91 protein-coding genes, 1 tRNA gene and 4 riboswitches (1 of these 96 cut by a window edge) are annotated in these 99,198 nt (G+C 45.6%); of the genes, 75 read left to right on the top strand and 17 right to left on the bottom strand.

From position 1 onward, the window contains the following. Window positions 1–72: 72 nt before the first annotated feature. Genes ABGU93_RS09345 through ABGU93_RS09335 form a run of 3 tightly spaced genes read right to left on the bottom strand, consistent with a single transcriptional unit; the run spans window position 73 to window position 2,575 of the window. A complete protein-coding gene (locus ABGU93_RS09345; protein WP_347413197.1) occupies window positions 73–870 on the bottom strand; it encodes an ABC transporter permease subunit in 798 nt (265 codons plus the stop codon). A 20-nt stretch (window positions 871–890) separates the two neighbouring features. Continuing rightward, a complete protein-coding gene (locus ABGU93_RS09340; protein WP_347413196.1) occupies window positions 891–1,688 on the bottom strand; it encodes an ABC transporter permease subunit in 798 nt (265 codons plus the stop codon). After that, a complete protein-coding gene (locus tag ABGU93_RS09335) occupies window positions 1,685–2,575 on the bottom strand; it encodes an ABC transporter ATP-binding protein (protein WP_347413195.1) in 891 nt (296 codons plus the stop codon). The genes ABGU93_RS09340 and ABGU93_RS09335 overlap by 4 nt, the downstream gene beginning before the upstream one ends. 187 nt (window positions 2,576–2,762) lie before the next feature. Here ABGU93_RS09335 and ABGU93_RS09330 point away from each other — a divergent pair, with 187 nt between their 5' ends. The 3 genes from ABGU93_RS09330 (at window position 2,763) to ABGU93_RS09320 (ending at window position 6,208) form a co-directional block, all read left to right on the top strand. Beyond that, a complete protein-coding gene (locus tag ABGU93_RS09330) occupies window positions 2,763–3,437 on the top strand; it encodes an NAD(P)H-dependent oxidoreductase (protein WP_347413194.1) in 675 nt (224 codons plus the stop codon). An 89-nt stretch (window positions 3,438–3,526) separates the two neighbouring features. Then, complete coding sequence (locus ABGU93_RS09325; protein WP_347413193.1) at window positions 3,527–5,923, top strand: HD domain-containing phosphohydrolase; 2,397 nt, start codon at window positions 3,527–3,529, stop codon at window positions 5,921–5,923. A 195-nt stretch (window positions 5,924–6,118) separates the two neighbouring features. Beyond that, window positions 6,119–6,208: transfer RNA gene (locus ABGU93_RS09320), tRNA-Ser, on the top strand. A 128-nt stretch (window positions 6,209–6,336) separates the two neighbouring features. On the opposite strand, the gene ABGU93_RS09315 is transcribed toward ABGU93_RS09320, so the two are convergent. Beyond that, the gene (locus ABGU93_RS09315; protein ID WP_347413192.1) at window positions 6,337–6,762 is read right to left on the bottom strand and encodes a DUF3788 domain-containing protein; all 426 of its coding nucleotides are present in this window, start codon (window positions 6,760–6,762) and stop codon (window positions 6,337–6,339) included. 409 nt (window positions 6,763–7,171) lie between these two features. On the opposite strand from ABGU93_RS09315, the gene ABGU93_RS09310 reads away from it, so the two are divergent. The 12 genes from ABGU93_RS09310 (at window position 7,172) to ABGU93_RS09255 (ending at window position 19,578) form a co-directional block, all read left to right on the top strand. Beyond that, entirely contained in the window at window positions 7,172–7,579 is a 408-nt protein-coding gene (locus tag ABGU93_RS09310) for a DUF1801 domain-containing protein (RefSeq protein ID WP_347413191.1), read from the top strand. A 44-nt stretch (window positions 7,580–7,623) separates the two neighbouring features. Next, the gene (locus tag ABGU93_RS09305; protein WP_347413190.1) at window positions 7,624–8,487 is read left to right on the top strand and encodes a hypothetical protein; all 864 of its coding nucleotides are present in this window, start codon (window positions 7,624–7,626) and stop codon (window positions 8,485–8,487) included. A 24-nt stretch (window positions 8,488–8,511) separates the two neighbouring features. Further along, window positions 8,512–10,251, top strand: a complete 1,740-nt coding sequence (locus tag ABGU93_RS09300; protein WP_347413189.1) for an ABC transporter ATP-binding protein — start codon at window positions 8,512–8,514, stop codon at window positions 10,249–10,251. Then, window positions 10,248–12,122, top strand: a complete 1,875-nt coding sequence (locus ABGU93_RS09295) for an ABC transporter ATP-binding protein (protein ID WP_347413188.1) — start codon at window positions 10,248–10,250, stop codon at window positions 12,120–12,122. The genes ABGU93_RS09300 and ABGU93_RS09295 overlap by 4 nt, the downstream gene beginning before the upstream one ends. Before the next feature lie 52 nt (window positions 12,123–12,174). Continuing rightward, window positions 12,175–13,443 (top strand): hypothetical protein, encoded by a 1,269-nt coding sequence (locus ABGU93_RS09290; protein WP_347413187.1) that lies wholly within the window; start codon window positions 12,175–12,177, stop codon window positions 13,441–13,443. A gap of 130 nt (window positions 13,444–13,573) precedes the next feature. Further along, a complete protein-coding gene (locus ABGU93_RS09285; RefSeq protein WP_347413186.1) occupies window positions 13,574–14,500 on the top strand; it encodes an AraC family transcriptional regulator in 927 nt (308 codons plus the stop codon). Window positions 14,501–14,626: 126 nt separating this feature from the next. Next, window positions 14,627–15,214, top strand: a complete 588-nt coding sequence (locus tag ABGU93_RS09280) for a hypothetical protein (protein ID WP_347413185.1) — start codon at window positions 14,627–14,629, stop codon at window positions 15,212–15,214. Window positions 15,215–15,474: 260 nt separating this feature from the next. Then, entirely contained in the window at window positions 15,475–16,194 is a 720-nt protein-coding gene (locus ABGU93_RS09275) for a DnaJ domain-containing protein (RefSeq protein WP_347413184.1), read from the top strand. A gap of 32 nt (window positions 16,195–16,226) precedes the next feature. Next, the gene (locus ABGU93_RS09270) at window positions 16,227–16,637 is read left to right on the top strand and encodes a hypothetical protein (RefSeq protein WP_347413183.1); all 411 of its coding nucleotides are present in this window, start codon (window positions 16,227–16,229) and stop codon (window positions 16,635–16,637) included. A 387-nt stretch (window positions 16,638–17,024) separates the two neighbouring features. Continuing rightward, a complete protein-coding gene (locus ABGU93_RS09265) occupies window positions 17,025–17,288 on the top strand; it encodes a hypothetical protein (RefSeq protein ID WP_347413182.1) in 264 nt (87 codons plus the stop codon). A 216-nt stretch (window positions 17,289–17,504) separates the two neighbouring features. Beyond that, a complete protein-coding gene (locus ABGU93_RS09260) occupies window positions 17,505–17,840 on the top strand; it encodes a glutaredoxin domain-containing protein (RefSeq protein ID WP_026393342.1) in 336 nt (111 codons plus the stop codon). 28 nt (window positions 17,841–17,868) lie between these two features. Then, on the top strand, window positions 17,869–19,578 hold the full coding sequence (locus tag ABGU93_RS09255) for an FAD-dependent oxidoreductase (protein WP_347413181.1): 1,710 nt from the start codon (window positions 17,869–17,871) through the stop codon (window positions 19,576–19,578). Between the two features lie 89 nt (window positions 19,579–19,667). Here ABGU93_RS09255 and ABGU93_RS09250 read toward each other — a convergent pair whose 3' ends face one another. Genes ABGU93_RS09250 through ABGU93_RS09240 form a run of 3 tightly spaced genes read right to left on the bottom strand, consistent with a single transcriptional unit; the run spans window position 19,668 to window position 20,575 of the window. After that, window positions 19,668–19,883 (bottom strand): hypothetical protein, encoded by a 216-nt coding sequence (locus ABGU93_RS09250; protein WP_347413180.1) that lies wholly within the window; start codon window positions 19,881–19,883, stop codon window positions 19,668–19,670. Between the two features lie 18 nt (window positions 19,884–19,901). Beyond that, window positions 19,902–20,357 carry a hypothetical protein gene (locus ABGU93_RS09245; RefSeq protein WP_347413179.1) on the bottom strand — a complete coding sequence of 152 codons (456 nt, stop codon included), beginning with the start codon at window positions 20,355–20,357 and terminating at the stop codon, window positions 19,902–19,904. 11 nt (window positions 20,358–20,368) lie between these two features. After that, window positions 20,369–20,575 carry a helix-turn-helix transcriptional regulator gene (locus ABGU93_RS09240; RefSeq protein WP_347413178.1) on the bottom strand — a complete coding sequence of 69 codons (207 nt, stop codon included), beginning with the start codon at window positions 20,573–20,575 and terminating at the stop codon, window positions 20,369–20,371. 351 nt (window positions 20,576–20,926) lie between these two features. Between ABGU93_RS09240 and ABGU93_RS09235 the strand changes: the two genes are divergently transcribed. The 7 genes from ABGU93_RS09235 (at window position 20,927) to ABGU93_RS09205 (ending at window position 29,575) form a co-directional block, all read left to right on the top strand. After that, window positions 20,927–22,423 carry a carbohydrate-binding domain-containing protein gene (locus ABGU93_RS09235; protein ID WP_347413177.1) on the top strand — a complete coding sequence of 499 codons (1,497 nt, stop codon included), beginning with the start codon at window positions 20,927–20,929 and terminating at the stop codon, window positions 22,421–22,423. Between the two features lie 201 nt (window positions 22,424–22,624). Then, window positions 22,625–23,359 carry a response regulator transcription factor gene (locus ABGU93_RS09230; protein ID WP_347413176.1) on the top strand — a complete coding sequence of 245 codons (735 nt, stop codon included), beginning with the start codon at window positions 22,625–22,627 and terminating at the stop codon, window positions 23,357–23,359. 50 nt (window positions 23,360–23,409) lie between these two features. Then, the gene (locus ABGU93_RS09225) at window positions 23,410–24,720 is read left to right on the top strand and encodes a HAMP domain-containing sensor histidine kinase (protein WP_347413175.1); all 1,311 of its coding nucleotides are present in this window, start codon (window positions 23,410–23,412) and stop codon (window positions 24,718–24,720) included. 157 nt (window positions 24,721–24,877) lie between these two features. Further along, window positions 24,878–25,636, top strand: a complete 759-nt coding sequence (locus tag ABGU93_RS09220) for an ABC transporter ATP-binding protein (RefSeq protein WP_347413174.1) — start codon at window positions 24,878–24,880, stop codon at window positions 25,634–25,636. Between the two features lies 1 nt (window position 25,637). After that, a complete protein-coding gene (locus ABGU93_RS09215; protein WP_347413173.1) occupies window positions 25,638–28,007 on the top strand; it encodes an ABC transporter permease in 2,370 nt (789 codons plus the stop codon). Window positions 28,008–28,194: 187 nt separating this feature from the next. Continuing rightward, the gene (locus ABGU93_RS09210) at window positions 28,195–28,803 is read left to right on the top strand and encodes a hypothetical protein (protein ID WP_347413172.1); all 609 of its coding nucleotides are present in this window, start codon (window positions 28,195–28,197) and stop codon (window positions 28,801–28,803) included. A gap of 76 nt (window positions 28,804–28,879) precedes the next feature. Beyond that, window positions 28,880–29,575 carry a vWA domain-containing protein gene (locus ABGU93_RS09205; protein ID WP_347413171.1) on the top strand — a complete coding sequence of 232 codons (696 nt, stop codon included), beginning with the start codon at window positions 28,880–28,882 and terminating at the stop codon, window positions 29,573–29,575. Between the two features lie 126 nt (window positions 29,576–29,701). Here ABGU93_RS09205 and lpdA read toward each other — a convergent pair whose 3' ends face one another. The 5 genes from lpdA to ABGU93_RS09180 form a co-directional block, all read right to left on the bottom strand. Continuing rightward, window positions 29,702–31,087 carry a dihydrolipoyl dehydrogenase gene (lpdA, locus tag ABGU93_RS09200; RefSeq protein ID WP_347413170.1) on the bottom strand — a complete coding sequence of 462 codons (1,386 nt, stop codon included), beginning with the start codon at window positions 31,085–31,087 and terminating at the stop codon, window positions 29,702–29,704. A 22-nt stretch (window positions 31,088–31,109) separates the two neighbouring features. Beyond that, a complete protein-coding gene (locus ABGU93_RS09195) occupies window positions 31,110–32,423 on the bottom strand; it encodes a dihydrolipoamide acetyltransferase family protein (protein WP_347413169.1) in 1,314 nt (437 codons plus the stop codon). A gap of 42 nt (window positions 32,424–32,465) precedes the next feature. Beyond that, window positions 32,466–33,440: an alpha-ketoacid dehydrogenase subunit beta gene (locus ABGU93_RS09190; RefSeq protein ID WP_347413168.1), complete on the bottom strand. Its 975-nt coding sequence runs from the start codon at window positions 33,438–33,440 to the stop codon at window positions 32,466–32,468. Beyond that, window positions 33,437–34,423: a thiamine pyrophosphate-dependent dehydrogenase E1 component subunit alpha gene (locus ABGU93_RS09185; protein WP_347413167.1), complete on the bottom strand. Its 987-nt coding sequence runs from the start codon at window positions 34,421–34,423 to the stop codon at window positions 33,437–33,439. The genes ABGU93_RS09190 and ABGU93_RS09185 overlap by 4 nt, the downstream gene beginning before the upstream one ends. Before the next feature lie 220 nt (window positions 34,424–34,643). After that, a complete protein-coding gene (locus ABGU93_RS09180) occupies window positions 34,644–36,605 on the bottom strand; it encodes a sigma-54-dependent Fis family transcriptional regulator (protein ID WP_347413166.1) in 1,962 nt (653 codons plus the stop codon). A 365-nt stretch (window positions 36,606–36,970) separates the two neighbouring features. Between ABGU93_RS09180 and ABGU93_RS09175 the strand changes: the two genes are divergently transcribed. Both ABGU93_RS09175 and ABGU93_RS09170 read left to right on the top strand, forming a co-directional pair. Next, the gene (locus tag ABGU93_RS09175) at window positions 36,971–37,456 is read left to right on the top strand and encodes an N-acetyltransferase (protein ID WP_347413165.1); all 486 of its coding nucleotides are present in this window, start codon (window positions 36,971–36,973) and stop codon (window positions 37,454–37,456) included. 62 nt (window positions 37,457–37,518) lie between these two features. Then, a complete protein-coding gene (locus ABGU93_RS09170) occupies window positions 37,519–38,031 on the top strand; it encodes a GNAT family N-acetyltransferase (RefSeq protein WP_347413164.1) in 513 nt (170 codons plus the stop codon). 107 nt (window positions 38,032–38,138) lie between these two features. On the opposite strand, the gene ABGU93_RS09165 is transcribed toward ABGU93_RS09170, so the two are convergent. Beyond that, a complete protein-coding gene (locus tag ABGU93_RS09165) occupies window positions 38,139–39,272 on the bottom strand; it encodes a hypothetical protein (RefSeq protein WP_347413163.1) in 1,134 nt (377 codons plus the stop codon). 123 nt (window positions 39,273–39,395) lie between these two features. Beyond that, window positions 39,396–40,688 (bottom strand): phosphomethylpyrimidine synthase ThiC, encoded by a 1,293-nt coding sequence (thiC, locus tag ABGU93_RS09160; protein WP_347413199.1) that lies wholly within the window; start codon window positions 40,686–40,688, stop codon window positions 39,396–39,398. A gap of 105 nt (window positions 40,689–40,793) precedes the next feature. After that, window positions 40,794–40,890, bottom strand: a riboswitch (TPP riboswitch). Window positions 40,891–41,318: 428 nt separating this feature from the next. Between thiC and ABGU93_RS09155 the strand changes: the two genes are divergently transcribed. The 14 genes from ABGU93_RS09155 (at window position 41,319) to ABGU93_RS09090 (ending at window position 56,390) form a co-directional block, all read left to right on the top strand. Next, window positions 41,319–43,772, top strand: coding sequence for an HD domain-containing phosphohydrolase (locus ABGU93_RS09155; RefSeq protein ID WP_347413162.1), 2,454 nt, complete (start codon window positions 41,319–41,321; stop codon window positions 43,770–43,772). 61 nt (window positions 43,773–43,833) lie between these two features. Next, window positions 43,834–44,280, top strand: coding sequence for a redoxin domain-containing protein (locus ABGU93_RS09150; protein ID WP_347413198.1), 447 nt, complete (start codon window positions 43,834–43,836; stop codon window positions 44,278–44,280). A 154-nt stretch (window positions 44,281–44,434) separates the two neighbouring features. Further along, entirely contained in the window at window positions 44,435–45,934 is a 1,500-nt protein-coding gene (gene crtI / locus ABGU93_RS09145) for a phytoene desaturase family protein (protein ID WP_347413161.1), read from the top strand. Further along, window positions 45,931–46,797, top strand: a complete 867-nt coding sequence (locus ABGU93_RS09140; RefSeq protein WP_347413160.1) for a phytoene/squalene synthase family protein — start codon at window positions 45,931–45,933, stop codon at window positions 46,795–46,797. Before crtI ends, ABGU93_RS09140 begins: the two co-directional genes overlap by 4 nt. 23 nt (window positions 46,798–46,820) lie before the next feature. Next, entirely contained in the window at window positions 46,821–47,492 is a 672-nt protein-coding gene (locus ABGU93_RS09135) for a hypothetical protein (protein ID WP_347413159.1), read from the top strand. A gap of 10 nt (window positions 47,493–47,502) precedes the next feature. Next, window positions 47,503–48,357, top strand: coding sequence for a DUF92 domain-containing protein (locus ABGU93_RS09130; RefSeq protein WP_347413158.1), 855 nt, complete (start codon window positions 47,503–47,505; stop codon window positions 48,355–48,357). Between the two features lie 48 nt (window positions 48,358–48,405). Then, window positions 48,406–49,374 (top strand): tocopherol cyclase family protein, encoded by a 969-nt coding sequence (locus tag ABGU93_RS09125; protein WP_347413157.1) that lies wholly within the window; start codon window positions 48,406–48,408, stop codon window positions 49,372–49,374. 97 nt (window positions 49,375–49,471) lie between these two features. Beyond that, window positions 49,472–49,648, top strand: a riboswitch (cobalamin riboswitch). 111 nt (window positions 49,649–49,759) lie between these two features. Next, complete coding sequence (locus tag ABGU93_RS09120; protein ID WP_347413156.1) at window positions 49,760–50,800, top strand: alcohol dehydrogenase catalytic domain-containing protein; 1,041 nt, start codon at window positions 49,760–49,762, stop codon at window positions 50,798–50,800. A gap of 89 nt (window positions 50,801–50,889) precedes the next feature. Then, entirely contained in the window at window positions 50,890–52,002 is a 1,113-nt protein-coding gene (gene trpD, locus ABGU93_RS09115) for an anthranilate phosphoribosyltransferase (RefSeq protein WP_347413155.1), read from the top strand. Window position 52,003: 1 nt separating this feature from the next. Continuing rightward, window positions 52,004–52,210 carry a hypothetical protein gene (locus ABGU93_RS09110; protein WP_347413154.1) on the top strand — a complete coding sequence of 69 codons (207 nt, stop codon included), beginning with the start codon at window positions 52,004–52,006 and terminating at the stop codon, window positions 52,208–52,210. 259 nt (window positions 52,211–52,469) lie between these two features. Next, entirely contained in the window at window positions 52,470–53,390 is a 921-nt protein-coding gene (locus tag ABGU93_RS09105) for a 5'-nucleotidase (protein ID WP_347413153.1), read from the top strand. A 211-nt stretch (window positions 53,391–53,601) separates the two neighbouring features. Next, a complete protein-coding gene (locus tag ABGU93_RS09100; RefSeq protein ID WP_347413152.1) occupies window positions 53,602–54,771 on the top strand; it encodes a dynamin family protein in 1,170 nt (389 codons plus the stop codon). Next, window positions 54,764–55,888, top strand: coding sequence for a GTPase domain-containing protein (locus tag ABGU93_RS09095; protein WP_347413151.1), 1,125 nt, complete (start codon window positions 54,764–54,766; stop codon window positions 55,886–55,888). Before ABGU93_RS09100 ends, ABGU93_RS09095 begins: the two co-directional genes overlap by 8 nt. A 64-nt stretch (window positions 55,889–55,952) precedes the next feature. Then, window positions 55,953–56,390, top strand: a complete 438-nt coding sequence (locus tag ABGU93_RS09090; protein ID WP_347413150.1) for a flavodoxin — start codon at window positions 55,953–55,955, stop codon at window positions 56,388–56,390. A 181-nt stretch (window positions 56,391–56,571) separates the two neighbouring features. Here ABGU93_RS09090 and ABGU93_RS09085 read toward each other — a convergent pair whose 3' ends face one another. The 3 genes from ABGU93_RS09085 to ABGU93_RS09075 form a co-directional block, all read right to left on the bottom strand. Continuing rightward, entirely contained in the window at window positions 56,572–57,840 is a 1,269-nt protein-coding gene (locus ABGU93_RS09085) for an ammonium transporter (protein ID WP_347413149.1), read from the bottom strand. 138 nt (window positions 57,841–57,978) lie between these two features. Continuing rightward, a complete protein-coding gene (locus tag ABGU93_RS09080; RefSeq protein ID WP_347413148.1) occupies window positions 57,979–58,320 on the bottom strand; it encodes a P-II family nitrogen regulator in 342 nt (113 codons plus the stop codon). Window positions 58,321–58,413: 93 nt separating this feature from the next. Then, window positions 58,414–60,513, bottom strand: coding sequence for a glutamine synthetase III (locus ABGU93_RS09075; RefSeq protein ID WP_347413147.1), 2,100 nt, complete (start codon window positions 60,511–60,513; stop codon window positions 58,414–58,416). Window positions 60,514–61,024: 511 nt separating this feature from the next. Here ABGU93_RS09075 and ABGU93_RS09070 point away from each other — a divergent pair. The 37 genes from ABGU93_RS09070 to galU form a co-directional block, all read left to right on the top strand. Then, window positions 61,025–61,252: a hypothetical protein gene (locus tag ABGU93_RS09070; protein ID WP_347413146.1), complete on the top strand. Its 228-nt coding sequence runs from the start codon at window positions 61,025–61,027 to the stop codon at window positions 61,250–61,252. Between the two features lie 446 nt (window positions 61,253–61,698). Beyond that, window positions 61,699–63,027 carry a type I glutamate--ammonia ligase gene (gene glnA, locus ABGU93_RS09065; protein WP_347413145.1) on the top strand — a complete coding sequence of 443 codons (1,329 nt, stop codon included), beginning with the start codon at window positions 61,699–61,701 and terminating at the stop codon, window positions 63,025–63,027. Between the two features lie 33 nt (window positions 63,028–63,060). Then, on the top strand, window positions 63,061–63,645 hold the full coding sequence (locus ABGU93_RS09060) for an ANTAR domain-containing protein (RefSeq protein WP_347413144.1): 585 nt from the start codon (window positions 63,061–63,063) through the stop codon (window positions 63,643–63,645). 347 nt (window positions 63,646–63,992) lie between these two features. Beyond that, window positions 63,993–65,261 carry an adenylosuccinate synthase gene (locus ABGU93_RS09055; RefSeq protein WP_347413143.1) on the top strand — a complete coding sequence of 423 codons (1,269 nt, stop codon included), beginning with the start codon at window positions 63,993–63,995 and terminating at the stop codon, window positions 65,259–65,261. A gap of 72 nt (window positions 65,262–65,333) precedes the next feature. Then, a complete protein-coding gene (gene carA / locus ABGU93_RS09050; RefSeq protein WP_347413142.1) occupies window positions 65,334–66,452 on the top strand; it encodes a glutamine-hydrolyzing carbamoyl-phosphate synthase small subunit in 1,119 nt (372 codons plus the stop codon). Next, window positions 66,443–69,643 (top strand): carbamoyl-phosphate synthase large subunit, encoded by a 3,201-nt coding sequence (gene carB / locus ABGU93_RS09045; RefSeq protein ID WP_347413141.1) that lies wholly within the window; start codon window positions 66,443–66,445, stop codon window positions 69,641–69,643. Before carA ends, carB begins: the two co-directional genes overlap by 10 nt. A gap of 109 nt (window positions 69,644–69,752) precedes the next feature. Beyond that, window positions 69,753–71,984 (top strand): EAL domain-containing protein, encoded by a 2,232-nt coding sequence (locus tag ABGU93_RS09040; protein WP_347413140.1) that lies wholly within the window; start codon window positions 69,753–69,755, stop codon window positions 71,982–71,984. A 21-nt stretch (window positions 71,985–72,005) separates the two neighbouring features. Continuing rightward, window positions 72,006–73,688, top strand: a complete 1,683-nt coding sequence (locus ABGU93_RS09035) for an ATPase, T2SS/T4P/T4SS family (RefSeq protein WP_347413139.1) — start codon at window positions 72,006–72,008, stop codon at window positions 73,686–73,688. Between the two features lie 11 nt (window positions 73,689–73,699). Further along, on the top strand, window positions 73,700–74,755 hold the full coding sequence (locus tag ABGU93_RS09030; RefSeq protein ID WP_347413138.1) for a type IV pilus twitching motility protein PilT: 1,056 nt from the start codon (window positions 73,700–73,702) through the stop codon (window positions 74,753–74,755). Window positions 74,756–74,974: 219 nt separating this feature from the next. After that, window positions 74,975–75,079, top strand: a riboswitch (cyclic di-GMP riboswitch). A 128-nt stretch (window positions 75,080–75,207) separates the two neighbouring features. Then, window positions 75,208–75,307: riboswitch (cyclic di-GMP riboswitch) on the top strand. A 164-nt stretch (window positions 75,308–75,471) separates the two neighbouring features. After that, entirely contained in the window at window positions 75,472–75,996 is a 525-nt protein-coding gene (locus ABGU93_RS09025; protein ID WP_347413137.1) for a type II secretion system protein, read from the top strand. Between the two features lie 333 nt (window positions 75,997–76,329). Continuing rightward, window positions 76,330–76,728 carry a hypothetical protein gene (locus ABGU93_RS09020; protein WP_347413136.1) on the top strand — a complete coding sequence of 133 codons (399 nt, stop codon included), beginning with the start codon at window positions 76,330–76,332 and terminating at the stop codon, window positions 76,726–76,728. Window positions 76,729–76,762: 34 nt separating this feature from the next. Further along, window positions 76,763–77,527: a prepilin peptidase gene (locus ABGU93_RS09015; protein ID WP_347413135.1), complete on the top strand. Its 765-nt coding sequence runs from the start codon at window positions 76,763–76,765 to the stop codon at window positions 77,525–77,527. Window positions 77,528–77,559: 32 nt separating this feature from the next. Continuing rightward, a complete protein-coding gene (locus ABGU93_RS09010; protein WP_347413134.1) occupies window positions 77,560–78,744 on the top strand; it encodes a type II secretion system F family protein in 1,185 nt (394 codons plus the stop codon). An 11-nt stretch (window positions 78,745–78,755) separates the two neighbouring features. Further along, window positions 78,756–80,255: a hypothetical protein gene (locus ABGU93_RS09005; protein ID WP_347413133.1), complete on the top strand. Its 1,500-nt coding sequence runs from the start codon at window positions 78,756–78,758 to the stop codon at window positions 80,253–80,255. Next, on the top strand, window positions 80,252–80,989 hold the full coding sequence (locus tag ABGU93_RS09000; RefSeq protein WP_347413132.1) for a hypothetical protein: 738 nt from the start codon (window positions 80,252–80,254) through the stop codon (window positions 80,987–80,989). Before ABGU93_RS09005 ends, ABGU93_RS09000 begins: the two co-directional genes overlap by 4 nt. A 99-nt stretch (window positions 80,990–81,088) precedes the next feature. Then, window positions 81,089–83,251 carry a hypothetical protein gene (locus ABGU93_RS08995; protein ID WP_347413131.1) on the top strand — a complete coding sequence of 721 codons (2,163 nt, stop codon included), beginning with the start codon at window positions 81,089–81,091 and terminating at the stop codon, window positions 83,249–83,251. A gap of 12 nt (window positions 83,252–83,263) precedes the next feature. Next, window positions 83,264–83,707: a type II secretion system protein gene (locus ABGU93_RS08990; RefSeq protein ID WP_347413130.1), complete on the top strand. Its 444-nt coding sequence runs from the start codon at window positions 83,264–83,266 to the stop codon at window positions 83,705–83,707. Next, window positions 83,704–84,213 carry a prepilin-type N-terminal cleavage/methylation domain-containing protein gene (locus tag ABGU93_RS08985; RefSeq protein ID WP_347413129.1) on the top strand — a complete coding sequence of 170 codons (510 nt, stop codon included), beginning with the start codon at window positions 83,704–83,706 and terminating at the stop codon, window positions 84,211–84,213. The genes ABGU93_RS08990 and ABGU93_RS08985 overlap by 4 nt, the downstream gene beginning before the upstream one ends. 70 nt (window positions 84,214–84,283) lie before the next feature. Next, window positions 84,284–85,111: a prepilin-type N-terminal cleavage/methylation domain-containing protein gene (locus tag ABGU93_RS08980; protein WP_347413128.1), complete on the top strand. Its 828-nt coding sequence runs from the start codon at window positions 84,284–84,286 to the stop codon at window positions 85,109–85,111. Between the two features lie 200 nt (window positions 85,112–85,311). Beyond that, on the top strand, window positions 85,312–85,743 hold the full coding sequence (locus ABGU93_RS08975) for an arsenic metallochaperone ArsD family protein (RefSeq protein WP_186894297.1): 432 nt from the start codon (window positions 85,312–85,314) through the stop codon (window positions 85,741–85,743). Between the two features lie 255 nt (window positions 85,744–85,998). Continuing rightward, a complete protein-coding gene (locus ABGU93_RS08970) occupies window positions 85,999–87,432 on the top strand; it encodes a nicotinate phosphoribosyltransferase (RefSeq protein ID WP_347413127.1) in 1,434 nt (477 codons plus the stop codon). 43 nt (window positions 87,433–87,475) lie between these two features. Then, window positions 87,476–88,522, top strand: a complete 1,047-nt coding sequence (locus ABGU93_RS08965; protein WP_347413126.1) for an L-threonylcarbamoyladenylate synthase — start codon at window positions 87,476–87,478, stop codon at window positions 88,520–88,522. A gap of 20 nt (window positions 88,523–88,542) precedes the next feature. Beyond that, window positions 88,543–88,992 carry a ribose 5-phosphate isomerase B gene (rpiB, locus tag ABGU93_RS08960; protein ID WP_347413125.1) on the top strand — a complete coding sequence of 150 codons (450 nt, stop codon included), beginning with the start codon at window positions 88,543–88,545 and terminating at the stop codon, window positions 88,990–88,992. Between the two features lie 178 nt (window positions 88,993–89,170). Then, window positions 89,171–89,512: an AtpZ/AtpI family protein gene (locus ABGU93_RS08955; protein WP_347413124.1), complete on the top strand. Its 342-nt coding sequence runs from the start codon at window positions 89,171–89,173 to the stop codon at window positions 89,510–89,512. Beyond that, window positions 89,490–89,891 carry an ATP synthase subunit I gene (locus ABGU93_RS08950; RefSeq protein ID WP_347413123.1) on the top strand — a complete coding sequence of 134 codons (402 nt, stop codon included), beginning with the start codon at window positions 89,490–89,492 and terminating at the stop codon, window positions 89,889–89,891. The genes ABGU93_RS08955 and ABGU93_RS08950 overlap by 23 nt, the downstream gene beginning before the upstream one ends. A 64-nt stretch (window positions 89,892–89,955) precedes the next feature. After that, entirely contained in the window at window positions 89,956–90,618 is a 663-nt protein-coding gene (gene atpB, locus ABGU93_RS08945; RefSeq protein WP_347413122.1) for a F0F1 ATP synthase subunit A, read from the top strand. A gap of 24 nt (window positions 90,619–90,642) precedes the next feature. Then, window positions 90,643–90,945 (top strand): ATP synthase F0 subunit C, encoded by a 303-nt coding sequence (atpE, locus tag ABGU93_RS08940; protein WP_347413121.1) that lies wholly within the window; start codon window positions 90,643–90,645, stop codon window positions 90,943–90,945. Window positions 90,946–91,016: 71 nt separating this feature from the next. Further along, window positions 91,017–91,268: an ATP synthase F0 subunit C gene (gene atpE / locus ABGU93_RS08935; protein ID WP_026393412.1), complete on the top strand. Its 252-nt coding sequence runs from the start codon at window positions 91,017–91,019 to the stop codon at window positions 91,266–91,268. A gap of 49 nt (window positions 91,269–91,317) precedes the next feature. Beyond that, window positions 91,318–91,569, top strand: coding sequence for an ATP synthase F0 subunit C (gene atpE, locus ABGU93_RS08930; protein ID WP_026393412.1), 252 nt, complete (start codon window positions 91,318–91,320; stop codon window positions 91,567–91,569). Between the two features lie 60 nt (window positions 91,570–91,629). Next, complete coding sequence (atpF, locus tag ABGU93_RS08925; RefSeq protein WP_347413120.1) at window positions 91,630–92,136, top strand: F0F1 ATP synthase subunit B; 507 nt, start codon at window positions 91,630–91,632, stop codon at window positions 92,134–92,136. Beyond that, a complete protein-coding gene (locus ABGU93_RS08920; protein WP_347413119.1) occupies window positions 92,133–92,675 on the top strand; it encodes a F0F1 ATP synthase subunit delta in 543 nt (180 codons plus the stop codon). Before atpF ends, ABGU93_RS08920 begins: the two co-directional genes overlap by 4 nt. A 16-nt stretch (window positions 92,676–92,691) precedes the next feature. After that, window positions 92,692–94,200, top strand: coding sequence for a F0F1 ATP synthase subunit alpha (gene atpA / locus ABGU93_RS08915; RefSeq protein ID WP_347413118.1), 1,509 nt, complete (start codon window positions 92,692–92,694; stop codon window positions 94,198–94,200). 23 nt (window positions 94,201–94,223) lie between these two features. Next, the gene (gene atpG, locus ABGU93_RS08910; protein WP_347413117.1) at window positions 94,224–95,114 is read left to right on the top strand and encodes an ATP synthase F1 subunit gamma; all 891 of its coding nucleotides are present in this window, start codon (window positions 94,224–94,226) and stop codon (window positions 95,112–95,114) included. 88 nt (window positions 95,115–95,202) lie between these two features. Then, a complete protein-coding gene (gene atpD / locus ABGU93_RS08905; RefSeq protein WP_347413116.1) occupies window positions 95,203–96,603 on the top strand; it encodes a F0F1 ATP synthase subunit beta in 1,401 nt (466 codons plus the stop codon). 15 nt (window positions 96,604–96,618) lie between these two features. Further along, window positions 96,619–97,020 (top strand): ATP synthase F1 subunit epsilon, encoded by a 402-nt coding sequence (gene atpC, locus ABGU93_RS08900; RefSeq protein WP_347413115.1) that lies wholly within the window; start codon window positions 96,619–96,621, stop codon window positions 97,018–97,020. Window positions 97,021–97,249: 229 nt separating this feature from the next. Further along, window positions 97,250–98,581: a UDP-glucose/GDP-mannose dehydrogenase family protein gene (locus ABGU93_RS08895; protein WP_347413114.1), complete on the top strand. Its 1,332-nt coding sequence runs from the start codon at window positions 97,250–97,252 to the stop codon at window positions 98,579–98,581. Between the two features lies 1 nt (window position 98,582). Then, a protein-coding gene (gene galU / locus ABGU93_RS08890; RefSeq protein ID WP_347413113.1) for a UTP--glucose-1-phosphate uridylyltransferase GalU crosses the window boundary here: on the top strand, window positions 98,583–99,198 show its 5' portion. It continues 260 nt past the right edge of the window; only the first 616 of its 876 coding nucleotides appear in the window; its start codon is at window positions 98,583–98,585; the stop codon falls past the right edge of the window.

The raw sequence follows: 99,198 nt of genomic DNA, 5'->3' as shown, positions 1-99,198 counted from the left end.
TACGGTGGTGTGGGAGGTCGGCTGATCAATTAATGGTCAGCCTCCTACCCGATTGGGGATGACCACCAGAACCTAGGTATTCAAGTCCCGGCGGTTAAAGGCCACAAAGGTTAAAGTGAAAAAGACCAGCGACACGATCAGTAAAATTGCGGCGGAATTGAAGGAAAGCTGATCATTGATCATCAGGCTGGCACCCTCAAAATATTTGAAAGGGGTGAGGATCTTCAGAAATGCCAGCTTATCATACAAATTCACCACCACGGATAAGATGAAAAATCCCATCACCAGTCCGGAAGCCGCAGCTGTCGCTCTTTTGGTATTTTTTAAAATTGATCCAAACAGGGCCCCCAGTGCCAAAAAGAACAGTTGCAGGATAAAGAGCGCCAGCATTGTCAGGGAAACCTTGTCGATCAGTCCATCGCCATCGTTATGCTGAGCAATGAAAAAAACCGAAGCGGCAAAGGTCACCATGTTAAAAATCAGAATATTGATGACCCCGGCCAACAGCTTAGGGCTGATAACCTGAAACCGGCGCACCGGTTTGGTGTAGATAAAATCGGCACAGTGATCCCGTTCTTCCTTGGACACCACCACCGCCCCGAACATCACCGCATGAACAGCGGCCAGCAGCATAAAGTAGAGAAAGAACACCGAATAAAACCCGGCGACCTTGGTAATATCCACTGAACCGATCCCAAAAACAACCATAATTTCTTCGGGAAAGGCGTCAAACAGGGCGTTGACGTCCACCTGAGAATCAGAGAAACCCTGGTATTTCATCATTCCGGCAAAGATAATGAAAACTTGGGCACAACACCAGATGATCAACGACTTGATATTGGCCTTCATTTCTTTTTTAAATACGTTCATGGGTAGCGCCTCCTTTTAGGCTAGATCGACGGTAGATCTTTTCTGGCAAAAAGCTTGAAGGTCAGAAAAATAAACACGCCAACTAAAACAAACCATAATAGTAGGTTCAGAGAATCGTAATTCATGTTTTTGGATATCTCGGAGAGATTGAAATAATCAAAGGGTGAAATAAGTCCCAGTTTTTCATCTTTCAAGGTTTCGTTGAGCAGATGAATAATATAAAAAATAAAGACTACCCCCATACTGATCGGCAGAACGGTGCGGATTCGTCTTAAAAAAACAGACACAAACAGACCCAGACTGGCAAAGAAAATCTGGATAAAGAGCAAACTCAGGGTAAACAGGGTAAACAACTCGACATCGTAGGAATCGGTACTGAGCAGGGTAACCATGATCAGAGAAGCCGTAAAAACAACCGCATTGGTGATCAGAATCTGGATCAGCACAGCCAGGATTTTCATGGATACTACCCGGTTGCGGCTGACTGGTTTGACAAACAGAAAATCGCCGGTTTTTTCCCGGACTTCCGCAGAGATAACCGAAACACCCAGATTCATGGCCTGAATGGCCCCGGCCAGTAAAACGTACATCAGGGCAAATTGATAAAAGCTCAAAATACTGGAAAGCTCCAGATCAGCCACACCGAAAGCCTGCTGAAATTCAATGGGGAAACTTTCAAAGACCTTTTGGAAGTCCTCCAGTTGGCTGGAAATGGATGGGTAAAGCAGCATAAAAAGGCTTAATACCCCAATCAGTGAGATGCACCAGACGATCAGGTTTTTTCGGCCCATCCGCAGTTCCTGCTTTAGGATGTTCATGGCTGTTCCTCCTTCTGGTAATAATGCATAAAAATTTCCTCAAGACTGGGTTCCTCAACCAGCAGATTTATCAGGTTCTGACCCTGCAGGCGCTCAACCATGCGATTGATATCACCTTTAAATAAAAAATGCAGGGTGCTTTCATTAACCGTAAGATTGGTGACCCCTTCCAGGTTAAAGTGATGCACATCGATAACGCCCCGATAATCCAGGGTAAATTTTTTATAATTGTGCTTTTGCATATCGCGGATATTTTCAACCCGGACAATGGTACCGTCTTTAATGATGGCTACCCGACCGCACAACTTTTGAACCTCGGAAAGAATATGTGAAGAGAACAAAACCGTGGCACCTTTCTGGTTTTCCACCCGGATCAGTTCAAAAAATTTCTGCTGCATCAATGGATCCAGGCCTCCGGTGGGTTCGTCCAGAATAATCAGCCTGGGTTCATGGAGCAGCCCCTGAATAATACCGACTTTCTTTTTGTTACCATAAGATAGGTCGTCAATGCGCTTGTTCAAATCAAGGTCCATGATTTCGGCCAGACTTTGAATCCGGCTGGTGTCGACATTGTCATAGAAGCTGGCTGAATAGTTGAGGACCTCCCGAACCTTCATGTGCTCATAATAAAACACTTCCGAAGGCAGGTAGCCGATGTCCCGGCGGATTTCGCTGCCGTATTTTATACAGTCTTTTCCGAAAATTGTGGCCGAACCGCTGGTCGGATGGATCAGCGACAGCAGGGCTCGAATGGTGGTGGATTTACCAGCCCCGTTGGGGCCGATGAAACCAAAGATCTCGCCTTCTTCCACAGAAAAGGATACATTTTCAATGCCTCGATTTTTTCCATAATATTTTGTCAGCTGATTGATTTCAATTACATTCATGCAGATCCCCTTCTTTCAAATATAATCCGGATAATTTAGTGTGATGCAATTATTCTACCCTTATCAAGCAAAAATAAACAAGGGACAAGAGGTCGGAATATCCTGAAAAAAATTATTAATGTTTTGTTAGAGAGGCTGTTCAAAGGGAATATAGTATAAGTAATAGTTTAAAATCGGGAGGTCGAATATGAAAAAAGAAGAAACGCGGGCCTTGATTCTGGAGATATTTAACAATCGCTATACCTGCAAGGGTTATGATGCCGATAAAAAGGTCAGTGACGAGGATTTTGCCGTGATTATGGAGGCGGCCCGGCTGTCCCCCAGCTCGATGGGGCTGGAACCCTGGAAATTTATTTTGCTCAATAACCGAGAGCTCCGGGAAAAAATAAAATCTTACGCCTGGGGCGCGGAAGTCAGTCTTGATGGGGCCAGTCATTTTGTCCTGATTCTGGCCCGAAAACCGGTTGATCTGAAGCCAGATTCTGACTATGTGGAGTACATCATGAACGATGTTCAGCATTTTACCGACGACTTGCGAGCAGCCCGTAAAAATAAGCTGAAGAGTTTTCAGGAAGACGATCTGAAAATCGCCGGAAATGAGCGGGCTTTTTTTGACTGGGCCTGTAAACAAACCTATATTCCCCTGGCCAATATGCTAACCGCCGCGGCCATGCTGGGCGTTGATTCCACCCCGATGGAAGGATTTAATACCGAAAAGGTAGAAGCGGTTCTGGTTCAAGAGGGGATCCTGGACCCCGTCCATTTTGGATTATCCTGCATGATCGCCTTTGGTTATAAAAACCGGGACCATCGCCCCAAAACAAGAAGAAAAACAGACGAAGTCCTGGAAATCATTGAATAAACAGTAACACTTTAGATGACAAGTGAACATTTTAGTGCTTTTATTTAGATCACAGCGTGAGCTTAGGGGTTGGATGAGGAGATATAAGAATGAACGCAGCTGCGAGTATATTAGTGATAACTGGACTTGTTATTGCAGTCGGGATTCTCTTGATATTATTACATCAGAATAATAAAAAATTGAAGAAAAATAGTGAGGATACGAAAAGCATCAAGGATATCTGCGATACCTTCATTAACGGCCATGAAACGGTCATTTATTTGAAAGATGAGCAGTTGAACTACCTCTTTATCAATAAAGCAGCGGAACCCCATTATCAGAAATCGGTTGCGGAAATAATCGTTCAGGACGATCAGCAGTTGGATATTGAAGCCTTTGGTCCATCAATCATTGAGACCGATCAACAGGTTATTAAGACCGAAAAAACCACCGAATATGAAGAAAAACACAAAAATCGCATTTACAAGATAAAAAAATTTCCGGTGAAATTAAGAGAAAATCGGATCGGGGTGGGGGCTTTTATACGGGAAATTACGGATGAAGAAAAATTGATTAAAAAACAGGAAAGAGTGCTCTTCCGAAATAAGATCCTGGTTAATGTTTTAAGCAAGAATTTCCGAAATGATCAAAAGCAGCTTGATTATGTGTTGCACGAAGCTTTGAAATTGACCGAAAGCAGCATCGGTTATATCTGCTTTTATAATGAAAAAAGACAGGAATTCGCCCTCAGTGCCTGGTCAAAAGGACTGACCAAAGAATCTCAAATGGTGGAGCCACAGCGGATCTACCGCTTGGAAGAAGCCGGGTTATGGGGTGAGACCGTGCGCCAGAGAAAACCGATTATCAATAACACTGACGTCGCTGAACCAACATCAGAACAGGAACTGCCCGGCGGTGATAAAGTTACGGGTAACTCTATCACCATCCCCATTTTTATTGATGAAAAAATCAAAGCCGTGGTTGGTTTTGCCGGTAAAGAAGACCATTATGGCGATAATGATGTGTATGAAATTACGGTGTTAATGAATGGCGTGCTGACCAATGTGGAAAGACGAATCATTCAGAAAAAACTGTTTGAAGAACGGAGCAAATATTTCCAGACCCTGATCTCCATTGGCGATGGGGTCATGGTGGTTGATCCCGCCGGCAAAATCGAAATGCTCAATAAGGTGGCCCAGAGCCTGACTGGCTGGACCAATGAAGAAGCTAAAGGGAAGCATTATACCGAGGTTTTTGTATTGTCCCATGAAGACCGTCAACAGGAGATTCAGGATCCCATCATTACCGCCATGGCGACCGACGAGACCCAGGAACTTAAAAATCATGCGGTCTTAACGGCCAAGGACGGATCGGTTTTTCACCTGGAAGACAGCGCGGCGCCGATCAAAAATGAAAAGGGTGAAACGGTTGGCATCGTTCTGGTTTTCCGGGATGTTTCCGAGAAAAAAGAGCAGCGCGAAGAGATCGAGTATCTGAGCTTTCACGATGCCCTGACCGGACTTTATAACCGCCGTTTTCTGGAAGCCGAATTACTGCGGCTGGATACCGAAAGAAACCTGCCGATTTCGATTATTATGGGCGATGTGAACGGCTTAAAATTGACCAATGATATTTTTGGCCATGCCCACGGGGATATTTTTCTCAAGAAAATAGCCGATGTGATGCGCCGAACCTGCCGGGCTGATGATATCATCGCCCGCTGGGGTGGCGATGAATTTGTCATATTATTGCCTAAAACCACCATCGAACAGGCGAAACTGATTAAAAAGCGGATCAAAACCGAGTTTGCCAGAGAGGGGGTTAAGGTCATCAAAGGAAATATTTCACTGGGCTGTGAGGTCAAAACAGCCATGGACCAGAGTATTATGGAATGTTTGGAGTCTGCTGAAGAAAAAATGTATGCCATTAAGATTCTGGAACGGGATGATTTTAAAAGTACGACCCTGGATTCCATTATCACCACCCTTCAGAGTGACAGTCCTCAGGAAGAGGAACATGCCCAGCGAGTCAGTCAATGGTGTCATGATTTAGGTGTAACCATGGAACTCCCCCATGTAAAAATCAAACGGCTGAAACTGGCCGGCTATTTCCATGATATCGGCAAGATTGTCTTGCATAAAGATTTGTTGGAGCAAAGCAGTGAACTCTCCGTGGAAGAAATGACTGAAATCAAGAAGCATCCGATTATGGGGTATCGGATTCTCAATGCCTTTGATGATACCATGTCTCTGGCTGATGCGGTTCTTCACCATCACGAAAGATGGGATGGTAGCGGCTATCCCAAGGGTCTGAAAGGGGAAGAGATCCCATTTTCAGCACGGGTTGTGGCCGTTGCCAATTGCTATGACCGCTTGATCTCGGCGCAGGAAGAGGAAGTCCTGGGGTTCAATCAAAATCCCCTGCTCCATCTGGAAAAAATGGAGGGGCAATTTGATCCGGAAATAAAACGGGAATTTATCAATATGATCAGGAATCTTCCCAGTTAGAACAGTTTAGGAGAACAGCCCATTAAGATCTGCAAAAAGCCATCAGAGCAAAACCCCTGATGGCTTTATTAACGAGATAAGCGGTTTTAATCACATAAATCAAGGGGCTTCTGAAAGAAAAGATTGACTTTTATCACCAATTACCGTATAATCAACAAGCATGAAAAAATTGAATAATTTTTTTGTTCTACCTTAGGAGAGATGTCTGAGTGGTCGAAGGAGCACGCCTGGAAAGCGTGTGTACGTGTAAGCGTACCGAGGGTTCGAATCCCTCTCTCTCCGCCATTTAATTAAATGAAGAAATGTTATGATACAGCCGTTTGTGGCTGTTTTTTTTTATATCTATTTTAGCGTTACCCTTTAATTGACCCTTTAGCAATTGTCCGCCCATCAGGATAGAATAATAAAGCCCATCACTTGGGTTGGACCCGGATTTGAATCAGGTTTTTCACGTCTTCGAGAATCCGTTCAGAGGTAACGGGAATCATCAGCCAGCGACCGCCGGCAGCAAAGGGTGTCCTGGCAAATAAGGTCTGAATTTCCGGGCTGGCCTGGGGAAGGTAGGTTTCCGCTTCATTGAGTTCCTTGTTTCCGATTACGACGAGAGCGATAAAATAACCATCCATGGGGTAAAGGACACAAAGGGATTTACTGCTTTTCCGGTACTTCAGATTCCAGCCGCGCTGGGCGGAACAGCGACTGTAATTCATGATCGGCTTGATGTGATAGGCGGTTTCAATAAAGTTTTGTAAGGCAATCCAGAGGGGATTATCGACAAAACTGATCATCTCGGCCATGGTTGGCTCATGATTCTGTTCAAAAGACTGACTCCATTCCATAGGGAACCTCCAATATTTTTCTGGTAATCGCAGAATATAGGTGTCGGAGCAGGTTGAAAGCTCAGGATACTCTCCCAATCACCGATAAATTTTATAATTAAAATTTATCACCATGAGCCAAGGCGGTCAAGTTAATTTGATAAAAAATGGTTAGGAAGCAGTTGAGTAAAATTTTGACGTTTGTCAAGAAAAGTGAATCTAAAGAATATGGGTGGCGAAAAAAAGGAAAATACCATCGTTTTTTGATAGCGAGAGGCGTATAATGATAGCAATGATAAAAAATACATGAACGTTACCGGTTGCTTATTGAAAAACAAATGCAATTGGGAAGAATGGATTCTATTTATTCTAAAAGGAGTTGATGAATCAGCGACTGAAACGCTGATATTGGTGAAAGGAGTTGAAGACAATGACTAAAATCGAAGATGTTAACCCAATAGATGAGTATATTCGCCAGTTCCCTGAAGAAGTTCAGCTGCTTCTCCAGGAAATCCGGCAGCTCATCAAAGAAACGGCCCCCGAGGCAGAGGAAAAGATCAGTTATCAGATGCCGACATTTTTTCAGGACGGAAATCTGGTTCATTTTGCGGCTTATAAAAACCATATTGGCTTTTATCCGGCCCCGTCTGGTATCGAAAAATTCAAGCAGGAATTGTCAAAGTACAAGAGTGCTAAAGGATCGGTTCAATTTCCACTTAATCAACCAATACCTTTTGATTTGATCCGAAAAATCGTTGCTTTCAGAGTGGCAGAGAATCAGGCGACTGCGAAAAACAAGCAAAAAAAGAGCAAAATTAAGGATAAAAGCCCGGAATAGTGCATCAGGCGTCAACCAGAGGGCGAAAGGATACGGAGGAAAAAATGTCGGAAAGAAAGAAGATGTCAATAACAAGCATTAAGTGGATAATAACACTTCTGTTGCTGCTTTGTTCCCTATTGGTACTATCGAGTTGCGCCAATAGTACCGGGGATCTCGTTGGCAATTGGGAATTAGTGCCCAGCGAAGGGGCTTTAAATGATACGGCGATGACCGGATATGTCTTTAACGAAAATGGCACCGTCAGTTTTTATAATGGTTATGATGGGAAGCTGACGATTTCAGAAGGAAACTGGCAGATCAGCGGTAACGACAAAAACTATCTGGAGTTGTGTTTAGATGAAGTGGATACACCAGAGCGGAAGATCCGGTTTAAAATAGCGGATGAAACCCTGTATCTTTTTTCAGATTCTGGAGAAGGAAAAAGCGCTTATGATAGCCGTTATCAAAAGACCGAGCAGTTTAGCTTTGAAAACTTAATTGCCGCAGCAAAAAAACAGAAGGAGAAAGAAAAACAGAATGCACAACTGTTTTGCACGCTGTCACCGCAAGAGATCATTGATCAGCTGAAAGCAGCGGGTCTGCCGATTGGGACAGTGGTGGTTTATACCGATCCTGATTATGCGACCGGTTTATTAAAGCAGCCCAATCTCCAACTGGCCCAGGCAGCCCGCTTTGAAGACCGCTCCGTTGAACAAGTGGAGAATCAGATTGAACCGATCGGCGGGTCGGTGGAAGTTTATCAGGATTATGCGGTAGCGAAACAGCGGTATGATTATTTGACGGTTTTTTCTGAGGTGACAGGAACCACCTATCAGGCGGGAAATGTCCTTTTGCGCCTGGACAATACGGTACAACCGGAAAGGCGAACACAATATGAAACAGCACTTTTAGGGATTGTTAAATAATCCAATCCACAGGAGGGATGAGCAGTGACCTATTTAATCCAATTTTTAAAAGAGAAAAAAACGATGCTGTTTTTAATTATTCTGGCAACAGTGATCCAGTCTTTCAGTATGCTGGCGGTGCCCTATTTTGCGGCAAAAATTATCGATGACGGGATTCTCAAAAAAGATCTGATGGCAATTGTGATATTGGGTTTGCAGATGCTGGCAGCGGTGGGATTATCAGGCCTGATTTCCTTATGGGCCAGCTACCAGAGTGCGGATTTGGCGGCACTTTCAGGAAAGTACCTGCGCGACCGGATTTTTGACAAAACCCAAATCTTGTCAATCCGTGATTTTAACCATTTTAGTACCGCTTCAATGATTACCCGGGCGACCAGTGATATTACGGTCATTCAGCAGACGGTGATTATGTTTGCTCAAATGATTTTACCGGCACCGATTATCGCGATAACAGCGATTATCATGACCATTGGCGTGAGCCCGACACTGGTATGGATTCCCATCATTGTGATGGTCGTTTTTATGCTGGCCATTTATCTTATCTTCATCAAAGCCAGCCCGATCTCGAAAACCATCCAAAAACGGTTGGACGTCATTAATCGCATTATGGGTGAAGCGATTACCGGGGTTCGGGTAATCCGGGCCTTTGACAATTCGGAATTTGAACGAAAACGAACCAATCAGGCCTTTTTAAATTATGCCGATAACGTGATCCGTTTGAATAAGACCTTTGCGGTGTTTAGTCCGCTGATCTGGTCGATTGTCGGGATCAGTATGGTCGCAGTATTATGGTTTGGCAGTTTTCTGGTGCTCAATGGCGAAATTCAGGTCGGCGGCATTATCGCCGTTTCAGAATATACCATTCTGTTGTTGATTGCACTGATCATGTCATCGATGGTGATGGTAATGTTACCGAAGATGAAGGCCTGTCTGGATCGAACCCAGGAGGTATTGGATACGATCCCGGAAATTGCGGACGAAACCCAGCTGCCGGCCTTGCGAAACCCGGATAATCCGGCAAAAATCGTCTTTGATCAGGTAAGCTTCTCCTATCGAGGCGCGGAAGAGTCGGTTTTGGAAGGCATCAGCTTTTCCTGTGAGCAGGGTAAAACGACCGCCATTATTGGGGGTACCGGGTCGGGTAAGAGCACCATTGCCAGTCTGATGCTGCGTCTTTATGATGTGGCCAGCGGGGTGATTACCCTGGAGGGGACGGATATCCGTCAGATGACCCAGCATCAGCTCCGGGAAGCCATCAGTTATGTGCCCCAGAAGGCAATGCTCTTTAGTGGCACCATTGCTGACAATCTGCGGATGGGAAACAGCCAGGCAATCCCCGCGGAATTGGAACAGGCCGCCCAAATCGCCCAGGCGCATGACTTCATTACCGAGCTGGCAGAAGGCTATCAAAGTCCGGTGGCTCAGGGCGGTACCAATTTTTCCGGCGGCCAGAAGCAACGGTTATGTATTGCCCGGGCGCTGGTAAAAAAAGCCCCGGTATATATTTTTGACGACAGCTTTTCAGCCCTGGATTTTAAAACCGATGCGTCGCTTAGAAAAGCACTGAAAAAAGAGATGGCGGATGCAGCGATGGTGATTGTGGCCCAGCGGGTCAGCACCATTATGGAGGCCGATCAGATCATTGTGCTGGATGCGGGCCGGATGGCCGGTATCGGCCGGCATGAGGAACTGATGAAAAGCTGTTCCGTTTATCAGGAAATCGTCGCGTCTCAGCTTAGCGAAACGGAGGCTGACAGTTTATGAAGAAACAGCGAAAGAAACCACAGCAAGAGAATCAGCAAGCGCTTAATGCCGAAGATTTGCCTAAAATGGAAGATCTGACTGAAATGGAAGATATCCCCAAAAACTCTAAAGCTTCAGCCAAACGATTAATGGGGCTACTGTTAAAACAGAAGGGGGCCCTGCTGATCATTCTGCTAACAGCCGTGGTCAGTAACGGGCTTTATGCCCTTACCCCCATTATTATGGGGAAAGCTCTGGATCAGCTGATTCAAGCCATCAGCGCCAACGGCATCGGCGGCAGTTTTGAACAGTTGGCCGAGATCGTGGGGTTGCCCCTGTTATTGTTAGCGACGGCCTATCTGATAGGGGCGGCATTCTCCTTTCTCCAGGAATACACCATGGCCAGTGTGGGTGAAAAACTGGCCTTATCGTTGCGGGAGAAAATAAGTGAAAAGATCACCAGACTGCCCCTGCATTATTATGATGCCAATGAAACCGGCGTGGTTTTAAGCCGAACCACCAATGATCCCGATAAGATCGCCGAGATTTTAAAAACCGGGGCTCTACAGTTTACCAATGCGCTTTGCAACCTTGTTTTTAGCATTGTTATTATGTTTGTCCTGAGCCCTGTCATGGCCGTGATCATCATGGCCACGATGTCACTGAGTGTTTTTGCGACCAAGTGGATTTCCGGAAAAACACTGGCGATTTTCTATGAAAATCAGAAGGTGTTAGGGGAATTAAACGGAAAAATCGAAGAATATTATACCGGCAACCTGATTATCAAAAGCTTCAACCAACAGGAGCGGGTCATCCAAACCGAGCGGGAGTTAAGCGAGCGCCAGTATCAAGCCAACAAAAAATCACAATTTGTGATCTATGCCATCTATCCGGCGATCCGCTTTCTGACCCAGTTGAGTTTTGTGGTAACGGCCATTGTGGGTGGCATCTTTGCCATTAATGGCACCATGACGATTGGGACGGTGCAGGCTTTTTTGCAGTATGTCAATCAGATTGCCGACCCGATTACCCAGTCTTCCTACTTTATCAACTCGATGCAGGCCGCCCTGGCATCGGCAGAACGGGTTTTTGAATTTCTGGACGAACCTGAAGAGGTGCCTGAAACCAGCACGCCCAAACAGATTATCGAACCGGATGGGGCGGTGGCATTTGAACATGTCCGCTTTGGTTATCATCCCGATGAACTATTAATGGAGGACATCAGCTTTACCGTCAGACCTAACGAGATGGTGGCTATTGTCGGGCCTACCGGTGCCGGCAAGACCACCTTGGTCAATCTGCTGATGCGGTTCTATGAGCTTGATGGCGGCACCATCAAAGTTGATGGAATTGATATTAAAGACCTGTCCAAAAGTGGACTGCGGCGGATGGTCGGAATGGTCCTTCAGGATACCTGGCTCTTTAAAGGGACCATTGCTGAAAATATTGCTTACGGCAAGATGGATGCCACCCGGGAAGAGATTATTCAGGTGGCCAAGGCGGCCCGCTGTGACCATTTTATCCGAACCTTGTCAGAAGGTTATGATACGGTAATCTCCAATGAAGAAGGAACGGTTTCCCAGGGGCAAATGCAGCTGTTAACCATCGCCCGGGCGATGCTGGCCAATCCGGCGCTGATGATTCTGGATGAAGCGACCTCCAGCGTTGACACCAAAACCGAATTGCAGGTCCAGAAAGCGATGCTTTCGAGTATGAAGGGAAAAACCAGCTTTGTCATTGCCCACCGGCTGTCCACCATCAAGTCAGCGGATCTGATTCTGGTAATGAAAAACGGCACCATTGTTGAAAAGGGAACCCATCAGGAATTGCTGGCCGCGGATACCTTTTATGCGGATTTGTATAACAGCCAATTTAATAATCTGGTGGGGTAAAGAATGCCAAATAAAACGAGAAACAGTGGTTGGATTTAAGTAGGGAGGAATTTTGGATAATTTTGTGGTAGATGAAATGATAGAAAAACTAAAGTGTAAATATATCAAACGATGGTGGAGCACTGACAAGTGTTTCCCTGTTTTGGGCGAAGAAATTAGCATCAAAGAAAAAATGATCCGAGAAAAAGAAATGAATCAGTTTATCAATGACCTTTTTTCGCATTTAAAGCAATGCCCAAAGAATAAAGATCAGCAAACGGCCTGGAAAAATTCTTTATGGGCGCTGATAAAAAACTTTGGCGAACAAGTGGGTTTTACGGAAGAGTCGGTTAGTCAAGACTTTGCCGAAGCCCTTCCCACCGTAACGCATCAGTTTATTGGCAGGGTAAAAGCGTTTAACGCAGAGATGAAATTGGACAAAATGCTGCAAGCCCTGAGAAATGTCTGGATCATGAATTTGCTCCAGGTTTTGTTTCAGGTCAAGGTCGAGTATACCCCTGCCATTTTTGCTTATAGTATGCTTTATCCGTATACCGATAATTATTTAGACGACCCGGAAGTGTCCTTTGAGGATAAGCAACAGGTCAGTAAACGCTTTAGACTCCGGTTAGAAGGTGAACAAATAGAAGCGGATAATGCCTACGAAGCGGACTTATTTAATTTTGTTGGGATGATTGAGAGCCAATATACTCGAACGGGTTTTAAAGAATTATATGAAAGTCTTTTAGCTATTCACGATGCCCAATATAATAGTGTGATGCAGCATAATGAGATGACTTCCCCTTACGAAAGAGACGCCTTGGGAATAAGTGCTGAGAAAGGCGGAGCGTCGGTGCTGGCGGATGCCTATTTAGTGAATGGTAAGCTTTCTGATATTCAGGTGGATTTTGCCTTTGCGTATGGTGTCCTGCTTCAGTTATGTGATGATTTACAAGATGCCAAAGAGGATCTGAAAAATGGACATATGACTATTTTTTCGGTGACTTTAAAAAAGTGGCCGTTAGATAAGCTAACCAATGCTTTGTTTGATTTTTCTAATACAATAATGGCAGATTCATATGAGCAACTAGATCATGAGGAATCCTGTAAAATGAAACGCTTCCTCCAGAAAAACCTGACCCTATTGATATTTGAAGCTATTTCACAAAACCAGGATTATTATAGTACAGAATATATCAAGGCCATCGAAAAATATCTGCCGTTTAGAATGAACTATACGAAAAAGCTTTATAAAAAGCTAAAGCGGAATTATGCGAACTTTAAAAACGTTGCCGGATATACCATTGATGATGTCATACTAATCGCAACGGAGGTTTTTTAAGGTTAAATTATTTTATGATGATTATAAATGATGTCACAGGGACTGCCCTGGGCAATAAATGTTTTTAGCAAGGGCAGTCAAGCAATTTGCTCCTTGATGGTCTAGAATAAAGACAAGGGAGGTGAGAAAAATGGAAGAGGCACAGATTTTTCAGGCCGTGCAGCGGATGCAGGACTATATCGAAACCAATCTAACCCGGAAGATTACCTTGAAAGAACTGGCCAATGCCGCCGGATATTCGCCCTGGCATGCGGCCAGGCTGTTTAAAGAAGTGGTCGGGAAAGCCCCCTTTGATTATATTAGGGCGTTAAGGCTCACCAAGGCGGCGCTTTTGCTCCGGGATGGAGAGATGAAGATTGTTGATGTGGCCATGGATTTTGTCTTTGATTCCCATGAAGGCTTTACCCGGGCATTCTCCCGGGAATTTGGGATGGCCCCCAGTAAATATGGCCGGCAGACACCGCCAATCCAATTATTTATGCCTCAGAAAGTTTTCGACACCTACCAGTCCATGCATAAAGGAGCGAAAAAAATGAGTGAGAAAAAAATGAAGGAACAACAAAATTCCCGGACCGTATTTGTCCAGGTGATTGAACGACCGGCCCGGAAGCTGCTGTTAAAACGCGGCGTCAAAGCAACTGAGTATTTTGCTTATTGTGAAGAAGTCGGCTGTGAGATCTGGTCGGTCCTCACCAGTGTGAAGGAAGCCTTATACGAACCGATCGGAATGTGGCTGCCCAGGCATCTGATCCGGGAAGGTACGTCCCAGTATGTTCAAGGCGTGGAGGTGCCACTGAATTATGCCAATGTTATTCCGGAGGGTTATGAGCTGATTGAGCTGCCGCCCTGCACGATGATGGTGTTTCAGGGCGAACCCTATGACGATACTGATTTTATGGCCGAAATTGATGCGATCTGGGAGCATGTTAAACGCTTTGATCCAACCGTTTACGGCTACCAATGGGCGCCGGAAGCAGCACCCCGCTTTCAGCTGGCACCGATGGGCTACCGGGGGTACATTGAAGCCTATCCGGTCAAAGCCATTAACAAAATCTAGTCTGATCTAACACCCGATGAGCCGGTTCAAAGACGTGAAAATTTTTTTCGCTTTGAACCGGTTTAATATTTCGATATAATATGGGTATATTAAGGAAAAACAGACAAACAGATTGGAGTGAGCAAAATGGATTTCAAGATTTTTGAAAAATTCCCCTTTTCCTATGACATGGAAACCCTGGACAATGAACTTCATTTAAGAGGCAATGAAGCGATGCAGGATATTCTCGAGCCCATATATGAAATGGTGGAGCAGGTTGCCAGGCCCAAGGCAATTTACTTTCAAGCTCAGGTTACGGAAAAAACCGATGAATGGGTTAAAATCAACGGCGTGCTTTTTGAAAGCGCACTGCTCAGGGGTTATGTCAATCAGGGCGATCTGGTTTTTCCCTATATTGTTACTGTCGGCACCGAGTTGGATGATTATTCTAAAACCCTGAAAGATTCCATGGATCTTTTTATGATTGATGAGGTCATGAATCTGCTGGTCAATACCGGCAAGGTCTTTGTGGCCGATGCGGTGAAAGAAGAATCGGGTTGGTCAATGGTTCAAGACTACGTTCCCGGAAACGGTGAAGAATGGTCAACAGTGGAACAAAAAAGGCTCTTTGACATGTTTGCCGGTGAAACCGCCAAAATCGGGGTCACTCTGGGGGATAATTATTTTGTGCTGCCGGGGCGATCCACCATCGGGATTCTATCACAAAAGAGCTAAATGACAGGTAATTAGTATTTTAAAATGCCGTTAGCAGATGAGATATTCATCGGCTGGCGGCATTTTTGTTTTAGGGGTATTAAAAATACACGAAAAGAATGGTTTTTTCTAAAATATTTCTGCAAAATAAAAAATTATCAGGTTATTGAATAAATCTGAATAACTTTTGTTCAATTGTTTAAACAAAACCTAAACATTTAGGGGTACAATCGTTCCACGATTAATTTAAGAAATAAATTTGCAGATAAGGTGGAATCACAATGAATTTGGATCCCTATCAAGTTTTGGGGGTACCTCACGATGCCAGCGATGAGGACGTCTCAAAAGCATATAAAAAACTGGCGAAGCAGTACCATCCGGATTTGAATCCGGGCAATCAGGAAGCCGCCCAGAAAATGAGCGAGGTCAATGCGGCCTATGACTTGATCAAGAGCGGCCAGGCCAATCTGGCCTACGGGAATGCCCATGGCACTGCCAGTACCTATCGACAAAGCCATTCAGGACAAACCAGAACCTATACCTATCGCTATGCCAGCAGCGATGGCCGGACCGGTCAGGCTGACCCGTTTGAAGGGTTTGATCCCTTTGAGTGGATTTTTGGAGCATATTCCAGACAGCGGCAGAGCTACAGTTTTGAAACAGCAGCAAACTATATCAATATGGGGAATTATGAAGAGGCACTCAATGTCCTCAATCATCTTACGGATCGCAGTGCCCAATGGCATTTTTACAGTGCCATCGCCAATTATGGCCTGGGTTACCGGGATGTGGCCCGGGAACATGCCCGCATGGCCGTTGAGATGGAACCGGATAATAGCGAATATCAAAACCTGCTGAATCAAATGAGTGGCCGACGCAGTTGGTTTGGAGGGACTGGTCGGCGGGCTTCAAATTTTTCGCCGCTGGGTACCATTGTTAAGCTGTTTATTGGCTTTTACGCGATTCAGTTCTTGCTTTCGTTTTTAGGATTAATATTTTAGAATCGGTGGTTAAATAGATTAGGAGACGATAAATGGAAAGTTTAAAAAATAAGCTGATCCGCTTTATGGCTGACCGTTACGGCATTGATCAGCTTTATTATGCCGGGTTATTTCTGGCTCTGGGGCTGATGATGATCAATATGATGGTCAATTCAACGATCCTGATGGTCATTTCAAACGGCTTGATCCTGCTGATGGTGTTACGGGGGTTTTCCCGAAATATCAGTCGTCGGCAGCTGGAAAACGAAAAGTTCCTGAAACTGTGGAACCCCGTTAAAAAAGCAGGCCGGATCTTATTTCGGCGGATCAAAGAAATCCGGGTCCATCGTTACCGGAAATGCCCCCATTGCAAGAAGACCCTGAAGCTGCCGATCAAGCGGGGTAAACACATGGTTAAATGTCCGGAGTGTAAAGAGAGCTTTGTGGTTCGGGTGATCGTGTAAAGAACATCAAATAAATTAGTAGACGGTTAGGATAAAAAAGAAACCCAAGGACTTGCAGTGTTAAGATTGCGCTCCTTGGGTTTTGTCAATTTTACGATTAAAGAAAAATAGTTGATAAAGTGAAAAGGTCAAAGAAAATCATATTATATCTGTATTCCTTAATAAGTACAGGCAGTTAAATCCCGTAATCTTTAAAGAAAATTAACCTGCCAAAACAGATAACGTTTCCAGTAGTTATTTATTTAACAATCTTTGGATTTTGTGTTATAATTCAGAAAAGATAAAATTTTACTAAAAGCGGCCAGAGAGCAACGACGGTCCCGGCAAACAATGGCGGCGACGTTGAAGTCAATCTGTTTCTGAGCAAAGGTTTTGGAGGTCCAATCAATGATCAACACAGATTTAAAAGAAGAGAAAGCGAAAATTCGGCAAGAGGATGGGGTCAGCGAAATTAAACTCACCTGCAACACCTGCCCCCGTCAATGTGTAATGACCCTGTTGATGGAAGGGCTTTCGATATTGATGGTAAAAGACGATGGCTGTAAAAAAGGCAGCAAGTTTGCCTATCGGGAAATAAAGAACCGTAAAAAACAGAGATCCATTAATGGGATGAATTGTTCGGGAATGGACCCCATGGAAAAAGCAATATGACCCAGAAAGAAGCCTTTCGAGTCAAAATAATAAGAATAGAATTTACACTTAGAGCAATCAGAACTGAGGTTTTGGTTGTTTTAATTTTTTGAGGATTCCTATTATTTTATTCGCTCAGTGATGAAATCACAGAGAATCGGGTAAGTATCTGTTAAGATGAATCATGTTAAATAATAAACAAAGCATGTAATTATAAAAAGAAATCAGGTGAAAATAATGAAAGATGTAACCCTGTTTACCACCCAGACCTGCCCCCACTGTAAAACGGCAAAGGCTTTTCTCAAACAAAATCACATTCAATTTGTGGAGAAGGACGTTAATGTTGACGCCGCGGCCCAACAAGAAATGGCCCGTAGGGGTATTCGTGGGGTACCCGCTTTTATCATCGGCGATGATGCCGTGATCGGTCTGGATCAGGCCAAGGTATTGGAACTGGTCGATCATCGGGTGGTGGCCTGTCCAAACTGTCAGGCCAAGCTGCGGGTGCCCACCGATAAGGGAAAAATCAGCGTTCGCTGTCCCAAATGTAAAACCAGCTTTGAAACAAAATGAACGAATATATAACTAAGGAGAGAAATCGATGAAAAAAATACTAATTGTGGGTGGTGTCGCTGGCGGTGCCACAGCGGCGGCCAGACTCCGTCGCTTAAGTGAAGAAGACCAGATTATCCTGTTTGAACGGGACGAATATATCTCGTTCGCCAATTGTGGATTGCCCTATTACATCGGCGATGTGATTACCGATCGTCAGAAACTGTTGGTTCAAACGGTAACTGGGATGTCCAAACGGTTTAACCTGGATATCCGCAATTTTAGTGAGGTAACAGCCATTGATCCGGATAAAAAAACCGTTGCGGTCAAAAACCATCAAACTGGAGCGGTTTATACCGAGAGCTATGACAAGCTGATCCTCTCGCCCGGGGCCAAACCCATCGCTCCGCCGATTCCGGGATTGGCGGAAGCCAAAAACATCCTGACTCTGCGGAACATTCCCGATACTGATAAAATCAAAGCCGTGGTGGACAGCGGCAAGGTCAGCCGGGCAGTGGTCATCGGCGGTGGTTTCATCGGCGTTGAAATGGCCGAAAACCTGCAGGAATTGGGCATCAATGTCACTTTAGTGGAAAAAATGAATCAGGTCTTAAAACCATTGGATTTTGAAATGGCCCAATTGGTCCATCAGGAAATCAATGCCAATGGCGTTAATATTATCCTCGAAGATGGGGTTGATCATTTCCAGAATGAGGGCCATGAAGTGGTGCTGGAGAGCGGCCAGGTGCTTCAGGCCGAGCTGGTTATTCTTGCCATTGGCGTGGTACCAGAAAATGCTTTGGCCAAGCAGGCCAATCTGAAAGTGGGTCCCCGGGGGCATATCGTCACGACCGCTAATTATGAGGTTTACAGCGGCGAAAGTGATGCCGTAAATCCCGATGTTTTTGCCATCGGCGACGCCGTGGAAGTGGTCGATTTTGTCACCAAAACCGCGACCGCCATTCCGCTGGCCTGGCCGGCTAACCGTCAGGGACGACTGGTGGCCGATTATATCAACGGCAAAAAAATCGGCAATGCCGGTATTCAGGGAACCGCCGTGGCGAAGGTGTTCAATCAGACCATTGCCGCCACCGGAAATAATGCCGCTCTGTTGGATATGAAAAAAATCCCCTATCAGGTGGTGGTAGCCCACCGGAGCAACCATGCCGGGTATTATCCCAATGCCACCAATATTGCGCTGAAACTGTTGTATGACCCGCAAACCCTGAAAATTATCGGCGCTCAGGCCGTTGGCCAGGAGGGCACTGAAAAGCGGATCGATGTGATTGCCACGGCCATGAAATTGGGTGCAACGGTACTGGATCTTCAGGACCTTGAACTCAGTTATGCGCCGCCGTTCTCATCAGCGAAGGATCCGGTGAACATTCTGGGTTATATCGCCGAAAATATTCTGGATGGGGTTTATCAAACCGTTCAGTGGCATGAAATTGATCAGATTGTGGCGGATGGCGGCTTCCTGCTGGATGTGCGATCACCAATGGAAGTCAGGGCTGGCGGGATTAAGGGTGCCGTGAATATTGAGCTGGATAGTCTCCGGGATCGGATTGGCGAAATACCAATCGCCAAAGACGCCCCCATTTATGTAACCTGTCAGGTGGGACAGCGGGCTTATCTGGCTATCCGCATTCTGCAGGGGCACGGTTTTACCAATATTTACAATCTGGCTGGCGGATACAGTACCTATAAAACTGCCCATTATCAATTGGCCGCCCTCAATTTTGGGACTACTGCAAAATAGGTTTTAAAAAGACGGTATCAGAAATAAAGAACAAAATTAATAATTTCACAACAAAACCCTCAACAATTTTCGTTTGTTGAGGGTTTTGTTTATAAATTCTTTTTTAGCTTTTTCAGTTTTAAGTAAGTGGTTTCCGGTAAGATGCCGATAATCGTCTGGCAAAAGGCCAGCCCGGCCAGCCCGCCGAGGATAAAATGCAGGGCCGGTATTTCTGGAAGCAGATGATTAATCACCAAGTTGGCGAGATTAAAAATAGCAAATAACAAAAGTCCGATTTTCAGTTCTTTTCGCATCGTTGATTTCATTGTGATTACCCCGCTCCGTTACATGGTTTTCAGACAATAAAGCTTAACCACGGCGCTGACTGATAGTTGGGCCGCTACGGCGCTGACCAGGGTATAAAATACCACAATGTTAAAATATCCGGCGACAATGGCGGCAATAATCATCAGAACTGATGTTATGGCAATGAGCGGCATACCGGCTTTGCTACGGATGGTTTTCATCCGTTCGTCATTTTCCTTATTGTACAATATCTTTAGTTTAGTTTCATCATTAATTGCCAGGCTCAGTTTGACGATGTCAAACAGCGAGAAGCCGAAGATGCTGATAATCAGACCAAACTGGAACCCCGCCACAAAACCGTCAGAGTGGGTTGCCGTTGAGTGGTCTGAAAAAATTATTGAATAAATATTAAATGCCCCCAATACCAATGATACTAATGTCATTCCTGAAGAAATGGCAATTCTTCGTTTAACCGTTTTTCTAAATTTTTCCATCATGTTACCTCCTAAAATTCATTTTCTTCTGAAAAGTCAAAAACTTCTTCAATGGTCAGCCCAAAATAGTGGGCAATTTTATAGGCCAGTACCAGCGAAGCAGTATATTTACCGACTTCAATGGAGGTAATGGTCTGTCTGGTCGTGCCCACCGCCAGTGCCAGTTCTTCCTGGGATAGTTTTTGTTCTTTTCGTAATTCTTTGATTCGTGTTTTCATATTACACCTTCTGATAATCTGCATAGCATACTTTGCATTTTTAGTATAGTTTGCTTTGCATAAAATGTCAAGTCCGCTTTGCAAAAAAAACAAAAAAAGAATGACTCAACATTTAAGACATAAAACGGAGCTAATGATACAAAATAAAATCGGGTCTTTCAATTAAAAAACAGCCTTTATCCATATAACCGTCACATAACCCATCTATAATAAGAAAAAAGAGGCGGGCACTCCAGGAACCTGATAAAATTTCTATTACAATCCTGAGTAAATCCCCAATTGTTTGATAACAAGGCGGAAATAATACGCTTCACAATAACATCTTAACAAAGAGAGAGAAGAGGAAGTACAATGAAAAGACTAAAAATTTTGATACCATTTTTATTAATCATGATGGTATTGTTGGCCGGATGCAGTTCAAACTCCGCAACGACAACGACAGAAACCACGGCTGAGGCAGTCACCGAGACCACGGCGGTATTAAGTGCGGTGGTATCGCCCACATCGACAATTGTTGTCGATCCGGAATTTACCGACCGGGATCTGGAAACGAGCTATGATGACGCGACCGCAGTTCAGGTAACTCTGGATGGTAGCAATATCCAGGTAACCGGTGACGGCGCCAGTGCCAGTGACGGGGTCCTGACCATCACCAAGGAAGGGACCTATGTGGTTACCGGGAATCTGACTGACGGGCAGATTGTGGTAGCAGCAGCCGATACCGACAAGATTCAGATTGTGCTAAATGGTGCGACCATCAATTGTGCCGACAATGCTCCGATCTATGTAAAAAGTGCCAACAAGGTCTTTGTTACCTTGAACGCCAATACGGTCAATACCTTAACCGATGGTGGGGCCTATGTGCAGACCGATGACAATACGGTCGATGGGGTTATCTTCAGCAAAGCGGATTTAACCATCAATGGCGAAGGGGCCTTGAATATTACAACAAACAATAACCATGGGATTGTGTCAAAGGATGATCTGGTCATTACCGGAGGTACTTATAATATCACTTCAGCAGATGATGCACTTAGCGGTAAAAACAGTGTCAAAATTAAAAATGGCACCATTACCATCGATTCGTCAGCAGGCAAGGGGATTACCTCAAAGAACGCCGATGATACCACAAAAGGCTATGTTTACATTTGCGGCGGGACGATCACCATTAAAAACAGTACCGAGGGGATTGAAGGGACAGCGATTATAGTAGAAGGCGGAACCATTGACCTTATTTCATCGGATGACGGGTTTAATGGCGCCAGTGCCAGCGCCGCGGAAACAGATACCGGCGGAAAAGGCGGTGGCGCGGCCATGGAAAATGATGCGAACGTCTATGTTTCAATTTCCGGTGGCACCATCAGCGTCAATGCGGCTGGTGACGGACTTGACAGTAACGGCTCGTTGTACATCTCAGGAGGCACTGTTAATGTCAGCGGCCCCACCAACAGCGGCAATGGTGCCCTGGATTATAATGGCACCGCCGATGTCAGTGGCGGAACCGTTGTGATTGCCGGCAGTACCGGAATGGCTCAGTCATTTTCCGAAACCTCGACTCAGGCATCCTTGCTTTACAACCTCACATCAAGCTGTGCAGCCGGGACCGAAATAAAATTGACCGATGCCAGCGGCAAGACTGTAGTAACATACACCCCGGATAAAACCTATCAATCGGTGGTGATCAGCACTCCGGATCTGGCCCAGAGCTCAACCTATACCCTGACCTGCGGCAGCCAAAACGTGGAAATCCCGCTGACCGGGATCGTCACCAGTAACGGCCAGACCGGAATGGGTGGACCCGGCCAGGGTGGCCAGAATCAACCCCAGGGCGGCCAAAAACCGCAATAGCAGAACAGATTACCAAAGAATAGAGAAATAACGAAAAGACATGCTCCTTCCAATGGAAGGACATGTCTTTTTTTTCGAAGAAAACAATTGAATCCTGCTAGTATAAATCAAACCAGATGCAATTTCACCTGAATAATGGTATCATTTAACAAAGGATTATCAGAATAATCAAATCGAAAGCGTTCCCGACCAGGTCGGGGGATGGGAGTACGTGTGAACTGGGATTGTTTAATTGTCGATGATGAAGTAGAACTGGCGAAAGCGACCTGTGAATATTTTGAAATGTTTGGCCTGAGCTGCGCCGTTGTGACCAATTCTGAGGATTGCGTCTTATTCATGGAAAACAATCAGGTTAAACTGATTTTATTGGATATCAATCTGGGAAATGACAGCGGTTTTGAATTGTGTAAAGCACTCCGAAAAAATACCGACGTGCCGATTCTTTTTATCAGTGCCCGGCAGAGTGATGATGATGTCCTGATTGCGCTGAATATCGGTGGCGATGATTATATTAAAAAGCCCTATTCCCTTAGCGTTCTGCTGGCTAAGGTGAAGGTCATCATCAAACGCTATGATGGGGCGGCGCAAAAAGCCGAAAGTAGTGATGGGGTCAGCGGGCAAATAAAAGATCAGGACCGTTGCGGCAACCTGAGAATTGATAAGGATGCCATGAAGGTCTATCGCAATGAAAAAGATGTGGGTTTCAAAACCAAGGAATTCAAGCTGTTTTTATACCTTTATGAAAATAAAAACCGGGTGATTGCCAAAGATGAGTTGTTTGCCAAAATCTGGGGGGATGCGTTTTTCAGTGATGGCACCCTGAATGTCCATATCCGGAAAATTCGCGAGAAAATCGAAGAAAATCCCAACCAGCCAAGGCTGATTAAAACCATCTGGGGCACCGGATATATTTTTGAGACGGAAGAAAACGAATAGCCCTGGCGCTCTTCTTGCCGATATAATAGATTACTTAGTTGAGGAAATGCATGAAAATTAGAAATATGGTGATCCTGTTTACGGTGATCATGCTAGGTGCTTATCTGGCCGCAATCACCACCATCAATACCTCCCAGATCAATCGGGTCGATGTTACCGAGATCAACCAGGTCGCTAAGACTATCGAACAAGACTGGCGCGCTGGCGATACAAAAAAATCCGGTGCGAATGGGGGACTGTCCTACCAGATTGCTCTGGTGACGGATGAAAATTATCAGGCCATTCTTTATGACGGCATCAAGAATCGTCAGACGATCATCGATTTGACCGGAAACGCAGTGGATGGCCAGGAAGAATTGCTGGGGAAGATCATTATTCTGACCGACGGTAGTGAAGAAGCGACCATGAAAAGAAATCTGACGTTCATGATGACCCTTACCTTTGGGCTGGTATTGATCATGGTTTATCTGCTTTTGGGGCTGGTGCATACGTCGATTCTCAGGCCCTTTGGGGTGATGAAAGAGTTTGCCCAAAAAATTGCCGACGGTGATCTGGAGTTCCGGCTACCGATGGACCGGGGCAATTACTTTGGCGCTTTCACTGAAAGTTTTGATCTGATGCGGGAAGAGTTGAGAAAGGCCCGGCAGGGTGAATATCAGGCTAATACCAGCAAGAAAGAGCTGGTGGCGGAACTGTCCCATGACATAAAAACCCCGGTGGCCACCATTAAAGCCATCTGTGAGTTACTTGAGATCAAGCTGGCAACTGTGCAAGCTGAGGATTTGCCAGGGTCAACCGCAGCAACAACGATCGCTGAAAGTATCGCAAAAATCGCGGTGATCGATGCCAAAGCCGACATCATTGACGCGCTGATCAGCAATCTTTTCCACGCCACCCTGGAAGAACTGGAAATGCTGCAGGTCAATGTCAGCGAGCAACCCAGCACCGTGATCATCCGGATGTTCAAGGAAATGGATAATTTTGGGAAAATCCGCTTTAAAAATGACTTGGCGGAGTGTCTGATCTTTTGTGATCCGCTGCGGCTGGGTCAGGTGATTGACAATATCATCAGCAATTCTTATAAATATGCCAATACCGATATCAACATCTGGTTTGATCTGGACAAAACAGCCAAAAACCTAACCATAAAGATCAAAGATTATGGGGCGGGGGTGGATCCTGACGAATGTCCGCTGGTGTGTGAAAAGTTTTTTCGGGGATCTGGGGAAATGGTCCAAAATACCCCGGGCTCCGGGCTGGGCCTTTATCTGGCCCGACAGTTTATGGCCGCCATGGACGGCAGCATCCACTGTTATAATTCGGATGGGTTCGTGGTGGAACTGGGTATTAAAGTGGTGTAAGGGTCTATCCATTTAAGAAACAGATAAGGATTTAATAAGAGTTGGCAAAAGACCGGTTAAGAACATATGAAATATAATTAGGCCATGGAAAGCAAAAGCCGACCATGGTCTTTTATCTTCGGGATAAAGATCCAATCTAGTCAATCGGGAGGAACGTATGTCAAACACCATTCTAAAAGCAGAAATGCTCAGTAAAACCTATTCAAACGGCAGCATCATGCAGCACGTTTTAAAAAATCTCAACATCAAAATTAAAGCCGGTGACTTTACCGTCATCATGGGGAGCTCGGGTTCGGGAAAATCAACCCTGCTTTATGCCCTTTCGGGGATGGACAAGCCGACCCTGGGAACCATCGATTTTAAAGGCGAAGCGATTTCCAATTATTCCAATGACAAGTTGGCAGTATTTCGCAGAAAGCATTGCGGCTTTGTGTTTCAGCAGATCTATCTCAATGATACCATGACCGTGCTCGATAATATTATGATCTCGGGGCTGCTGGTCAGCCGTGATAAAAAGGCCATTGCCAACCGGGCCAAGGAACTGCTCCAGCAGGTGGGGCTAAGTGATGCCTGCTATCATAAATATCCGTCCCAACTTTCCGGCGGCGAAGCCCAACGGGTGGCGATTGTCCGGGCGCTGATCAATGCACCGGAAATCGTCTTTGCGGATGAACCCACCGGGGCGCTCAATTCGACCAATGCCATCAATGTGCTGGATGTGATGACCGAGGTGAACGCTTCCGGTCAAAGCATCATCATGGTGACCCATGATATCAAAACGGCCCGCCGGGCCAACCGCATCCTTTATCTGAAAGATGGGGTCATCATCGACGAGCTGAATCTGGGCGCTTATGTCAAGGATGATCCGGACCGCCATAAAATCCTCCGGGAATTTCTGGAAAGCATGGGCTGGTAGCATGAACATTCTGATGATTGCGACCAACAATATCAAGAAGGCCAAGGTGGCCACGGCCACCCTGATCATCCTGATTGCGATTGCCACTATTTTTCTCTATGTGGGCATCAGCGTGCTATCAAATATGGACACCTTTATTGATCAAAAAAATGCCGAAACCAATGGCGCCCATCTGATCTCAATCACCGACGGTGCCCACGATCAGGAGATTCAGGATATTTATCAATCTATCGAAGCCTATTCCTACAGTGAACGGGAAGAGGGGATGATGTCGATGTCGTCCTCATTTCAGAATATCAATACTGGGGAAGAGGCCAACAGTATTCCGGCGGTTTTTCTAAATCTGGATACTGCCCGGAAAATTTCCCAGGTGAATATTATTGATCAGGCCGAAAATATGCCGAAAAATGGCGTAATTGTGCCCTATGTTTTGAAAGTAGCCAACGGTTATCAAACCGGGGATACCCTAAAAATGACGGTTGATGATGCCAGTACCGAGTTTGAGATCGCCGGTTTCTATGAAGATCTGATGTTTGCCAGTCCTTCCAATGTCAGTATGTATAAATTGTTTCTGGGCGATCAGCAGTTCCAGGAATTCCTGGCGCAGCCGGAGTATGGCTCAAAATGCAGCTACATTGCGGTGATCACTGATGATATTAATGGCACCGAAGCATTTGAATCGGAGTATATTAAAGAAATAAAAACGATTATGCCGGAAGGCACGGGCAGCTATGCCTCCCTTAGTTATGGAACAATGAAAACGGGGGTGGCCATCTTTATCAATATCATTATGGCGGTGCTATTGTCCTTCTCGATTATCATTCTGGCGATTGCCGCCATCGTCATCAAGTTTTCAACCACCACCCATATTGAAAACAATATTAAAAATATTGGTACCCTGGAAGCCATGGGTTATACAACAAGACAGATCCTTGGTTCGATTCTAGTGGAATATCTGCTGATGACCGCCGTCGGATTTATGGTGGGGCTGGGAGCCGCGCTGTTGATTTCACCGGTGATTACCAATGTGGTGTCATCGTCAATCGGGCTGCGTTGGGCCACCGGACTTTATCCTCAGGCTGTGCTGGCAAGTTTGGGCGTGATAACGATCGCGGTATTGGGAATTTCCTATTTCAGTGCCGCAAAAATCAAAAAAATCACCCCTTTAACAGCGCTGCGCAGCGGCATCGAAACCCATCATTTTGGGAAAAACCGCATCCCGCTGGATCAGACCCGGCTGAGCCTTAATACGGCCATGGGTTTTAAGTCGCTGATTTTCAATAAACGGCAGAATCTCATTGCCGGGTTGATTATCATGCTGCTGAGTCTGGTAACCGTGTTTTCGCTGGCGTCCTACTATAATTTTTCAGTCGACAAAACCGCCATGATCAAATTAATTGGACTAGAAACCGCCGAGGTTCAAGTGACGGCATTGGCGGATGAAGCGAAGATATTCGAAGAAATTGCCGCGATGCCGGGAGTTGAAGATACCATCAGGCTCAATTCTTTTGATGGCATGATTAAATTTAAAGATAAGGAAAGCAGTGCCAATACCCGAGTAACCGCAGACTACAGCCGCCTGAAAGTTAACACCTGCGTGAAGGGCAGGATGCCGGTACATGATAATGAGATCGCCATCACCAGTATTGTGCTGGATAATCTGGGCGCCCAGATGGGGGATACGGTGTCGATCGACTATAACGGCACAACCCGGGAATTTCTGGTGGTGGGAGTCACCCAGCAGTTCAATATGCTGGGCCGAGGCGCTGCCATTACCACCGCCGGGATGAAAAAACTGGTACCGTCCTATCAGGAGCAAAATCTGATGATCTATCTGGCGGAGGGTCAGGATACCGAAAAGTTTGTCACTAAAATAAATAATCAATACGGAACTGATAAACTACAAACCAACAGCTATTTTGCGTCCATCGAAATGATGCTGGATTCCTTTGAAGCGTCGATAAAAATTGTTGTAACCGGTTGTCTGGGGATTATTGCCGTGATTATTGTGTTCGTCCTATTTCTGGTGATCCGGGTACGGATCTTGCGCGAGCGAACCCGACTGGGGGTTTCCAAGGCCATTGGTTTTACCGCCAATCAGATGATTGGGCAGATCTTAATCAGTCAGATGCCGGTTATCATCGGGGCTGCGGTGGTCGGGGCCATCGCTGGCTATTTTGCCACCAATCCGATGCTGGCCCTGATGCTGGCGGCCAATGGGATCCTAAACTGCGATTTTTATGTCGCGCCCAGCCTGGTAATACTCACCGCCATCGGAATCAGCCTGCTGGGACTGGCAACCGTGCTGATCGTTGCCGGCAAGATCAGAAAGATCAGCCCCTGCCAGATGTTTGAAGAAGGGGTGGATTAAGATTGACTGCTCAAGGGTGAAAGCAACGTGTAGCTGAAAATAGCCGGCTGCAGCGGGACTGTTTTTAAGAGAATCATGGTCGACCATTGAAAAAAGATGACGCAACTGGTATGATGAGGAAAATTGGATGTTCTGGATTCCGGCTGTATGTGGACAAGTCGGATTAGAACAGAGAGGATTGCGACGCATGCCATCTAAAATTAACCCCAAGGATAGTACTAGAGTGCCGGTAGAAATCAGCGAAAAGCGGTTTGCCGATATCAAAAAATATATTGATGACCACTATGTGGATGAACAGCCGATTTATGAACGAAATAGGGAATTCGAACCGGAACTGTCTCAGTATAATCGGGTGAGCATGAACGCTCAAATGGAGAAGTTGGCCGAGAGCCAGCCCTTTATGCCGGCCCCGTCGGTAACAATCAAAAGAAGTCTGGCCGATGTGTTGGGGAACTTGGACGAGTCATTTTCAGAAATGCTGTTGCGGCTGATTGATCAGAAGGGCATGACCGATGTCGAGACCTATAAGAAAGCCAATATTGACCGAAAATTGTTTTCCAAGATCCGCAGCAAAAAAGATTACAATCCCAGTAAGGCCACCGCCATCGCCTTTGCCATTGCTCTGGAGCTGAACCTCGACGAGACCCATGATCTCCTGGGCCGGGCCGGCTATACCCTGTCCCACAGCCATGAGTTTGATCTGATTATTGAATATTTTATCAGCGCCGAAAACTATAACATTTATGAAATCAACGAAGCCCTCTTTGCCTTTGACCAGGCCCTGCTGGGCGCCTGATTGTCGTTTTAAAAGCGACCAACGGCCAGGCTAATCGTGTTATCCTTTGATTATCAAAGAAACGGAGGATAATATCATGAACACAAACGATAGCAAAACCATAAAAACAGAACTGGTCTTTATTCTGGATAAAAGCGGCTCGATGTCAGGATTGGAAAGCGATACCATCGGTGGTTACAATGCCATGCTTAAAAAACAGCAACAAGCGACCGGCGAGGCCCGGGTCACCACCGTGCTTTTTGATGATGGCTATGAAGTGCTTCATGACCGGATTGATATTCAGGGCGTCGCCCCGATTACTGAAAACGAGTATTATGTGGGCGGCTGCACTGCCCTGCTGGATGCGATCGGAAAAACCATCCACAAGATTGCCAATGCCCAGCGTCATACTCAGCCGGAGCATCGCTCCGATCAGGTGATCTTTGTGATCACCACCGATGGGCTGGAGAATGCCAGCCGGGAATATAGCTATGAAAAGATCAAGAAGCTGATTGAACTGGAGAAAACCCAGTACCAGTGGGAATTCATTTTTCTGGGAGCCAATATCGATGCCATCGAAACCGCCGCCCGGTTTGGGATCGATGCCGACCGAGCTGCCAATTATCATGCGGATGGCGCTGGCACCCAATTAAACTATCGGGTAGTCAGTGAGATGGTCAGTGAATTTCGGGACAGCAACCCCATTCCCGCTAACTGGAAGGCCGAAATTGATGAAGATTTTGAACGGCGGGGAAAAACCGAAAAAAGCCATAGCGCTGAAAAAAGTGTGTAAGAATACCGTTAAATTCGGCAAACAAGCCTCCAAATACCCAAAAGTATTTGGAGGCTTGTATTATTTTAGACGGAGAAAGCAGTTAAATTTCGTACGTTTAGAATTCTCATTTCACACGCATTTTTATTACTTCCAGTGAATGGCCCGGTTTTCTGCGGCCAGGGCCGCTTCTTTAATCGCTTCACCAACGGTGGGATGGGCATGGATGGTCGAGATAATTTCTTCCACCGTCGATTCCAGCCGCAGCGCCAGCGCCCCTTCGACAATCAGATCGGTGGCCCGGGGCCCGAGAATATGGACACCCACCACTTCTTTATATTTTTTATGAGCGATAATCTTTACCATTCCTTCGGTATCACCCATAATCAGCGATTTGCCATTGGCGGCCAGGGGGAATCGGCCGATCGAATAATCCATTTCCCGACCCCGGATATCTTCTTGAGTCAACCCCACACTGGCGAATTCGGGGTTGGTGTAGACACAGGAGGGGTTGGTTTTTTCGTCATAAACGGCCGCATGACCCATGGCATTTTCAGCAGCGATCTCCCCCTGCTGTGAGGCCACATGAGCCAGCATGGTTTTCCCCAGACAATCGCCGATGGCGTAAATGTTGGGGACGTTCGTCTGCATTTTCAGATTCACAAGAATGCCCTTTTTATCGGTTTTGATGGTCGTGTTATCCAGTCCCAGTGTTGATAATTCGGCTTTTCGGCCAATTGCCACCAATACCTTTTCACCGCTGATGGCACTGTTGTTACCATCCTTGTTGATGTTAACGGTCATCTGCTGGTCATTGCCATCAATCGACAATACCTGAGCACCGGTTAAAATTTCGATCCCATCCCGCACCAGTTTTTTCCGTAACATTTCCCCCAGTTCTCCGTCCATTAACGGCAGAATTCCCGGTTGCATTTCGACAATGGTCACCTTGGCGCCAAACTGATTGTAGACCGACGCCATTTCCACACCAATGACGCCGCCGCCAATAATCACCAGTCGTTCTGGAACGTGATCCAAAGACAGGGCGCCAGTGGAATCCAGGCAGTTGGGATGATCAATACCGGGAATCGGCGGAAGAGCCGGTATCGAACCGCTGGCAATGATGATTCTATCCGGCCGCAGCTCATCAGTTTGGCCAGACGCTTCAGTCACCAGCAAGACATCATTGTTTAAAAACTGGGCGGTGCCAGCGATAATGTTAATGCCGTTGGCCTTAAGCAGTCCTTTGACACCGCCAGCTAGCTTAGTGCTGATCTGCTCCTTATGCTGTTGGATTTTTTTCCAGTCATAACCAACCTCAGGAATAACCAAGCCGATTTTGGCAGAATTTTTAGCTTCGGTCAGCACCTCAGCAGAATGGAGCAGCGCCTTAGTGGGAATACATCCCACATTTAAACAGGTGCCGCCCAGTTTTGTTTTTTCGATCAGGGTGACCTGGGCACCCAGCTGGGCCGCCCGAATAGCGGCCACATAGCCCCCGGGGCCGCCACCAATGATAGCAATATGGTTCATATTTTACCTTCTTTCACAGCACTTATACCAACAACAGCCCGGGGTTTTCAAGATATTCCCCGATTCGCTGTAAGAACTGAGCGGCCAGGGCCCCATCAATGATCCGATGGTCGGCGGTGAGGCTCAGATTCATCATTGGCCGAATGGTGATTTGACCACCGACAACGACCGGCGTATCAACCATGGCATCAATCCCTAAAATCGCCAGCTCCGGCTGATTGATAATCGGTGAAAAGGCGGTGATCCCATAGGCGCCCAGATTAGTCAGGGTAAAGGTTCCGCCGGTCAGGTCATCCATCTTGGTGCGGCCGGACTTGGCTTCGGCAATCAGTTTTTCGGTTTCTTCAGCAATCTGAGATAAGGATTTGGTGTCACAGTTTTTTACATTAGGCACCAATAGTCCCGAATCCAGTCCGATCGCCAGACCGATATGGGCATGGGGATGAAGAATCAGGGTATCATCAACCAGGCTACCATTAATATGCGGGAATTCCCGCAAGGCCTGGGCGCAAACTTTCATGATGATATGATTAAAGGTCAGCTTGAGACCCCGTTTGTCAAATTCCGGTTTTAGTTTTGTCCGGAATTCTTTCATGGCAGTGGCATCCAGCGGCCGGGTATAGGTGACCCGGGGCGAGGTGCTCCAGCTTTCACTCATCCGCTTGGCAATGGTTTTCCGCATCCCCTTAAGCAGGATGGTTTCTGGGGCTGCTTCGGTTGTTGACGATTCAGTCAGCCAGGCTTCTACATCTTTTTTCATAATCCGACCATCGCCAGACAGGGTGCTTAAATCAACGCCAGCCGCATCGGCCATTTTTTTAGCAACCGGAGAAACAGATACCTTTTGGTCAGCTTCGGTTGCCGGGGTATAATTGTTGACATCGTCCACGGTAATGCTGCCCTTAGTGCCGGTACCGGTGATTAAACCAAGATCAATTCCCTTTTCTTTAGCCAGTTTTTTAGCTAACGGCGAAGCATTGATCCGGCCGCCAGCTGTTTTGGCAGGCGTCTCAGCAATAACGGTAGCAGCTACGGGTGCCGCCGCCTCATCCACATGGGGAGCAGCGCTACCGGATAATAAGCTGGAAATATCTTCATTGGCTTCGCCAATGACCGCAATCGGTTCCAGGCAGGTAACAGTCGCGCCGTCGTCTTCGATAATTTTTAGTAGCACCCCAGCTTTGGGGGATTCAAATTCATTAGTCAGTTTATCAGTCTCAATTTCGCAGAGAATATCGCCTTCGGCAATCGCATCCCCCACAGCCACATTCCAGCTGGCAATGGTACCTTCTGTCATTGTCAGCCCAAACTTGGGCATGACGATTAATTGTGCCATAATAACCTCCGTATTTTTTGATTTCATTGATTATCTAAAGAATTAAGCCATCACTTCCTTGATGGCATTGTAGATGTCGACGTCGTTGGGCAGGACAAAGTTTTCCAGGTTGGGTGCAAAGGGAATTGGGGTATCCAGGGCGTTGACCCGTCTGATCGGGGCATCCAGATTGAAGAAGCAGGATTCCGAAATCATCGCGGCCAATTCTCCGGCAAAGCTGCCGCGTTTGACTTCTTCAGTGGCAATAACCACCCGGGTTGTTTTTTCAATCGAGTTGAAAATCATCTGCTTATCCAGCGGATAGAGGGTGCGGGGATCAATGACTTCCACGGAAATCCCTTCCTGCTCCAGTTTGGCTGCTGCTTTAAGCGCCTCATGAACCATTTTACCAGTGGCAACCACGGTAATATCAGTTCCGGCCCGTTTGATGTCGCCAACACCCAGTTTAATCGGAACAATCACATCATCGACATCGCCCTTCATGCCGTACATCGCTTTATGCTCAACGAACATGACCGGATCTTCGTCATCGATGGCGCTGAGCATCAGACCCAGGGCATCCTGTGGTGTGGATGGATAAACAACCTTTAATCCGGGAACATGAGTTAACCAGGCTTCTAATGATTGGGAGTGTTGGGCTGCGGCACTGACACCACCGCCACCGGGTAAACGGACAACCATCGGTACGGAAATATTACCCCCGAACATATAACGCATTTTAGCGGCCTGATTGACCAGTTGGTCCATCCCCACGGTTAAGAAGTCAATAAACATCAGCTCGGCAATGGGGCGTAAGCCAGTGGCCGCTGAACCGACGGCACAGCCAATGATAACGCCTTCGGAAATAGGGGTATCCCGAACCCGTTTATCACCAAACTCATCGAAAAGACCGGCCGTGACACCGAAACAGCCACCAAAGGCCCCAACATCTTCGCCGAAAATACAAACATTTTGATCTTCCCGCATTCTAATCCGCATTCCTTCACGAATGGCTTCTCCATATGTCATTTGTTTCATCTTGAACGAACCTCCTCAACAATATCATAGTAAATATCTTTAACTGCACTGGATAATTCCGGATAAGCACTGGCATTGGCAAACTCAATCGCTTCGGCAATTTCTTTAACGACGGAGTCCTGGAGTGCTTTCAGTTCGGAAGCCGTTACGATTTCGCTATCGATCATGTGTTTTTCAATCCGTGGCAGGGGATCTTTTTTCATCCACATTTCCTGCTCTTCGGTGGGTTTGTATTTACCGGCATCGCCTTCGAAATGGCCGCGGTGGCGGTAGGTTTTGCATTCGATCAGGGTTGGACCCTGGCCGTTGCGGGCTCGTTTAACGGCTTCTACCGCAGCTTCGTGAACCGCAATCACGTCATTTCCATCCACCGAGATGCCGGGAATACCATAGGCGCTACCGCGGTCAGCGATATCTTTAATGGCCTGATGACGGGATTGACTCATGGAAATACCATAGCCATTGTTTTCGCAGACAAAAATGACTGGTAGTTTCCAGATGCTGGCCAGATTCATGGATTCATGGAAGGTTCCCTGATTGGTTGAGGCATCGCCAAAAAAGCAGACGCAGACCTGGTCAGTGCCTCGATATTGAGCGCTGAAACCGGCTCCGACAGCCAGATTATGGCCGGCGCCGACGATGCCGTTGGCACCCAGAATACCCTTGGTAGCATCGGCAATGTGCATGGAACCGCCCTTACCCTTGCAGTAGCCGGTTTCTTTTCCGTATAGTTCGGCCATCATATATTTCAGATCGCCGCCTTTGGCGATGATGTGACCGTGGCCGCGGTGGGTACTGGTGATGTAGTCCTCATCGTTAAGGGCCTGGCAGACGCCGGTGGCAACCGCTTCTTCACCTAAATAGAGGTGCACAAAACCGGGGATCGCCCCTTCGGCAAAAAGGTTCATAGCCTTTGTTTCAAATTCTCTGATCCGTTTCATGCGGATGTACATGTCTTTGATAATTGCTTTATCAAGTTTCATAAATTCAATGTTCTCCTTTTTTGTATTATCCAAAGATTTCAGATGACTTATCTAATAACAAGAACCATGCCAACTTTAAAAATCAGCGGGACGTTTTTTAGAATGGCTTTAGAATGGGGTTTTATCTGGGAATAGATTTTTTTGCACAAAAAAAGATACGTCGGATTGCTCAGGCGTATCTCATAATTGCGAATCGTTTGTCTCAAGAATGAGAAAATTCTCACATTTGAGACATGTAACGATAATCTTTGATATCAATGTTGTACTTTTTTATTTTCCGGTACAGGGAAGCCCGGCTCAGGCCCATCATTTCGGCTGACGCCTCGACACAGCCCTGGGTTTCTTTGAGAATTTTTTCCAGATTAGCTTTGACCAGATCGTCCAGAGTCGGGCTGGCGGCCATCGGCAGAACACGGTTTTCTTCCCCATATTTTGGCGGCGGTGTGGGCAGATAATCGCTTGAGATAATCGGCTCGGGACACAGGTAAAAGGTTCGCTCAATGAAATTCTGGAGTTCTCTGACATTGCCTGGCCAGGGATGAAGCTTAAGACCGTCCAGAAATTCTTTGGAAAAGGTTTTGATATGCTCGGGATATTCCCGGTTGAGGCGGTCCAGGAAGTGGGAGGCGGCCCAGACAATATCATCGCCCCGCACCCGCAGTGGCGGAATGTGCAGATAAATCACATTCAGACGGAAATAGAGATCTTCCCGGAAGCTCTTGTTTTTGACCTCCTGTTCCAGATTGCGGTTGGTGGCAGCAATGATTCGGATATTCAGTTTACGTTCGCTTTGACTGCCGATCCGGGAAACGGTGCAGGTTTCCACCACCCGCAGCAGCTTAGCCTGAACTTCCAGCGGCATTTCGCCAATCTCATCGAGAAAAATGGTACCGCCTTCGGCCAATTCAAATTTCCCCGGCTTGCCTTCGCTGAGGGCTCCGGTAAACGCCCCTTTGACGTAGCCGAAGAGTTCGCTTTCGACCAGATCCCGGGGCAGGCAGGCGCAATTGACCACAATAAAGGGGCCCTGGGCAAAGGCACTGGCCCGGTGAATGGCGTGGGCAAACATTTCTTTACCGGTACCGCTTTCGCCTTCGATCAGGATGCACTTTTTAAAGCGGGCCATTTTTTCGGCCGTTTTGATAATCATCCGCATCTGCGGGTTTTGGGTGATGATGTCGGAAAAGGTATAGGTGGCCACGTTACCACTGACCCGGTTGACGGCGCTGTGGAGATGTTTGATTTCGCGGATGCCAATGGAGTAACCCTGAATTTTATCATTTTCCAGAATCTTCGAGACATTGGCGCTGCATTGAATTTTACGACTGCCGATATGGGCGGTGACATCGGTATAGTAACGGGTGGTTTCGTCATTATTCCAGATTTCACCGGCAACATCCATTTTCTTAAAGATTTTTTTAAAGCCGATGTCGTTGAACTCGTCCATGTTAAGATGGAGGACCTTCTGGGCGCCGACATTCATCCATTGGAGCGTCAGATTTTCATCGGTGACCAGAATCCCATCCTCGGTGCTGTCCAGAGAGGCCGACATTGATCGATAGGTATGGGAGAGCGCCAGTTCGTTCTCGATGCTGTAAGCCGCGGCCACCACGATCCCCAGGGTATGGGAGTGGAGTTTGTGGCTTTCGCCGGACATATTGAGGACGCCGATGATCTCCCCTTTGACATTGTGGATGGTGGTGGAGGAACAGGTCCAGGTATGATGGGAAACGCAGTAGTGCTCAGCACCGACCACATGAACCGGCCCATCTTCATCCAGGGCGATGCCGATGGCGTTGGAGCCCACCGCGTCATTGGTCCAGACGGTGCCTTTTAAAAAACGCAATTCGGAAGCCCGCATACTGACTACCTCATCGCCAATGGTATCCAGGAGCACACCGTTTTTGTCAGTTAAGACCAAAACAAAATGTGAAGATAAAACGATTTCATAAAGGTTCTGCATGATCGGCTGGGCGATTTTGATCAATTCCCGGTTTTCCGCCAACACCTGCTCCAATTGGCGGGCATCAATGCTTTCCCCCTTACCACCGTTCACATCCATATTTATTTTTTTACAGTATTCCCAGGAACGCTGGATAATTGGTCGGGTATTGCTATCCAGAATGCCATGTTCAGCAAAGTTTAGCCAGTTGTTTTTGAGTTTATTCAGATCAGGTTCCATCTTAGTTAATCCTTTCTGGAAAGAATGCAGCAAAACGACGGGGAACGGTGATTTTCTAAAGAAATTGGGCTGGGGGATCGGGCCAAGCAGCAGCAGTCGGGTAGCGACAGCTAAAGCAGATGCTAAAGTTGAGTGTTATTTTTTCCGGTCTTGTTGATTCACATTATAGCGGAGTTTTTAAAATAAATCAAAAATAATTGTAAAAAATAGGATTAGCTTAAATTTGCCGATCAAAATTCTAAACACCGGCAGGACGTATTGGGGTTGGAGAAAACGCCAAGTTGTGCTATATTATTTAAATAAAAAGAAACTTTAAGTAAGATTATTATAGTAAAATAGTAAAAATGACTGTTCAGGAGGAGCTTATGAACATTGAAATGAGGCCGCTAACTCAGGCAGATTTGCCACAGGCCACCGAAATCTGGAATTTTATTGTCACTGAAGCCAATAGTTTTCCCGGTGATCAGGTTCTTTGTGAAGCGGAAGCAGCCGCGATGTTTGCCCAGCAGACCGAAACGGTGTGCGCCCTCAGCGAAAATGAGGTCGTCGGACTTTATATCCTTCACCCCAACAATATTGGCCGCTGCGGGCATATGGCCAATGCCTCGTTTGGGGTCAAACAAGGATATCGGGGTAAGGGGATTGGACGTCTGCTGGTGGAAGATTGCCTCAAGCGAAGTCGCGACAATGGATTTAAAGGTCTTCAGTTTAATGCGGTGGTGGCCACCAATTATTCCGCCATTACCCTGTACCTGAAACTGGGTTTTAAAATCATTGGCACCATTAAAGACGGCTACCGATTAAATGATAACAGCTATGTGGACACCCTGATCTTTCTTAAGAGCTGGTAAAGACGAGTTGTCGCTAATTAATCGAAATCAGAAAGGGTGTGTAACCAATCGAACTATTAAAATTGAATGAAAAGGATTTTGAAAAAGTATACGCGCTGATGGAGTGCTCCTTTCCCATCGAAGAAGTCAGGCCCCGGGAAAATGCTAAAGCCCAATTGAGGAATCCCAAGTACTGCATTTGGATTTCAAAAAATGAAGCGGATCAAATCCTCGGGTTCATTGCCGAGTGGGATCTGGGGTCGAATCTTTTTCTGGAGCATTTTGCGGTGGTTCCGGCGCAGCGGGGCACCGGAATCGGTTCCGGAATGATGGCGGCTTATTTATCTCATGTGGTAAAACCAGTGGTGATTGAGGTGGAAGATGAGAAAACTGAAATCAATGCAAGACGGATTGGCTTTTATCAGCGGCTGGGCTTTTACCTGTCTGAATACGGCTATGATCAGCCGGTTATGCGGGGTGATATCAGTAAAAAAATCTCCCTCAAAATGATGACCTATCCGGAACCCCTCACAGCGGCGGGTTTTGAGATTTTCAGACAACAGGTATTTAGCCAAATCTACAAGATTATCAAGTAATAATAAATAAAAAGGATGAATTGCCCGGCAATTCATCCTTTTTATTTGTCGTTACTCTGCCGCTGCTGAGAATTTCAGGGGCAGATATTTATTTAAGTTTCAGGTAGTCAGATGGTAAGATCGATATGCTGGATGGTTCCGGCAGAGCCGTCTTCATTGAGATAGATCCCGGTGCGCTGGAGTTCGCCATTAGTCTGATTGCCGGCGCCCTTAAGAGCAAAGCTGGTACTGACGTTGCCCAGATAAATGGCTCCTACGCCTTGTTGACCCAGCGCCATCAAGACATCTTTGCCGGCAGCATCCTTGGACCAGATCTGCAGTTTATCATAGATGGCATCATTTTCATCGATCCAGTTATTGCCATCTGCATCGTATTGTGCCAGATCATCAAAACCGTTGCCGCTTTGCGGACCAAAGAGTTCGCTGCCGTCATTGATAGCGCCATCCTCATTCAGATCCAGGGCCAGAAAGCCGCTGCCGGGTCCGACAAAGGAAATTTGATCCAGAGTGCCATTGGCATCAATATCAAAAGCATATTTTTGCTCAGAGAGTGAGGCACTGCCGGTTCCAAAATTGATAACCAGCGGGTCGACTTGGACTGGTTGATCGCCTCCCTGGATGGTGAGATTGGATTGTGACATAAATTCCCGGCTGAGATTTAACTGCAGATCGATATTAATCTGTCGGCCATCTGAGGTCGTGACGGAGGCCTGGGCCTGGAATGAGGTGCTTTGGGATTCGTAATGGGTGACACTCTGATTGTATTCAAAGCCACCACCGGAAGAACCGCTGGCACTGTTGCGGGGCTGGGCACCAGCTAAACCCTGAGCCCATCCGGCCGCCGCGCTCAGCAGTGAACTCCGAGTGGAATAGGCGCTTTGGATCGCCTGACTCATTTTGGGATCTGCCAGGGTAGCTCTCGTCGGCTTGACGAATTTTATTTTTTTCTTGGTTAAAGCCTCGATCATCCGCTTTAACAGGAGCATCTCCTGCTCGTCTTTACTGGAAAGCGGTGTTGTTTCATCATCCCCGGTTGTCGCCGATATGGATGTCGGGGTATTTAACTGCAGATTTTTAGCCTGTTCGGATATTTCAAGGGTATCGATCCCCTTTGTCGGAGCACTGGGTGTGGTTGTAGCGTTACTTTGGGGTCCCCAAACTCTCAGGGATTCTACAGTTTTGGTTGCTGCCTGATAACTGCTTTGACTGGTCATTGCGACAGTTGAACTTTCGATTTTCATAAATCCACCTCCATGTTTTTACGAAATGATCACGCCCGAAAAAGACGCAATCCACTAACTTGAATATCGGCTGATTAAGAAAAAAGATAAGTATAAAATCGATCAAAAAACGAATAAAGTTGATTAATTTTCAGAGCGCAGCGATACGGTTTGACCATCCAGAATCATATTGGTGGTCCGCACCGCACACATTTTGCCGCACATCGAGCAGCTGTGTTTTTCTTCAGTCGGCGTACTTTCGTAATAATCGCGGGCTTTTTCGCCGTCAATGGCCAGCTCAAACATGGTATCCCAGTCAATCTGGCGCCGGGCATCGGACATCTTATTATCCCAGTCCCGGGCCTGGGGAATACCCTTGGCAATGTCAGCGGCGTGGGCGGCAATCTTGGTAGCAATGATGCCTTCCTTAACATCATTGATGTCGGGCAGCCGCAAATGTTCAGCGGGGGTCACATAACAAAGGAAGTCAGCACCGTTGGCAGCAGCGATGGCACCACCGATGGCGGCGGTAATATGATCATAGCCCGGAGCCACATCGGTTACCAAGGGGCCGAGGACATAGAAGGGGGCATTGTGGCACAGTCTTTTTTGAATAACCATATTGGCGGGAATTTCGTTGATGCCCATATGGCCGGGCCCCTCAACCATGACCTGGACATCTTTGGCCCAGGCCCGTTTGGTCAGATGACCCAGTTCGATCAATTCGCTGAGCTGCGAAGCATCAGAACTGTCGTCAATGCAGCCCGGGCGCAGAGCGTCCCCCAAACTGATGGTGACATCAAACTCCCGGAGGATCTCCAGAAAATCATCGTAATATTCATAAAAGGGATTTTCGTTACCGGTCATTTCCATCCAGGCAAAGATCAGCGAGCCCCCCCGAGAGACAATATTAGTGCGCCGGCCGGCCCGTTTAAAGGCTTCCACCGCCCGCTTGTTAATACCGGCGTGGATGGTCATGAAATCGACCCCTTCTTCGGCGTGGGCCCGGACTACTCGCATAAAATCCTGGGCGGTAATTGCCCGTAGATCTTTTTCCAGATAGCCGATGGCATCATACATCGGAACCGTACCGATCATGGCCGGTGACAGTTCAATCAGCTGTTTTCTAAAGGTATTGGTTTTTCCATAATTACTTAAATCCATAATCGCTTCGGCCCCAAATTTTAAAGAGAGTTTGACCTTTTCCAGCTCGACCTGATAGTCTTTGCAATCCCCGGATACCCCCAGATTGACATTAATCTTTGTTTTCAGACCGGTACCGATGCCTTCAGGAGAAAGGGACTGATGACGGATATTGGCCGGGATGGCAACCTGACCGCAGGCGACCAGATGCATGAGTTTGTTAACATCGAGGCCCTCCTTTTGAGCCACTGTTTCCATTGCCGGGGTGATGATCCCCTTTTTTGCCGCTGCCATTTGAGTGTTGTAATTTTTCACAGTATTTTCCTTTCAGAGTTGAATTTTGTGTATAAAAAAAGTGCCTTCCAGAATAGGAAAGCACCGAAAGCACGTATTAAAATTCAGTTAAAACGCCTTGCCTCCCTACGTTAGTATTAACTAACAGGTTCAAAGGGTCAGGTTTTAACCTTCTCAACAATAAGTCCCCCCGCAAATCAGTATTTAATTGTGAGCATTATATCATGGAAAATAAAAATGTCAACATCTCGAAGCCACGTAATGGTTTGATATCAGAAGCAAATTGGGATTGAAAGTGGAGTTAAAATTCATTGATATCCAGCGCCAGTAATCGCTTGACTGATGGTATTGGCAGAAAGATTGGCTTCACTTTCAATTATCCGGCTGATCGGACTTAAATTTTTCTTGTCAGGCATGGTAAACCCCTTTCTTAATAGACGGAGTATGAATAAATATTACGGTTAAATTAACAAATAGGGACTGTCATTTTTACCTGATTATTGTTATGATAGGATAAACAAGATTCACTTCAATTATAACAGTACCAGTTGATTGAAGTAATCAGATGATGCGATAAATTGAGCGGGAGATACTGAGCTGATATTCATTAATAAACAGAGATGGTGCTAAATGAAACTGAAATATAAAATAATTATAATCGCCCTTTGCAGTGCGGCGGTGCTTTTGGGGATCACCTATGGGATCTTTTATTGGGTCTTTTATGGCTATGTTGACGCAGCGCAGCGAAATCAGACCGACAAAGATTTTGAAATGGTTGAGACCATCATTGAAAATGAAAAAGAAAATCTCAACAGTATTTTGAAGGATTGGGCCTATTGGGATGATACCTATAATTTTATCAACAACCGGAATCAGGAATATGTGAAAGTTAATCTCAATGAAGAGACTCTGGAAAACCTGAGTTTGAATATGATGCTCTTTGTTAATCAAACTGGTGAGGTGGTCGGATACGGGGATTTTGGGCTGACGGAGGAAAAAGCGGCTGCGCTGGTCGTAAAAATCAGTCAGAACAACTTTTATACCGGGCTTCTGACTGATGATGAAGAAGCCAAAACAAATCTGATGATCCTCGACGGACAGCCATATTTGATTGCTTCCGGGCGCGTTAATAATTCCAGCCGCAATGCGATCAGCAATGGCAGTATGGTGATGGTCAAAACATTTGACGATCAAATGACAGCATATATTGAAGATTTAACCGGAGTTAATGTGGAATTAAATGAAGCAGGATCGTCCTCAACCATTCCGGTAAACCAGATTTTCAAACGAGAATTCGATGGTAAACCCTACCTCACTGCCAGTCGCCTCCAGCTGGATAGCTATGGGGAAGAGACCATTCTGATGACGATTTCCCGGATGGAAGAAAACTATAGCTTTGTAAAGCGCCAGTTCAATCTGTTTATGGCCAGTTTCGTGGGGCTGCTTTTATTTCTGCTGAGCATCGATTACTTTATTGTAAACCAATATTTTTTAAAGCGGATTGAAAGGCTGATTGCCTTTACTCAAGAAGTGGGATTAAAACGTGATGCAACGCTATCGATCGAAATGGATGGCAAGGATGAACTCAAAACTCTGGCGGATTCAACCAACCTGATGCTTCAGGAAATTGACCACGCCAATCAAAATATAAAAATGATGGATGAACGCTATCGTCTGATTATGGAAGCCACCAATGACGGGTATCTGGATATCTGGATAAAAAAGAAGGAGGCCTATATCAGCCCGGAATGGCGGCAATTAATTGGCTATCAGGGCGATGACGGACGTCAACTTTTTGAGGACTATTTTTCAAAAATCCATTGTGACGGCAAAAAACGACTGGAGCAACAGTTCACCGATATCTTTAGCGGAAGAGTCGATTATTTTGAAGAAGAGTATCGGGTGATCTCGAAATTGTCTGGGATTATCTGGGTATATCATCGCGGTAAGGTGGTTCAGCGGGATGAAAATAATGAACCGCTGCGATTTATCAGCACCATCTCTGATATTACGAAAAGGAAAATCAACGAGGAAGAAATTTTATTTTTAAGTTACTCGGATCCCTTGACCCGGCTCAAAAATCGGGATTATATGAAAATGCAGTTTGAAGTCCTCAGACAGCAAAAAGACGCCCATTATTTTATTATCATGTGTGATATCAACGGACTCAAGCTGACCAATGATGCCTTTGGCCACCAGGAAGGGGATCAGATGCTGATTGCCGTGAGCAATGTACTCAGACGAATATGCCGGCCTACCGATATTATTTCCCGATGGCCGGGCGATGAGTTTGTCGTGGTGCTTCAGGATATTAACCAGGAAGAGGTCTGTCAGATGATCCGGGATATTACTGACGAAATTGAGAAAATCCGGGAGTTCCATTTGAATATCAGCATCGCCATGGGTTATGCTGAAAGTAATGAGGAGTTGAAAAGTCCGGAAGATGTGCTGAATCTGGCGGAAAACCGCATGTATCGGAACAAACTGATGGAAAGCACCAGTTCCCGAAATGCCACGATCCGCTCGCTGGCCCGAACCCTTCATGAAAAAAGCACCGAGACGGAAGCCCATACGATGCGGATTGCCCAGTTGAGCAAAGCGTTGGGCAGTCGTCTGGAGCTGCGCAAAGATCAGCTCGACGAACTGGAGCTGCTATCGCTGCTCCATGATATTGGAAAAATCGGAATTCCGGAGTATATTCTTGACAAACCAGCCCGGCTCAGTAACGAAGAATGGGAGATTATTAAAACGCATCCCGAGATTGGTTACCGGATTGCCCAGTCAACGCCGGCACTGGAGCATATTGCCGAATATATTCTGGCCCATCATGAAAAATATGACGGAACCGGTTATCCCAATGGGCTGAAAGCTCAGGAAATTCCATACCTCGGTCGGATCATCAACGTGGTTGATTCTTTTGATGTAATGACCCACAGCCGCAGCTATAAAAAAGCCAGCGATTTATCTTATGCCATCAGCGAGTTGAAAGCCTGTTCCGGCAGCCAATTTGATCCGGAAATCGTCAGTGCCTTTCTGCAGATGATCGAAGAAGAAGGCTTGCCGTGCAGCTGGAAATTTCAATAGCAATGGCTAACCAGAAAAACTAAAATATAAAAAATTTGAGGAGGAATAAGTCGTGACAGAGATGATTCAATTAGGGGCCATGGCTCCGGATTTTACATTAACGGATCAAAATGGTGAGATGGTTACCCTGAGCCAGTTTAAAGGGAAAAAGGTGCTATTGTCCTGGCATCCCCTGGCCTGGACATCAGTTTGCACCGATCAGATGCGATCACTGGATCGGAATGCGGATCGTTTTGCGGACAAAAATACCGTGGTACTGGGCCTCAGTGTTGATCCCCAGCCCAGCAAATCGGTGTGGGCCCGGGCCTTATGTCTGAAGCAGCTGAAGATCCTTTCAGATTTTAATCCCCTGGGGGCAGTCGCCCAAGCCTATGGGATCTTCAGCGACGAACATGGGGCTTCCAAACGAGCCAATATTCTGATCAATGAAACTGGAATGGTGATCTGGGTCAAGAAATATGAAATTCGTACCCTGCCAGATGTCGAAGAAGTGTTGGGGAAAATATAATCTGGTGAAAGCTACCGAGTCAGGATGGTTAAAGCTTAACGACCCGAAGCAAATTGTTAATTTAACGGTCATTTCAATGCCCCAGGTAACTGGGGTGTTTTTTGAATCATTTGGGGTATAAAAGCAAACAAACTTGAAATAAAGGGGTAGAAGCATGAGCAGGAAAAAGATCATTGTCATTGGCGCCGGGGTCAGCGGCCTGGCCAGTGCAGTCCGGTTATTGAATGAAGGCTTCGAGGTTGAGCTCTATGAGAAAAATTCTGAGGTTGGCGGGCGCATGGGTGTCATCAGCGGCAACGGCTTCAGCTTTGATCTGGGGCCCACGATTTTGATGATGCCTCAGATCTACAAGGAGGTGTTTAGCAGCTGTGGCCGGAATCCGGCCGATTATATCCAAATGGAGCGGCTCGATCCCATTTATAAGGTCTATTTCGGTGATGGATCGACCCACGAGGCGTCGTCGGAGCTGAGCAATCTGATAAAAACTCTGGAATCGGTTAGTGAAACCGAAACCCAGGGTTATCTGGCTTATCTGGCCGACGTCTATCAACGCTATCTGGTGGCCAAGGAATATTTCATTGAACGTTCTTTCCGAACCGCTACTGATTTTTATAATCCTAAAACCTTGCTCGCGGGGCTGCGGCTGCGCACCTTTGACAATGCCTTTGACTCAGTCGGTAAGTTTGTCAAGGATCAAAAGCTTAAGGAACTGCTGAGTTTTCAAACCCTCTATATTGGCATCTCGCCCTTTAACGGACCCTCAATCTATACCATTATTCCGATGATTGAACTGACCTATGGGGTCTGGTTTTTAAAGGGCGGGATGCGGGCAATGGCTGTGGCGATGGAAAAACTGTTTCGGGAAATGGGCGGCGAATTATTTTTTGATGCAGCAGTTGAGCAGATTAATATTGATGGCAAAGTGGTTCGTGGCATTACCGTTAATGGTGAGCAGAAAAGCGCCGATGGGGTGGTCTGTTCGGCCGATTTTCCTTACGCCATGAATGAACTGCTGCCGGCTGATTTCAAACACAAAAAATATCAACCTGCCAGGGTGGCAGAACTGGACTATTCCTGTTCAGCCTATATGCTCTATCTGGGCCTGGATATACGCGATTTTCCCGGCCTGAATGTTCACAACCTGGTCTTTTCGGAAGACTTCAAGGGCAATCTCGACGATATTTTCGCCGGCCGTTTTCCCGCTGATCCCTCGATCTACGTTTATGCACCTGCGCTGCTGGATGAGAGCCTGGCCCCTCCGGGGCAATTGGGGCTTTACGTTTTAGTACCGGTACCCAACTTAAAAGATGGCCCACTGGACTGGAAGGATGATCAGGTCGTCGCCGGCTATCGCCGCCAGGCGCTGGATAAGATCGGCCAGATCCTGCCACTAAAAGATTTTGAAACCCACATTATTTTCGAAAAAGCCTATACACCGCTTGATTTCAGGGCCGATTTCAATGCTCAGTACGGAGCAACCTTTGGTTTACGACCGACCCTCTTGCAGAGTAATTACTGGCGGCCCCAGCCCAAGGCGATGGGCTATCAGAATTTATATTTTGCCGGATCCAGTGCCCATCCCGGGGCGGGCGTTCCAATTGTCTTGACCTCAGCCAAGATTACCGTGGCAGAAGTGGTGAGGGATTTTCAATGATCACGGCAGCGATCCAAAAAGATCTAAACTGGTGCGAAACCCTGATTCAGAATAATTCCAGCAGTTTTTATCGGGCTTTCCGAAAATTACCCCGGGAACAGGCCCAGGCAGTGTTTGCCATCTATGCCTTCTGCCGGATTGCCGATGATGCCATCGATGTCGACAACAATCCCGAGCTGGTCAGAGCGATGGCCGGCAAATTATTGGCTTTTGAGGCCGGGGAGACCCCCGATGAACCGATGTGGCGGGCGTTGCGCTGGGCGTTTGACTCATTCCCCCTTCAAATTCGACCGTTTCAGGAAATGCTGATCGGTCAGCTTCAGGATGTTGACTTTCAGCAACCTAAAAGCTTCAACCATTTATTGGACTACTGCTATCTGGTGGCCGGAACGGTAGGCTTGATGCTCTGTCCGCTGCTGGCAAAACCAGTGACCAGCGAAACTGAAAAATTATCGGTGGAACTGGGCATTGCGATGCAGCTGACCAATATTTTACGCGATGTCGGCACCGATTACCGGCTTAATCGCATCTACCTGCCGGAGGATTTAATGATCGCCCTGGGTGTCAGCCCCGAGGATCTGGCGGGACCGCAACCGACCCCGGAACTGATCCGGCTCTGGGAACATCTTGCCGGCGAAGCTGAAAGTCGCTATCGTCTCATCTCAGCAAATCTCGAGTTGTTTGACAAAACAGCCCGATTGCCAGTGTTACTGTCGCTGCTTTATTATAGTAAAATAATAAACCGCTGCCGCAAAGCCCGGTATCGGTTGTTGGATCGCCGGATTTATGTTCCCAAATGGGAAAAACTGTTGCTTTTTGTTTCGGCCAATCGACAGCTGTTATGGGCCTCGTTTTGGCGATAAGCGGCGGAGAGTGGAGGCAGCTGATGGAAAATATCTGGATTTATCATAATATTCTGGGAATTATTGTATCGTTTATTTATGTATTTAGTGTCATTTTTCTGGCCCGGTTTTTAGAGCGCTTCGGCAAAGAAGCCAGCCGTAAAGCTGTCCACATACTGGTCTGCAACTGGTGGCTGGTGGCGATGATTTTTTTTGACGGTCCCATCTGGGCGGCTGTGGTACCGGCCTGTTTTGTCGTTTTGAATTATCTGTCTTACCGTTTCCAGCTTTTTTCAGCGATCGAACGGGGGTCCGGAAAAGGCGATCTGGGCACGGTTTATTATGCCATTTCGCTGCTGTTGCTGGCCCTGATCAGCTTTGGTCCACTGCAGAATCCGATCGTTGGTGGGGTCGGGATTCTGATCATGGGCTACGGTGATGGTTTGGCGGCAGTCGTCGGAACCCGCTGGCCGAAGCAGCGCTTTCAACTGTTGGGAGCAGAAAAAACCCTGTCCGGCAGTCTCACCATGCTGGTGGCATCCTTCCTGGTGACCGTGGTGTTACTGGCGGCTACCGGACAGCCCCAGGTCCTGATGCCGGCCCTGACGCTGGCGCTATTGGCGACCGGGCTTGAAGCAATAACGCCGCTGGGGCTGGACAATTTAACCGTGCCCCTGGTCAGTGCCGGGGCCTATTATTTTATCTTTGTCAGATAGGAGAAGCAGAATGGAAAATTTAATCGACTATAGTGCAGCGGCTCAAACAGGATCTCTATTGGAACATGTGGTCTATCTTTGCCTGTCTTTGGCCGGAGCAACTTTTGCATACCGGCGAAAATCATTAACCTTTTCGGCCGCACTGGCAGCCTTTTTTCTGGGAGCCGCCTTGTATTTGGCCGGCGGGCCCTTGTTCTTTATTTTACTGATGGTCTTCTTTCTCAGTTCCACCTTTTTATCTCGTTTTAAAGCCAGCTTAAAAGATCCCATTGAGGCCAGAATTCATGCCAAGTCGGGGCCCCGGGATATTTTCCAGGTTGGTGCCAATGGCGGGGCCGCGCTGATAATGGCGGTACCTTTTGCGATATCTCAGAATCCTGCTTATCTGGTGGCGGTGGCAGCATCATTTGCGGCCTGCAATGCCGACACCTGGGCTTCGGAAATCGGGATCCTCAGCAAGAAGGCCCCGGTTTCGTTAATCACCTTGAAACCAGTCAGCCCGGGACTTTCCGGGGGCGTCAGTCCGCTGGGTTTTTTGGCTTCACTGGGTGGGTCGGCAGTGGTGGCCTTGACTTATGGGGTGTATCAGTTTGCCGTTGGCAACAGCGGCCTGCTATTATGGATGCAAATTCTGATGATTACCTTTGGCGGGCTGCTGGGGTCAATCCTCGACAGCCTGATGGGTGCCGCTATCCAGGCCAAGTATATCAACCGTGAAACCGGTGAGCTGACGGAGCAGCCGGACCACAACAGTATACCCAACCAGCTAGTTAGCGGGATCACCTTTGTCAACAATGATTTTGTTAATTTTGCCAGTTCGTTACTGGCCGCTAGCCTGGTGCTGATTTTTGTCCAGCTCCAGTAAAGCTGCGATTGTGTAGAGCGTATTGGGTTTCATGAAAGGAAACGACAGATGATCAAACAGGCGTTTTTTCAGGGTAAAAACAAAAAGAGGCGATATTTTGAAGGCTGGTATTTTAAATGTATCAGTGCTGATCGAAAGCATGCCATTGCGATTATTCCGGGAATGGCTATTGATCCCCAGGGGCAAAAGCATGCCTTTATCCAGGTAATCAATGCCGTCAGCGGAAAAACCTGGTACCATCATTTTCCGTATTCGCAGTTTAATGCCAGATCAGACAAGTTTGATCTGCAAATAGAGAATAACGGCTTTAATGATCAGGGTCTGTCTTTAAATGTGGTTACAGCGGAAGGGAGCATTAAAGGACGACTGACCTTTAACAATATCCATCCCTTTCCTTCCGGCCGAAAGAATCCCGGGATTATGGGACCTTTTGGAATAATACCATTTATGGAATGCTACCATGCCATTATCCATTTATATCATGAAATAGCCGGCGTTATTGAATTGGATGGTGAGATTCACGATTTTAATGGTGGCGTCGGCTACATTGAAAAAGACTACGGTCGGTCATTTCCCAAAACCTATCTCTGGCTTCAGGCCAGCCATTTTGAAACAAGAAATGCTTCTTTTGTTTTTTCGCGAGCGAATATCCCTTTTTTGGGACTGGAATTTCCCGGCTTTTTTGCCTATTTTACAGATTTTAACGGAATCAGCCGGCGTTTTGCCACCTATAATCATTCCCGCCTGGTAAAGTGGAAAGTGGATCAAGCAAAGGGAACCTGTGCCGGCGAGCTGGAAGGACCGGACGGTGTTCTGACATTTAAAGCCCGGATGGACGGTGGGGGAAGACTCCGGGCGCCAGTAGATGGGTTGATGGATCGGGAGATCATCGAGAGTATCACCGCCGAGGTCTGGGTGCGCTTAGCCGATCAGCGAGGGATGGTATTGTTTGAAAGCTCCAGCAGTGAAGCTGGGATGGAAATATGTTTGGATGAGGGGGTTGTAGCGAAAAAATAATATTGACAAAAGAAATCAATTATCTTGCAGAATAATTGACTGAAGTTGCTTAACAGATGTTTCATCGTGGATTAGTGTTATGATATAATAATTCAAAATTAAATAATCGTTTTCAGGTGCCCCTCGGGGAGAATAGGAAAATAAGTGAGAAGCTTATACGGGCCCGCCGCTGTAAACTGGGAATTTCTGTCAATATGCCACTGTTTTAGAAATGGGAAGGCGACAGAAGTGATGATCATGAGTCAGAAGACCTGCCGGAAAATTAGTTGTTGAGAGATGTGGAAAGTCTGCGCTTTATTAGCGTAGCTTTTTTTTGTTTAAGATAGGAATAAATCGTTTTTAGACACGGTTATCAGAGATTTAGAGAATGAGGGTGGATAAAGATATGAAAGCAGTTGTTTTGGAAAAACCGGGCGAACTTGTGTTGCAAGATCGGGCCATGCCGGTCTGCGATGCTGGCGAGATTCTGGTGCGGGTCAGAGCCTGCAATATATGCCGAACCGATTTAAAATGTGCCACCGTAGGGCAACGGGATCTTGTTTATCCCAGAGTTTTGGGACATGAAATTGCCGGAGAGATCATTGCAAGAGGCAAAAATATAGTCGGGCTTCCTGTTGGTCAACGGGTTTATCTGCATCCGGGAATTTCCTGTGGGGTGTGTGAATATTGTAAAAAAGGTCAGGATAATCTCTGTGATCAGATTAAGATTATGGGTTTTAATTTTGATGGTGGTTTTCAGGAAGTTATTAAAATACCGTCTAAAGCAGTAAATGGAAAAGTGCTGCAGATCATTAATGATGACAAATTAGCATATGAAGAAATATCATTTATTGAGCCGCTGGCCTGTTGTGTGAATATTCAGGATCGCCTTAAAATGAACCGGGAATCAATGTTGGTGATTATCGGTGGGGGACGCCTGGGCTTGCTCAATTTATTTGTGGCAAAAGCCGAAGGCATTAAAAATGTTATCCTCATTGAAAAAAACCAGGCGCGCCGCGACCGTGGCAAAGAGCTGGGCTTCGATGCAGTTTTTAGCGGCGATGAGCCGGATCTGCCAGAACAGTTGAAAATGGCCACGAATAACCACGGCGTTGATGTGGTCATTCCCTGTTGTCCGGGATCAAAGGCCCTGGATCTGGCCTTGCAGATTTTACGCAAAAAAGGCACCTTGGGGTATTTCAGTGGGATTAGCCAGGATGACACTTTTTATCCAGACATCAATTTGATTCACTATAATGAAATTTCAGTGGTGGGGTCCTATGGCTGTAGTATTAAGCATAGTCGGAAGGCAAAAACCCTGCTGGAATCAAAAAAAGTTAGTGTGCGTCCTCTTATTTCCCATCGGGTCAAACTCGAAGAACTGGTCCGGGGAATGGATTATATAAAAAACGGCGATGGCTATTCAACCATTGTTGTGATGAACTAATCGGCGATTATGAAAGCGACATTCAAACAGCGATAGATTAAAGAATAACTAATAGTAAAAAAGAATAGTAAAATTCAAGGAGAAATCAAATGGAAAAAACAATCAGTATGAAAGATTATGGTCAGGTGATTACCCAGCTGATCAATAAAGAAAACCTGTCTAAAGATGATTCCAAAGAAATGTTTATGGAAATTTTAAGTGATAAACAAACCGCCATGCAGCAGGGTGCTTTTTTAGCGGCGCTCAGTGCCAAAGGAGCGACACCCGAGGAAGTGGCCGGGAGTTTTGAAGCGATTTACGAGGTAGATACCTTTAAGGTGGAACCCGTCACTGAGTTTCCGATTGTGGATAACTGCGGCACCGGGATGGATAGTTTTAAAACTTTCAACATCAGCACCGCGGCATCGATTATTGCGGCAGCAGCAGGGATTCCGATGGCAAAACACGGTTCCCGGGCATTGACCTCGGTTTGCGGCACCATCGATGTACTGGAAGCATTGGGCATCGACATGGATTCCAGTGTGGAGTTGGTCAAAGAAAGCATTGAAAAAGCCGGGATTGGTATTTTCAATGGGATGAGCCCGGAAGTCCACCCCGTCGCGCTGGGTCGGGTTTTATCGCAGATTTCCTTTGGCAGCGTGCTGAATATTTCAGCATCGCTGGCTAATCCGGCACTGCCGCAGTATGGAGTAAGAGGTGTCTACTCGAAAGAAATGCTGGCGTTCGTTCCCCAGATCATGGCCGAGATTGGCTATAAACGGGCCATTGTTGTTTATGGAGAAGTTGGGGAGCAATCGATAGATGAGGCTTCGACTCTTGGAACCACCTATATTGCCGAGCTGAAAGAAGATGGCACTGTGGAAAACTACTCGTTTAATCCACAGGATATGTTGATAACTCCGGGAATTGTGGATGAAATCCGAACGTTTGATTCAGTTGAAGCGTCGGCGTTGTGTATTGTGCGGCTTTTAAACGGGAAAGAAACCAAAACCCGGGAAGATATTGTTGCCCTAAATGCCGGGCTGATTCTGTATTTAAGAGACAAGGCGCCCAGCATTCGGGAAGGCTATGAAATGGCCCTGGAACTTATTCATAACGGCGAAGCCTGGGAGAAACTGAAAACCTGGGTTAAATACCAGAACCGGGATCGGCTTAAGGGACTGTCGACCTTATATGATCTGGAAGAAAAGGTGATGAAGTAAGATGATTCTCTATGCGTTAAAATCTGCTGAAGGGTATCTGAAAATGGCTGAAAATAAGGATTTTGCTCTGGTTGGCATCAACAAAGCCAGCGTTTATCCGGAAACCGAACTGGCGATGCTAAAAGCACTGAAGATTGAACTGCAGGAACAGCTTCCAAGCCTGCGGATTATTAAAATAACGCTGGAAGAAACGGATCATTTTGCTTAAACAAAAGTTTGATAGGATTCCCTTTACTATCTACCATTCGGGTGATATGATAAGAATATAAAAATTTAATTGTAAGAACCTTTCTCAACGAGAAAGGTTCTTTTGGCATGTGGATAAGATTCACCGGCTGAGAAAAATTAGCGCCGGCAAACTTATCCACAATTGTCCATAAAACCAACACAATTGTGGATAACATGAACTTTCAACAGAGGCGTTAAGATAAAAAAATCATTATCAAATAGAAAATATGAGGAATAACATGCATAAATTTGAAAACTGTTTGGTTGTCGGTATCTCGTCCCGAGCCCTTTTTGATCTGGAAGAGGAAAATCAGATTTTTAATCAAGAAGGGGTGGAGGCGTATACCAATTATCAGATTGAGCACGAGAATGATCTGTTAAAACCGGGGACCGGTTTTGCCTTAATCAAGGCCCTGTTGAAGCTCAACGAAATCGGTTCAGAGGAACGGAAAACTGAAATCATTGTGATGTCCCGAAATAATGCCGACAGCAGTCTGCGGATTTTTAACTCCATCAAGCACTACAATTTGGATATCACCCGGGCGGCTCTGGTCAGCGGCGCGTTATTGGCACCTTATCTGGAGGCTTTTAACACTGATCTTTTTCTTTCCGCCAATGAAGAGGATGTTCAGGAGGCCATTAATGCCGGAGTCGCGGCGGGGATTATTTATACCCAGCATCTGGCCTATGATGAAGTAAACGAAATCGATCAGATCCGGATCGCCTTTGATGGCGATGCGGTACTTTTCTCCGACGAATCGGAGCAGATCTATAAAAGCCAGGGCATCGAAGCTTTCCAGGCCAACGAAACAAAAAATGCCAGGAAGCCCTTGCCGGAGGGGCCCTTTGCCAAGTTTCTTAAAACCCTGTCAGCGATTCAGAAAGAGTTTGATAAAAACCGGGCGCCAATCCGCACGGCACTGGTCACCGCCAGAAATGCTCCGGCCCACGAGCGGGTCATCCGGACCCTGCGGGCCTGGGATGTGCGGATCGATGAAGCCTTTTTTCTGGGTGGCATGAGTAAGCAGGAGGTCCTTAAGGCCTTCGGGGCCCATATCTATTTTGACGATCAGGCCATCCATACCGATGCGACGGCGGAATTCGTGCCTTCGGCCCGGGTGCCGTATAAAAATAACGAAATTCAGACGGATTCAGAATAGTGAATTAGCAAATTGAAAGTAGCATCAAAAAAGATAGCTGAGATGGATTACTGTGCTTAGTTTAACGCGGGTCTGTGGTCGGGTCTTGATTATTTTGTGATAATTAGGTGAAGATTTTAATTAAAATGAAATTAACAATTCTCTGGTACAATGAGTATAATGTGTAGCAACTAAATATCAACAACCAGGCAGAAAAAGAAAGAGGGAAAGAATGAAAGACTATCGACCCGATGATTTTGATTTTAATAAAACCCTTGGCGAAATTAGTGCCGGTATCAAGAAACCAAATATTTTAATCTGCGGCGCCACCGGTGCCGGAAAAAGTTCGGTGGTGAATTATGTTTTTGGCGCTGCGGTAGCCCAAATCGGTCATGGCATTCCGGTGACCCGGGGGATCACCAAATATCAGCGGGCCGATGCCGGGGTGGTGCTTTATGATACTGAAGGTTATGAAGTCGGCACCGAGAAAATATCCCAATACCAGGCCAATGTCGAAAGCTGGGTAAATCAGTGGCGAGATGCGGCCAATAATCCGTCTAAAAAAGACGAGCCTAATTATGAACTGACCAACCAAATCCATGAGGTCTGGTATTGCATCTCGGGCGGAAATAAACGGGTAACCGACATGGACATCGCTGTAATCCAGATGCTTAAAGTGAAGAAGCTGCCGGTGGCGGCGGTCCTGACCCAAATTGATAACCTCGATGCCGAAGAACTCGAGGCCATGGAAGCGGCCATCAGAAACGATTGCCAGGTGGAATTTTTCCGCACCAGTGTGGCCACTGATCCGGCGGTGATAGCAGCTTTGCAGGATTATTTGCAATGGGAGGAACTGATCGGCTGGGCCATTGACAACCTGGATGAGTCCTTGCGGGAAGGCTTTATCAGTGCTCTCAAAGGAAATCTCGAGGCTAAAAAAAGACTGATCAACCACAAGGTTATTCCCCTGTATACCAGCGGTGCCGCCGGGGTGGCCTTAACGCCGATCCCTTTTTCTGATGCGGCGCTGCTGGTGCCGATCCAGATTAAGATGTCGCTGCACATCATGAAAACTTATGGGCTGGACCAGAAGCTGGGGAATCTATCGTCACTGGTGGGGTCGGTGGTGGTTTCTGAATCCGGCCGGTTATTGGCCCAAACCCTCAGCGCCAACCTCTTTAAACTGATTCCTGGAGTCGGAACGGCGATCGGAACCACGGTCAACACCGTGGTGGCCTCCAGCTTTACCGCCGCGATGGGCTATGCCATTTCGGAGATCTGTTTTCGCTGTGCTACCGCGGTGTTTGAAGAAGGCAAAGAAATTGAGTGGGCCGACTATTTTAATGGTGCAAATATCGCCGACCTGATGGCCGAATGGTTCAAGGTTTCCCGACATGGATAAACACTGCGAAACCAATGTCCTGATATTAGGGAAAACCGGGGTCGGGAAAACATCCCTGTTCAATTATATTTTTGGCGCTGAGCTGATGAAAACCGGAGCCGGCAGACCGGTGACCGGGATGGGGATCTTTGCCGAAACCATCCCTTTGAGCTCCGAGCTGGTCCTTCATCTTTACGACTCCTGGGGCTTGGAAGCGGATAAATCCGAAAGCTGGAAAGCCCTGATTCAGGAGGTGTTGGATCAGCATGATGTCCGGGAAATCAAGGACTGGTTCCACACCATTATTTATTGTTTGTCAGCTAAGTCTGCCCGGGTGGAAGATTTTGATCTGGAAATGATCACAGCCCTGGGGAAGGCTGGTAACCCGGTGCTGGTGGTACTGACCCATTGCGATGTAATGAATGTGGAAACCGCCATCGCGGCGATGCGAACAGAGATCACAGCAAAAACGGGGGTGCAGAGCCGGGATATTATCGAGGTGTCCAGCCACGCCAAAACATTGCTCAGTGGCAAGACCACCCAGGCCTTTGGTAAAGAAAAAATCATCCATCGGATCAAGGTTAATCTGCTCGATTCCATTTCCGGAAAAATGCCGCAAATATTGGCTGCCATCGGTCAGGAGCTGATCAATAAATGGTTTAAAGATTGTCAGGAAGTAGTCCAGAAGCATGTCAGATTTTTAAACCCGACCTCCGGGAAAAAAGAAGCCCATCGCAATGAATATTTTGATATCTATGCCCAGGAGATTTTTGATGCGATTGGCAAGGAGTCGGATGCTCTTTTTAACGAAGCCTATGAATTCTATACGGTCTTCAGCCGCCAGTTTTCAGGCAATGCCCTGGTGGAAGTGACGGATCAACAGCGCATTCCCCAGATTACCCATTTTCAGATAAAAAAAAGCGACAAAATCGGAACCTCAATTGCCGGGGCGGTTTTATTGGCGATACCAGTGGTGGGACTGCTGGGCAAATTTGCCATCCAGGAAAAAACCCGGGCCTATTATCGGGAAGGACTGCGCCACAACAAGGCCTTGCTTGAGCAACACCTACAAGTCTGTGTCCAGATGTTATCCCAGGAATTAAAAAAAATTAATCAAGGATTTCAGATTGAAGAATAACTGGTTGGTTTTGGGGTATATAAATAGACAACCGTAAATTCATACATAAGAAGGAGAGACAGAGATGGAACTGGTAGATAAAATTGGCGTGATATATTGGAGTTACAAAGAAAGCACTGAGATTATGGCCGAGAAAATATCAAATGGTATTGATGAAGCCGGCGCCAAAGCGATTTTAGTCAACGTGGTTGACTTTGATATTAACAGTATTGACAGCTATTTTAAAATTGCCCTGGGATGTCCGGCGATGGAGGGGGAAGCCCTTGAAAAAAGTGAATTTGAGCCGCTTTTTAAGGCGATTTCCGAACATCTAAAAGGTAAAAAGGTGGCTCTTTTCGGATCCCATGGCTGGGGTGCTGGTGAGTGGATGCAGGATTGGGAGAACCAGGTAAAAGATCTGGGGGCCATTCTCTTTGATAAAGGTCTGACTATCTTAGGAGAACCCGATAAAGAGGCACGCCACCGGTGTGTGGAGTTTGGCAAGGCCTTTGCCGAGTTTTAAAAATTTGTTATTTATAGCACTGCATCAGATAATGATCAAAGCCCTCGAAGCAAAAACTTCCAGGGCTTTTTTGTCACAACATTTTATCAAACCAGGGCAGATTTTGAGCAAGGGGGGTGCTCCTGAATCTGCCCTGGTGATTCAGTATGTTTTTATAACCGTAAAATAGTAAATCAGATTGTTAGTTCATGCGGCTGACAAAGTCAGAGTAAGCTTCAATGCCGTGTTCGTGAACGTCAAGACCTTCAATTTCAACAACTTTTTCAACGCGTAAACCAACTGTTTTCTTGAGACCATAGAAAAGCAGAAAAGAAGTACCCAAGGTCCAGGCCGCAACTGAAACGACACCAATGGCTTGTACGACTAACAGATCAATTCCGCCACCGTATAATAATCCCAGAATAGCATCTTCGGTTCCCGGCAGGTAGTTGGCAAAGAAACCAACCAGTAAGGTACCAGCAACACCGTTCATACAGTGAACGCCAATGGCGCCAACCGGATCATCTATTTTCAGCTTTTGATCGATAAATGGGATACCGAAGGTGATGATCAAACCAGCGATGATGCCGATGACGATGGCGCCCCAGATGGTAACTACCAGACATCCGGCAGTGATGGCAACCAGTCCGCCCAGCACACCATTAAGGGTCATTGAAATATCTGGTTTTTTGTAACGGGCCCAGGTCAGGAACATAACCGTTAATCCGCCAGCGGCGGCAGCCAGATTGGTGGTCATGGCAATATGGCCAATGTCTAAATTCACGGCTAGAGTACTACCACAGTTAAATCCGAACCAGGCAAACCAGAGAATGAAGACACCAAGCGCACCTAAGGTTAAACTATGACCAGGAATTGCGTTAGCTTTGCCATCCTTGTTATATTTGCCAAGACGCGGGCCAACAATGATAGCGCCCATTAAAGCAGTCCAGCCACCAACTGAGTGAACAACGGTAGAACCGGCAAAGTCAACAAATCCCATGGTGCTAAGGAATCCACCGCCCCATGCCCAGTGTCCGACAACCGGGTAAATGATCAGGCTGACAAAGGCTGAGATCACACAGTAAACCGAGAATTTAGTCCGTCCGGCCACAGCTCCAGAGACAATGGTAGCAGCAGTGGCACAGAAAACGGTCTGGAAAAAGATGAACAGTTCTGGTGTAACCGCTTCAAAAGCTGATACATTAGTCAGGTTTTCGGGATTGAAAAATCCGCCCATTCCGATGAATCCGCCCACATCCGGGCCAAACATAAAAGCAAAACCAAAACAGAAAAATAGGATTGAGCCAATCATAAAATCGACAAAGTTTTTCATGATGATGTTCCCGGCATTTTTAGCCCGGGTAAAACCAGTTTCCACCATTGCAAAGCCAGCCTGCATAAAGAAGACCAGGACTGCTGCCAAAAATACCCAGACAATATCGATATATTGTTGTAATGCTAATAATTCCATAATAATAACCTCTCTTTTCAAATTAAATCATATAAATGGAAATAAAGTAATCAATTAGGGTATAAAAAAAGAAGACAGCTTTAATTGAGCATTAAAACCTATCTCCTTTGATAGTTTAGATTACTTTCTCTATTCATATTATATTGCATCAACTCCATGATCACCGGTACGGATACGAACAACATCGGCGACATCGTACACGAAAATTTTACCGCCACCAATTTCGTCATCGTTTGCCAGACGGTCTTTAATGATCTTAATGATAATTCCCGCTGTCTCAGCATCGGTTACTGTTTCCACCTTGATTTTGGGAAGAAAATTGACGGTGTAAGCCGTCCCGCGATAGGATTTCTGATAACCCTTCTGGTTTCCGTATCCCATAATATTGGTAATCATCATTCCCTGAACATCACAGGTATTGAGGATTTCTTTCAGGTCTTCCAGTCTTTCGGGTTTAATGACTATTTCAAGCTTTTTCATATGAACCTCCTTATAGTTTAACATGAAATATGATAACTGGGGGAGGGGGATAAATCCCAACCCCAATTATTTTTTTATTGTAGTGTTTTGTAGTTATACGTAGAATAAGATATCTTCGTAGGTTGGGAATGGCCAGTATTTTTCAGCAACGATTTCTTCAAGAGAATCCGCAGCTACACGCAGCGTTCCCATGGCCGGAATAATTTTTTCACAGGAATAGTTGGCTTCAGCCTGAGCTGAGTCACAATCTTTTGCACCGGCAAGAGTGGTTTCAAGCGCATCAATCGCTTTAATCAGGTCGCCGGAAAGTTTGGATAATCTTTCAACCAGGGTTGTTTCGGCTGAAACGTCGATGGCATCGCCACAAGCTTTTTTCGCAATCAGGGTATCAACAACCTCTTTTGTATAGGTAACAACTGCCGGTGAGATTTCACGTTTAGCCAGGTTGAGCATGGTTAAGGCTTCAATGTTGATCGTTTTAATATACTCATCCAAATGAATTTCATAACGAGAATCCATTTCTGCCGGAGTAAAGATGTTGTGTCGTTCAAAAAGTTTGACATTCTTTTCAGAAGTAAATTCGGCCAGTGCTTCCGGAGTGGTTTTTAAGTTTGGCAGACCACGTCGGGCCGCTTCTTCAACCCACTCATCGGAGTAGTTATTACCATTAAAGACAATATTTTTGCATTCTTTCACAGTGTTTTGCAACAATGCATCCAGCGCAGTATCAAAATTGTCGGCTTTTTCCAGTTCATCGGCGTATTCTTTTAATACATCAGCGACAATCGTATTGATGGTAATGTTAGGGCCTGAAATCGATTGGTTTGATCCCAGCATTCTGAATTCAAATTTGTTTCCGGTAAAGGCAAATGGGGAAGTTCTATTTCGGTCAGTTGCATCAATGATGAATTTTGGTAAGCTGTTAACCCCAAGTTCCATGACCAGATCTTTTGCTTCAGATACTGGTTTGCCAGTTTCGATGGATTTTAATGCAGCGGTTAATTGCTCGCCCAGGAAAACGGAAACAATCGCCGGTGGTGCTTCGTTGGCGCCCAGACGGTGGTCGTTACCAGCGGTTGCTACGGTAATACGGAGCATTTCACTGTATTTGTAAACAGCTTCAATAACAGCGCAAAGGAAAAGCAGGAATTGCTTGTTTTCAACAGGATTTTTGCCGGGTTCCAATAAGTTTTCACCGGTGTTGGTAGACATCGAGAAATTATTGTGCTTTCCTGATCCATTGACAAAATCAAATGGTTTTTCATGTAACAGACAAGCCAGATCGTGACGGTAAGCAACCCGTTGCATGAATTCCATAATCAGTTGGTTGTTGTCGGTAGCAATGTTGGTGTTAGAAAAAATGGGAGCTAATTCATGTTGGGCAGGGGCAACTTCATTGTGTCGTGTTTTTGAGGCGATACCCAGGCTCCATAATTCCTGATCCAGATCGGCCATATAGTTGGCAACACGACCACGGATTTTACCAAAGTAATGCGTTTCCATTTCCTGGCCTTTAGGTGGTTTGGCACCAAATAAGGTACGGCCGGAAAGGATCAAGTCCTTACGTTTTTTATACATTTCCCGTTCGATCAGGAAATATTCCTGTTCAGCACCAATGGTGGAGGTGACTTTTTTGACATCGTCTTTGCCGAACAATTTTAAAATACGAACCGCATGGGTATTAAGCGCCTGCATGGATCGTAACAGTGGCGTTTTCTTATCAAGAACTTCGCCAGAGTAAGAACAGAAAATGGTGGGAATATAAAGGGTCGTTCCCTTAATAAAGGCATAGGATGTTGGATCCCAGGCGGTATAACCACGAGCTTCAAAGGTTGCCCGAAGTCCGCCGGAAGGGAAAGAAGAAGCATCCGGTTCGCCCTTAATCAATTCTTTTCCGGAGAATTCCATAATGACTTTGCCATCTTCAGTTGGGTTGATGAAGGCATCATGTTTTTCAGCAGTGATACCAGTCATTGGTTGGAACCAATGCGTGTAATGAGTCGCACCCAATTCTAAAGCCCAGTCTTTCATGGCATTCGCCACAACTTCAGCGACGTTTTCTTCCAGAGGTAAATCCTCTTTCATTGTTTTTAACAGTGAAGCATAAATGTGCTTTGGTAAGCGCTTGCGCATAACACCGGAGTTAAAAACTTTTGATCCAAAAAGTTCGGATACATTTTCATTAATTGGCACGTGTGTGTCCTCCTAAAATATAATTTGTATAACTATAACATATATGGCACCATTGTCAGATATGTTACAATAAAAGCTAAGAAAAATCAAATCGAAGGTCTCTTGCTAATTTAATAGAATACCTTCTTTCTGACAAGGTATGAATTTTCAGATGGGTACTATCTGAAAAGATCGATAACTGCTTTTGGAAACCCTGGCGGGGTAACTCGAAAGTGGCTAAAAAAAAAGCGCCTTAGAAAGTTATCATTACACTTTCAAAGCACCATTGCTATCTCCACTTTTGTGGCCGTTATCATTATTTAAATTTAAGCTTATTATAGACGATGAAAAGTGTCTTGTAAAGTAAAATTTACAATAAAATACATGTAATGGTTATCAGCTTCTTAAGTGTCACGGGAATGATTTACAAAAATCAATGCCTGCTATATAATGTGAAGGAAAAACCACAATAAAATGGGTTGGAAAATAATTTTGACTAAGTTTTGAGGATTAATAACGAAAGGAAATTAAAATGAGCATTAAGTTTGAAATGGATGAAGAAAAACATGTCAAGGTACTGGATGCCTTACTGGGAGATGCCGATTTAATGATGGCGTTAAACGCCGCTGAAGACTTTGAAGCCGGTTATCGGCTGGTTGCGGAACGCGTGCCAGGCTTAACACTGGAGGAATTTGCCGGTTCGATGGAGATGTTAAGACAGGTAGTTCTGGCCCAAATGGAAAAAGGCCAGGTTCAATAAGTAAAAACCTGTAGACTTGCTGAATAAAACCCTTTGAGCTGGAAGTTTGAAGGGTTATCAGCAGTAAAAATAATCTGAAAACCTTGTCAGGCAAAATAAGTTAAAAATAAATTGAAACATTAGTAGAAATGTGTTTTAATGATAGAACTAACACACAAAGTACATTGTATACAAAAATAGAATAAGAACAGTGATTAAAGAACAAAGGCGTTCGATCCTCCTGAAATTTTCAGATTACAGAGGGGATCATTTAGCATGTTCTTTTTTTGTTTGAAGTCAGGCAATGGTGCAAAATATGTGGATTTATCGGGGAAATGGGTACAAAACAGAACAAACCCATAGGCAGGTATTGATCGGTTTAAATAATCGATATAATTATCAAGAATAAATGATATCGGTGAGAAGTAAATCGATATGCTTCTTATTTAAATAAGTGGAGGTTTAGAATGAGCTTAGCGAAGAATATAATTGAAGCGATGAAATTTATTGAAGCGAATGATGTGAAATTTATTCGTCTTCAGTTTTGCGATCTCTTTGGACAAAATCGAAATATTGCCATTACGGCAATGCAGATGGAACGTGCTCTGGCCAGCGGGATTCCTTTTGATGCCTCGTTAGTGGTGGGATTTTCAGAATCACGGTATACGGATCTGGTCTTGTATCCGGATATCAGCACCATTCAGCTTTTACCCTGGCGGCCGCAGCAAGGAAAGGTAGCTAGAATTCTCTGTGATATCAGATATCCCAATGGCGATATTTTTGAAGCGGACAGTCGTTATATCTTAAAGGAAACAATCAGCCGGGCCAAAGCCCTGGGATATGAATTTAACACCAGCGCAGAATGCGAGTTTTATCTTTTCAAACAGGATGAAAACGGCGATCCGACCACCATTCCCACCGATCAGGCCGGTTATTTTGACTTGGCGCCTTATGATCGGGGCGAAAACACCCGCCGGGAGATTTGTCTGACCCTGGAAGATATGGGCTTTGAAATCGAAAGTTCGCGGCACGAAGCCGGCCGGGGCCAGCATGAAATTGATTTTAAATACGACGATGCCTTATATGCAGCCGATAAGATCATGACCTTTAAAACCGTGGTCAAAACCGTGGCCCAGCGAAATGGGGTTCATGCCTCATTTTTACCAAAACCGCTGATGGAAGAGCCGGGCAGCGGGATGCATATTCATGTATCGCTGCTAAAGAACGGACAGGATATTTTCGAAAATAAGGACGGCGTTCTCGGTGAAGAGGCCCGACAATTTATGGCCGGCGTTCTGGCCCATGTTAAAGGCATGACCGCCATTGCCAATCCCCTGGTTAACAGCTATAAGCGTTTAACCGGCGGCAAGGAAGCACCCCGACATATTGGCTGGGGTTTTGGCAACCGCTCGCCGCTGATCCGAATCCCGATGGAATCTGATGAGTATTATCGCTTTGAACTGCGCGGACCAGATCCCACCTGCAATCCCTATTTAACCTTTGCCATTATTCTGGCGGCCGGTCTTGAAGGGGTTGAAAAGAAACTGGTATTGATGGACGAATTAAAACTGGATGAAGATGAAATAACCAGAGATCCGATGGCGGTTAAAAACATTCAGGAGCTGCCGATCACCTTAATGGACGCCCTGACTGAAATGGCCGCCGACCCGTTAATTAAAACCGTGCTGGGGGAAAGCCTGGCTGAAAAATACATTGAGCTGAAAACCGCCGAATGGATGGACTACATTAAAACCGTTCACCCCTGGGAAATTGATCGCTACCTCTTAACTTATTAAACAGAAAATACTTTACGGCAGGAGGTGAAGGGGATGAGCAGCGTATTATTGGTATGTAAACAAGATGACGTCATCCGCGGGCTGGCCGATATTTTACGCCCGATGAATTTTCAACTAATCGACTCGGCGAATTCAGCTGCTGAAGGCCGGCGGAGACTCCAGGAAATTGAATATGATCTGGTGATCGTGAACACCCCTTTAGGTGATGAATTCGGTGTGGATTTTGCCGTTGATATTCTGGAAAAATTTATGGTCGGGGTGATCCTCATTGTCAAAAGCGAACTGGTGGATCACGTTGAAGAAAAACTGGTTGATACAGCGGCTTTTGTGGTTCCTAAACCCCTGAACCGGCAGCTGTTGGTACAAAACGTCCGCTTTGTCTGTCAGTCCCGGGAAAAAATTCAAAAGCTGCAAAGTCAGAACCAGGCCTTGAAAGCAAAAATAGACGACCTCGGCGTTGTCTATCGGGGCAAACTCTTCCTGATGGGGCATCTGGACATGACCGAAGACCAGGCCCACCGCTATATTCAAAAGAAGGCCATGGATATGCGGACATCGCCCCGCAAGGTGGCTGAACAGATTATCAAAACTTATGATAAAAAGCAAGGCAACCGATAATAATAGAAAATCATCAAATTAAGCTTCCTGACGAGATAAAACCTTGTTATGAAGCTTTTTACATGATAAGCTTTAAGGACAGAAGCTGATTCTTAAGACTACTGGCTTAAACAGCCAAAAGAAAAAAATGTAAACAATATCATTGAAAAAATAAAAAATATGTGGAACAAATCCGATGGCTTTATGTTATAATGCTGTGGGAAAAAATGATCCCATAAATTTTATATTTAAAAATAATTAAAGATGCTAATAAGTGGTGTTCGATCAAGGCCCTCTGGTAAAAATGGATGCAAATGCAGGCTACCGAGGCGCTTCAGGTCTGAGGTTGATGGAAGGAATGAGAATAAATGTCGATTTCTGTATTAGTTGGCGCCCAGTGGGGCGATGAAGGCAAAGGCAAAATGGTGGATTATTTCGCCAAACAGTCTGATTTAATTGTTCGGTTTCAAGGGGGCGACAACGCAGGTCATACTGTTATTAATGATTATGGTATTTTCAAACTTCATTTAATTCCCTGCGGTGTTTTCGACGAAGATTGTCAATGTTTAATCGGAACCGGCGTGGTTGTTAATCCGGATGTTTTACTTGAAGAAATGCAACAGATCATTGAAGCAAAGGTAAGCCTGGAAGGACTTAAAATATCGGCCAAAGCTCATATCCTCATGCCCTATCATCAAAAATTGGATGAACTGATGGAAGCCAGCGGCGGCATTGGTACCACCAAGCGTGGCATCGGTCAAGCCTATGCCTATAAAGCCATGCGAAAAAGTCTGCGCTTTGAAGATTTACTGAATCTTGATAATGCCAAAAAGAAACTGGAAACCATTGTACCCGTGGTCAATGACCAAATGGCTTCCTATAAGATAGAACCCTACACGGTAGAAGCCCTGTTTGCCAAATGTGAGTTCTGGGCCAAAACCTTTGGTCATATGATTGTCAATCCGGTTGGTTATTTACATGACATGATTGACGCCGATAAGAGTATTCTTTTCGAGGGTCAATTGGGAGCCATGAAAGATATTGATTTGGGGATTTTCCCATATGTTACTTCATCCAACCCGATTGCTGCTTATGCCGCAGTCAGTGGCGGCTTTCCGGCCAAGAAAATTGATAAGGTCATTGGCGTGGCCAAAGCCTTTTCCAGTGCTGTCGGCGCCGGTCCCTTTCCAACTGAAGAATTTGGCGGCACCATCGATATCCTGCGGGGTACCGGCGAAAAACCAGACGATGAGTTTGGTGCCCGAACCGGCCGATCCCGTCGGTTGGGCTGGATTGATATTCCGGTCTTAAAATATACGCATGCCATTAATGGCTATGATGAATTGGCTTTATGTAAAATTGATAAGCTGGATGATCTGCCGGAGATTAAAATCTGTGTGGATTATAAATTAGATGGCGAATTAATTAAAGATTTTCCCAACACCGAGGACCTGGAACGGGTCGAACCGGTTTATATGACCCTTCCCGGTTGGATGAGTGATACCACAAAAATCCGCCGACTGGAAGATTTACCAGAGAATGCAAAAAAATACATTAAAACAATTGAAGACTTGGTTGGAACGACCATTGCCTATGTAGGCGTTGGCCCGAACCGAGAGGACTTAGCAATTCGATAAATGTGCTAAATTGAAATACCTGGTTGCGTGCAATCAGGTATTTTTTGGAAATAACTAATACGGAGGTAGACAATGTCTTATTACAAACGAGATAAGCGGGCCTGGTTGGTGCTGTCGGATGGCAGTGTTTTTGAAGGCTATAATTTTGGGTGCGAAGGCACCACCATTGGCGAAATCGTCTTTACCACAGGGATGACCGGTTACCAGGAAGTGTTGACGGATCCGTCTTATTATGGACAGATTGTGCTGCAAACCTATCCTTTAATCGGAAACTATGGGATCAACAGCGACGATATGGAATCAGAACGCAGCTGGATCAACGGTTATATTACCAAAGAATGGTGTGAAGAACCGTCGAATTTCAGAAATACGCATAATATCAACGAGTTTATGATTGAACAGGATAAAATTGGGATCTGGGATGTCGACACCCGGGCCATTACCCGGGTAATCCGGGAACATGGCACCATGAATGGTGCCATCACCACCGAAGATATTGCCACGACTAAAGAAGCGCTGATGGAAAAAATCCGCGACTTTAAAGTGGTCAATCCGGTTCAGGCCGTGACCCGAAAAAACAAGGGTTGGTACTACAGCCAGGTTAACCGGGCTAACCACGTGGCCCTGATTGATTATGGGTATAAACATAATATTCTACGGATGTTGCTGCGTTTAGGCTGTAACGTGACTGTAATGCCGGCTAATACCACCATCGAAGAAATTCGGATGCTTAATCCCGATGGGATCATGCTGTCCAACGGACCGGGTGATCCGGCCGAAAATATTGAAATCATTGAAAACCTCAAAGATTTTGTTAAATATGGCAAGCCCATTTTTGGCATCTGTCTGGGTCATCAGCTGCTGGCACTGGCCATGGGCGGTGAAACCTTTAAGCTGAAATACGGCCATCGGGGCATGAATCAGCCGGTTAAAGATGTCACCCGGGACCGGGTTTTTATTACCAGCCAGAACCACGGTTATGCAGTGGTGCCGGAAAGTATTCCCGCGGCAGTGGGCAAGGTGACCCATTTCAACCTCAATGACGGTACCTGCGAAGGGGTTGAATATCCGGACATCCACGCCTTTACCGTGCAGTTTCATCCCGAAGCCAGCGCTGGCCCCAACGATACCGGTTATTTATTTGAACAATTTACTGATCTTATGGAAAGGGGGCAACAAGGATGCCTTTAAGAAGCGATATTAAACGAGTCCTGGTGATCGGCTCCGGCCCCATCGTGATTGGCCAGGCGGCCGAATTTGACTACGCCGGCACCCAGGCCTGTAAAGCCTTAAAAAATGCCGGACTGGAAGTCATCCTGATTAACTCCAACCCGGCGACGATCATGACCGATAAAGCCATGGCGGATAAAATTTACATTGAACCCCTGACCCTGGAAGTAATCAGACGGATTATCCTGATGGAAAAACCAGACAGCATCCTCTCAACCCTGGGCGGCCAAACCGGGCTGACCCTGTCGATGCAGTTGGCCAAAGAAGGTTTTTTGGATGCCCACGGCGTCAAGCTACTGGGTGCCAACCTGGAAACCATTGAAAAAGCTGAAGACCGTCAAGCCTTTAAGGATATGATGCGGGAAATTGGTGAACCCTGTATTCCCTCTGAAGTGGTTGTGACGGTGGAAGACGCGGTCCGTTTTGCGGGAACCATTGGTTATCCGGTGATCGTCCGACCAGCCTTTACCCTCGGTGGTACCGGTGGCGGGATCGCCGCCAATCAGCAGGAGCTGGAAGAAATTGCCACCCACGGTATTCGCTTATCACCGATCAGCCAGATTCTGGTCGAAAAAGGGATCGCCGGCTGGAAAGAAATTGAATTTGAAGTCATGCGGGACGCCAAAGGCAATGTCATTACCGTCTGTAGTATGGAAAACTTTGATCCGGTCGGAATTCACACCGGTGATTCCATCGTCGTGGCACCCTGTCAGACCCTGAGTGATAAGGAATTCCAGATGTTGCGAACCTCGGCCCTGAAAATTATTTCGGCGCTGGGGGTTGAAGGCGGCTGTAACTGTCAGTTTGCCCTTAATCCGGAAAACTTCAACTATGCGGTAATTGAGGTTAATCCCCGGGTTTCCCGTTCATCGGCGCTGGCATCAAAAGCCACCGGTTACCCGATTGCCAAAGTCGCCAGCCAGATTGCCATTGGTTTCTCACTGGATGAAATCATCAATGAGGTCACCGGTACCACCACTGCCTGTTTTGAACCGGCCCTGGATTATATCGTTGTTAAATTCCCGCGCTGGCCCTTCGATAAATTTGTCTATGCCAAACGAACCTTAGGCACCCAGATGAAGGCCACCGGTGAAATCATGTCGATTGGCTCCAGTTTTGAACATGCGATGATGAAGGCGATCCGTTCGATTGAATTGGGGATGGAGACATTAACCGTTGAAAAGTTGGTGGAAGCCAGTGATGAAGATATTATGACCATGCTGGCAGCATCTGATGATGAACGTTCCTTTGTGGTTTATGAAGCCATCAAACGCGGTGTGCCACTGGATACCATCTTTGCCATTACCAAAATTGATAAATGGTTTTTGGATAAGCTGCGCCATCTGGCGGTCATGGAAAAAGACCTGGCAACCCTGGGTTTAACCGAAGAACGGGTCCGGGTTGCCCGGGAAATCGGCTTTCTGGATAAAACCATTGAGGAACTATCCGGCGAAAAGATTCAGGAAGATCCTAAAACCTACGCTTCTTTTAAAATGGTTGATACCTGCGCCGGCGAATTTGCGGCTCAGACCCCCTATTTTTATTCAACCCGGGATAAAGAAAATGAGGCGGCCTTATTTATCGAAGAACATCCCTCCGGTAAAGAACGGATTCTGGTCCTCGGCTCCGGTCCGATCCGGATCGGCCAGGGTATTGAGTTTGACTATTGTTCGGTCCATTGTGCCTGGGCACTGCGGGAAAAAGGCTATGAAGCTATTTTCATCAACAACAACCCGGAAACGGTGTCCACCGATTTTGACACCTCGGACCGCCTCTATTTTGAACCGCTGACCAAAGAAGACGTCCGTTCGGTGGTGGAAACCGAAAAACCCATCGGTGCCATTGTTCAGTTTGGCGGCCAAACCGCCATCAAGCTGACCCGCTATTTAGAAGAAATGGGCGTGCCGGTGCTGGGTACCTCCCCGGCCAATATCGATGCTGCCGAAGATCGGGAAGTCTTTGACCAGCTGCTGGAATCCTGCCAGATCCGCAGGCCCCAGGGCGAAACCGTCTATACCACTGCCGAAGCGGTGGAAGTGGCTGAACGGTTAGGCTTCCCGGTATTGCTGCGACCTTCTTATGTATTGGGCGGACAGAACATGATCATCGCCTATGAACGGGAAGACGTGGTCGAATATATGGATATTATCACCGCCGTGGAACTGGAAAACCCGGTTCTGATCGATAAATATCTGATGGGTAAAGAAGTGGAAGTGGATGCCATCAGCGATGGTGAAAGCTATCTGATTCCCGGCATCATGGAACATATTGAGCGGGCCGGGGTTCATTCCGGCGATTCGATTTCCGTTTATCCGCCGCAAACCCTGGATCAACGCACCAAGGATACCATCATCGACTACACCGGTCGGCTGGTCAAAGCCCTGGATATTGTCGGAATGGTCAATATTCAATATGTTATCTATGAAGATGAAGTTTACGTGATCGAGGTCAACCCCCGATCCTCGCGGACGGTCCCTTATATTTCCAAGGTTACCGATATTCCGATGGTCAACATTGCCACTAAAATGATGCTCGGCGACAAGCTGGCGGATCTCGGCTATCAACCGGGTCTTTATCCGGAAGGTGATTATGTGGCAGTCAAGGTGCCAGTATTCAGCTTCTCAAAACTGCAGGATGTCGATACCCAGTTGGGACCAGAAATGAAATCCACCGGAGAAGTTCTGGGCGTGGCCAAAACCTTTGCCGATGCGCTGTACAAAGGCCTGGTCGCTTCCGGCCGCAGTATGGAACGCTCCGGCGGGGTCCTGCTGACCGTTAAAGACCGGGATAAAGAGGCGATTGTTGAAATCGGCCGTCAATTCCATGAAATGGGCTTTACCATTTACGGCACCGTGGGAACGGCTCTGATTCTCAATGAAAACAATATCCCCACCAAGGTGGTTCGCCGACTGGCCGAAAGCAAGCCGAATATTGGCGATCTGATCGAAAGTGGTAAGCTGAACTACGTAATTTCGACCTCAAGCAAAGGTCGGATGCCCCATCATGATGATGTCCGGATGCGACGAAAATGCGTCGAAACATCGATTGCGCTGCTGACCTCGCTGGATACCGCCCAGGCGTTGCTGGATTGTTTAAAATCCAACCGCACCATGGCCGAAATAGAACTGGTGGATATCAAAGATATCCGCTAAACAGAACTGTTTTAACAAAAGAACTTATTCAATTGCGTTGAATAAGTTCTTTTTATTTGGTAGAATGGAAAGAACTTTAGATAACAACGAAAAAGAGAAGGGATGACAGATGATCACAAAGTCTAAAAAGATTAAAGCAAGTTTTATTGCGGTTGTAACTGTTGTTCTTTTTTTTGCCTTGAGCTGGTATTATGTAGCCCTGATTAATCAAGCCCTGAGAACGCAGACTTTTTTATATCTTTCGGAAGTTGGCACCCGGGGTGTGGATCTGGTGGAAAGCAAGGTCAATAATGAACTGGAGAATTTGAAAACCACCAGCAAAATGATTGAAGCCAGCGGTAATTTTGATCAGGTTCATATGCTTAATATGATCAAGCTGGAGGCTGCCGAGGGAGATTATAAACGGATGGCGATTGTCTTGACCAATGGGGACGTTGTGACTTCCGACGGGCTGTCCTATAATATCGCCGACCGGACATATTTTCAGGCGGCCGTCAAAGGGACGGCGGCAGTGTCGGACACCATCAACGATTACGCCGACGATCAACCGATCAATGTTTATGCGGTACCGGTTTTTCACGACGGTCAAGTCGTGGCTGTGGTGGCGGCTGCGGTGGAAACCGAGAATATGAAAAAATATCTGGAGGTGGGCAGTTTTTCCAACCAGGGCTATTCTTACATTGTCAAAGCTAATGGTGATGCCGTGGTTACATCGGCTCATGTCAACAGCCCGGGAGACTTTGATAATATTATTGAGCTGCTTGAAAAGGCAAATTTGCGAGAAGGGGATAAGTTAGAAACGATCATCACAAATATGGCCGCTGGAAAAAGTGGTAGTTTTACCAATTATTATGCGGGCATGGAACGACACACTATCTATAAACCCCTGGCTATCAATGACTGGTATATGATGACGGTGGTGCCTACGAAGGTGATCAGTGCCCAAACTTCCCAGATCAGTTGGTATTCCTTGATGCTGATCGCCGCCGCCCTACTGGCCATGAGCTTATTGTTTGCGATCATTCTATTTTATCAGGATCGGTCTAAAAAAAGACTGGAACGGATTGCCTATGTGGATGAGGTAACCGGCGGTAATAACTGGCAGAAATTCAAACAGGAAGCGACTGAAATTCTGGAATCAAAAACAGTGACCCACTGTGCCCTACTAACCTTTGACATTGACCGGTTTCGCTTTATTAATGAAGAGTACGGTCATGAAAAAGGTGATCAGATTCTGCAGCTGGTTGTGAAGATTCTGCAAACCCGGATGGCCAAACAGGAGACCTATGCCCGGGTATCCGGGGATCATTTTGCGATCCTTTGTGTCTGTGATGACCAGGATAAAATAACCCGACGGATTAAAGAATTTGTCCGTTTTTTGAATAAAGAGCGCGAAGCCATCGGCATCAAGGAAAAGCTTTCCTGCCATTTTGGTATTTATATAATTGAAGATAAACAGGCGAATCTGGAAAAAATCCGGGAAAAGGCCAATATGGCCCGAATTGCCGCCAAAACGGCGGATAACCAACGCTGGTTTTTCTATTCGGATGCTTTCCGAAAAAAAATCGGGAACGAAAAAGAAATCATGGACCAAATGGAAGACGCCCTGGAAAATAGTGAGTTTGAAATGTATCTCCAGCCCAAGTATAATCTTCACCTTAATGCTTATTGCGGTTGTGAGGCGCTGGTGCGGTGGCGGCATCCCCAAAAAGGGCTAATCTCTCCGGGCGAGTTTATTCCGATTTTTGAACAAACCGGGTTTATTAAAAAGCTGGATATGTTCATGCTGGAAGCGGTTTGCAAAGTCTTAAAGAGTTGGGAAGAAAAAAAATATCCAGAAATATCGATTTCGGTCAATGTTTCCCGAAAAAACCTCAGACAGACAGACTTCATCGAAAGGGTTTTGAGTATTACCAATCAATACCGCATCAATCGCGGCAATCTGGAAATTGAGCTCACTGAATCCAGTATTTTTGAAGATGTCGATCGGATCATTGAGATTGGCGAAGCCTTCCGGAATTATGGTTTTAAAATGGCGATGGACGATTTCGGATCCGGTTATTCATCCATTAATCTGTTGGGTAATCTTCCCCTGGATGTCATTAAGATGGATCAGGGCTTTTTCAATAGCCACCTTAAACGGGAACAGAATCATATTGTCGTGGAGTCTACCATTAACATGATTAAAAAACTGGGGATGACGGTGGTTGCCGAAGGCATCGAAACCGAAACCGAGGTGGAAATGTTAAGAGCACTCGGCTGTGATATCATTCAGGGTTATTATTTTGGGAAGCCGATGACGGTTGTCGAATTCGAACAGCAGATTTTTAAGAACAATTAATCTTTGGGGAAGAGGGAAATAATGGAAACTAGAAATATTCGCATCGGCGATATTCTCATCAACGCCGGGTTTATTAAAGAAGAACAGCTCCAGGAAGCGCTGGCTTATCAGAAGGTTGATAAAAGCAAACGGTTGGGGGCCATTCTGGTTGACTATGGCTATGTCACTGAGGCCCAATTGCTGGAGGCCCTGTCCAAACGGCTGAGCGTGCTGGTGTTGGATTTAAAAGATACTGCCATCGATCTGGAAGCAGCGGCAAAAATTCCCCAGAACATCGCCTACAAATACACCCTGATACCGATTGGCGAAGAAAACAATCACCTGGTGGTGGCGATGAATGATCCCCTGGATTTTTATGCCATTGAAGACCTGCGGCTGATTACCAATATGAACATTGATGTGGTGCTGGCCACCCGGGAAGTAATTCTGGAAACGATCCGGAAAGCTTACACCGAAATCGAAGCCCGAAAGGCGGCTTCCGCCGCCAATAAAACCGTCGAGGGCAGCAGTTTGTCCTTTGTCGAGGATATCCTCACCAATGAGGGCGACGCGCCGATTGTCAATCTGGTTAATTCAGTCTTGCTAAAAGGCCACAATGCCGGCGCCAGCGATATTCATATCGAGCCCTTTGAAAAAGAAACCATTATCCGGTTGCGGATCGATGGCCTGATAGTCGATTACCTGACGCTTGCCAATAATCTCCACCAGTCCCTGATCGCCCGGATTAAGATCCTGTCAAACCTGGATATTGCCGAACGTCGGGTGCCTCAGGATGGGCATTTCCGGATTCGCATCGACGGCGTTGAAATGAATGTCCGCAGCTCCAGTATCCCCACCGTTTACGGCGAAAAAATGGTCATGCGTTTTTTAAGTATGAACGTGCCTCTGGATCATGCCGGTCAATTCGGAATGAATGATGGGGATTACCAGAAAATTCTCCAGATGCTGCAAAGCCCCCATGGCGTGGTTTATATCACCGGCCCCACCGGCAGCGGCAAAACCACCACCCTCTATATGATTCTGGAAATGCTCAGCCAGCGCAATGTCAATATCGCTACCATTGAAGATCCGGTCGAGCGGAACCTGCCCAAAATCAACCAGACCCAGGTAAATATTCTGGCTGGACTGACCTTTGACGTGGGACTCCGTTCGATTCTGCGGCAGGATCCCGATATTATCATGGTTGGCGAAACCCGGGACTCGGAAACCGCCTCGATTGCGGTCCGTTCGGCCATCACCGGCCATCTGGTGCTGTCCACCCTGCATACCAATGACGCTGTTTCAGCAGTGGTTAGGCTCCAGGATATGGGCGTTGAACCCTATATGGTCGCCAACTCCCTGACCGGGGTCGTAGCCCAGCGGCTGGTCAAAAAAATCTGCCCCAATTGCCGGGAAGCCTATGCGGCCTCCGAAATTGAGAAAGAACTGTTGGGCGAACCGCGGCTGACCACCCTGTATCGCGGCCGTGGCTGTCATATCTGCAATAATACCGGTTACAAAGGCCGAACCGCCATCCATGAAATTCTGGCCATCGATAAAACGATCCGCTCCCTGATTTCCCGACGGGAACCGATTGAGGACATTTACAGTTATGTGGAAGAAACCGGCAAGCTGATTCCGCTGCGAAAAAGCGTCTCCAATCTGACCATCCAGGGGATCACCTCGATGGAAGAGTTTCTTAAGTTATCATATTATGTGGAATAGGGAGAATGATTATGACAAGTTTTTTAGATCTGGTCAATTACGGCCGCCGCAACGATTGTTCGGATATTCATTTATCCCGGGAGCTGCCACCGGTTTTTAGAAAAAACGGTAAACTCTATCAAAGTGATTTTGACCATAACCCGCAGATTATTGAAAATCTTATTTTCAGCCTACTGACCCCGGACGAACGGCAGACCCTGGAGTCCGGCACCGATCTGGATTTTTGCCATGTCACGCCGGAAGGATTGCGGCAGCGGGTCAATGTCTATAAACAGCAGGGCAGCTATGCGGCCGCCATCCGGCTGCTCAATGATACCATCCCCAGCTTTGAAGACCTCAAGCTGCCGCCGATTATCCGCAAACTGGCCAGTGAGCCCCGGGGCCTGATCTTGATCACCGGCCCCACCGGCAGCGGGAAATCCACCACCCTGGCCTCGATGATTGACTACATCAACACCAATCGGGCGGTTCATATTTTAACCATTGAAGACCCGGTGGAGTACAAACACGAACACAAACGCAGCATTGTTCATCAGCGCGAAATCGGGGTCGATGCCAGTTCTTTTGCCGCGGCCCTGCGGTCGTCGCTGCGGGAGGACCCGGATGTCATTCTGGTCGGCGAAATGCGGGACTACGAAACCGTTTCGGCCGCCGTCACCGCCGCCGAAACCGGCCATCTGGTCTTATCTACCCTTCATACCATCGGCGCGGCCAATACCATTGACCGGATCATTGACGTCTTTCCGCCTCACAGTCAGCAACAGATCCGTACCCAGCTGTCCAGCATTTTAAAAGGGGTTGTCACCCAGCAACTGGTGCCCCTGGCCAGCGGCGAGGGCCGGATGGCTGCCCTGGAGGTGCTGATCGGCACCGATGCGGTGCTTAATCTGATCCGCGAAAATAAAACCCATCAACTGGCCTCAGTGATGCAAACCGGCGGCCGGGATGGCATGAAAACCCTGAACGCGGACCTGGCGATGCTGGTCCGGGACCAGAAAATCACCTACGAGGTTGGCCTCGAATGGGCCAGTGACAAGCAGGAGTTTAATCAGTATTTTGGCCGATAGCTTGCTCTGACAATAACGTATATTTGAATTTGTAGGGGGCGGTTATCAACCGCCCTGAACGCGAATAAACCTTATGATGGTCATCGGCGATGTTGTTGTGCAACTAAGGATTGTTCGCAGATTGAGCAATTCATGAGATTGAGACGAAAATTGACGAATGAGCTTTAAAAATTTATAAAAAGATACACTTGACTTTTTGTTGAAAATTAATTAAGCTAGAAGAGTAAAGCGCAAAACAGATGAAAATCTGGGACGCAAAGCTTCAGGGTCTAAGTTATGATTGGAAATGTGAATTGCCACATGATACGACAGCCAGCTGCCACGCGAGAGGTGGCTTTTTTTATGCCGCAAACAGACATGTCACAAAAAACTGCAGTAAAATGTCACGAAAATGTAAAACTTTTAACTTGACTTTTAATCCGGCTTAGACTAAGATTAAACAGAATAAAAGACGATGAAAAAGGCAAAACAGAGGAAACTCTGGGACGCAAAGCTATAGGGTCTAAATCAGTGGGTTCAAAATCCATCATGATACGACAGCCAGTTGCCGCACGGTGAGAGTGCGGCTTTTTTTGAGCCCAAAATGGACTGGATTAAGGCACAAAATAACAATCGCGAGCTTATCGTTCGCAATGAATAACCAATAGGGTATATAAATCATCTTCAGGCGCGGATGATCATATAGAGCTTAAAAATAAAAAAATGAGGAGCGAAAAATGGAATTAATTAACAAGATACGGAAAAGCAGAAAAGGGTTTACCCTGGTGGAAATTATTGTGGTGTTGGTTATTTTGGCGATTTTAGCGGCGTTTACGATACCGGCAATGTTGGGGTTTATAAACGATGCAAAAGGCAAAGCTATGATTTCTGAGGCTCGAGAAGTATACGTCGCAGCCCAGGCGACCGCAACAGAATATATTGCATCAGGTAAAACTATAGATGATACAGATCTTAATTCGAATGAGGTTGGAGCAGCAACAGAGCCAACCGGCGCTAGTTTGCAAATGAAAAACTATTTAAATGGTGATATTACTATATCAAGTGTGACGATTGAGGATCCTGTAGAAGTAGCTGCTACAGGCGATGCAACTAGTCCTAATACTGGACAATCATCGTGGTTGGTAACATTCAATGGAACGACTGGTAGAGTTACTAAGGTATATTATGTAAAAGATGGTTATGCAATAACGATTAATAAGGCAACCTCAACTCCTGAAACGACTGTGGAAAAGGTATACTAAAAGAATAAGAAAATACATATCCTATGCGCCATAGGATGGTATCTCCCTCTCCCAGGCGCAAGCCCGTCATCGGGTTTGCGGGGATGGGGAGATTTTTTATTTTAAAAGATCGTTTCAAACAGTAATTTAGCTATATTCGGCATGCCCGGATAATGCTTAAAAACTAAAAAATGCAAATTTTAAAATATCTAAGTATAAATGAAAAATTATACAACTATTTACCTCGCTTTAAGCCAATCCTTTAAACTAAATGGTAAAATTAATCTGTTTTATTACCGCAAATAATGACCATCAAATAAAAGCTTAGCATCTTCACAACCCGGGAGGTAAACCGTGTACCCAATTAAAAATTATCAGTTTGCTCCCACCGGTCCAGAACCGATCCGGTTCAGCCGGGGCTTTCCGCTGGCGGTAACGGTGATCCTTTTTTTTGTCGTTGTCATCATCGGTGGTCTGGTCTTAAGCATCCAGAACACCACCTACGCCGCCAACAGCCGGTTGGTGTACCTGGCCGCTCAGGCTAAAGCCATCGAATTTGTGGCTTCCGGCAACTATCATGTGCCAGATCAGGCGGATCTCATTGATTATATCGGTGCAGAGGTCAATCAGGCTGCGGTTATCACTGTCGTCGATGAAAACCAGGACGCCGCAATCGACTATATTATCTATACCCGGGGCGGTCTGGTCACCCGGTACGCTCCCGGGGAGCTGGTTGCCAGTAAGGAAAAATAGCGTTTAGTATCTAGCAGAAAGGATATCGGTTTTTATGGTCGCATTCATCAACTTCATCCTTTATCTTTATATCTTTGTTATCGGCATCGTTATCGGCAGCTTTCTTAACGTCGTCATTTACCGGGTACCCAAAGAAATTTCCTTTGCCAAAGGCCGTTCTTTCTGTCCCCATTGCCAGGCCCAGATTAAAGGCTATCATAATGTGCCGGTGTTCAGTTATCTCTGGCTGCGGGGGAAATGTGCTGATTGTGGTGAACCGATTTCCATCCGCTATCCATTGGTTGAACTGTTTACCGGGTTGATGGCGGTGTTGGTTTTTGCTGTCTATGGCTTTTCGTTTCAGTGGCTGGTGGTTTTTGCGGCCGGCGCCATCCTCATCTGCATCACGATGATCGATTTTGATACCATGACCATTCCCAATGGCCTGGTCATTGCTTTGATGGCACCGGCCTTGCTCAGCTTTTTCTTTTTCCCCCAGGTCGGGATTCTCTCCCGGGTGATCGGCATCTTTGTCATCAGTCTGCCAATGTTGGCCCTGGCGCTGGTTATCCCCGATGCCTTTGGCGGCGGCGATATCAAGCTGATGGCGGTGGCCGGGTTTATGCTGGGCTGGGGCAATACCCTGCTGGCAACCTTTATTGGCCTGCTCCTTGGCGGGGCGGTAGCGGTTTATCTGCTGGCACAAAAAACAAAGGATAAACACATGGCCTTCGGCCCCTATTTATGCATCGGAATCATGACAGCATTACTATTTGGTGATATAATAATACAGTGGTATTTTAACCTGTTTGGGTTATAATAATTAAAGCAAAAGTCAATAACGGAGGCCATATGCCGGTTTATAAATATACAGCCAAAAATTTACAGTCTCAGCTGGTCCGTGGCACCATGGAGGCGGCGTCAGCGGAGACCGTGCGCCGAACCCTGCGGCAGAATAATGAATTTGCCCTGAAAATTCAGGAAGTCCAGGAGCACCATAAGGTCTATAAACTGAAACCGATGGAAATATCAGACTTCTCCCGGCAGATTGCCAGTATGCTGGCGTCGGGGATTACGATGATCCGGGCGATTAAGATTATGGAAGAACGGGACATTAAACCAGCCATCAAAAAGGTTTATGGCGTTCTCTATCAGGAAATCCAGCGGGGTAACACGCTGTCCTATGCCATGGAATCAACCGGTGGCTCCTTTCCGGAGCTGCTGATCAATATGTATAAATCCGGTGAGGCCAGTGGTCAGATGGAGGGCACCGCCCGTAAAATGGCCGACCACTATGAAAAGGAGCATAAGCTCCGGGGCAAAATAAAAAGCGCCATGACCTATCCGGTGATCCTGTTCGTCATTACCATTATGGTGGTAGTTTTGATCTTTACCCTGATCCTGCCGCAGTTTTTTACCCTGTTTGAGGGCATTGAACTACCGGCGATCACCCGGCTGATGATCGGTATCAGCAATTCGATGACCACCTACTGGTATATCTATATTATCGGAACGCTGGTTCTGCTGGTGCTGGGGGGCTTTCTGATCACCGTCCCCCGGGTTAAAAAAGCCCTGGATCAGTTTAAACTGAAAATTCCCAAGATCGGTAAGTTGATGAAGATTATTTATACCGCCCGTTTTGCCAGAACCCTAAGCTCCCTCTATTCCAGCGGTCTGGCGATGATCAATGCCTTGACGATCAGCGGCGCCACCATCGGCAACACTTATTTGCAGTCCCAGTTTCCCCATGCCATTGAACAGGTGCGTAATGGCGAACCCCTGTCGGCTTCGATCCAGACCATTCATGGCTTTGATGCCAAGCTGGTGGCCACCATTTATATTGGCGAAGAATCCGGGAATCTGGATGATATGCTGGAAGCGGTGGCTGACTCCTTCGACTACGAAGCCGAAATGGCGACCACCCGACTGGTCACCTTTATTGAACCCGTTATGATTATTATTATGGCCGTCATCGTTGGCGGCATCATGTTATCGGTAATGCTCCCGATTATGACCTTGTACCAAAATATCGGATAGGAAGGCTTTTTATGCAGACACTCGTCTATTTTTCAAATGATGGTATCCAGGTCCTTCAGGGGATCATTAAGGGTGGCCGTCTTAACATATCAAATTTCAAATCCCTGCCGGTGGAGGCCGGCGCGCTGATCAATGGGGTTATTACCAATGAAGAAGCAATAAAACAGACCATAACCGAAGCGCTCAAAGAAAGTCCTCATCTGTTTAAGAACATGAAACTGGTCATCGACAGCAGTCTGATCGCCACCAAAAATGTGGAAGTACCCCAGCTGAAACCAAAGGAACTGGCAGTTGTGGCGGCCGCTGAGTTTGAAGATACGGCCGGTAACTATGACGCCCTGGTGGTGGATTATGCCCATATTCCCGGACCGGCTGGTAATAATCTGTTTTGCTGCGGCGTTGAAAAACGGGTGCTGGAGTCTTATGTCACCTTGTTTGCCAGCCTCAAAATTCAGATCAAAAGCATCGATGTGGGACTTAACACCCTGATTCAATATGTCTCGGCAACCAAAGATTTTAAGGGGATGACCTTTGCACTCAATATTCTGGATGGGAAAAACCTGATCTCGATATTATTTGAAAACGGCATTTATATTTTTTCCAACCGTTCCCGGCTGCTTTCGGAACGCGGCACCGATGCCTTTGCCGATGAGCTCTCCGGAAAGCTGTCGTCCCTGATTCAGTTTAATAAATCTCAGAAATCAGAGCATACCCTGAATATGAGTCTTTATGCCGGGTTGGATGAGTTTGAACTGAATGGACTCCGGGCACTGAATTTTGATCCGGATCTTAATTTATTTATCATTCCTCAGACCCCCAATATTAAAAATGGCTTTGTCATCGACGAGACCTTTGATTTTGGGAGTTTTATTTATCCCATCGCCGGTTTTTTTGCCGGCATCAAGCCAATCAATCTTTTTGCGGCGTTTAAAAAGAGCAATGTGGTCAAAAAAGAACTGCCATTTGAATATAAGGCGTTAATCCTGCCGGCGGCCATGATTTTGATCTGCCTGATTTTCTTTGGCGTTTTCTTTGGCCTGAAATACAGTGCGCAGAAAAATCTGGAAGCGTCAAACGCCTATATCAGCGATCCCAACAATCAGGCCGAATATCTGCAGGCCAAGGAAGTGACCGATGAGGTCAGCGAAATTCAAACCGAAATTGCCAATATTGAAAGCATTAATACGGCAATTAACAGTAACCCCGATCTGACTTCGGATAAACTGACCCATATGGCAACCCTGACCAATGGGGTGATTGCCTTAAACACCATGGATTATGATGGAACGACCGGAGCGATTAATATCTCAGCTACGGCAAACAACGAGAAAGAAGCGGCTCAATACATCGAACGATTAAAAGAGACCCAATATTTTACCCAGATCGATTATACCGGATATGCCCAGGTGAGTTCATCCGGTACGCAAACCACAACCATTACAACCGGGACAACATCAACAGGTTTTGGCTTTAGTGCGGTTGCCTACCTGAAAGCAGGTGGCATGCAATGAAAAAACTGACTAAGCGAGAAAAACTATTAATTTATATTCTGGGCTGTGCGCTGATTGTTTTTTTTGGCCTCTATTTTGTGATCCTGCCAAGCTTCAGAAGTTATCAGGTGGTTAATGATCAGGCGGCAGAGGCCCAATTTACCCAGGAATCGATGACCATGGCCATTGACAGCATTCCCGCGACAATGCAGGCCCGGGACGAAGCCACGGCCAATCTGGCCAGTTTAAAAACACCGTTTCCCCAGCAGCTGACCAATGAAGGATTGGACAAACTGTTGACCCAGTTGAGTCTGGACTACAGTTTATCGCCGAAGGTATTATCGATTCAGAACAATGGGATGGCCGGGGTCGAGACATTTACCCCATACACGAGTGATGAACAGCCTTCGGCGCCAGACAGCAGCACGACAGAAACGACAGCGACAACGGAAGGGACAACCAGTCCGGAAACTCCAGATCCAACGACTTCAACCGAGGCAACGGTTACAACCGGCAGTGCTGAGACCTGGACCGGGGTGGTGAATATGGAACTGACCGGGACCCAGCCGAATTTCTATCGGCTCTTGGATGCGGTGGCAGCCCGACCGGATATGATTATTTCATCTTTCGAAATTGCCCCGGCAGCCGCAAGCACTTCAGGTTCAACCACGACGACAACGGCAAGTGCGGCGAAGCTGGATGGTGGCAATATTACCATTAGTGTGACTTTTATGGTTTATATGATGGAAAAATAGAGTGCTGATATTAATGACTATATCTGGATACTGAATGGTAACGATAAGAGAAATAACCAAATTATAAATATAATCCCACAGAAACGAGGGAAGGATACCATGAAAATTAGAATAAAAGATACATTGAAAAATCAACAAGGCAGTTCCCTGGCATTTGTTCTAATTTTCGGGATGATTATCATGATCATGGTCGCCTCGCTACTTGCCGTTGCCAATAGCGATTTCACCTTTACCCAGGAAACCGTGGAGAGCCGTCAGGCCTATATTGATGCCAAGTCGGTGATTGAGTTTGGTAAGATTGAGATAAATAGCCGGGAAAAAGAGTTGTCTGTCGCCTATCAAGCCTTAGTTGCGGAACGCAATAAAGAAAAGCCTTCAGCGACAACAATTCAAAACCTCACAGCTGAGATTGCGGCGTTAGAGAATGAGGTTACGACAATTTATGGCAACGAAACAAATCCGGCCGGAACCTTATCTTTTTCAGATGATAGCACAAAGACGAGTTTCGGAAAGGTTTTTGTGGAAAAAAGTGCGACTGCCGTCAATACGACGAATACCTCTCAATATATATTTAAAGTGGAGACTGAAAATCTCAGGCGTAAGTTGGATTATCAGGTAGATTATAATTATGCAATGACGACAGGAGGAACGGGATCGGGAACAGGTTCAACTACAGTGCCGGATCCACAAATTATTATTAGTAATTTAAATAGTTTAGAAACAGAACTAATGACGAGGCCAGACATGAGTGGTTGGAAGACTACTAAGATAAAAATTGAAAGTTGGAATCAAACGCCTAAAACCAAATGTACGATAGGAGAACCGATCGAGAAAACATATCAAAGTCAGTACAATGCACAAATTAATAATGATATGCTGACTGTTTCAGAGAGTGCTTTGAATTTAAAAATTAACGAATTTACTTGGCCGCATAATCCATCATTAAATTTAACTGCGAAAAACATTTGTTTTGAAGCATATCCGAGTGATTCTGATGGGGAATCAACATTTAATATAACAGCGGTGAGAAATGCAACTGTACCAAGTGAAATTCGTTTTACGCAAAACTATCTTCAAACGAATCGTAATAATAAAACCAATTTTTTAAAAGCAGATCATGTGATTTTTGAAGGTGACCTGACAATTGCAAATAACAGTAAGCTAAACATCGAATGTGACACTTTAGTGGTAAACGGTAAAATTGAGATTAACGAGAGTAGTGAGTTTATTCTCAATGCAAACAACGTTATTGTTGAAGGTGATATTGATATCAAAAACGCTGGAAAGCTCTTTTGGAATTGCGATAACATTTTAATAAAGGGGAATGTTAATCCTAAAAAAAGTTCTGCGGTAATGGAATTTTTAGGTATTAATTATTTACAAACGGGCACTATAAATTTGGCAAGTTATTGTCAATTGAGGGTTACAGGCTTAGATGCAAGTTCTAGTCAGATGAATATTGGTTCAATTAACGGTGCTGACTCAGATCATTGTATCATAGATATTAAAGATTTTTGGTCTTTTACGTGTACGGGATTGAGCTTGAAAACTAATTCAACACTGAATTTGGAATCAAATATTATTAAGATTAATGGCGCCTTAGCATTAGGTCCCCAGATAATTGATTCGGTCATAAAAACGCAATATTTCGACTGCTCAGGAATGACAACAATTGACGATTTAACGGGGAAATTATCAATTGTGCGCATAGACTATGATGAACCATTGTATGTCCGTTTTGGTGGCGGTTATACACAAACCCAAAAGGCTGAGAAGTATATCAAGAATAAGAAAGATACTGAGGCATATAGTGTCAATATTGGTGAAACTGATAAAACTACAAATAAAGGAGCAACATTAGTTGTTTTTGGACCGGGAATATCCAAAGACAATGTTGGTACCGCTCCAATAATCATGGGAAATGCTAACAATGGCTATACTACAGCATATCTTAATGTGATAGCAGATGATATTTGGTTTGACAGTACCTCGATTACGATGGTAACAGACCGCATTGAATTTTGGTATCAGGGCGGTTCAGAAAATAATAATAAAACAAACATCCATATTGGTTCAATGATTGCCCATATTCAAAAAGATAGTTACCTAGACGTGAAAACGCCTAGCGGCAACCAGCAATTTCCTCATATGCTTAAAAACAATGGAATTCCCGATTATAATCCACCGGTTTTTAAAAATCCGCCGGGTTCAGGTGGAAGCAGTTCCGTTATCATAACACAAGGTGCGGAAAAATATTATTAAGAGGTGCGCATCATGAAAAATATAATTAAAGATCAGACTGGTGTCACCCTTATTGAAACGGTGGTGTCGACAGCAATCATTGCCATTATTCTGGTAACGGTACTGGGAGCCCTTCTCTTTGGCCAGAAAATGGTTGTTTTCAGTGACTCAAAAAACAATGAAGCGGCCCAGGCCCAGGAAATGGTTGATGAAATCATGAAGCAGTTGTCGGCAAGGGCGGATCAGTCAGATCCCACAATTGCTGGAGCAACGAAAGTAAACGGTGTATTTTTTACACCGAGTCAGCCAGCTTATTCAAGAAAACAATATTATTATGAACCTGTTGACATAGTCGGAAATAAGGTTACGGTGGAAAATGCCATTGGTTATCGTGTTTATGTTCGGGTTTACTATAATAATGATCAATCCTATGTTGAGTTGGATGCATTTACGAAAAAAGGAAGTGTTTTTCAATGAACAAGCAAAGTCGACGGAACAGTCAACATGGCTTTACGCTGATAGAGCTTCTGGTTGCATTGCTGATCACCGGCATTTTAATGGCAACGGTCACCGCGGTTTTTCTCATGTCCCAGAAGGTTTATACCCGTGGTACTGATATTTCCTATAAACAAAAGAGCATCACCAATATCGAAACGGACTTGCAAAATGTTCTGGCTACGGCGACTGGCTTCACTACTGCCAACAGTCAGCCCACAACTAATGATGTTTATGGGATTGGATTTAACGACCAGGGTGAGTGTGTCGAAGTGATTAACGGCACTGCCTATCAAACTGATCAGATTACCGAAATTAACTTCAATGTCAGCAATGGCAATACCATGAATTATGAAATTGTCCCAAAGCACGAGATGTCGGTTTTAGAGGGCGGTATTGTCATGAACAATATTAAAAGCGCAACCTTGAATACCCAACTAAATGGCGACGATAAGAAAGGTTTTCTGGTGATTACGCTGGTCAATTAAGACTTAGCTTCAACATTCAGATGCCTAAAATTATACATGGTCAAAGCGATACGAAAAAAAGAGGTGTGTGATGAATAATGAGAAAGGTTTTACCCTAACCGAAATCATTGTCGTCCTTGTCATTCTAGCGGTCCTGGCAGCTTTTGCCATCCCGACGATGCTGGGCTTTGTCAGCCATTCTCAGGAATCCTTGTGTGATACCCAGCGCAAGGATATTGTCCGACTCTTTGAAACTCAATCCCGGATGACGCCGGGCTTGAATATTAATACCTTCGCTGAGGAAAATTATGGTGACGAAGCTCATTTATGTCCCGGCGGTGGTATCTGTTACGGGTATTCCTACTATGAGAGTGAGAATCAGGCAGTGGGGGTAATGTACTGTTCAGAACATACAACGGTTGCTGATGGTAGGCTTTATCTTGATACGCTGGTGCTTTTAGATAAGATTAAAGATATGACAGATGATAAAGATATACAAAAGTATTTAGGTATCAATAATAACAATTTATCGAATGATAATTATCGGGCAAAAATTTTAGCGGAAAATGGTGGCGAGTGGGAACGCATACCTCAGTCGGTATTGGATGCAACCACATATCAAAAAAAATCTTCTGATTTGAGAATCCAACCGTATTTCTTTGGAACCACGCGTCATAAACCGACAGAATCGATTATTTATGCCAACACCGCAAAAGATACGACTGGTAATAATTTATGGGAAACCAACCTGGTTTTTAACCATGAAAACGGGAAGTGGTATGAATATATCGTGAAACACTCGGATCCCCATAACGATAACCGTGTGAGTTTTAAAATGACAGACCTTAATGGATCATCATGGGCAGATTTTAAAGAGGAACTTGAAGATACATCGAAATGGCAAGTAGTTGAACGATAAACGGCGCCAGCACCTGCCACCAACTTATATTAAATCATGCTGACCATTTGTTATTGGATCAGGAAGAGAATCTTTGAGTCATTGTGCCGGCCCTGACTTATCGAGAACATCCCTATCAAATTTAATAGCATTTTAAAGGTGAATCAATTATAATGATGACAAAGAATGTGAATGTCTGAAGATAATCGCAGGAGGTAATAATGAAAAAAGTAGAAATATACGAACCAGCCGGCTGTGCCAGCGGCGTTTGCGATCCAATGATCGAGGCCGATTTAATCCGGATTGAGCATATGGTCCAGGATTTAAGAGAACGGGGTGTTTCGGTGTCCCGGTATAACGTGATGGACGATATGCCCGCCTTTATGGATAGCTTTGTGGTAAAGGAAGCGATTGCCACCAAAGGCATCGATTGTTTGCCACTGACCATTGTCGATGGAAAGATCGAGATGATGGAAAAATACCCAACCGATTTTGCTCTGGCCAAATGGGCCGGACTGCCCTGGAGCGATTTACAAATCTATGCTGACCGGGAAAAGCAAGATAAAACAGTTTTATTTGGTTTTAGTGAGGATGTCAAAGAGAATGACTGTGACGACAGTGATTGTACCGGTGATTGTAATAGCTGTGGTTGATTAGGTAAAATTATTCGTTAAAAAATATGAAATGCGAGAGCATTTCTTTTTTTTACTAAAAATTACCACAAGAATTTATTATCGCAATTGTATAATTATTAACAAGGAGAATATTAGTAAACGAATTCAGCGGAAACGTGTAAAAAACAGGGAAAAAGCGGGAACAGCATACAAATATTTATATTGAAAAAGTTTGTATTTTACTCTAATAAAGTGGTAGAATAATATGCAATGTGAAAAGAAGGAGAATTTAGTATGCAATTTGACCGAAAGCTTCAGCTCGCAACGGATTTATACCAATTTACCATGGGAAATGTATACGTTCAAGATGGTAAGGAAAATGAAGAAGCTGTGTTTGATGTTTTTATTAGAAATAACCCGTTTGAGGGTGGTTATACCGTTGTGGCCGGATTAGAGCAGGTTATTGAATATGTCAATGGCATCCGGTTTACTAAGGAAGATACGGCATTACTGAAAAAGAATCATCCTGAATTTTCACCCGCTTTTTTAGCCTATCTGGAGAATTTCAAATTCGAAGGGGAAATTTTTGCCATTCCGGAAGGAAGCATAATTTTTCCGATGGAACCGATTATTCGGGTCAAAGCCCCGCTGATTCAAGCCCAGATTGTGGAAACTACGATCTTGAGTATTGTCAACCATCAGACCCTCATCGCTACCAAGGCATCACGGATCATCGAAGAAGCCCGAGGGGATGTGGTCATGGAGTTCGGTTTACGGCGGGCTCACGGAACGGAAGCCGGTTATTATGGCGCCCGGGCCGCAGTCATCGGTGGTTGTGCCGGAACCAGTGTGGTCGAAACTGAAGCAATGCTCGATCGACCGGCGATGGGAACGATGAGCCACAGCTTTATTCTCAGCTACGATACTGAGCTGGAGGCCTTTGAAAAATACGTAAAATACAATCCGGATAATGCCACCCTGTTAGTGGATACCTATAACACCCTGGAAAAGGGGGTGCCCAACGCCATCAAGGTTTTCAAAAAAGCCCTGGCCGAAGGCGCGATTACTGGTCACTATGGGATTCGGATCGATTCCGGAGATCTGGCCTATTTTAGTATCGAAGCCAGAAAAATGTTGGATGAAGCAGGTCTTCAAGACGCCGGGATTGTGGCATCGTCGGATCTGGATGAACACCTGATCAAAGATTTAAAGAGCCAGGGTGCCAAAATCAATTCCTGGGGGGTTGGTACCAAGCTGATCACGGCCTACGATTGTCCCGCTTTGGGTGGGGTTTATAAACTGTCGGTGATCTCTGGCAAATCAAAACTGAAGGTATCCAACGACCCGGAAAAGATCACCAACCCCGGATATAAAAAGATCTTTCGCATCTATGGCAAAAGCAACGGGATGGCCCTGGCAGATTTAATTACATTGGAAGATGAAACGATTGATGAAGCCGAACCGCTGACTATTTTTCATCCGGTGCATACCTGGAAAAAACGGATCATCACCGATTATTATATCCGGGAACTGCTGATACCGATTTTTATCGATGGCAAGTGTGTGTATCAATCACCAACGATCTCAGAAATTCAGCAGCACTTAAAAGATGAAAAAGACAGTTTGTGGCCAGCTTTTAAGCGGATGGTGAATCCCCATGTTTATCATGTCGATTTATCCGAAAACCTGTGGACATTGAAACAACAGTTATTAAGTGAGGCCGAATAAAGATACCGTTGTTGATAACGGATTAAGAAAAATGGAAACAACAATGAAAACAAAAATAGTTAAGATAGAAGCTCTTGATGAAGCGGCGTTAAGCGATTTAGAAGCAGCTGCCAGTCTGATCAGAGCCGGAGGAACGGTTGTGTTTCCCACCGAAACGGTTTATGGGCTGGGCGCTGATGCAATGAATCCCCAGGCGATCAAAAAGATATTTGTGGCCAAGGGCAGGCCGGATGATAATCCGCTGATTGTCCATATCGCCGGGTTGGATGAGGTGAAGCCATTGGTTGCCAATATTCCAGCCAAGGCTGAGATGCTGATGAAAGTATTTTGGCCAGGTCCTTTGACAATTGTAATGGAAAAAGCGGCCACCATTCCAACCGAGGTTACGGGGGGATTGAATACGGTGGGGGTTCGCTTTCCGGATCATCCCATTGCCCAGGCGTTTATTAAAATGGCGGGATACCCGATTGCCGCACCCAGTGCCAATCGCTCAGGCCGGCCCAGTCCCACCCAGGGAAAACATGTGCTTGAGGATCTGGATGGACGGGTTGACGGGATAATCTTATCGTCTGACGCCGAACTGGGTCTGGAATCGACAGTGATTGATATGACGGTCGAACCACCGGTGGTGCTGAGACCGGGGGATATCACGCTGGCTGAACTGCGGGAGGTTTTGGGTGACGTGGAGGTCTCCTCTAATGTGACCCAGAATGTGGTACCGGAGAAGGTTTCGTCGCCCGGGATGAAATACACCCACTATTCGCCCAAGGGTGAATTGGTGGTAGTTAAGGGTAGCCCGGAAGAAATCCGCGAGAAAATTACCAGGGCTTTGTCTCATCACAAAGGTAAACCGATGACAATCGGGGTATTGGCCAGTGATGAAACGATGGACTTTTATCGGGAAGGTTTCATCATTTCGCTGGGAAGTCGAATTGATCCCAAAGAAATGTCGAAAAATCTTTTTTCCCGATTGCGGACCTTTGATGAGCTTGGGGTAGAAAAAATATATGCGGAAGATATTCCACTGAACAATGAAACATTGGCCTTAATCAACCGGCTGTATAAAGCTGCTGGTTATGCCTTTATATAAAATAGGAAGGAAAATAAAAAATGAAAATTGCAATTGGTTCAGATCATGGTGGATTGGCTTTAAAAGAAGCCATCAAACCATTTTTGATAGAGCAGGGGCACGAGGTCGTTGACTTCGGAACCGGCACAACTGATTCCTGTGACTATCCCATTTATGGGCAACGGGTTGGCGAAGCGGTAAGCTTTGGAGACTGCGATCGGGGCATCGCTATTTGCGGAACCGGCTTGGGTATTTCCATGGCAGTTAACAAGGTCCCGGGAATCCGGGGGGCTTTGTGTACCAATGAGTTTATGGCTGAAATGTCAAGAGAGCACAACGATGCCAATGTTCTGGTGCTGGGCGCCCGGGTTTTAGGCGAGGGTCTGGCGCTACGGATTGTCAAAATCTGGCTGGAAACTGAGTTTGGCGGAGACCGTCACCAACGGCGTATTGATGGGATTACGGCCATCGAAAAAAAATATTCAAAATAGCAAAAAAACAGAATTGCTGTATATACAAGTCTATGGAATTGTGATACTATATGTAAAAGATTTCACGCAAAAAGATAAATATTAGTTTTTTTCTTTTAGATTGTAGATTGTTTAACAAATTAGATGACAAAATAGTATCGATTTACAGCAAAAAATTATTTGAATAATGGAGTATTGGATGAAAAGCGAAAAGGAGAAGCCTTATAAGTACCTGGCGATGATCTCGCAGATTGGGATCTCGGTGCTCGTACCGGTAGGGATTATGATCTTCATTGGCAAGGTTCTGGATTTCTATTTTCATACCGGCAACATGGTGGTGATTATTTTAGCCGTGCTGGGGGTTCTCGCGGGCTTAAGAAATATGTATGTGATTCCTTTGCGGATGAGCGAAAAGGCACAGAAATTAACATCCGAAAATATGACAGATGAAGAGAAAGCCGCGGTAAAAAAGCGTGCTCAAGCATACCGGGATCAGGTAAAAAAGGAAGATGAGGATAATGAAAACGATACAAAATTTTAAAAAATTATCTTTGGAAACAAGAATTATGATTGATGGTGGGCTGGTCAGCCTGGGTTTGATGCTGTTTGGCTTTCTTACTAAAGATCCCCTGGCCTTTGCGTTAGGTGTTCTCTTTGGTGGCGCTTACAGTATCCTCAATTTCAGATTAATGCAATTAACCTTTGACAAAGCAATGAAAATGCCATCGGCGAGGGCTCAAAAATATGTTCAGACCAGATATTTTTTGAGATACCTGTTAACCGGTGTTGTTATATATGTGGCAATTATTAATCCCTGGGTAAACATCATTGGTGTGCTGCTTGGGTTGGTTGCCGTAAAAATTTCAGTTTTAATCAATACAACAGTATCAAAAAAAAACGTCTTGATCAATGAGGCGTAAAAATCCAAAAACACAATAGGCGCTTTAAAAATTTAAAACGCCTGGACAATGAGGTGAAAAAACAATGGAAGGCCCAAAAATTTACGGGGAACTCTTCGGGCTCCCCATCACACAAACACTTGTGAACACCTGGATCATCATGGCGATGATTTTGGTTGTGTGTGCTATTTTAACAAAAAATATGCAAAAGCGTCCAGGAAAAGCCCAAGTCATTGCTGAAACCATTGTCACGGTTATGGACAATTTAGTCGGACAAACGATGGGAAAAGATAAGATGGCATTTGCACCTTACATGCTGGCGCTAATTATGTTTCTCGCGTTTTCGAACACGTCTGGAATCTATGGTCTGAGATCTCCGACAGCCGATTTAAACTGTACCGTTGGCCTGGCTTTGATGACATTTTTTATGACCCAGTTCTTTGGTTTAAAATCAAAGGGATTGGGCGGCTTCCTCAAGGGTTTCCTTGAGCCAATGCCGTTCTTGCTGCCAATTAATATAATTGGAGAATTCGCGAATCCGGTTTCCTTGTCTTTCCGTCTTTTCGGAAACATGCTCGGCGGCGGTATCATTATGGCACTACTGTATTCGGCATTAGCGGGATTGTATTTCTTTCCTGTTCTAATTCCAGTTCCGTTCCATTTCTACTTTGATATCTTCTCAGGATTATTGCAAAGCTTTATCTTTACAATGCTAACCATGGTGTTTGTTTCTGGGGCTATGGATTAATGAGAGAGAAAGGGAGGAAACGGTATGATTGGTGATGCGAATATTGTAGATTTTTTATTGCAGTTTCTCGGTCAGTTTGATGGCATTGATGTGATTAGAGCATTTTCTGCCATTGGCGCAGGGACAGCCATGATCGCTGGGGTAGGACCTGGTATCGGTCAGGGATTTGCCGCCGGTAAAGGCGCAGAAGCTGTGGGAATTCGGCCCGATTCCCAAAGTGATATTATTCGAACAATGCTACTGGGTGCAGCAGTTGCTGAAACCACTGGTATTTATGGGCTCATCGTCGCATTGATTCTACTCTTTGCGAACCCCTTTATGGGTTAATCGTCGTATTGATTTTAATCATTACGAATCCCTTTTAGAGGGAAGGAAATTTTTAGGAGGAACGTTTAATTATGGAAGGTTTAGATTTTATTAAAGCGTGTTCAGCTATTGGTGCTGGTATTGCCATGATCGCCGGGGTAGGACCTGGTATTGGTCAGGGTTTTGCCGCTGGTAAAGGTGCAGAAGCCGTAGGTCGTCAGCCTGAAGCACAAAGTGACATTGTCAGAACCATGCTTCTTGGTGCAGCAGTTGCTGAAACCACTGGTATTTATGGGTTGATTGTTGCATTGATCTTATTATTTGCAAACCCATTTCTTGGTTAATTAAAAATTAATTATAAATTTCGGTTGAAATTAGGAGGAAGATACACAAATGGAAGGTTTAGATTTTATTAAAGCATGCTCAGCTATTGGTGCCGGTATTGCGATGATCGCTGGGGTAGGACCTGGTATTGGTCAGGGTTTTGCAGCTGGTAAAGGTGCAGAAGCGGTTGGACGTCAACCAGAAGCACAAAGTGACATCGTCAGAACCATGCTTTTAGGTGCAGCGGTTGCAGAAACCACTGGTATCTACGGTTTGATTGTTGCACTGATTTTACTCTTTGCCAATCCTTTTCTTGGTTAATAGGTGATTTTGTAATGAAATACGTTTATGCTTATGAATTAGAAAGGGGGCTATAACATTATGTTTGAATACGCAGGCTTAGTTGGAATTGACTTAAAACTCTTACTGGCAACAATCGTTAACTTTATTATTTTCTTTTTACTGTTGAAAAAATTCTTCTACGAAAAAGTTAAAGATATCATTGCAAAAAGACAAGAGGATGTTTCGGCAGAAATAGTAGGTGCTACTGAAAAAAATGCCGCAGCAGCAAAACTGAAACAGGAATATGAAACAATGTTGGCCGATATCCGTTCCAAAGAACGCGAGATCATTCGAGACGCAAATGTGGAAGCACAGGCTCAAAAACACGATATTGTTGAAAAAGCTCATGCTGACGCAAAACTGATTATCGAAAAAGCGATGATTGAAATTGAAGTCGAAAAACGCAAAGCGATGAACGAAGTTAAATCCAACATCGTTGATTTGTCACTCTTTGCGGCTGAAAAAATTATTCACAAATCCATGGATCAAAAACAACATGAAGCCATGATTTTAGACTTTATCGATAAGGTAGGGGATGCTAAATGAGTTTAGTAGCGAAAAGATATGCCCAGGCCTTATTTGACACAGCCGTTGATAACAATCTTGTTGATGGAATGTACGATGAGTTTTCTTCGGTCATTGATCTTTTCAAGTCTGAAGCCGGATTAATGAATCTGATGTTAACCCCTTCAATGAACACTTCTGAAAAGAAAGGCGTTCTTGGCCGGGTTTTTGGAGACTCATATAATCAGTACTTGAGAAATTTTTTAAACATTCTTTTGGATAAAAATCGTTTTGAATTTCTGTTAGAAATTCATGATACATTCAAACAATTGGTGTTGCCCTACAAAAATACAGTGGAAGCCCGGGTCTTAACCGTGGTGCCCCTGGACGAAGCCCTGCGGGTCGCTTTGGAAGCAAACCTGGCTAAGCGTTTTGATAAAAAGGTGATTCTTGAAAATGTCATCGATGAGTCAATTCTTGGTGGTGCTGTGGTTTATGTAGGGGATCAGGTTATTGATGGGAGCATCAAAAATCAGTTAACTCAAATGAAAACACAAATGAACAGTTTAAGACTACATTAAAAAGAGGTGAGTAAAGTTGAATCTCCGACCAGAGGAAATAAGTCAAATTATTAAAAATGAAATAGAGCGTTATGAAGATAAGCTTGAAGTCGTCGATGTCGGTACGGTCATTCAAGTTGGAGACGGGGTTGCCCGTGTTCATGGTCTTGAAAATGCTATGGCAGGCGAGCTTTTAGCTTTCCCAAACGAGGTTTACGGAATGGTATTAAATCTTGAAGAAGATAACGTTGGTTGTGTTCTTTTAGGTTATGATGATAACATCGTTGAAGGTGATATCGTTCGTTGTACCGGACGTATTGTTGAAGTGCCAGTTGGCGAAGCTATGATTGGCCGTGTTGTTAATGCTTTGGGTTTCCCAATTGATGGGAAAGGCCCAATTGTTACCGATCACCGTCGTCCCGTTGAAGTTAAAGCACCTGGTGTTATCGAACGTGAATCGGTTAATCAACCAATTCAAACCGGCTATAAAGCCATCGATTCGATGATTCCCATCGGACGTGGTCAACGTGAGTTAATCATCGGTGACAGACAAACCGGGAAAACAGCATTAGCGATTGATACCATCATCAACCAAAAAGGTGAAGATGTTATCTGTATCTATGTAGCCATTGGCCAGAAAGAATCAACCGTTGCCCAGATCGTTGGACAATTGGAAGAAAACAATGCCATGGACTATACCATTATTCTTTCAGCTGGGGCGGCCCAATTGGCACCACTCCAATACCTGGCGCCATACGCTGGGGTTACAATGGCTGAATATTTCATGAATGAACAACAAAAAGATGTTTTAATCATTTATGATGATTTATCTAAACATGCGGTGGCTTACCGAGCCATGTCCCTGATTCTTCGTCGTCCGCCAGGACGTGAAGCTTACCCAGGGGATGTTTTCTACCTGCATTCACGGTTACTGGAACGTGCTGCCAAGCTTAAAGCGGGTGGATCGATCACCGCTTTGCCAATTATTGAAACTCAGGCTGGTGACGTTTCGGCGTATATCCCAACCAATGTAATTTCGATTACAGATGGTCAGATCTTCCTTGAAGCCGAACTTTTCCGTTCTGGTATTCGTCCAGCGGTTAACCCCGGGATTTCCGTATCTCGAGTTGGGGGCTCCGCCCAGATCAAATCCATGAAAAAAGTAGCCGGACCACTTCGTATTGAGTACGCTCAGTATCGCGAGTTGGCATCTTTTGCTCAGTTTGGATCAGATCTTGATGATGCGACCAAAGCGCAGTTGGCAAAAGGGGAACGTATCGTTGAAATCCTGAAACAGGATCAATATGACCCCATGAAGGTTGAAGAACAGGTTCTGATTCTTTTTGCGGCAACTAACGGCTTCCTGCTTGACGTTGAAGTAAAAAATATCCGTGAATTCGAAAAAGGCCTGATGAAGTATGCTCAAAAGAATTACCCTGAAATCATGATTAAGGTTAAAGGGAAGGACGGCCTTTCAGATGAGGTTGTCGCAGCTTTTGCTGAATGTATTGAGGCTTATAAAAAAGTTTTCAGTAAATCTGTATAGATTGTCAGCGGAGGTGATTCTGAGTGGCAGAAAACGTACAAGATATTAAACGTCGGATAAAAAGTGTAAACAGTACAAAGCAAATCACCCATGCCATGGAACTGGTGGCTTCGGCAAAGCTGCGAAAAAGTCGTGAGCTGGCCGAAGGTCGTCGCCCTTATTTTGAGGCCATGATTGAAAGTATGGGACGCATTGTTGAAAAAAGTGGAAGCACCCGAAATGTTTTTATGAACCAGCGTGAAGTCAAAAAAGTAGCCTATATCGTCATAACTGGGGATAAAGGCTTGGCTGGTGGCTACAATGTGAATGTTGCTAAACTGGTTGAGGATCACGTAGCGAATAAAGAAGATGCTGTAATTTATGCCGTGGGATCTCGTGGTCGGGATCATTTCAGAAATCGCGACTACAATATCCAGGGTGAATATCTCGGTATTTCGGAACGACCAAACTTTTTTAATGCCAGAGAAGTGACATCAGTAGTGATGGAAGGATTTAAAAATGGGGAATATGACGAAGTCTATATTGCCTATACCAAATTTATTTCCACCATTTCTCAGCATGCGCACTTAATGAAGTTGCTTCCACTGAGTGTGGAAGATCTCAAACCGGTTAAAAAAGCTGAAGCTGTGGAAAATGAAGGGAAAAGCAAAGATTTGACGGTCATGCTCTATGAGCCAGAACCAGAAGAACTGCTAAATTACCTGATTCCAAACTTCGTCAGCAGCACCGTCTATGGCTCGATGATTGAAAGTGCCGCCAGTGAACAAGGGGCACGACGTACCGCCATGGAATCGGCAACGACCAATGCCAATGAAATGATCGATGCGTTAACACTCAAGTTCAACCGGGTACGACAAGCGGCAATTACCCAGGAAATTTCGGAAATTGTCAGCGGTGCGGAAGCATTAAAATAAACAAGCAGAAACTGGCGGCGTAGCCGGCCAGGACATCATAATGATAAATAATGAGTGCAAATTAATTTGCACAAGGAGGTTATAGGGAATGGCCCAAAATATAGGGAAGGTTGTTCAGGTTATTGGACCAGTAGTCGATGTTAAATTTCAAAAAGACCAGCTGCCAAAATTGAACAACGCTGTTAATATTGAACTCAATGGACACACCCTGGTAATTGAGGTAGCTCAACAACTAGGAGATGACATTGTCAGATGTATTGCTATGGACTCCACAGACGGTCTGGTAAGAAATCAGGAAGCTGTGGATACAGGAGCATCGATTCAAGTGCCGGTAGGGAAAGCAACCCTTGGCAGAATGTTTAACGTTTTGGGTGAACCAATTGATGGAAAACCCTTTGATACAACCGGTGTAACGATGCACCCGATCCATCGTCATCCACCATCTTTTGAAGAACAACAAACCCAGCCAGAAATGTTTGAAACCGGAATCAAAGTCGTTGACTTGATCTGTCCTTACGTTCGAGGTGGTAAAATTGGTCTGTTCGGTGGTGCTGGTGTTGGTAAAACCGTACTGATTCAGGAATTGATCAATAATATTGCAACCCAGCATGGTGGTTTATCCGTTTTTGCTGGCGTTGGTGAACGTACTCGTGAAGGGAATGACCTTTACTACGAAATGATGGAGTCTGGGGTTATTGATAAAACATCCCTCTGCTTTGGTCAGATGAATGAACCCCCAGGAGCCAGAATGCGGATTGCGCTGACCGGACTGACCATGGCTGAATATTTCCGTGATCAGGAAGGCCAGGACGTGCTTCTTTTCATCGATAATATTTTCCGATTCACCCAGGCTGGTTCAGAAGTTTCGGCGCTGCTGGGTCGTATGCCAAGTGCGGTTGGTTACCAGCCAACCCTGGCTACCGAAATGGGTGCGCTACAGGAACGTATCACATCCACCAGCAAGGGTTCAATTACATCGGTTCAGGCTGTTTACGTACCTGCCGATGACTTAACTGACCCTGCTCCTGCGACTACCTTTGCCCATCTGGATGCTACCACAGTACTTAACCGTGCCATCACAGAAAAAGGTATTTACCCAGCTGTGGATCCCCTGGATTCTACTTCTCGTATTCTTGATCCCAAAATTGTTGGCCAGGAACACTACGAAACAGCTCGTGAAGTACAGGAAATTTTACAGCGTTACAAAGAATTACAGGATATTATCGCAATTTTAGGGATGGACGAATTGTCTGACGCCGATAAAATTACGGTATCCCGGGCGCGTAAAATTGAACGTTTCCTTTCTCAGCCATTTAACGTTGCCGAACAGTTTACCGGTACGGCTGGGGTTTATGTAACCATTGGCGAAACCATCAAGGGCTTCAAAGAAATCCTTGAAGGAAAACATGATGATTTACCAGAAAGTGCCTTCCTGATGGTCGGTACAATCGAAGACGCAGTTGCTAAAGCAAAAAAAATAAAAGGTTAGTTGAGGTGAGTTTTAATGGCTGAAACTTTCAGATTAAAAATCATTGCGCCAACCGGCATCTTTTTCGATGATGATATCGAGCGTATTGTTATCCGGGGAACAGAAGGGGAGTTTGCTGTGCTTGCAGAGCATACACCACTGACCACCACAGTAGCCATTGGTACCTTTAATATAATTTTTGGCGATAGAAAAAGTAAATGCGGCACCCTCCTAGGAGGCGTTGCCACCATTAATCCCAGAGAGACCATTATTTTAACCGATGCGGCTGAATGGCCGGAAGAAATTGATCTTAAACGAGCTCAAGAAGCAAAAGAGCGGGCTCTGCAACGTATTAAGGATGAAAAATACGATACAGCCCGAGCTCAAGCAGCTTTGGAAAGAGCAATTGCGCGTATCAATTCAAAAGAAGGTTTATAATTCAAAGATTTTAAATTAAATAAAAGAGAGTTGAGATTCATTATGAGTCTCGGCTTTCTTTTTTTTATTTTGCTTTTTGGGGGCAAGTGTTTTAAAGACCCTTTTTCTGTGCTATAATCTAGGTTGAAAGTTAGGGACATTGTGTGTCAATCGATGAATGATAAAACTATGAGTAAACAGCGATGTGATGGTACAAGGACTTAAAACCATTGCAAACGGAGGATAAGGAATGAATATTTGTATTATCGGACTGGGTATTCTGGGAATTACCTATGGTTCTATTTTGTCAGATTCGGATGTGAATGTGATCTGCGTCGATACGGACGAAGAAACAATCAATATGCTCACGGAGGGTGAATTGCCGATTTATGAGCCGGGATTAAAGGCGTTGGTTTCGACTTCAGTATCAACTGGCCGGTTGTACTTTAGTTCAAATATTCAAAACGCCATTAAAAAAAGCGAAATCATTTTTATAACCTGTGAAGTGCCGACCAATGATGATGATTTTCCCGATCTCCGCTTTATGAAGCCGATCGCCCAGAGCATCGGCAACCATATGGAAGGTTATGTAACGGTGGTGATTAAATCAACGGTGCCGCCAGGGACCTGCCAGATTATCCGGCAAACGATCCAAAAAACCCTGGATGACCGGGAGGTGGATATCCCCTTTGATGTCATCAGCAATCCGGATTTCGCCCGCAAAGGCTCGATGATCAAGGATTGTCTGGTACCGGATATGGTGGTCATCGGATCGGACTCGCCGGCCGCGGTAGAGCGCTTAAAAAGTGTTTATGACAGCCTTCATGTCCGAGAAGAAAACTATGTGATCACCGATCCCCAGAGTGCGGAAATGATTAAATACGGGGTCAATGCCTTTTTGGCCACAAAACTTTCCTTTATCAATGAGATGGCTTTGCTTTGTGAAAACGCCAATGCTAATATTCTCGATGTTTCCAACGGTATGGGGCGTGATGAGCGGATTGGATCGGGCTATCTGGACGCTGGCCCGGGCTATGGCGGCAGTGACTTGCCTAAGGATTCCAAGGCCCTGGTAGAGATTGCCAAAGCTTATGGCGAGGATTTTATGGTAGTCAAAGGTGCCATTCAGGCCAATGAGAAACAGAAAAATAAAATGGTCGAAAAAATCAAACGGATCATGGGTAATCTGGAAGGAAAAACCATTGCCGTTTTAGGTTTGTCCTACAAACCGGAAACCACCGATATGCGGGAAGCTCCTTCGGTTAATATCGTCAAAGGTCTGGTAGCTGACGGAGCTAAAATGCAAATTTATTGTCCAGAAGGAAATCAGGAAGCGAAATGGCGATTGCACAACGAGAAGGATGAGATCACCTACTGTCATGATGTTTATGAAGCGGCCCAGGATGCCGACGCCATTGTCCTGATTACCAGCTGGCGGGAATTCAAAGGAATGGATCAGGAACGGGTTCGGACCGGCATGAAAGACAACTTTTTCTTTGATTTTAGAAATCTATTTGGGGATGAACCACCAAAAGGTTTTATTTATTCAGGTCTGGGAATTCCGGAAAAGGAGATAAAATAACATGAAAAAAGTTCGCAAAGCAGTTATTCCGGCGGCAGGGTTGGGGACCCGATTCTTACCAATTACCAAATCGACGCCGAAAGAAATGCTGCCCATTGTTGATAAACCGACGATCCAATATATTATCGAAGAAATTGTGGCATCGGGGATCGAAGAAATATTGATTATCAATGGCCGCAATAAAGAAAGCATCATCAATCATTTTGATCGGGTACCGGAACTGGAAGCCTTGTTAAAAGCTGGCGGAAAAACCGAGGCCTTGGAGCAGGTGGAAGCCATCACAAACATGGCGAAAATCTTTTCAGTGCGACAGAAAGAAGCTAAAGGGCTGGGCCATGCGGTGCTTTGTGCCAAAGAATTTGTGGGCGATGAACCCTTTGCAGTGGTGTTGGGGGATGATATTGTTTATAATGATGAAAACCCGGCCCTGAAACAAATGGTGGAGGTCTATGATACTTATGGGGCATCAGTAATCGGGGTTCAGCAGGTTGCTCCGGACCAGGTCAATAAGTATGGTATCGTTTCCGGGGATGCGGTAGGCGAACGGGTGTATCAGGTCAATGATCTGGTCGAAAAGCCGGCCATTGGCACCGCGCCATCAAACATGGCAATTTTAG

The organism is Acetobacterium sp. (assembly GCF_039830195.1).
Classification (GTDB): domain Bacteria; phylum Bacillota; class Clostridia; order Eubacteriales; family Eubacteriaceae; genus Acetobacterium.
Note: the sequence above shows the minus strand (reverse complement) of the source record. Positions and strands in the feature narration are given on the sequence as shown.

What these genes read in the sequence shown, in the direction of transcription:
- ABGU93_RS08980 (WP_347413128.1), top strand. Translation starts at nt 84,284, where the DNA reads ATGAATAATGAGAAAGGTTTTACCCTAACCGAAATCATTGTCGTCCTT.
- ABGU93_RS09175 (WP_347413165.1), top strand. Translation starts at nt 36,971, where the DNA reads ATGAACATTGAAATGAGGCCGCTAACTCAGGCAGATTTGCCACAGGCC.
- ABGU93_RS08970 (WP_347413127.1), top strand. Translation starts at nt 85,999, where the DNA reads ATGCAATTTGACCGAAAGCTTCAGCTCGCAACGGATTTATACCAATTT.
- ABGU93_RS09025 (WP_347413137.1), top strand. Translation starts at nt 75,472, where the DNA reads ATGGAATTAATTAACAAGATACGGAAAAGCAGAAAAGGGTTTACCCTG.
- ABGU93_RS09270 (WP_347413183.1), top strand. Translation starts at nt 16,227, where the DNA reads ATGGAAAGTTTAAAAAATAAGCTGATCCGCTTTATGGCTGACCGTTAC.
- ABGU93_RS09340 (WP_347413196.1), bottom strand. Translation starts at nt 1,688, where the DNA reads ATGAACATCCTAAAGCAGGAACTGCGGATGGGCCGAAAAAACCTGATC.
- ABGU93_RS09215 (WP_347413173.1), top strand. Translation starts at nt 25,638, where the DNA reads ATGAACATTCTGATGATTGCGACCAACAATATCAAGAAGGCCAAGGTG.
- ABGU93_RS09305 (WP_347413190.1), top strand. Translation starts at nt 7,624, where the DNA reads ATGTCGGAAAGAAAGAAGATGTCAATAACAAGCATTAAGTGGATAATA.
- ABGU93_RS09275 (WP_347413184.1), top strand. Translation starts at nt 15,475, where the DNA reads ATGAATTTGGATCCCTATCAAGTTTTGGGGGTACCTCACGATGCCAGC.
- ABGU93_RS09245 (WP_347413179.1), bottom strand. Translation starts at nt 20,357, where the DNA reads ATGGAAAAATTTAGAAAAACGGTTAAACGAAGAATTGCCATTTCTTCA.
- ABGU93_RS09190 (WP_347413168.1), bottom strand. Translation starts at nt 33,440, where the DNA reads ATGAAACAAATGACATATGGAGAAGCCATTCGTGAAGGAATGCGGATT.
- ABGU93_RS08995 (WP_347413131.1), top strand. Translation starts at nt 81,089, where the DNA reads ATGAAAATTAGAATAAAAGATACATTGAAAAATCAACAAGGCAGTTCC.
- ABGU93_RS09260 (WP_026393342.1), top strand. Translation starts at nt 17,505, where the DNA reads ATGAAAGATGTAACCCTGTTTACCACCCAGACCTGCCCCCACTGTAAA.
- thiC (WP_347413199.1), bottom strand. Translation starts at nt 40,688, where the DNA reads ATGGCAGCGGCAAAAAAGGGGATCATCACCCCGGCAATGGAAACAGTG.
- ABGU93_RS09295 (WP_347413188.1), top strand. Translation starts at nt 10,248, where the DNA reads ATGAAGAAACAGCGAAAGAAACCACAGCAAGAGAATCAGCAAGCGCTT.
- ABGU93_RS09090 (WP_347413150.1), top strand. Translation starts at nt 55,953, where the DNA reads ATGGAACTGGTAGATAAAATTGGCGTGATATATTGGAGTTACAAAGAA.
- ABGU93_RS09140 (WP_347413160.1), top strand. Translation starts at nt 45,931, where the DNA reads ATGATCACGGCAGCGATCCAAAAAGATCTAAACTGGTGCGAAACCCTG.
- ABGU93_RS09125 (WP_347413157.1), top strand. Translation starts at nt 48,406, where the DNA reads ATGATCAAACAGGCGTTTTTTCAGGGTAAAAACAAAAAGAGGCGATAT.
- ABGU93_RS09235 (WP_347413177.1), top strand. Translation starts at nt 20,927, where the DNA reads ATGAAAAGACTAAAAATTTTGATACCATTTTTATTAATCATGATGGTA.
- ABGU93_RS09265 (WP_347413182.1), top strand. Translation starts at nt 17,025, where the DNA reads ATGATCAACACAGATTTAAAAGAAGAGAAAGCGAAAATTCGGCAAGAG.
- ABGU93_RS09135 (WP_347413159.1), top strand. Translation starts at nt 46,821, where the DNA reads ATGGAAAATATCTGGATTTATCATAATATTCTGGGAATTATTGTATCG.
- ABGU93_RS09060 (WP_347413144.1), top strand. Translation starts at nt 63,061, where the DNA reads ATGAGCAGCGTATTATTGGTATGTAAACAAGATGACGTCATCCGCGGG.
- ABGU93_RS09205 (WP_347413171.1), top strand. Translation starts at nt 28,880, where the DNA reads ATGAACACAAACGATAGCAAAACCATAAAAACAGAACTGGTCTTTATT.
- atpB (WP_347413122.1), top strand. Translation starts at nt 89,956, where the DNA reads ATGGAAGGCCCAAAAATTTACGGGGAACTCTTCGGGCTCCCCATCACA.
- ABGU93_RS09310 (WP_347413191.1), top strand. Translation starts at nt 7,172, where the DNA reads ATGACTAAAATCGAAGATGTTAACCCAATAGATGAGTATATTCGCCAG.
- ABGU93_RS08985 (WP_347413129.1), top strand. Translation starts at nt 83,704, where the DNA reads ATGAACAAGCAAAGTCGACGGAACAGTCAACATGGCTTTACGCTGATA.
- ABGU93_RS09240 (WP_347413178.1), bottom strand. Translation starts at nt 20,575, where the DNA reads ATGAAAACACGAATCAAAGAATTACGAAAAGAACAAAAACTATCCCAG.
- atpC (WP_347413115.1), top strand. Translation starts at nt 96,619, where the DNA reads ATGGCTGAAACTTTCAGATTAAAAATCATTGCGCCAACCGGCATCTTT.
- ABGU93_RS08895 (WP_347413114.1), top strand. Translation starts at nt 97,250, where the DNA reads ATGAATATTTGTATTATCGGACTGGGTATTCTGGGAATTACCTATGGT.
- ABGU93_RS09030 (WP_347413138.1), top strand. Translation starts at nt 73,700, where the DNA reads ATGACAAGTTTTTTAGATCTGGTCAATTACGGCCGCCGCAACGATTGT.
- crtI (WP_347413161.1), top strand. Translation starts at nt 44,435, where the DNA reads ATGAGCAGGAAAAAGATCATTGTCATTGGCGCCGGGGTCAGCGGCCTG.
- ABGU93_RS09345 (WP_347413197.1), bottom strand. Translation starts at nt 870, where the DNA reads ATGAACGTATTTAAAAAAGAAATGAAGGCCAATATCAAGTCGTTGATC.
- ABGU93_RS09325 (WP_347413193.1), top strand. Translation starts at nt 3,527, where the DNA reads ATGAACGCAGCTGCGAGTATATTAGTGATAACTGGACTTGTTATTGCA.
- atpE (WP_026393412.1), top strand. Translation starts at nt 91,017, where the DNA reads ATGGAAGGTTTAGATTTTATTAAAGCGTGTTCAGCTATTGGTGCTGGT.
- ABGU93_RS09195 (WP_347413169.1), bottom strand. Translation starts at nt 32,423, where the DNA reads ATGGCACAATTAATCGTCATGCCCAAGTTTGGGCTGACAATGACAGAA.
- ABGU93_RS09040 (WP_347413140.1), top strand. Translation starts at nt 69,753, where the DNA reads ATGATCACAAAGTCTAAAAAGATTAAAGCAAGTTTTATTGCGGTTGTA.
- ABGU93_RS09220 (WP_347413174.1), top strand. Translation starts at nt 24,878, where the DNA reads ATGTCAAACACCATTCTAAAAGCAGAAATGCTCAGTAAAACCTATTCA.
- ABGU93_RS09255 (WP_347413181.1), top strand. Translation starts at nt 17,869, where the DNA reads ATGAAAAAAATACTAATTGTGGGTGGTGTCGCTGGCGGTGCCACAGCG.
- ABGU93_RS09315 (WP_347413192.1), bottom strand. Translation starts at nt 6,762, where the DNA reads ATGGAATGGAGTCAGTCTTTTGAACAGAATCATGAGCCAACCATGGCC.
- carB (WP_347413141.1), top strand. Translation starts at nt 66,443, where the DNA reads ATGCCTTTAAGAAGCGATATTAAACGAGTCCTGGTGATCGGCTCCGGC.
- atpD (WP_347413116.1), top strand. Translation starts at nt 95,203, where the DNA reads ATGGCCCAAAATATAGGGAAGGTTGTTCAGGTTATTGGACCAGTAGTC.
- atpE (WP_026393412.1), top strand. Translation starts at nt 91,318, where the DNA reads ATGGAAGGTTTAGATTTTATTAAAGCATGCTCAGCTATTGGTGCCGGT.
- ABGU93_RS09005 (WP_347413133.1), top strand. Translation starts at nt 78,756, where the DNA reads ATGCAGACACTCGTCTATTTTTCAAATGATGGTATCCAGGTCCTTCAG.
- ABGU93_RS08975 (WP_186894297.1), top strand. Translation starts at nt 85,312, where the DNA reads ATGAAAAAAGTAGAAATATACGAACCAGCCGGCTGTGCCAGCGGCGTT.
- ABGU93_RS09100 (WP_347413152.1), top strand. Translation starts at nt 53,602, where the DNA reads ATGAAAGACTATCGACCCGATGATTTTGATTTTAATAAAACCCTTGGC.
- ABGU93_RS09210 (WP_347413172.1), top strand. Translation starts at nt 28,195, where the DNA reads ATGCCATCTAAAATTAACCCCAAGGATAGTACTAGAGTGCCGGTAGAA.
- ABGU93_RS09010 (WP_347413134.1), top strand. Translation starts at nt 77,560, where the DNA reads ATGCCGGTTTATAAATATACAGCCAAAAATTTACAGTCTCAGCTGGTC.
- ABGU93_RS09230 (WP_347413176.1), top strand. Translation starts at nt 22,625, where the DNA reads ATGGGAGTACGTGTGAACTGGGATTGTTTAATTGTCGATGATGAAGTA.
- ABGU93_RS08955 (WP_347413124.1), top strand. Translation starts at nt 89,171, where the DNA reads ATGAAAAGCGAAAAGGAGAAGCCTTATAAGTACCTGGCGATGATCTCG.
- ABGU93_RS09110 (WP_347413154.1), top strand. Translation starts at nt 52,004, where the DNA reads ATGATTCTCTATGCGTTAAAATCTGCTGAAGGGTATCTGAAAATGGCT.
- ABGU93_RS08920 (WP_347413119.1), top strand. Translation starts at nt 92,133, where the DNA reads ATGAGTTTAGTAGCGAAAAGATATGCCCAGGCCTTATTTGACACAGCC.
- glnA (WP_347413145.1), top strand. Translation starts at nt 61,699, where the DNA reads ATGAGCTTAGCGAAGAATATAATTGAAGCGATGAAATTTATTGAAGCG.
- ABGU93_RS09035 (WP_347413139.1), top strand. Translation starts at nt 72,006, where the DNA reads ATGGAAACTAGAAATATTCGCATCGGCGATATTCTCATCAACGCCGGG.
- ABGU93_RS09280 (WP_347413185.1), top strand. Translation starts at nt 14,627, where the DNA reads ATGGATTTCAAGATTTTTGAAAAATTCCCCTTTTCCTATGACATGGAA.
- ABGU93_RS09155 (WP_347413162.1), top strand. Translation starts at nt 41,319, where the DNA reads ATGAAACTGAAATATAAAATAATTATAATCGCCCTTTGCAGTGCGGCG.
- ABGU93_RS09105 (WP_347413153.1), top strand. Translation starts at nt 52,470, where the DNA reads ATGCATAAATTTGAAAACTGTTTGGTTGTCGGTATCTCGTCCCGAGCC.
- rpiB (WP_347413125.1), top strand. Translation starts at nt 88,543, where the DNA reads ATGAAAATTGCAATTGGTTCAGATCATGGTGGATTGGCTTTAAAAGAA.
- ABGU93_RS09120 (WP_347413156.1), top strand. Translation starts at nt 49,760, where the DNA reads ATGAAAGCAGTTGTTTTGGAAAAACCGGGCGAACTTGTGTTGCAAGAT.
- ABGU93_RS09150 (WP_347413198.1), top strand. Translation starts at nt 43,834, where the DNA reads ATGATTCAATTAGGGGCCATGGCTCCGGATTTTACATTAACGGATCAA.
- atpF (WP_347413120.1), top strand. Translation starts at nt 91,630, where the DNA reads ATGTTTGAATACGCAGGCTTAGTTGGAATTGACTTAAAACTCTTACTG.
- ABGU93_RS09180 (WP_347413166.1), bottom strand. Translation starts at nt 36,605, where the DNA reads ATGGAACCTGATCTGAATAAACTCAAAAACAACTGGCTAAACTTTGCT.
- ABGU93_RS09000 (WP_347413132.1), top strand. Translation starts at nt 80,252, where the DNA reads ATGAAAAAACTGACTAAGCGAGAAAAACTATTAATTTATATTCTGGGC.
- lpdA (WP_347413170.1), bottom strand. Translation starts at nt 31,087, where the DNA reads ATGAACCATATTGCTATCATTGGTGGCGGCCCCGGGGGCTATGTGGCC.
- ABGU93_RS09015 (WP_347413135.1), top strand. Translation starts at nt 76,763, where the DNA reads ATGGTCGCATTCATCAACTTCATCCTTTATCTTTATATCTTTGTTATC.
- ABGU93_RS09335 (WP_347413195.1), bottom strand. Translation starts at nt 2,575, where the DNA reads ATGAATGTAATTGAAATCAATCAGCTGACAAAATATTATGGAAAAAAT.
- ABGU93_RS08950 (WP_347413123.1), top strand. Translation starts at nt 89,490, where the DNA reads ATGAAAACGATACAAAATTTTAAAAAATTATCTTTGGAAACAAGAATT.
- ABGU93_RS09330 (WP_347413194.1), top strand. Translation starts at nt 2,763, where the DNA reads ATGAAAAAAGAAGAAACGCGGGCCTTGATTCTGGAGATATTTAACAAT.
- ABGU93_RS09055 (WP_347413143.1), top strand. Translation starts at nt 63,993, where the DNA reads ATGTCGATTTCTGTATTAGTTGGCGCCCAGTGGGGCGATGAAGGCAAA.
- ABGU93_RS09285 (WP_347413186.1), top strand. Translation starts at nt 13,574, where the DNA reads ATGGAAGAGGCACAGATTTTTCAGGCCGTGCAGCGGATGCAGGACTAT.
- ABGU93_RS09085 (WP_347413149.1), bottom strand. Translation starts at nt 57,840, where the DNA reads ATGGAATTATTAGCATTACAACAATATATCGATATTGTCTGGGTATTT.
- trpD (WP_347413155.1), top strand. Translation starts at nt 50,890, where the DNA reads ATGGAAAAAACAATCAGTATGAAAGATTATGGTCAGGTGATTACCCAG.
- ABGU93_RS09080 (WP_347413148.1), bottom strand. Translation starts at nt 58,320, where the DNA reads ATGAAAAAGCTTGAAATAGTCATTAAACCCGAAAGACTGGAAGACCTG.
- ABGU93_RS09070 (WP_347413146.1), top strand. Translation starts at nt 61,025, where the DNA reads ATGAGCATTAAGTTTGAAATGGATGAAGAAAAACATGTCAAGGTACTG.
- ABGU93_RS09130 (WP_347413158.1), top strand. Translation starts at nt 47,503, where the DNA reads ATGGAAAATTTAATCGACTATAGTGCAGCGGCTCAAACAGGATCTCTA.
- carA (WP_347413142.1), top strand. Translation starts at nt 65,334, where the DNA reads ATGTCTTATTACAAACGAGATAAGCGGGCCTGGTTGGTGCTGTCGGAT.
- ABGU93_RS09225 (WP_347413175.1), top strand. Translation starts at nt 23,410, where the DNA reads ATGAAAATTAGAAATATGGTGATCCTGTTTACGGTGATCATGCTAGGT.
- ABGU93_RS08965 (WP_347413126.1), top strand. Translation starts at nt 87,476, where the DNA reads ATGAAAACAAAAATAGTTAAGATAGAAGCTCTTGATGAAGCGGCGTTA.
- ABGU93_RS09250 (WP_347413180.1), bottom strand. Translation starts at nt 19,883, where the DNA reads ATGAAATCAACGATGCGAAAAGAACTGAAAATCGGACTTTTGTTATTT.
- ABGU93_RS09095 (WP_347413151.1), top strand. Translation starts at nt 54,764, where the DNA reads ATGGATAAACACTGCGAAACCAATGTCCTGATATTAGGGAAAACCGGG.
- atpE (WP_347413121.1), top strand. Translation starts at nt 90,643, where the DNA reads ATGATTGGTGATGCGAATATTGTAGATTTTTTATTGCAGTTTCTCGGT.
- ABGU93_RS09185 (WP_347413167.1), bottom strand. Translation starts at nt 34,423, where the DNA reads ATGAAACTTGATAAAGCAATTATCAAAGACATGTACATCCGCATGAAA.
- ABGU93_RS08990 (WP_347413130.1), top strand. Translation starts at nt 83,264, where the DNA reads ATGAAAAATATAATTAAAGATCAGACTGGTGTCACCCTTATTGAAACG.
- ABGU93_RS09165 (WP_347413163.1), bottom strand. Translation starts at nt 39,272, where the DNA reads ATGAAAATCGAAAGTTCAACTGTCGCAATGACCAGTCAAAGCAGTTAT.